Below are 115,343 nucleotides of genomic sequence, written 5' to 3'. Positions count from 1 at the left end.
AGTTGGAAACGGCGTGACAGCGCGGCGTCTTTTTCCACGTATTTCTTGTACTCGCTCCAGGTGGTCGCCGCGATGGTGCGCAACTCACCCCGAGCCAGCGCCGGTTTCAGCAGGTTGGACACATCCAGCCCCCCGGCCTGATTACCCGCACCAATCAGTGTGTGCGCCTCGTCAATGAACAGCACAATCGGCTTCGGTGCCTCTTTGACTTCCTGCATCACCCCTTTAAAGCGCTTCTCGAACTCGCCTTTCACCGACGCACCGGCCTGCATGGCACCCAGATCCAGCGTCAGTAATTCCACATCCCGCAGCCGTTCCGGCACCAGACCCGCGACGATACGCAGCGCCAGCCCTTCAATCAGCGCGCTTTTCCCTACCCCGGCCTCACCGACCACGATCGGGTTATTTTTACGACGGCGCGAGAGGATATCGATCATCAGGTCGATTTCGTGATCACGGCACAACACCGGGTCCAGCTTGCCCTGACGGGCCGACTCGGTGACATTCTGGGTATAACGGGAGAGCTGGGTAGTCGCTGCAGCAGCCTGCTCCGGTGCGACGCCCGTGGCGGTCACCACCTCGGTTTCCGCCGAGTCTTTCACCCACTCGTCAAACTGCTGGCGCAGCAGTTCGCGGTTAATTTGTGCCAGTTGGCGGGTTACCGCAGCGGACAGATAACGCGTCGGCGTCATCAGCAACACCAGCAGCAGTACGCCACTGCGCAGACGGGCGTGTTGAAGCTCGGCCGAAGCCAGCAACCAGCTGTCTTGTAACCACTCCACTAGCAACGGTGAAAACGACGGATAGCCTGACTCAAAGCCTTTATCCGCCGCATTGGGTTGCAGCAATGCCGCCAGTTCGTCGGCCTCTACCCCAGCGCGTTTGAGGATCTGGCGTACGTCGCACAACGGTGTTTCCAGCATTTTCAGCAACAGGTGCTCAATGCGGATCTCCGCGCCCTGATGCTGAATACACAACGCGGCCGCTTCTTCCATCATGTGGCGGCACAGCGGGTTGAGTCGCTCAACCAGGATCGGCAGTTCGATTCGAATCACGAGAATACGCTCCTGTTATTGTAATAATTCGCCCAGTTGACGCAGCACGTCCTGGGTCTGGTTGGTTAGCTGGTAGTGATACAGGCCAAACGCCACCGCCATCACCACGCACAGGCCGAGGAACAAGGCGCGCAGCGAAATCTGTTTACGCAGGTGGTAACGGGAAGATTGCTGTCCCAGATTGAGGTGAAACACCGTCGGCGAGTTTTCCGGCTCTGGTCGCAGGGTGTCATGCAAGCGGCGCACCACCCGGTCCAGCTCTTCTCGCCCTTGCGTCATCACCCGGTAACGGCCTTCAAAGCCAAGGCACAAGCACAGGTAGATAAACTCCAGAATGTCGCGGTAACGCACCGGGTCATCCAGCAGTTTCTCCAGCAGCACGAACACCTTCTCGCCACCCCAGGTTTCATTGTGAAAGCGGGTCAGCAGCGAATGGGCCGACCACACGCTCTGGCCTCCCCACTCCCGTCCCATCACCGCTTCATCGATAAAGGTGCACAGAATGTAGCGAAACGACAGGATCACGCCGTTTTCGTAACCGTGGGAGTGCAATTCCTGCTCGATGGCCTGAATCTCGGACTGCACGCGCTGGTACAACTCCGCTACGCCATCGTATTCAGACAGCTGGCGAACCCGCTCCACCATGCCCAGCAGCGGGGTCACGGCATCGATCATCGGGTTGATGCTCTGCCCGCGCAGGCGGAACCAGTAATCGGAATCCATATCCAGTTGCCGGGCGTTGTCATACAGCAGGTCGCCTAACTGGTCATTTTTAATGATGTCGGTACTCACAGGTTCCTCCTGTTAACTACTGGCCGCGGATGGCCCACAGTTGCATATCCAGTTCCGGGAACTCGCCAGCGATGTGGAACGCCAGCGTGTTGCTGGTGACCAGCGATTTCCAGGCCGGGCTTTGCCTGTCCAACTGGAAGTAGCTGTAACCGGCGTGGTACGGCAACTGACGCGGTGCCACCGGCAGCGGCAGCAACGGTACGCCAGGCAGTTGCAGACTGATGAGTTCGCGGATTTTGTCGCTGGAGGCGATCTTGGTTTGTTGCAGCAGTTGCTTGCGCAAATGTTCTTGCGGCATACGGGCGCGCACCGCCAGCACAAACTCGGCACTGGCCATCAGTTCGGCATCGCCCACCAGCGCCACCCTGACGCCGTAAGGCTGTGCCTTCATCTGAATCGACACTGCACGCGGCGACAGCACGGTACTCAGCGCCTGACGTAGCGCCATCATCAGTGGCTCAAAGCTCGATTGCTGATGCTCATGACGATAAGCGGGAAACTCCGGCGGCAGGCGCGATTCATCGGTAAAGGTCATCAGCTCACCGCACAGTTGCACCAGCGCTTCATGCAGCCGCTCTGGGTGTAACGTGCCGAGGCGCGCCAGATGCGACAGTTGCGGCTGGGCGCGGTTAAGCAGTTGCAGCATCATGAATTCCGCCACATCCGCCACCCCTTGCTGACCGGGCGCGGCGATACGCTGAGCCAGACTGCGGGCGCGTTCAGCCACCAGACCGGCCGATTCCCCCAGAAAGCGTTTCAGGCTCGGAATCGCCGTGACGCTGATGCTGCACGGCATAAAGTTAGGGTCGAGAACCAGCCCACCGTCCGGCCGTTTGTCGAGGATGTTGGCGATCGCCAGCGACGCGTAGGCACTACGGTCATCACGCTCCAGCATCAGCCGCAGGCTGACCTTACCCACTTCCACCGATACCACGTCACCGCCTTCGCTGTGCAAGTCACGCACATCGTGCCGGTAGGATTGCAGGCGGGTGGCAATACCGGCCCCGGCCTGCCCGACTTCGCTCACACCGTTCACCGCCAACGGCAGCGCCAGATAGACCTTTTGGTTCGCCAGCGCCACATCGGTAATCTCCAGCGGTTGCGGCAGCGCGTCATCCCCTGGGATATTGAAGACCGTGCCATCCGGCATCACGCCGGTGGCGTTCACCAGCGCGATACGCCCGAAGTTAAGGTATTCTTCGTTAATAGCCAGCGATTGCAGGCCGTAGAAATAATCACTGAGCGCGCTAAGACGGGCGTGCAGCGCGTAGTCGGTGTGTCGTTGCTGTTGCTGGAAATGCTGCGGCTTGATGAACAGCCCTTCCCGCCAAATGATCCGATTTCGGCTCGACATAGTTATTCTTCTTCTTGATCTTTCTTGATTTCGACTTCTTCACGGCGCAGATGCACCAGAAGCTGATAAGTGCGGCCGGTGTTTTTCAGTTTGATAACCTTGCGCCACTCGGCGCTGTCCGGGTCGGCGTATTTGGCAATCACCCCGATGTAATGCACTTTCTCGTCCAGTTTGACCGGCGGCAGGTATTTGAACTGCCCTGGCAGCAGCGTGTAGTCCTGGTGGCTGACGTAGTTTTTAGCCAGCGCTTTTTCGATGTCGCCGGTCACCTGGTCATAGTCGGTCGCCAGCAGGCGGGAGTCTTCCGCCAGCATCACCACCTGAAACTCGATAGGTGCCGCGTCGCCGCTCTCACTGGGGTTAACGTCCGGCTCGGCCAGCAGACTAAAGCCGACGGTCGAAGGCTGGTTATCATTGCTGCCAATCTGAATATCCGGATTGGCCGCCACCTTCGCCATTTTGCCGAGCGTGGTACAACCGGGAAGCAGCAGCATCAGGACGCATAACCACCCGGTTCGCAGCATTAAGGCTCGCAGCATTATTTCTGCTCCTGTTGCTGACGAACGGCACGGTCATACGCCTGCGCATACACCTGATGGAACAGTTTCTGGAACCCTTGCTGACGCGGTGAGGTCAGTTCGCGGTAATAGTGCTGATACATCTGCCACGCCCAACCGTCATCCAGCGCCTGACGCTCGCCGCTGCGGCGATAATGCTCGAAACGCCCCAGCAACGCCGCCGGTGAAAACGCCTGTAAAATGCTCTCCAGCGCCACGGCGATCGCCTGCTGGTTAGCCCGGTGATGCGCCTGCATATTACTCAGCACTTCGCTGATGGCGGCCGGGGCGGACAGGTGCACCGGGCTTTTATCGTCAGCGAACAGCAGCGACAGGGTGTCGGTATAATCCAGCCCCAGGCGCAACGGGTTATCTTCGATCGGCCGTAAATGGGTATCCGCCAGCGCGGCCTGATCGGCCTGCAACGTCAGCAAGCCTTCGACCATCGCTTTGAGACTTTTGCCCATCTCTTCGAGCATCTCGCGCAGTTGTTGCTCATCGCCGGTATTGAGTGATACGCCCAGCCCGCGCAACAGCGGTGCCAGCGTCACCGCATCCACCGATGCGCCAAACGCGTTACCGGCATGCGGATTGTCAATGGTCGGTAATTCCACAAACTTCTGATCCATGGTGTCCTCAACGGCAGAAAAAGAAGAAAGCGAGGTCGGCAGTTCATCACCGCGCTCAGCCTCCGTTGCCAGTAGCGAGCGGCTCTGTTCCTGCTGCAGCGCCCACAACGGGTCATTAAATCGGTCCGCCGCCGTGTCATCGGCAGGCGCACGGCGTTGTTCTTCCCCAAGCCACCCTTCCAGCACATCACCGGGGCGTTGCCCCAGCACCTGATCGATATCCTGTTCGAAAGCGGGATCGTCGAGGTAAACCCCGAGCCGGAATGGGCCAATCACCAGTTCGTCACCCTGCGCCAAACGCACCCGGCGATCACGACCGATGGGCGACAACGCGCCATTGATGAAGGTCTGGCCACTCAGGTCGCAGACGCAGAAATAGCCATCCTGTAATTCGATACGTGCATGCTCCGGCAAAACCGCACCGAGCCGGTCGCGCAACTGCCATTGATCTTTTTCCGATGCGCCCAGCGTGCCGCCACGGTGGTCAAAGCGGTGTTGCACCTGCGAGTTGATATCCAGTTGTTCGCTGTTGAGCACCACCAGAGTGAGTGGGTTGTTTTCGTTCACAATTACTCCTGCACACAAATCGTCACATACGGGTCGGCGGGCGGCTGCCCGAGAAAGCTGCTCCATCCCAGACGGCTGCTCTGGTCATCGCCCAGTCTTAGCCCTCTGGCCTCCCCTTCGGCGAAACCAAGGCGTAAGTCCCAGGCCAGTTGATCACGCAAAATGAAGGAAACAAAACGCACCAGCGGCTGAAAATGTTCGCCGTTGGGCAGGAAACTGAGAAAACGGCTGAAGCTGAGGTTATCCACCTTGAGCAGGAATTTACCGGCGCAGTCGTTCACTTTATCGCCGATGACAAAATCCCCACCCAGCAGGCTATTCGCGCGCCCAAGGCGGTTTTGCTGGTCCTCAAAAATCGGTACTTTGCGGTGTTGCCAGGCGATGACTTCGACGTCTTCCAGGTCAAAGCAGTGGATCACCAGACCAGCCACCACTTCCGGCGAACGGCTGGGGCTGGCCAGCAGACCGGCGTAAGACAGCATCTTGGCGCGGTTGACCGGCAGACTGTCGCGCACCGCGTCGTTACCCAGCCCCACCAGCGCGAACATCAGCCGGGAGAAGCCATCCTCGCCATCATTCTGGAAACGCACGTGATAGCGGTACTTACGCCAGGCACGGTGCAATAGCGTCAGCAAGCGGTGATGAAAGAAATCGAGGAACACCCCCAGTTTCTGCTCGCCCTGGGCGTATTCCCACGCCAGCTCTTCAAGGTAGTACCCCGGCATCGGCGACTGGCTGCCGTGCAGCCCGAGGAACGCCACTTCCAGCTCCTGCCTGCCGTCGGTATCTTCCCCTACCCGCAGCACATCACTGGGGTGAAAGCCAATCGAGGCGGTGGAGCGAAAGCGAATGCGCTCCAGTTCTGGCCGAAAATCGAGTGCCTGCTCCAGATCGACGCCCTCCATCTGGTTGAGTAACTCCACCAGTTGGAAAAAGTTGAAGTGGCGCGCATCCTGGCGAAACATCGCCTGCCCTGCGGTCACATCATCGAGTGCTGACCTATCTGCACCGGCCATCGGTAGCGCTCCTTGTTATCGATGTTGACCACTTCCAGCAGGTGGAAGGCGTTAACGCTGGCATACAACGAGAAGAAATGCGCCAGCACAGTGCTGAACAGATAGAGCTCGCCTTCACTGGCGAACGCCGACTGCCGCACGGAGAGAACTGACTTGAGCCCGCGTACCGGCATCCCCTGTACCAGCCGGTCTACCGGTGTGGTCTCAATCGTTTCGATCCCTGCCAGCCGTTTACGCGATGCCTGCTCGGCCTGTTTGTCATGCAGCGCCGGGAAGTCGTAGGTACGCAGGATCTGCACCAGCGCGTCGCGTCGCAGCAGCGACACATAGTTCAACGACAGGTTGGAGATCAGCGTCCAGTGCAGGCTGCCATCGAGTGCCGGGCGCAATGGACGGGTCGGCCGAATCAGGTTACGGAAGGTGGCAAAGGATGGTGAACTGCCGGTCGGCACACAAATCGCCCCCACGGGCAACTGCGCCGCCCGCGAACGGTTGGTGCAGGTCAGACTCACCGAGATGGACTCGTCCAGGTCGATGACTTCTTTTTCGTCGCCCCGCACGAACGACAACAAGTGATCGAAACCATCACCGTTGACGGCTTCGCGCACCCGAATGCGGTAATACAGCGCCAGTCGACCTTTGGCCCGCTCGATTTGGTGCTGAAAACTCTCGAAAGGTTGGTAAAGCCGAGGGATACCGCGCGCGCGTCCACTGTTACCTTCCACCCACCCCTCCACTTTATCGATGGAGAAAATCTCGAAACTGTCGGCGTGGCGGTAGCTGGCTTTCAACGGGTAGTCCGTCTGGCGACCATCCAGGTTGATCGGTTCGCTGTCATGGCGGAACAGGTTGATAGCCGGTACGCAGTTGAGCATGAACGAATCCGGGCGGATTTTCAGTTCCGCCGGCAGCGGCCGGTCAAAGCAGAAATGCAGTTTGAAATCCGTCACCATCAGCGGCTGGTCAGGCCAACTGGCACCGGACAACTGAAAGAACAGGAAACTTTCCGGAAAACAGAAATACTCCTGCAGGATACGGTAGCCAGAATACACATTACCGGGATACGGCAGCATCGCGTCTTCACGCTCAAAGCCGACGGTTTTGAGTACACTCGCTTCCTGACGAAAGCGTTTCCCGTCCACTTCCAGCTCAATGTGTGACAGCTGGCTGGCTATCCAGAAATAGAGTTCGTAGGCGGTATAGCGGTCGCCCCCCAGGAAGAAGCGCAGTTTATCCAACTGCAAATCCCCCAGCGCCACCGGCCCGTGCAGACCAATATCCAGCGTGATGGCGGACATGTCGTTGCCGCTTTGCGCGTTGATCTGGCGGATATCCGCCGGGTAGATCCAGGCATCGTGGCAGGTTTGGAAATGGCAGACCACATCGTCTATTGGCAGGCTGTCCAGCTCGCAGCCACGCGCCACAAACGCCGGTTGCGCGATAGCGCCGGGCAGCACCGAAAATTGCATGATGGTCATGCTGGGTACCGGGCGCAAATAGTTCGGCCACAGCATGCCCAGCAGGCCGTGAGTCAGCTCCGGAAATTCATCCTCGATCTTCGCCCGCAGGCTACCCGTCAGAAAGGCGAACCCTTCCAGCAATCGCTCGACATCCGGATCCGTGGTCTGTTCTGACAAAAATCGGGTAAGTTCAGGGTGTGCATTGGCAAATTCACGTCCTTGCAGACGCAAATAAGCGAGTTCATCCCTGAAGAAATGTTCCAGCGACATAATCACATCATTCTGTAATGGCGGTGGCTGTCCATATGAATATTGAAGGAGGTGACCTGTTCCAGTTCTTCCAGCCGCACATGGGCGGTGACCTGAAACGACATCTCCAGCGGATTGGACAGATAGTCCGATGCACTGACGTCCACATGGACAATGCGCGGTTCAAAGCGACAGATACACTGCCGGATCGCCTCACGGATTTTGCCCCGGATATCTGCACCGCCCTGCGTAGCGTCATTAAAATCAATCACGCCAAGCTCAGGTGCGCTGCGACAACTGCCGGGACGCGTATTCAGCACTTGATCAAGCTGGCGTTTCACCGACGCGATCAAGTCTTCTAATTCCGTTTCGGGGGAGGAGCGACGCTCCTCTCCCCGGATGCGATCAAACAGGCTGGCCGCAGATCCCCGCTCCCAGGCAGAGAGCGACGGCATCAGTCGTTATTCCTTATCCAGACGACCAACCAGGGACAGTTCAAAGTTCGCCCCCATGTACTTGAAGTGTGGACGCACTGCCATGGTCACCTGGTACCAGCCCGGTTCGCCTTCCACGTCCAGCACTTTGATTTGTGCCGCACGCAGCGGACGACGGCTGCGGACATCAGCGGGCGGGTTTTCCTGATCAGCGACGTACTGCTTGATCCAGTTATTCAGCTCGCGCTCCAGATCCTGACGCTCTTTCCAGGAACCGATCTGCTCGCGCTGCAACACTTTGATGTAGTGCGCCAGACGGTTGATGATGAACATGTACGGCAGCTGTGTACCCAGTTTGTAGTTGGTTTCCGCCTCTTTACCTTCTTTGGTATTGGCGAACACCTTGGGTTTCTGCACCGAGTTGGCAGAGAAAAACGCGGCGTTATCGCTGTCTTTGCGCATGGTCAGCATGATGAAACCTTCTTCGGCCATTTCGTATTCACGACGGTCGGTGATCAACACCTCGGTCGGGATCTTGGCCTGCAACTGGCCCATCGCTTCATACACATGCACCGGCAAGTCGGTGATAGCGCCACCGCTCTGCGGGCCGATGATGTTCGGGCACCAGCGATACTTGGCGAAGCTGTCGGTGATGGCGGTGCCCATCAGGTACGCGGTGTTGCCCCACAAATAGTTTTCGTGACTGGCGCTGATGTCTTCCTTGTAGTTAAACCCTTTGATGGGGTTTTCTACCGGGTCATACGGCAAACGAGCCAGGAAACGTGGAGCAGTCAGCCCCAGATAACGGGCATCTTCCGACTCACGCATTGAGCGCCATTTGGTATAGGTCGGGCCTTCAAACACCGACTTCAGGTCTTTGATCGATGGCAGGTCGGTAAAGCTGTCTACACCGAAGAAAGTCGGTGCAACGGAGGAGATAAACGGAGCATGCGCCATCGCGCCTACTGCGCTGACATACTGCATCAGCTTGATGTCCGGCGAGCTTTGGGTCAGCGCATAATCGCCAATCACCCCGCCGATCGGCTGGCCGCCGAACTGGCCGTAGCCGCTGGAATACACGTGTTTATAGAAACCGGATTGGGTAATTTCCGGTGCAAACTCAAAGTCTTCCAGCAGCTCGTCTTTGGTCGCATGCAGCAGCAGGATTTTGATGTTTTCACGGAAATCGGTGCGATCAATCAGCAGCTTCAGCGAACGCCAGGAGGATTCCAGTTCCTGTAGCTCCTGAGCATGCAGAATCACGTCGATTTGTTTGCTGAGTTTTTTGTCCAGCTCAACGATCATGCTGTCGACCAGCGCTTTGTTCACCGGCTCGGCTGCGTTGCCGCTATCCAGAATGTTTGCCACCAGTGCGGCAATACCCTGTTTGGCGACGTTATAACCTTCATCCACCGGTGTAATGCGCGCCTGCGCCATGATCTCTTCAAGCAGCGATGATGAACCACCGGCCGCGCTTGTCTGGGCCTGTTCTTCAACCATTGACATGTTTGTTTCCCTTCTCGTCAGTGACAATCAATTATTCGGCGGGTTTCACCAGATCCAGCTCTTTGAGCAGCTGCTCTCTGGCTTCTTCGCTGGACAACAGGTCCTGCAGGCGATTACGGAAAGCGGGAATATTACCCAGCGGCCCTTTCAAGGCGACCAGTGCTTCTCGCAATTCCAGCAATTTGCGCAGTTCCGGCACTTGCTGTGCGATACGATCGGGAGAGAAATCATTCAGCGAAGCAATGCTGAGTTTGACGGGAAGGTCATCCTGGCTGTCTTCTTCCAGACGGTTAGGTACGCTGAAATTCAGCTCCAGGTTGGCCTCTTTCATGACCGAAGTGAAATTATTCTTATCGATAGACACCGTCTGACGTTCTTCAATCGGCGTCTCTTCTGTGCGTCCTTTCATATTTCCCACCACCATCAGCGTAAGCGGGAGTTCAATTTCCGCCTGCTGACCACCAGTGGCCGGGACATATTTGATATTAATACGTTCCTTTGGTGCGACAGATGCACCGTCAGTTCCTTTTGCCATATGTCAATACCAACGTGAGGGCACCCTGGCCCGAGAAAATAAGGTCGAATCCTACTGAAAACCCGCCAGAATCCATGACAGACCGGGCTGTTCAGCGAACAAATACACTATTTGTTTTTCGACCGACGATATGCACGAAATAGAACCCGCCGCCTCGGCGCATTCACTCACCGCATTCTTAAACCGTATGGAATCACTAAGCCAAATAAAAACGACAGAACTGTATTCAAAATGTGTAGATATATTTCTGCTTCGTTAGCCAATCATACACATAACGCCAACGCGTGGTCAACGCCAATATATTTTTAATATTCCAAAGCTCCAAAATAAATAAAAACACTTAAAAAACAACAATATAATAAAAAATATTAGTACCAAAACACGAAATAAACCCACCAAATCACAGGCATAATTTCAGATTACAATTTTCTAAAAAGCGGGTATTTTTTGGCCTCTCTAATTCCGTTAGATTTAAAAACAATTACCATGCTAATCAATTTTAAGAATAAACCTATTTTTAATGTGTGATATTATCGACTCAAAAAAACCGATTATTTTCATGCTATAACACCCTTTCAGAGAACATTTCATCACTACTTATGGCATGAAAAACAAATAAAAACCTGATGTGTTTTTCAATTTAAAAACGTGACCAATAGGCTAACCACCGCACAGGACACTTCATCAGTAAAAAATCGGGTAACATTACATAAACTGACAATACTCATGGGGAGAAATGGCTGTTTTATTTTCCGTTATTGCAATTTAAGACAAGCAGAAAATAAATAATCACTTTGTGGAAAAATAGTTTCCATTACCTGCCTTAAATTACTCACATGACGTCATAACCTGTAGCATTGCTTAACAACACAGTCTGTTGTCCACGATAGGCCGTTTCCACAAGTGCCCTGAGTCGGCCTATCGCCTGGCCCCACAACTCGTCAGGTCCAACAGCCCATAAAAAAGCACAAAAAAACGGCCCATTCCAACAAGGGCCGTTAGCAGTGACGGGTATCGTCAGGGATTTCACTGCCGTCAGGCAGAACGACACGGAGTACGTGAGGAGTTCGAGCACTGCCCAGGGCCAAAATGGCCAGTGAAATAGCCCTGGTGGGATAGGTTCTTAGCTAATCGGCAAGCGTTTTTCCACCAACGCCACCCACATCGCAACGCCGTGTGGAATGAGCGCATCATTGAAATCATAGCAGGCATTATGCAACGGGTGAGACGGCGTATCCCCATCAGCACCTAACCAGAAATAGGCACCGGGGCAATGCTCAAGCATGCAGGCAAAATCTTCGGAAGCCATTGACGGCGCAATATCCCAATGCACCTGGTCGACGCCACATGTTATTTCGGCCACCTCCCGCACCGTTTGTGCGACCCGCGCGTTATTGTGGGTAACCGGATAGCCGGGATAATAGGTGATAGTACCGGTAACACCGAATGTCTCTGGAATTTGCGCCACGAATTGGGCAATGAACGCCTTAACCTGATCACGCACCGAGGCTTGCAAGCAACGCAACGTACCCCGCAGCACGACCTTTTCCGGGATCACATTGATAGCTTCGCCCCCGGCAATCTGCGTGATGCTGATCACCGCAGACGACTGGGGCGACAGACGACGGGAGGGAATGGTTTGTAACGACAGCACCAGTTGAGAAGCCGCCATAATCGGGTCTGCGCCGTTTTCCGGCATCGCCGCGTGGCAGCTTTTTCCCGTCAGGATAATTTCGAACGAATCCAGAGAGGCCATCATCGCCCCACTACTCAGCCCGACATGCCCGACAGGTAGCCCCGGCCAATTATGCAATGCATAAATGTCGTCCATTGGGAAACGCGTAAACAGCCCTTCTTCTACCATACGACGCGCGCCCCCCAGGTTTTCTTCCGCTGGTTGGAATATGACGTGTACCGTACCGCGAAAACGACGCGTCTCACCGAGGTGGCAGGCGGCCGCCAGCAGCATAGCCGTATGACCGTCATGGCCGCAGGCATGCATCACACCGGGATGTCGGGACTGATAAGGAAGATTGCCCAGCTCGGTGACCGGCAGTGCATCCATATCGGCACGCAACCCAATGACCGGCCCCGGCCCATTCTCCAGCGTTCCTACCACCCCCGTTCCCGCCAGTCCGGTATGAACCTGAAAACCAAACTGGGTCAGTAATTCAGACACCATCTGGGATGTCTGGTGTTCCTGATACCCCAATTCCGGGCTGGCATGCAGAGTGCGGCGCCATTCAATGGCCCGTGTAATCAGCGCTGGAGCAATGCTCATACGTCTCTCCTTATTCATTCACACCTCAGTCACCTGCTTTGGTGTTTAGTTTCCCATCCAGAGCGGCGCTCAGGGAATAATCTACTCTACCCCAGCCCTCCCTACCGGCAAAGATTATCTACCGCGCAATAATGATGCTTTGGGTATAAGGCACGGGCATATTCGCTGTAAGGGAAATATCATGCTGTGTGACGATGGCTGGAGAAGAAGAGCGAAAAATCGGACAGAAAAAATCGAATAGGTAAAAATCGGATAATGCCAGCGCCAATAGAGCACATGCCAATTCACGCCAAATGAGAAACCAGGAGAGTATCAATGATCAATTTCTTAAAGACGCTTTTTGGCGGCAAAGAAGCCGGTGCCACTCGCGACACCGTAGCGCTTGCAGACCCCCACCTGACGATTGCACGCGCAAATCACGAGATGCAATTGCGTACACAAGCCGCCGTGGAGATGTGGGGTCTTGATGTGGCCTCATGGGCAGTTGATCTTGATGCCGGGATAATCACCTTCACGAATAACGAAAAGAAGATGGTGATAACTGCCCCCGTGCAAGTCATTGGCACTTACAACACGGAAGATGGCACCTGGTTATGGGGATGGGAGCATCCATCAGTCAGCGACTCACTGGGAGAGTTTGCCAGGGGCGTACGCCGCTTTGGTGAGCAATACGGGAAGGGCGAACTCACCACACGTAAAATCACAGCCTCGATGGATGAAGCCTGGGAATTTACTGCCCTTGCTTGTTACCTCAATGAGGGCCAGGGGGGTTACCGTGGTTCGTCAGGTTCGACCGATGTATTTATGGTCTATGGTTCTGTAACCATAAACAGAAAGGATTAAGTGCATCCATGACACTTTTGCGGATATTGAGTGGTCAATGTGTCACTCCGCCAGCCAGGCATGAATATCGGGAAAAGGACCACCAATAACGCGCAGACAGGGCTGGTGACAACGGCGAACTGACGCTGGCAGGCGACTGGCTTAACCAAAGCGGCTTACTCTCCCCGTTCAGCATTGAAGCGCTGCACGGTAAGATCATCCTTCGGGCTGAGCCGGATATGATGCTGACGTAATCACGCTGACAGTTAAATAGAAAAAAGCCGGAGGGATCGTTGGATCGCTTCCGGCTTTTTTCTAGTAGAGATCAGTTATACTTTTCACACTCATTTTGTAAATCTTCTAATAAATTATCCGCACTTACAATTGGTGTATCAGTTGTTGATGGAACCATAAAAATACCAATATTTAGACCATCATCAGACAGATTTGGCAAAAGCTCATCAATAATATAATCCAGCTCGATTTCTTTCGCCTTATAATCAGACCAAACGTCTACTGCACAAGCCTCCGCATACTCTTTGGCAGGCCAAAATACGATAAAGTCATTACCAGCATCATCACTACTTAAAGCAAAACCATCGTCATCAAGCACCCATGCAGACTCATTATCGGCAACTCTCTTGATGAAATAGATATATCTATCTTCATTACCTTTTTTTGACATTAATTCTATTTCTTTAGCCGATAGACTCATTGCTCCCCCCTTGCGTCCAGCCGTACCAGTTGCCTCAGGTTTACTCCCTCCATAAAAACCGTAAAGCTAGCAGAAAAACCAAGAAGTTCTTCTCCAATTATAGATGTTTAGAAAAAATCAATCATTAATGAATACATTAAACTTATCATTCTTCGATACATAATTCAAAAAATCAACACCAATGTCACTATCATTTAAAGAAATGCAGCCAAAACCGGTTTCTTCGTGTGGGTATATAATCACTCCGAGTTCTAAATTAATCATAAAAAACACCTGCCCGAGTACACCTCCATGAGCCATCATTATTCTGCAAACATTCATAAAATTTTCCGCATCAAAATGTATACTGACATCAGATGCAACCAAAGGAATATCACTACATAGATAACGTTCAAAGTTATCAGATAAAACCTTTAAATAACCTTTTGATTTTAGATCCTCATATATACTCTTATACTTATTAATCACATTCTCATCAGACTCCCTGTCATCATCGAAAGATAATGCCGACAATGCAAAAAAGCCGTTCCAGTGTGGAGAGAAAAAGTTATGAGCAAGACGTATAGCATCATCAACGAGATAAAATGAAAAGGACTCTTTTCTTTCAAAAAAACCTTTCCACCCCACAGATGAACTGAAAGAATCGAAATTTATTCTCCCAAAACAAAATTCACTACTCATCAATTTTAATGATTTTTCCATCGTTCATTCCTACTGTGATCTTCTTACCAGGTTTTGTGGCACATATCCCTATAGTTGCTTTTCACTCACCAAGTTTATTTCTATTAGAATCCGGGCGAACTTCCCGCACTGCCCTGACCGGTGACTCACTGGCACAGGCCGGTTTTAATAGCAGGCCGTTTCCGTATCAGCCTGTACCGCAATGGCTGATACTACCCCGGCAGGAATATTATTCCTGCCGGGGTGATGCTAGCGTAATCACGCTGGCAGCCAAATAAAAAAGCCGGAAGGATCGTTGGATCGCTTCCGGTCAAAATGATTATAAACTTAACAATCAAACCCACTCATATAATTCATAGCCATATTCCGTATATAACTTAACGAACCCAAAATCACCATTTTCTTCAACTAGGATACAATTTGACACTCCATGATTATGCCCTTTAATCTTCCAAAAAAAATCAGGTCTGTTTTTTAAGAAAGACACGGGCAACTTCAAATAATAATAATTATCTTTAGTTGCCACATAAAACAAAACATCACCAATAGAGTTCAACCCCTTCAAAAAATGGTCAAACCTAATAAAAATAGACTCATCAGATACTGACAAATCTATCCTTTCAATATCCTTTTCATCCAAGCACAAAAGCACATCATTAAAATCACGTTCACAGAACGTAACTTCATTGCCATCAAAAGAAAATTCATCTGAAATAAATTTCAGTATTCTTTTTTTCTCACCGTCCTGAGCAGCATTTTTTAGACGATCCCTCAGTGTTTTGGACATTTATCACCTCGCAAATCTTTTATGCCTTCTTTATCTTCAGGGAAGTGCCCTGAATGCTGATTATATCTATTTTTTGGCTCTAAAGGACTCCCATGTAAATCATCGGCAGTATGTAAATGCGGGCCACGTCCAAATTTATCTTCTTCGTGCATAACAATATATTTTTTCTTCCCATCCACATCATACTCCCATACCGTTCTATTCTCATATTTACTATCAAATACTTTTACTGGTTTAGGTGTATTAACATTTTTCGGTATATTCAATGATCTTTTGGCTGCCCTAAACTGCGCTTTAAATGTCGGCGGAATTGGGTTTAATCCCAAAGGATCAGCCCATTCAAAAGGATTGTTTACATACCCCTGCGGCCTCAGCCCCCCTGCCAGCCCTATCGGGTCCGCCGAGATATACTGCCCCAGCGACGGGTCAAAATACCGATGCCGGTTATAATACAGCCCCGTTTCCGCGTCGTACACCTGCCCCTGATAACGCAGCTCGCAGTAAACCTCCTCATTCGCCGCATCGCCCAGCCAGCGTCGTAACGGAATGGGGATTTTCTCTTCCCGGTGCGCGCCCCACAGCCCTTGCTCGCCCCGCCAGTGTACCTCGCCCGTTTCGCTGCACAGCTCCCGCGCCGTCCCCGTCAGGTCCGTCACGATGTAGTGCAGTTGCGTGCGCGCGTCCTTCTCCTCCACCTGCGCCAGCGGCCGGAAACTCCCCGGCTCGTACACCCACTGCACCGCCCGCGCCACGCTTCCGTCCGCACGGTACTGCGTCTGGCCCGACAGCTGGTCGCCGTCCCACCGGTACGCCACCCGCGCTACCGCCTGCGCCGACGGCTCCTGGCCCTCGCGCACCTTGCTGATTCGACGTCCAAACGCGTCGTAACGGTACCGCCACCGCGCCCCGTCCGGTAGCCTCACCCGCACCAGCCGGTCCTGTGCGTCCCACTCGAACTGCGTTTCCCGTGGCCGGAAACCGGCGCGGCTTTCCCGTTTGTTCACCAGCCGACCGCAGGCGTCGTACTGATACCGGCTGTCGCCACGCCTCACCACCCGCCCTGCCGCATCATAACCCGCAGAGGCCTGCACCACGGCATTGGCCGTCGACAGCCTGCCTGCCCCGTCCGGCACTATCGCCGATACCTCGCACAGGTTCTGCTCGCTGTCGTAACCAAACAGCCGCGCCTGCTGCTGGCGACCCTGGTCGCGCCGCTCGGCCACTACCTGACCCGTACCGTTCAGCCGCAGCGCCTGCTCGCCCCAGTGGCTGTCGCTGATGCCCGTCAGACGGTCCAGCTCGTCGTACTGGTAACGCCGCTCCAGCACCCCGCTCACACCTTCCAGCGCCTGACGCGACAGCAGCCCGGTGGCACTCCACTCGTGCCGCAACGCGAAGCCCGCCCCGTTGCTGCGCTGCCGCTCTTCTCCCGACGCCGTGTGGCTGAACGTCAGCGGCTGGTGCGAACCGATGCCCAGCGTCGTCAGCCGTCCCCCCTGCCATCCCAGGCTCAGCGACGCCAGCAGCCCCGATACCGCACTGCGCTGCCCCGCCGCGTCATACCCCGACGCCACCGCCTCGCCGTTGACCGTCTCGCTCACCACCTGTCCGGCGCGGTTGTACGCATACTCCACCACCGCGTCCGGGCTCGCCGCCTTCAGCAGCCGTCCCGACAGGTCATACGCAAAGGTCGTCGTGCCTTCGCTGGCCCCATCGGCCCGCACCGCCGCAATCGCGCTCAGCCGACCGCCCGCATCATACCCGCACTCAAGACGTAAAAATGCTGTCAATACCCTAAATAGGGATAATTAAAACATCCATTAAGAACACAAAGCAAATTCTCACCACAGATAGTACTTACCACCAAAGGCCACTATTAACGGACTCGATAACGGATTGACGCACCGAAAGCAGAAAAGCGGAATCTGTAAAATGTTTCCTATAAAACCCTTGTAAATGTTCTTTATAGATATTAGCATGCAACCCATTAAGAGCATACAAAACACCCCATTCAGAACAGGGAGAGATAATGCGGAAAACCGGTAATTATCAGAGGATGTTCTGGATGAGCTTTTCAACTCGCTTTCTGCAACTGCGCAAGCAGTATGGCCTGACCCAGCCGCAGATGGCTGACAAGGTAGGGATACATCTGACTCAGGTTCGCCGCTATGAGTCTGGCGAAGCGCAGCCCTCTTTAGATATTCTTAAACGCACAGCCATCACCTTCAACGTATCGACTGACTGGCTGATTTTTGAGGATGGTGAGCGTGAGCCGCAGGATGAGCTGAAACTGAAATTTGAAGCCATCAGGCAGATGGATGAGGACGAGTTGAAAACGGTCACATCCGTTCTCGACGCCATGATTTTAAAACATCAGGCAAAGCGCTTATTGCGCTGAGCCTTAACTGACGCTGTGCAGGCGTGCTCGCAACACACCCGCACAGCTAACCACAGGCAACTAACAGGAGTAGTTTACTATGGCTGACGCGCATTCTACGCCAGACACCACCGTTTTTAAAATCTCTCAACATGAGCGCTTTACCCGCGTCGGCTATCGGCCGGTTAAAGGCAACCACGACACTCCCGCCATCACCATGGCAGGCCACTGGCTGAAGGAAGCCGGGTTCCGCACCGGGCAGCCGCTGAAGCTACGCGTGATGCCCGGCTGCATTGTCATCACCACGCAGGATATCCGCTCACTGTGGCAGGACCTGCACGCGCTTAGTATTGCTGCGTTCGATGAACAGGCAGTGGCACAGTGGCTGAGCGGGTTTCCCGGCGGGCTGGATGTTGGGGGCATACAATGAGCGTCGATATTGATATTGCCTGGCAGCAGGGCGGCCTGCCGGAACTGACCCTGAGCGGCACCGCACTGGCGCAGGCTTGGTTTACCGCCGGGACGTTGTTTCGTATCAGTCTGTACCGCAACGGGCTGATGCTGACCCGGCTGGACGACGACACCGATATCGCCGCGCTGGTGGCCGAACTGGACGGCAGCGAAATAGAAGGGGCTGATTGGGTGAGCGACAACGGCGAACTGACGCTGGCAGGCGACTGGCTCACCCGGAGCGGCTTACTCACCCCACCGTTCAGCATTGAAGCGCTACCCGGCCGGATCATGATTCGGGCTGGATCGGGGGCGATATTGGCGTAATCACGCTGATGGCCAAATAAAAAAGCCGGAAGGATCGTTGGATCGCTTCCGGCTTCTTTATTTTTTAATTATAAATACCCTTATCTTCTGCCTTTTCAATGAACAGATCCTGTAAATCTCCTTGGATCTCTTCATCACCATAAATCAATTTAAAATCATCATCTATTCCAGAAGGGAAATGAGAGCCATCAATAGTCCCTAGTATTATTGACGCTGTATCTGTAATAGTTATTTTAAAAAAATCAAAAATAGCCTCTTTATCCTCATCACTAAGTGACGACAAAGCTCTTCTAGCTTTCGCATAGACATCAACACCTTCATCAGGTGCCTTTGTTAAGCTATTTTTATAGCGAAGAAAATTATCTTCGAGCGCTTCATTAAAAATTGAGTCAACAAATTTTTCATTACCAGACATAAAATCACCTCCCAAAGTTTTTATATCTCACTTCCGGATACATTGATTTATTCAAATCAATCAAATCACGTAGTTTAGCATTTGGAGCGTCAGGATAAACTCTTCTAAGCTCTTTAATATCTCTAGCGATAACATCCCTAGCTGAGCTGAATGGTTGCCCTGTCGTCGGATTTATTTTACTTCTTGATACTATTCCAACACCCTCTTTAGATCATCCTTCGGGCTGAACCGGGTGCTATGCTGGCGTAATCATGCTGACAGCCAAATAAAAAACCGGAAGGATCGTTGGATCTCTTCCGGCCTTTTATTTATTTCACAACCACCAGAGCATATACATTTAATTTTAACCTACTCATCAAAATCTAAAAAGTCATCATTCTCCATATAATAATCAAGAGCCTCGATCATTATATCAACGCTGGGATTACCCATCTGCATTAATACATTATTCACAACATCAACAAATTGCTCACCATAATAGAGCAATTCCAATTTATTAATCACAACGAAGTCAGAGAAAACGTCATTCCCATCATCATCTCCGGTAGGATAATCATCTACATAACACCACATATCTTTAGATAGTGGTTCATCTGAATCCTCACAATACAAACAAAAATCGCCTTTTATTTCACCAATATTATTTCTAATAAAAACAATAAAATCAGACAACCTCACTTTCTCTCTTTTAACTATTTGCATCTCTTTTCTCCCGTAGCACCATCCAGTTTACCTTTTCTACCATCTTTCCCACCACCCCATATATCTCGACCACCTTTTCCTGTCGGATGATAAAGAGCATGGTTTGCAGAATGATCTCCACGATCAACTAATACAAGTCTATTTACATCCTCATGATGATGCCACGTCATCCCCGGAGGACTTGTAGACATATTTCCCGACTTAGACCATTCCGAAAGCTCAGGATATCGACGGAACATATCTTTTCTAAATGAAGAATCAGTTTCTAACTGTGATATAAGCTCTTTATTAGCCTGTCTAAATTGGACGCTATCACTTGCGTATCTATTAGCTGAATCGACTTGATGGTCATGGAAAATATGGTATTTACCATTATTCGGTCTTGTAGCTAACCCAAACGGATCCACCCACTCCATCGGGTTATGCACATACCCCTGCGGCCTCAGCCCCCCTGCCAGCCCTATCGGATCCGCCGAGATATACTGCCCCAGCGACGGGTCATAATACCGGTGACGGTTATAATACAGCCCCGTCTCCGCATCGTACACCTGCCCCTGATAACGCAGCTCGCAGTACACCTCCTCGTTCGCTGCATCGCCCAGCCAGCGTCGTAACGGAATGGGGATTTTCTCTTCCCGGTGCGCGCCCCACAGCCCCTGCTCGCCCCGCCAGTGTACCTCGCCCGCTTCGCTGCACAGCTCCCGCGCCGTTCCCGTCAGGTCCGTCACGATGTAGTGCAGTTGCGTGCGCGCGTCCTTCTCCTCCACCTGCGCCAGCGGCCGGAAATTCCCCGGCTCGTACACCCACTGCACCGCCCGCGCCACGCTTCCGTCCGCACGGTACTGCGTCTGGCCCGACAGCTGGTCGCCGTCCCACCGGTACGCCACCCGCGCTACCGCCTGCGCCGACGGCTCCTGGCCCTCGCGCACCTTGCTGATTCGACGACCGAACGCGTCATAACGGTAGCGCCACCGCGCCCCGTCCGGCAGCCTCACCCGCACCAGCCGGTCCTGTGCATCCCACTCGAACTGCGTTTCCCGTGGCCGGAAACCGGCGCGGCTTTCCCGTTTGTTCACCAGCCGACCGCAGGCGTCGTACTGATACCGGCTGTCGCCACGCATCACCACCCGCCCTGCCGCATCATAACCCGCAGAAGCCTGCACCACCGCATTGGCCGTCGACAGCCTGCCTGCCCCGTCCGGCACTATCGCCGATACCTCGCACAGGTTCTGCTCGCTGTCGTAACCAAACAGCCGCGCCTGCTGCTGGCGTCCCTGCTCGCGCCGCTCCGCCACCACCTGACCCGTGCCGTTCAGCCGCAGCGCCTGCTCGCCCCAGTGGCTGTCGCTGATGCCCGTCAGACGGTCCAGCTCGTCGTACTGGTAACGCCGCTCCAGCACCCCGCTCACGCCTTCCAGTGCCTGACGCGACAGCAGCCCCGCAGCACTCCACTCGTGCCGCAGCGCGAAGCCCGCCCCGTTGCTGCGCTGCCGCTCTTCTCCCGACGCCGTGTGGCTGAACGTCAGCGGCTGGTGCGAACCGATGCCCAGCGTCGTCAGCCGGCCACCCTGCCATCCCAGGCTCAGCGACGCCAGCAGCCCCGACACCGCACTGCGTTGCCCCGCCGCGTCATACCCCGACGCCACCGCCTCGCCGTTGACCGTTTCACTCACCACCTGTCCGGCACGGTTGTACGCATACTCTACCACCGCGTCCGGGCTCGCCGCCTTCAGCAGCCTCCCCGACAGGTCATAGGCAAAGGTCGTCGTGCCCTCGCTAGCACAGGCCGGTTTTACCGCCGGGACGTTGTTTCGTATCAGCCTGTACCGCAACGGGCTGATGCTGACACGGCTGGACGACGACACCGATATCGCCGCGCTGGTGGCCGAACTGGATAGCAACGAGACAGAAGGGGCTGATTGGGTAAGTGACAACGGCGAACTGACGCTGGCAGGCGACTGGCTCACCCAAAGCGGCTTACTCACCCCGCCGTTCAGCATTGAAGCCCTGCCCGGTAAGATCATCCTTCGTGCTGAACCGGGGACAATGCTGGCGTAATCACGCTGGCTGCTAAATTAAAAAGCCGGAAGGATCTTGAGATCGCTTCCGGCTTTTATTTCTCTTTTTCTAAACAACATTAATTTATTTTATAAAAACGCTTCAAGAAAGATGTAAAGGATGTATCAATATGAATAATATTACCACCATCTTGGGCATATAAATAAATCTCACCCCAATCATCATTCCTCAATGAGATAAAGATTACATTACCACCAAAATCATAAGCAAAAGGTACAAACTCCTTATACCCCCAGGCACCATACTGCCCATCATCAGGTTCTATTTCCTGGATATCTTCAATTAGTTTTTCAATAGTTACCTGTCCATACTTAATAGGATTAAATCCATTTACAGGCAATCCCCACAACTCAGCTTCAACATCCGATTCAGAAACGAAACCACCATTAATCCTAGTATAATGTTCTTTAAAGGAATCAGGAATAGAAACCGAGAACATAGATTCAAAATCGTTCATATCTTGAACGGTTAATTCTTTTTGAGGAGAGATAAGCTCAGCCATATTTAATCCTCACCATGTTTTAAAAGTATATTTTTCCCCTGTAGCAGCTTGATACTGACTTACACCACCAACATGAGAAATTCCATTATGTGCATCAGTTCTTACTAACTGCATTGTCCCCATTCCCGTTTTAGGGTCATAATCATCTAAATGGTGCCAAACATAACTGTTTCCATTTAGGCTAGGAGTTGAATTCTGCCCAAACCCAGCCTGACTCGCAGCTTTGAAATCGCCCTGATAATCACCAGTATATTTTATCTTCACTATCGGGTTAGCAGGGCTTCCATCGGGTTTAAGACGCTCAGGATTATTATAGAGCGCATTACTATTAGAATAATCTAAACCACCTCTTTCATTTCGTACTACACCCGTAAAGCCACGTTCTTTTAACTTAGCCTCTGGACATCCCGCCAACCCCAGCGGATCCACCCACTCCATCGGGTTATGCACATACCCCTGCGGCCTCAGTCCCCCTGCCAGCCCTATCGGGTCCGCCGAGATATACTGCCCCAGCGACGGGTCAAAATACCGATGCCGGTTATAATACAGCCCCGTTTCCGCGTCGTACACCTGCCCCTGATAGCGCAGCTCGCAGTACACTTCCTCGTTCGCCGCATCGCCCAGCCAGCGCCGTAACGGGATGGGGATTTTCTCTTCCCGGTGCGCGCCCCACAGCCCCTGCTCGCCCCGCCAGTGCACCTCGCCCGTCTCGCTGCACAGCTCCCGCGCCGTTCCCGTCAGGTCCGTCACGATGTAGTGCAGTTGCGTGCGCGCGTCCTTCTCCTCAACCTGCGCCAGCGGCCGGAAATTCCCCGGCTCGTACACCCACTGCACCGCCCGCGCCACGCTTCCGTCAGCACGGTACTGCGTCTGGCCCGACAACTGGTCGCCGTCCCACCGGTACGCCACCCGTGCTACCGCCTGCGCCGACGGCTCCTGACCCTCGCGCACCTTGCTGATTCGACGTCCAAACGCGTCGTAACGGTACCGCCACCGCACCCCGTCCGGCATCCTCACCCGCACCAGCCGGTCCTGTGCGTCCCACTCGAACTGCGTTTCCCGTGGCCGGAAACCGGCGCGGCTTTCCCGTTTGTTCACCAGCCGACCGCAGGCGTCGTACTGATACCGGCTGTCGCCACGCCTCACCACCCGCCCTGCCGCATCATACCCCGCAGAGGACTGCACCACCGCATTGGCCGTCGACAGCCTGCCTGCCCCGTCCGGCACTATCGCCGATACCTCGCACAGGTTCTGCTCGCTGTCGTAACCAAACAGCCGCGCCTGTTGCTGGCGACCCTGCTCGCGCCGCTCCGCCACCACCTGGCCCGTGCCGTTCAGCCGCAGCGCCTGCTCGCCCCAGTGGCTGTCGCTGATGCCCGTCAGACGGTCCAGCACGTCGTACTGGTAACGCCGCTCCAGCACCCCGCTAACACCTTCCAGTGCCTGACGCGACAGCAGCCCGGTGGCACTCCACTCGTGCCGCAACGCGAAGCCCGCCCCGTTGCTGCGCTGCCGCTCTTCTCCCGACGCCGTGTGACTGAATGTCAGCGGCTGGTGCGAACCGATGCCCAGCGTCGTCAGACGGCCCCCCTGCCACCCCAGGCTCAGCGACGCCAGCAGCCCCGACACCGCACTGCGTTGCCCCGCCGCGTCATACCCCGACGCCACCGCCTCGCCGTTGACCGTTTCACTCACCACCTGTCCGGCACGGTTGTACGCATACTCCACCACCGCGTCCGGGCTCGCCGCCTTCAGCAGCCGACCCGACAGGTCATACGCAAAGGTCGTCGTGCCTTCGCTGGCCCCGTCGGCCCGTACCGCCTCAATCGCGCTCAGCCGACCGCCCGCGTCATACCCGTACACCAGCCGGCTGCCGTCCGGGGCCTGTCGGCTCGCCAGTTGCCCCGCCACGTCGTAGTCATAACGGTACACCCGGCCGTCGTAATGCTGCTCCTCGCTGAGCCGACCCGCCGTGTCAAACCGGTACTGCCACGTCTGCCCCTGACTGTTGGTCACCCCGGCGAACGCTGACTCCGCATTATAATGATAGCGGACACTCGCCCCCAGCGGGTCGGTCGCCTCCAGCAGGTTGTCGAACGCGCCGTAGCGGAACTGGTAACGCTGGCCCAGCGCGTCCGTCACCGACGTCAGGTTCCCTTCACCGTCGTAACCAAACCGGGTTTCGCTGCCGTCTTCGTAAATCACCTTCTCCGGCGTCTCACGACCGCCTTCGTACACCCACCGCCGCACCTGCACGCCCTGCTCATGCGCAATGTGCCGCTCCGTCAGCCGGTCATGGCCGTCGTAGAAAAAGGTCACCGGCGAGGTGCCTTCCGCCTCCAGACGCTCCAGCAGCCCGCGACGGTTGTAGTGATAACGCTGCCCCCTGCCGTCCGGCCCGGTCACGCCGGATAACAGCCCCTGCGGCGAATAGCTGTGCTGCCACGTCCGCCCTTCCGGGTCGCTCACCGTTTCCACCCGCCCTGCCGCATCGCGGGTATAACGCCAGGTGCTGCCCATCGGGTCGGTATAGGCCAGCAACTGGCCGTCATCATCGTAATCATAGCGATACGTGGCCCCGTCCGGCAGGGTCACCGCCGTCACCTGTCCCCAGTCATTGCGCTGATATTCGGTGCGTCCGCCCAGCGGGTCAATCTCCGCCACCAGCTGGTTATCCACCCACTCGAAGCGGTATTCCCCGCCGTCCGGCTCCCGGCGCAGCAGAATGTTGTTGCGCGCATCGCGGACATAGGTGGTGACGCCACCAAACCCGCTGTGGTAATGGCTGGTGAAGGCGTCATCGTCGTAACGAAACTCGCCCGGCCAGAACCCGCCTGCCGTGCGGTCACGCCGCGAGCGACCCTCGGCGTCGTACTCGTGCTCAACCCAGGTGTGCGCTAAATCTGACCAGCGCAGCAGCCAGCCCTGCGGCGAGTAGTGATAGTCGAAATTGCGCCCTTCCCCCGCTCGCACGTTCAGCAAATAGCCTTGCGCATCATACTGATAACTGACCAGCATTTTCAGCGGCTGGCGGTGCTCGTCGCACAGCGTCAGCCTGGTTATCCGCCGCCGTTGTGTTTCCACGTGGACCAGCCGCCCGTCCGGTAGGCTAATCCAGCACAGTTCGGCGCGGTCCCACAACAAGGTGATGCGATTGCCCGACCGGTCTTCGATCGCGGTCAGGCACAGGTGCAGCCCCAACGCGTGCTCAAAGCGGTAGCACAGCCCGTCTACGTGCTGTAACACCAGTTGCCCTTGCTGGCGGCTCAGCCGCCATGACGGGTTGGACGCCGCCCGGCTCTGCTCCCCCTCTTCAGGCAGCACAAATACCGCCTGGTTGAATTCACCGTCGGTCAGCGTGGCGACACCACTTTCCAGCGTCAGGCTCATGTCCCAGTTGCTGCGCCACAACGCCCCCAGCAGTCCCGGCTTGCGCTCGCCGCCAGAGCGGTAATAGCGCTTCATCACCAGCGGCAACAGGCCACCGAGTGTGAAATCGGTGCGCCAATCCACCACATAGCCGGTCGCCATATCCACCGGCTCGCCTTCACTCTGGCAGTGTTTGCTGTTGGCGCTGCACGCCTTGTCGTCCTCCCCGGCTTTTTTCTTCTGTGAGGTGTTATCCAGATGCTCGCCCTTATTACTCCCGGCGTTGATGTCTTCCATCCCTTCCGATGACTGTTTCGGTTTCGCGGCCGGTTTGCTTTCACTGTGTGCCGAGGGTTTAGCGGACTGACTTTCTGCGTGCGTGGAGCTTTTGGGTGTAGCGGTTGCTTTGGGTGCAGCGGTAGCGTTGGCGATGCTGCCTTTCGGCCGGGGGGTGCCGGTCACACGGGTGACAACCTTGCCGATGAATTCATCAAATTTGGTTTCAATGTATGCCAGCGCGCTGTCATATTTGGCGATCAGCTTTTCCAGTGCAGTGATCATGGCGCTGAAGCTGTCTTTCATCAGCGATACGATCCAGTTGTTCTTCAACTTTGACTCGGCCAGCACTTGTTTGAGCGCCGCATGAATCTTCAGCAACAGATCTTTGGCCTGCGCGCCGTAATGTCGCAGTTCAGAACGCAGTTTGGTCAGCCCTTTGATCAGGTTACCGTCAGACAGGCTGCGGATAGTTTTGATGGCAAATTGCAGCTCTTTGGGGGTTGCCTCTTTGAGCGCACGGATGATCGCTCGTCCGCTGACCTTCAACGCATCACCCAGCCCAGGAATGACGCCGATGGCACAAAGCGCGCCTTCTGCGAGATGTAACGGGTCTTCCAGTTTTGCCGGCTCTTTATACGACTGCCAGCTCCACTCGCCAATCGCGTACACATCCATGGCCTGCCCGACCACGGGAATAAACCCCAGCGCGATTTCGCAAAACAGCATCAACGCCGCATTATCATCACCGCCTTTGTCCGCCACTTCTGCCGCCAGGCTGTGGTGAATTTTATTGACCGCCCGTTTAAGATCGCGGCTACCGCGATTAACCCGTTTATCCAGCTCCCAGAAGCGGTCATAGGATTTGCGGTACTCTTTGGGAATGGACGTAAATAGCCCGGCACCATCCACATCAACATGGCGATCGCTACTGTCGTCGGCGTCATAGCTCACCAGACCTTGCTTACGCAGCAACAAAAACAGCGTGAAATACTCACCTGCCAGCGTGGCATACGCCGGGTTCGACTGTAACACCGGGTTGTTTTCCACGGTTTCACGGGGAGTGAAGTCGTCAGAGCCTTCATCCAGCATCAGCGTGAAGCTAGCGCACCCCATGTCGTAGATTTTGCACAACCCGTTGGCATCGGTTTTGCCGTGAATTTCGGTCTTATTGCTGTCAATCAACACAAACGGTGCGTTGGGCACCGGCTTTCCCGAGTCATAGTGGTAATGAATCAGCACTTCGCAGCCACATTTGGCGCACCCACCCGAGATCTTGTTATCGGTGGAAAAATTCTGACTGGCGGCTTCTTCGCTCGACATCAGCGTCGCTTTTTTATTCTCGCTCATGAAAACGTCCTGTTAGATTATGCGTCGTCCAGTTGGTCAATTGCCGCCTGATACAGGCGATCCATCCGGTTTTGTGCGCCGATATACTCCGGCTGCGACAAAATGGTTTGTGCCCACGGCTGCTGAATGAAGTCAGGTGTCAGTTCGGTGGCAAGCGCCAGATAACGCACGATATCGCGGTCGTTGTTGAACCCCTGAATACGGGCTTGCTCAGTTTGCTGGTGGGTAAAATCCAGCAAGCTGTCGTCGTCGCTTTCCTGCCAACGCGCATGATGCTCTCGCAGGTGCGCCATGTAGCTTTCCAGCGTATTACGCAGCGAGGGGGCCAGCAGCGCCTGCCACTGCGCCTCACTGAGCGCACGCGGCAAGGTCTCCGGCAGATGGTGTGCGACGCGCTCCGTCAGGCTCAGACTTTGCAGGCTGCCGTCTGGCGCTAGCGCGCAAAATGTGGCGATCGGCCCGTACAGCGCGGTGGCTTCCTCTACCGTACTGGCGAACAACAACGGCTGAACCACCTGCCAGTCACTGACGCGCAGAATCGCGCTGTCGCCTTCCTGCGTAGCAACCAGGCTCCATTGGCGCAGGTGTTTCACCAGTTCCCGCAGTTGATCGAGCGGCGAGTAGGCCTGCATAAACCACGCCAGTTGCACGCCGATGCCCCATCCTTCCTGCGTTAGTACGTGCTCGCGCACCTGCGCCCAGTTAGTCGGGTGAACGGGAATGCAATACGGCGAGACCGACGCGTGCACCCGCCCGGCCTCCCCCCAATACAGCCGGGTCTGTTCCAGGCTTCCCCCCCATCGCTCCGCCAGCCAGGGCACGGCGTCGTTGAGTGCCGCCTCAGCAAGCACAAAACATCCTCCGGCGTTGAGCCGCGCCAGCCAGTCGGTTTCGGTTTCCGGTTGCAGCGTCAAAAAAGAGTGAGACAGACTCACGGCATAACCTCCGTCGTATCCGGTAATTCGTCCCGCATCCAGCCGGGCCGGTGATAATGAAGGCGAACATCGTCCACCCTGGCGGAGTCGGATTTGAAAATCCGAATGCTGTCGCCCAGTGAATAACGCTCAAGCAGATGTATAAAAACCGGGTGGTGGTAAAACTCGCTGCCAATCACCCAACGGTGAGCCGACCAGGCTTCACATTCCGCTTCCGAGGCTTGTGGGTACCACGCTTGTGCCAGCGCAATACCGCTGAGAAAGCGGCGTTTTACCACCTCAACATCCAGCTCGGCCCAGTACAGCGCACTGACATGCAGAAACAGTTCATTTGCCAGCCGGTGTAAGCGGTTGTCGTTGGATAACAGATAGAATTGGTAGCGATTCAGCGTGATCAGGTAGTCATCGTGCAGTGATGTCGACTTCAACGGCGTATTATCCGGTTTCGTTAGCACGTGATAGCGGCAAGGTGCCTCCGGCTCATCCTCTTTCAGTGGCAGATAGAGGCTGTTCAGTTGCCCCATAAACGCTGCCTGCTCGTCGTGATTCAGCGTTTGCCACCAGAGTTGCAGCACATCCGCCGCATAGCTGCGCAGCAGTGCCAGCGTGCCATCCGGATAACGGCAGCGCAGGCGTTGTTGCCAGAAATCAACCACACGGCTCAGGGGTTGATCGCTATGCATCAGCATCACCCCCTGATGGCGCGCCGGTTGTGTTTCCGCCAGCCAGTGCAACAGGGTTTCTCCCGGCTCGCCTTCTTCCACCAGCACCACCATGGGTGCCCAGTTCTGCCAGTCGTCACCGGCACCATCAAAACGCAAGGGATGCCATATCTGCGCCGCCCGTGGCTGAAAGGCGCGCCAGAAATCCAGCAGCTCCGGATAATGCATCGGGTCGACAATGGCATAGAGTGGCTGCGCGCAATGCTGACTGAGTTCAAACAGGGTATGGCCCGTTATTGGCATGATGTTCACTGGGATAATGAATATACCCTTCATACTTCAAGTTGCAGGTGTGTTGGCTGCGTTCGTTCACCCGAATCACTTACCTCAGTAAGCTCATCGGGATTCACTCACTTGCCGCCTTCCTGCAACTCGAATTATTTTGGGTATAGAGTTAACAAGCACGCCCAATAGCGTTATTCAGTTTTAAATAACGCTATTGGATCAGGAAAAATGAGAAATAACCGTAGAGAAAATTTGCCGTACCGCGTTACAACGCTATGCAATAGAATACGAGACAACCCGAAATGCTTTATTTACAGCGATTCACCTTTAGCGCGGCGTTCCCGTACTTCCTCTGGCGATAAAGGGGGGAATTTGATGCCGCGCTGTTGTAATAATTGTTTTACTTTCAGCGCCCAGGGATAATGTGGTGACCGATGATCCATAAGCGATAAACTGTCTTCTACCGTCCATGCCAGACTCGCCCCTGTCGCAGAATACGTATTAACATTAGCGCCGTGCTCTATTAGCCAATATGCGATTTCATATTGATTAATATAAGCAGCGTAATGTGCGCTCGTCGTTTTTTGACCATCAGTCAAATTCACGTCTGCACCACGCTCGACCAATAATTTGATATCAGCCCAACGTTCTTCATTAATCGCACTAAATAAGGCAGGTACCTTGTTGTGATCGAGAGAATTAGGATCACCACCGGCATCTAACATCATCTTCAACCATTCAGGCGATTTCGCACCAGCAACCATATTAACAGCATTATTTCCATTACCTGCACGGAAATTAGGATCTGCGCCTAGTTTTAATGCCAATTGAGTAGCAGATTTATCCTTTTGCATGACTAACCAAAGTAAAGGTGTAATTCCCTCTTTACCATGAATATTCAGATTCAGCCCCTGAGCAAGCTGACGCCGGGCTTCCGCTTCATCACCTTTGCGGACAGTTTGCAGTAATGTCGCCATCGGCGGCTGGAACAATTCACTGGCCTGCATACTGCGCCCTCCTACCTGACAGGCGGTTAACAGAGGCAGGCAAGCCAGCAGCCAGTGCCACCACTTCAAAGGGGCACTCCCTTAGCACGACGTTCCCGTACTTCCTCTGGCGATAAAGGGGGGAATTTGATGCCACGTTGTTGTAATAACTGTTTTACTTTCAGCGCCCAGGGATAATGTGGTGACCGATGATCCATAAGCGATAAACTGTCTTCTACCGTCCATGCCAGACTCGCCCCTGTCGCAGAATACGTATTAACATTAGCGCCGTGCTCTATTAGCCAATATGCGATTTCATATTGATTAATATAAGCAGCGTAATGTGCGCTCGTCGTTTTTTGACCATCAGTCAAATTCACGTCTGCACCACGCTCGACCAATAATTTGATATCCGCCCAACGTTCTTCATTAATCGCACTAAATAAGGCAGGTACCTTGTTGTGATCGAGAGAATTAGGATCACCACCGGCATCGAGCATCATTTTCAACCATTCAGGTGATTTCGCACCAGCGGCCATATTGACAGCCGTCGTGCCTGTCCCCGTCCGAAAATTAGGGTCCGCACCCAGCTTTAACGCCAGTCTGGTACCGGCCTGATCCTGCTGCATCATCAGCCACAACAGAGGGGTAATCCCTTCAGCACCCAATACGTTCAGGTTTACCCCCTGCGCCAACTGTTGTCGGGCTGCGGCTTCATCACCTTTCTGGATACTGGATAACATATTCACCATCGGTGGTTTAAAAAACTCACTGGCCTGCATATTCTGCCCTCCTGCCTGACAGGCAGTTAATATTCCAATAATCAGTATCCCCAACCATTTGAGCCATTGCATTACGCCCCCTTAAGTGCCTTAGTAATACTACCAATATCATCCTTTTTCTGGCTCTCAATACCCGCAATAACCTGATCCATACCATGGCGTGCTAACGGAGAGCCCCCCGATGCAGGCAACGGCATCATATTCCCGGCCGCTTTAGGCAAGGCCCCACTCAATAATGTCGCAGCGCCAGCAATTCCCCCCACTACAGCACCGACACCGCCTCCAAGCAATGCCCCTGCACCCGACAACAGTCCCGGCAATGCCGCTTTACCATACGTCTGAGCCATAGTCAGGATTTCACCATCTACAGCCTGGGTCTTTATTAGTGAATTGATTTTTTCCATAGCCAATCCACCAAATCGACTAACCGTATTCTCATGAAGTCCAGCGGCATTGAAGGTATACCCTTTCAAACCACTAGCACCTACACCAGCAGACCCTAATCCCCCACCCAAAGAATGACCAACAATAATTGTATCTTTGGGAAGAGTCTCTTTAACCTGCTTAGCAAGATACATTGCCTGTTTGTATTGTGCAGTTTCTTTCCCCATTCCTTGCGATAAATTGGTCATCCAATCTTGCTTTCCTGTCACAGCATTATTGGTTCCCCGGTATGTCAGCATGGTTTCGCCATTTATCGAGGATTTAAACAGCGCTGCGCCAAAGCCGGTATTTTTATCCATAAATACCGCATCTTTTAGCCCTGTCACGCTATCTGGATTAATCAAATCCAACCCGACGGGGGATTTAGGTAATACCGACCTCGCACCTCGTCGGAATTCATCCACAGAGTAAACATACTGCGCCGCTTCAGCACGCAAGATGCTGTCGTTATTAAACGCCAGTCGGGTGGCGGCGTCTTTCAGGCCCGGCATAGCCGATGCCTGTTGTGCCAGTTTGGCACGCGCCAGATAGCGATCTTTACGCTGTAATACGGTCAGCGCTTCATCCAGCACCGGTAGTTCGGCAGTCGCGGCCCACTCCATCATGGCGGGCAGCAACATCGGCGTGAGCGCCAGCAGTGGCGCGCGACTTTTTGCTGACTGTTCCGCACAGGATTTCACCGGTGACTGGTAAGGTGTGTCGCCAATAATCACATCCCCACTTCCTGCCGCCACCGACCCGCCGCAACCGATGGCATCACCGATACGGGCGGCCAGCTTACCGTTGATAATCACCGTGCCGGAACCGGCGGAAATCGCCCGACTGTGCACACCGTGCGGCATGTTCGGGCAGGGACAGGCGTGCAGCAATACCGCGTCGCCTTTACGCGCCGCCGGTTTGCCATTGATAATCACATCGCCACTGCCCGCAATGACCGGGGTAGCGGGAAAGCAGCCGTGACCAGCACAACTGTCTCCTAAACGTGCAGCTCCTGGCATGATGACTCCTTAACGCCGGTCCGGCGCATCGGGCAGCGTCGGTCTGGTGGGGGACTCGGGTTCGATGGACACTGGCGCCGTACCCGCCCCGGCGGAACCACCGTCGTTAATTTTCACCAGCGTGCCGGAAATGGTGACACCCGCGCCGTCAATCTTGATAAACCCGCCGGGCGCTTTAATGGTCAGCGATTGTCCGGCTTCCAGCACGATATCCGCCGCTTTAAGGTAACTGTCGGTATTCACTAACACGCGCTGATGTGCGCCGATTAAGGTCTCTTCCGAACCGGACAGCGTGGTCTGGCGGCTGCCGTCAATACGGGTAATCTCGCCGCCACCAATAAAGCGCTTGAACGACTGGGTGATGCGTTGCACGAAATGACGCCCGATTGACTGGTGGTGATCCTGACCAATCTGCTCAAAGTCATCCTGTCCGATGGTGCGATGGCTATGACGATCGACCCGCTGGAACTGGTCATTCGCCACGCTTAGATGTTGATCTAACCCGACACTCTGACGATGAATGTTGTTAATCACCGCATCCATGTCTTTTTGCGCGTGCAGATAGATTTGCTCCCGGGTCGCTTCATCTTCAAACCGCAGTTCGTTGAATCCGCTGCCTTTGTGCGTATCGGTGCGCAAGGTGGTGCGGGTTTTATGCTCCGGTAAGACATACGGCGTCGGGTTAGTCGCATGAAAGGTGCGACCGGTGATAATCGGCTGGTCCGGGTCGCCTTCCAGAAAGCTCACCACCACTTCATGGCCAATACGCGGAATGGCGATTAAACCGTACTGCCCCCCGGCCCAGCCCTGACTGACCCGTACCCAGCACGAGCTCTGGTCATCGCTGGCACCGTAGCGGTCCCACGGGAATTGCAGTTTCACCCGGCCAAATTTATCACAGTAAATCTCTTCCCCCGCCGGGCCGACAACCATGGCAATCTGCGGGCCGTCCACCATCGGTTTGTACGGCATGGCCGCACGCCAGGTGGTGGTGGCTTTCACTACCTCGAAACTGTTGCTGATGGTGGTCGGCTCACCACCGCTTTCCTCTTCCAGCGCCTGCGGCTGCTGGCCGCTGTGGGTCACCGCCACCACCTGCCAGGCCAGGTTAAACGCCGGGTTCGGGTGCTCTGTGAGGGTAAAGGTGCCACCCGGCCTCAGTTCGGCGGCATTCGACTCGCCCACACCGGTTATCGCATCCGCACGCAGCGCATCCAGCCGGTAGCCGGTAAACGCCTTGCCGCTCGGGTCCAGTTTGAAGCGGCCGGGGTAATCAAAGTGCTGGTAGGATTCGCGCTGGTGCGCCAGTTCGTTGCTGGTTTTCTTGTGCGACAGGCCATAGGCCGGGGTTTTGAAGCTATAATCCTTCAGTTCCACCTCAGCGGTGCTCACCGCTTCGGCGTAGCGGAAACGCCGCACATACGCCCCTTCGCTCAGCCCTTGCGTGGCGAGATTGAAAAACAGTTCCGGGCCTTTGCCGAGCGCACCGGCGTCATCGGCAAACACCACCCGGTGCTTACCGGCCTCAAACTCGTGGTAGTAGAACATCCCTTCTTCTGCAGCCAGCCGGTTGATGAACGCCAGGTCGCTTTCACGGTACTGCACGCAGTATTCACGTGCCGCATGCTCGTGGCGCAGGGCAAAGGCAAAGTCGCTGATACCGGCTTCCTGCAACAGTTCGGTGATGATTTCATCCGGTTTTTTGGTCTGGAAGATGCGGGCGTTGGTGCGCAGACCGAGCCGCCACAGCGCCGGGCGCACCTCGGCCTGATAGCGGGTGCGGCGAAAACCGGTGTCGCCCTGGGCAAAGCGGCTGACGATACCGCTGACCCGGCGCTGCAGTTCGCCTTCGTACCACACCAGCAGCTCGCATGGCTGGTCCAGCACCGCGCCGAAGTCGATATCCGCCTGACTGCTGGCAAGGCTCAGCGACAGCGCAAACGGCTGGTTCAGCGCCTCGCTCAGCTCAAAATCCACCACCGCGAAGGTGGTGTCCGCCAATGCGCCGATTTTCACGGTAAACTGCAATCCTGTACTGTTGGCCACCCTGCTTCCTCCTTTCCCCGGCTCCATAGCTACCGCACACCCGGTCTGTGCCGAGTGTCAGTGCATTTATCACGATGAGTACCGCTGCACTCAGCGATGGGGGCACCATCGCTCAGCACAGACAAAAACAGAAAAACCCGGACCGGAGTCCGGGTTGATGGCCATTACGCTTCGATCGGCGCGCGCCAGTCGTCAGAGCCGGAGGTCCCGGCCACGGTGTGTTCCCAGTCGATTTTGCGGTACGCCAGCGACACTTCGATCAGCTGGGTGTAATCCTGCTTGGACGGGTCCTGGCAGTGCGGCATCTGGTTGTTGATGTCGACGATGGTGGCGTCGGTCAGTTTGGTGGTGAAGAAATGCTCCTGCTTGCCTTCGACAGAGGTGCGGTACCACTTCAGGGTCACGGTCGGCAGCATTTCGCCGGAGGCCAGCGCGTTATACAGCAGCGGGACGGCTTTGTTCAGCGCGACGGTGAACTTGAACGGCTTGTGCACGCGCTGACCGGCAGGCTGGCCGGACTGCGGGTCGGTCGGGACGGTGACGATGTGTTTGAATTCCTGAACCAGCATCTCGTCTTCGTGGCCCTGCACATAGATGTTGCCGACAGAGTCGGAGGTGAAGGCACCGGCAGTGATGTTGCCCTGGGTTTTACCTTCGATGCTGATATAACATGGGGTTGGCATAGTCTTGCTCCTTGTTGTTGAACGATTAGATGTGACTTCACCCGTTCATAAAGCAATGACTATGCCAACTTTTATATTATTGTTTTTAAAAAGAAAAGTAATTTTGTCATTTTCCCTAAGTCAAATTTGAGCAAAAAATTGCGCAGACTTCCCGAAAAAACGGCATCCATTGCGCAAACAGGGATTTATGCTGGAAAGTGAGCAAGAAATTGCGCAGATTTTGTGTTTATTCTGCAACAGATTAAAAACAGAACGACAACATAGCCATTTTTCGTGATATTCATCACACTTAACTGTCCTGCAAAAATGCCAGCCCCCCATTTTTCAAATTCACTTTTCTCCCATCGTGCCGTGATGTGCGCTGTGCCACAATGAGCCCACGGTATGGCATCCGCCATCGCATCAATCGCCACAAGTAAAGGAGTGAAGATGAGTTATGCACCTGGCGCTGGCTTGTCCGCCAGCGAAGCGCTGGACCAGTTGGAAGCGCTGTATGAGCGCTCAGTCAAAGCGCTGCGCACCGCAATCGGTGATTTTATTACTCACGGTACTCCGCCAGATGCCGAGGCTCGCGCCAATGGGCTGTTTGTTTACCCGGAACTGCGTATCAGTTGGGATGGGCTGTCGCAAAAGCACAGCAAGACCCGTGCCTACGGTCGCCTTACCCACGGCGGCAGTTACCGCACCACGGTCACACGGCCACAGTTGTTCCGCCACTATCTGGCAGAGCAACTGGCTATTTTGGAGAACGATTATTCAGCAACTATCGACGTGGTGCCGTCAGACAAGGAGATCCCTTATCCGTATGTGATCGATGGCGCGAACCTAAAGCTGGACCGTTCGATGAGTGTCGCACTGGCGCAGCATTTCCCTACCCCGTCGCTGGCACTGATCGGTGATGAAACCGCCGACGGTCTGTTGCAGACACTCGATCATTTCCCGTTGTCGCATTTCGATGCGCTGCGTACTGATTTCTCGCTGGCTCGCCTGCGCCACTATACCGGCACCCGCGCCGAGCACTTCCAGCCGTTCGTGTTGTTTACCAACTACACCCGATACGTCGATGAGTTCGTGCGATGGGCCTGCGATCAAATTACCGATCCCGCCAGCCCGTATCAGGCGCTAGCCTGCGCAGGTGGCGCGCTGATCACCGCCGATACGGAAAACCCACAGCAGGCGGTGTCGGATTTGGCATGGAAAAACCACCAAATGCCTGCTTATCACCTCATCTCACGCGAAGGACGGGGCATTACGCTGGTGAACATCGGCGTTGGGCCGTCGAATGCAAAAACCATCTGTGACCATCTGGCGGTATTACGGCCACACGCCTGGCTGATGATCGGCCATTGTGGCGGCCTGCGGGAAAGTCAGAGCATCGGCGATTATGTGCTGGCGCACGCTTACCTGCGCGATGACCATGTGTTGGATTCAGTACTGCCGCCGGATATCCCGATCCCCAGCATCGCCGAAGTACAGCGCGCGTTGTACGATGCCACTAAACAGGTCAGCGGCATGCCAGGTGAAGAAGTGAAACAGCGCCTGCGCACTGGCACTGTGGTGACCACCGACGACCGCAACTGGGAGCTGCGCTATTCCGCCTCAGCGTTGCGTTTCAACCTCAGCCGGGCAGTCGCGGTCGATATGGAAAGCGCGACTATCGCCGCGCAAGGGTATCGCTTCCGAGTGCCATACGGCACCTTGCTGTGCGTGTCAGATAAGCCACTGCATGGGGAGATTAAACTGCCCGGACAGGCAAACCGCTTCTATGAGGGCGCGATTTCCGAGCATTTGCAGATTGGCATTCGCGCGGTAGACCTGCTGCGCGCTGAGGCAGAACACCTGCATTCGCGCAAACTGCGCACCTTCAACGAGCCGCCTTTCCGGTAATATCCAAGACCGCTCCCGGCCCACGGGAGCGGTTAGCGCGGATTACCGGCCCGGATATATATTGATGTTATGACGTATTACATGCACCCGGCACAACTGGTGCAGCGCCAGTCATGCGGATTCACCGCCTGATAGAAAAAGCGAAAATAGTCTTCCTCAATCGGTACCTGATGCTGTTCAAAACAGTCCGCCAGCCAGTCGACGTTTTCCAGTATCCAGTCGTCTTCATCCAACCCATCACGGTAAAGCTCATCTTCAGGATCAATCACCGAATAAATCCCCAGCGTTCCTAAATGCTGATCGCGATATTTCTCTGGCAACTCAAATTCGCGCTCCAGATAATGAATGATCCAATGACCATGACACAAAAGATTACCGTTTCGGCTCCATGACGCCGTAAAAGGATTGACCCTCATTTTCTAAAACCCGATAAATATCATTCTAATCGACCTTAACTCATTCGGGTTGCCATACAACACCCCAACAATCCCTGGATGAATATCCCGGCGCGAATAATACAATCAGTCGGAGAAGAAAAATATATGGATATAAACCTATAACCCTCAATGGGTAAATGATGAATGCATTGATAAAAAACACTGTACTTGCCATTACCCTCTCATGAGGAATGAGGAGCCAGGTTGTGGTCAGAACCTATTCTGTTCAAAGGCATGTGCTTTTTTTACTCATACCACGAAGGGATAACCTACCGGTGCGCTTCCCCTCCCAACAGCTCCCTGCGGTTATCAACATGGGTGTCGTACAAGAATATTGATGCGCCGCAAACGTTTATCCACAGAATCGTTTTATAAATGACTGTGAGGTTTTACCTGTGGTAGTCAGGTTTTACAAATGGGCAGTCAGGGTTACAAATGATAATCAGGTTTACAAATGAGAGTCGGCCCGTTGTGCCCAGCAGGTAGAGATGGGTAAGACTTATGGTCTATGATGGGAAGGCTGTCACGTTGCCCGGTAAGAGCCTATCCCAGTAGGTGTTATTGGCGCAGCCAGTTTGGACTCGGGAAGCCGCGGAGAACCCGCAGCGTACACGGAGTACGTGAGGAGTTCGAGCACTGCCCAGGGCCAAAATGGCCAGTGAAATAGCCCTAATGGGATAGGCTCTAAGTGAGCACATGCCGGACAGCTGTTCATAGCGAATGCATACGCGATTGACACAAAGGAGAGCGTTATATGTCAGGCAGTAAGAAGAAAAAAAGTCCGATTGGTCTTGATGTACAGCAGTCTGAGAAAATTTCCGCCAAACTGAACACCTTGCTGGCCAACTACCAGATTCTTTACATGAATGTGCGCGGCTATCACTGGAATATTTCCGGCGCAGCCTTCTTCGAACTTCATGCCAAGTTTGAGGAAATCTACAACGAACTGCTGCTGAAAATTGATGAACTGGCAGAGCGTATTCTGGCGCTGGGCGGACAGCCGTTGCATGCGTATAGCGACTATCTGAAAGTGGCGGATATCAAAGAAGACGTCAACGCTACTGATGGCAAGAAAACGCTGGAAGGGCTGCTGGCGGGTTACGCCGTGCTGTTGCAACAACAGCGGGAAATCCTGCCACTGGCGGCAGAAGCCAGTGATGAGGGCACCGCGTCACTGATGACCGATTACATCCAGGAGCAGGAAAAACAAATCTGGATGTACAACGCCTACCTGAAATAATGCGAGCCTGATGGCTCCTAATTACCCCGTCCAATGCGGGCGGGGTCACCCATCTATGCTGTAGCGATTATCCCATTGCTAAGATGGCATTTAGGCTGTGCCGATCCCTCATTGTAACGCACCTTCAGATATAAAGTTTAAATCAACCCCAAACAGAACGATAATAAGCTGGCATTTATTATTTTCGCTAAATCAATACTCAACAGCCAGGGGGTTATGATTTTTATTTTTCTCACCATCACTATAATCCCCAGCCATATACAGTGCGAGTGTTGATGATATCGCCTGTTAGCATGACAGGGTTCTTGAGCTTGAGTATTACGGTAATGCATTGTTATCGGGCATCCGCTCCCCTGTAGTTATTTTTAGCGCGCTTTCACAGGGGAATGTTCATGGAAAATACATCTGCATTGTCATTATTTTTTCATCTGCTAAACGGCAATTTTCTCTCTGAAAAAATCTGGCAAAAAACGGATATAAAAGCCAAATTCTTATTACGCTCATTATTAATGCCGTCGATTACGCTGCGTTATCTGAATAATATTATTAAAATTCCCGCAATGCAGAAAGCGGTAAGAATCCGGCCGATGTTACCAACCAAGATTCATCGCCCGTATCTGTCCGCCACGCTATGTGCAGCTGAGCGCGCTGATGCTATTTGCGCGCATTACACGTTTGTGGAGCAACTGGCTAACCCGTTTCTGAAACAGGCGCTGCTTAGCCTGGATGACTACTGTCTGGCACGGTTTTTCGGCAAGAACGGCGAAAATTTTTCGCTGATTTGCAGCGCTTCGCGTTATGACAAAGAGGGGGAAGCCACCCTGCGTATTCGCTACAACGATGTGGTATTGGCATCACTGACGTTTTCCGTGATACGTGACCAGAACCAGCCCACCATCATGATTGGTGGCTTGCAGGGGAAAGGTAGTGAACAAACGCGTGAACTGACCAAAGACGCGTCGAAAGCCTGCTTTGGGGTATTTCCCAAACGCCTGTTGCTGGAATGCCTGCTGACTGTTGCGTCGCTCACCGGTATCAACCGTATTCTGGCGGTAGGCGATGAAAATCATGTGTATCAGAACCTGCGTTACAGCTACCGTAAAAATAAAGTTCGCTTTTCCAGTTACAGCGAATTCTGGCTTTCCGTTAACGCAAGCAGAAACGCACAGGGGTTGTACCAACTTCCGCTGACGATTACACGCAAAACGCTGGAAGAATTACCCAGTAAGAAACGAGCCCAGTACCAACGCCGTTATCAGTTACTCGATGATATCAACACCCAAATCCAACATAATCTGGGTCATATTGCGTCATCAGACAGGTTACATCGCATCGCCAGTTAACGTCCGCGATACCGAGGAAAGCCATTACCGGGGAAAATTCTGTTCCCCGGTATGCCATACCGATTACGCAAACCCACCATTGCTGCGAACCACTTGACCGTTGATCCACCCTCCTTCCTGCCCAACCAGAAAAGCCACGATATTGGCGATATCCTCCGGTTCTCCCAGCCTTTCCAATGGTGTCATGGCTGTAATCGCCGCGACTTGTGCCTCGGTTTTACCGTTAAAAAACAGCTCCGTCGCCACCGGTCCTGGCGCTACCGCATTCACCGTAATCTCCCGGCCACGCAGTTCGTTCGCCAGCACCCGCACCAATCCTTCAACCCCCGCCTTAGACGCGATATAAGGGCCATAACCGGGCAACGCTCGGGCAATCACGCTGGTCGATAGCGCGATAATTCGCCCGCCGTTTTCCACCTGTCGGGCCGCTTCACCCAGCACAATGAATGCACCACGCAGATTGGTCGCCATCATCTTGTCGAACTGCGCCACATCGCCATCCGCAATCGGTGTGTTCGCCATCACACCGGCGCTGTTGATCACCGCATCAATACGTCCGAATTGCGCTTTCGTCTGCAAAAACAGCGACGCCACCTGCTCGGGTTCGTCCACCTGCGCCTGAATCGGCAGCGCGTGCCCACCCATGTCGTGAATCAGACTCACCACCTCGTCGGCCTGCTGGTGTTGCCGGGCAAAACTCACCACCACCCGCCAGCCTTGTTGTGCCAGCTTGAGTGCGATCGCTCGGCCGATACCCCGCGACGCGCCTGTAACAATCGCCACATTGGCGTCCTGGGTGTGATCTTGCTGGATGGGTTCTTGTTGGATGTACTGTTGCATTGCGGTTCTCCTGTTGTATCGGGATGAAAACAGGCAAGGCTTGCAGCGACCTGACCTCTTGCAGGAGATCCTATCCGGATGCCAATAGAGGATAAAGATGGATAAATGGATATGATTATTCCATTTTTACTTACAGTAATGTCGAGACGATAACTATCACGACTCAGAAATATCACGACTCACATGCAGCGCATAGCGGTGCATCACGGCAAGTGTCGCCGGTACTGGTACAGGAAGAGCGTCGCAGGCAACCGTATCAGGCAGCAAGGCCGCCTGATTAATCGCGTGTTCAACCGAGGCGGCAACACCACGTCGCCATCCGTGTTGCCCGAGCACGGCAAACCGTAGCGTGCAATCCTCGTCATCCGTCTGGCTGTCGATCACCACCAGCTGGCTATGCTGCGCGCTTTCTCCGATATAACGCGATAGCGCTGCCGCGCCAAAAATACGCACCGTTTCCCATACCTCCAGCGGCGTCTCCCCGGCAGACACGTCCAGATACATCAACGCATCAGCGGATACCACGATGAGGGGTGGCTGATGCCGCAAAAAAGTACAGGCTACACGCCCCAGGCCGGGAATAGCTAACCATTCAAACGGATGACCGGTAATCAGTAAAGGATGTGTGGATAGCATCACTGCTCGTCTCTTCCTATTTCACTGGATGTTTATCTTGTCACTATATTGTATTTTATTATTAAAAAAGACAATCAATGAAATGACAACATCAATCAGAAAGCCAAAAAAAATCGAGTTCGCAGTTCAGGAGCGCTTTTAACGCTGATAAAAGACAATTTTTCGCATACCACTGCCAGCCTGATGGGGAACAGGTATAATCACCGACTGGTTATTCAGGCAGGTAAGGAACCATGACAACCCTCACTCCATTGCAGGCACGCATCGTGCGTGATGTCATCAGCTATGTCAGACGCGAACAACTCGCGGTGGGGCATCATCTAGTCGAGTCAGCATTGGCGCAGGCGCTCAATACATCACGCACACCGGTTAAACAGGCGATGCACTACCTGATGGATAAAGGCATGGTGACGTATGATCGCAATCGTGGTTTTTTTCTGGCGCAACATGCTTCTCAGTTGGGTGAACTGGTGGCTGAAGTCCTGGGGCAAGCCGAAGACCCGCTCTATCGCCAGTTGGCGGAGCGGCGCATCACCCGCCAACTGCCGGAACAATTTTCAGAAATGGAGTTGATGCTCGAATTCAGCGTTACCCGTCCGGTGTTGCGCAAAGTACTGCTGCGCTGTCAGCAGGAAGGCTGGTTGGAGCATATGGCGGGTCAGGGCTGGCGCACACTGCCGGTGATCGATTCCGTAGAAGCGTACGAAGAAAGCTACGCGCTGCGCGCTATCATCGAACCAGCGGGTTTGCTGTCCACGACGTTTCATATTACGCCGCACATGCTGGCGCATTGTCGTAAACAACAGGAGTATCTGGCCGAAGATGGCTACCTGACGATGACGGCCATGGAAATGTTTGATGCCAGCTCCGGGTTCCATGACACGCTGGCCGTCTGCTCAGGCAACCGTTTTTTGCTGCAAACCATTCGCCATCTGGCGCGATTACGACGGCTGGTGGAGTACCGCAAAGAAAGATTCCGCCCTCAACGCAGGCATCAGGCGCAGGAGCATCTGCAAATTATTCACTATCTGGAGCAAGGCGATCGGTTAAGTGCCGCCGACTTTATGCGTACGCATCTGGAACAAGCGCGACGCAAAGCGGTTACCCCCACACTGTTCATGCCGCTGTAATACGGTTCAGGCACAGACCGTACAACCGCGGCCATTATCCTTAGCCTGATACAACGCGGTATCCGCCGCTTTCAGCCAGACCCGGTAATCCTCCATGCCGGGATGAAACTCGACCAGCCCAACACTAATGCTGACCTGCAGCGCCGGGGCCTGGTGCAGTTGTATGCCGTGCAGATATTCGCGTAGTTGCTGGATAATATGTTCTGCTTCAGCGGTCGGTGTCTGTGGCAGCACCATTCCGAACTCATCACCGCCAAAACGGCCAGTGATGTCTGATTGCCGCAACGTCGATTTAATGCCGCTACTGAGCAATAAAATCACGTCATCTCCAACATGATGGCCGAAACTGTCGTTAATACGCTTGAAGTGATCGATATCCAGTAATGCCAGTGTCGCTACCTGCTGACAACGTACACACAGTTCAAACTCACTTTTTAGCAACTGCTCCCAATGATGCCGGTTGTACAGCCGGGTCATGCCGTCATGGATGCTGATCTCCCGCAACTGGCGTTTATGTTCCGCCAGTTTGATGGCGGTACGATACGTCACCAGGCCCACCAGTATGGGGTAGATAAGTAACATCGGCAGGCAAAAGTAGATCTGCTCAGGCGTCGTCGCAAACACAATCGGCCGGTGAGCCAGCCAGAGAATCGCCGCTACGGTGATCAGTTGAATAGCCAGTCCCTGCACAAAAAGCCGCAACCCACCGGCAGCAATATTGTTCATTCCCATCATCGATATGATCAACACGGACGGCAGAGAATTCAGGCCCATCATGCCAATCCAGATACCGCCCATACAGGCATCAAATCGCAGATTGCACTGCTCGAAGCGCATCGGATCGTCTGCCCGGCTGGCGAGCCACAACGCCAAATGTGGCCAGAGAAAACCGTTGAAAAACAATACGCCCCACACCCACATGGGTTGGGTCAGGTTATACAAAACAGCGGCAACGTAAAAAAAACCCAGCCCCAATCCCATCAGGCGAGGAATATAAACACGTCTGGCAAACGCCAGTCCCGAACGGCGTTGATCACGTTCAGCCGGTGTAAAGACAAATGCCGAACTCATGCCCATTCTCCTTTTTATAATCATTATCATGAGGGACATGCCGACATTATTCCAAATTCCCGTTCAGAGCGCTTCATTTAAGAGACAATTTTGCTTAAAACAGAGTGAACCCATGTAATGTGTTAAATAATCCGCGCGATAACCTGAATATCGCGCAAGCGCATCACCAGCGAGCGTGCATTATCGGCATGGAATCAGACGATTGCATGATAGGGAAAAGAGAAAGAGGGGAAAAACAGTAAGGAAGGACACTGCAGAAGGGGGTGATACGCGGCCAGTCCACAGGGGGAGAACCGGCCGCGGGGACATCAGGGATGATCCGCTCCGTTTACGGGCTGATAATGAAAACCACCGTGGCCGCCATGGCCGCCACCGGGTCCTCCCCACGGGGGTGGAAAGATACAACCGCTCAGGCTCGCAATGAATGCCAGCAAACCGACCATTTTGACGACACTTTTCATGATTCACCTCACTATCAACGGGTGTCATCATAGGGATGCCGCTCGCAGGCAACAAGCCAGGTATTAATAAAAAATCAATTAGTTACACAACCTTTCATTGCCTACATCCCACTATCGTAAAACGATCGCATTCCTTACATCCGGCGTGACCATCAACAACTGATCAGTTTCAGTTCATGCATATCCAGATAATCACCCACACTGGCCGAGGAAAGATTGAATGACAACGCAAACAGCCAGGCGCTGCGCGGGACCTTCCACAACGTACCGGAACTGCCCTTCTGTAACTGATCACTACGCTGGATACAATCTTTACCGTCACGCGTCAGGTCCATCATGACCGGGCCGGGACCATTCTCACCATAGGCATGGAGGGCTTTGGTAATGGCGACTTTATTGGTCGCGGAGGTTTGCGCCTGCCAGACAACGCCGATTTGATCATGCCCATTAACCGGTATCAGAAACTGCACCTGTACGTTGTCGCTGGCGGCGATTTTGACAAACCGCCCGTTGTCTTCTTTGATGTGCGCCGGATCGTAGCGACAGGCACAACTGGCTGCGCCGGGATAAACCACGGTACTACCGTTATCGTTCAGGGCGATCAGCTCCGCCATCTGATTGGTGAAAATCAGGTTATTCTTCCAGCACGGTCGATTGGAGATCACACAAGACGTGACATTAACGCCATCGGTCGCAAAACGCACACTGGTCAGTGTGGTCTGATAGTCAAATGCCTGATCAAAAATCACATAGGGCTGTTCGGGATTCTGACGCACGAAAATCGCTCCGCCATTAAATACAAAACTGGCGTTCTTTTTTCTGAGCACAACCACCGGTTGTTTACGCTTCACGTACTCAACATGGCCGTTAATCTCAACATGGCCTTCATTAATCAGCGCTATGCCTTCACAATAATCAAAGCTGCCCGCCTGCCAGTAGACCACACCGTCCGGGTTATCGATTTCAAACGCATAGCCGCCGTTTTGCCAGATGCAGCCGATGAACGTAAAACGCTCATAAGAATCCGGCTGACGGGTCAGGTACAGCAGGCGATCACAGTTATTAAAACCGCAAGAAAACCAATTCCAGCCCCACCCACCAGCACCATTGGAAAAAACCCGCCTGAATCCGGTAAAGCGGCAGGAATAAATACTGAGCAGACAGGACGCATTACGATTGGAATTGCTCTCCGGGTTATAGGCAAAAAACAGATCTAACGTTCTCTTTTCCGAAATAAAATGCACACCGGAAAAGAAACTGTCCACGATATTACTGTAAGCGGCATCCACATCTGGATTACCGGTCACCACAATCGCGTAGTTATCAAAATGACCATTTTTGGTAAAAATAATTGTCAGCGGACCATGAATAGAAACTTTCGATGCATCGATTTTAATTGTGGAAGAAACCTGCACAACACCTTGTAGCATTAACCTGACTTTTTGCTGTGCATTTGATAACGATTTTGATTGCTCCAGCATATCATTAAGAAGCGTCTGAAAAGGCCCGGTGGAATCATTCTTTCCGGAGAAATCAATATTGTAATTCCTGATATCACGGGTAAAGGCAACAGCATCATTATTAAGGGTGTTATTATTTTGTGATGCCGCCGCAGATGTCGCTGCCAGCGATGCCAGGCTGCCGGCAAGGAAATCTCTTCTGTTCATAGCCATTTCTCCAACATCAATTAATTCAATACATTAAGATTAAAAACTTACCTGATGAAACGTCATTTATTGATAAAACCCATGATAAACAATCACGTCAATAACTGTCATAATCCTGCTGAAAAAATAATTAAAAATTCAATTCAATCTGCTTTATCATCACTCATAATAGAGCAGCTAAGTGAGATAGGGAGAATAGAAAATTGAAAGCAACCATAAAGCATGATCCTCTTTACTGGACAATGCTTTGCATTTTCCTGATACCGCAGTTTGTGTTTGTATTTCTGCAACAATCCTCATTGGCTCCAGGGATGATGGTGGCAATCGTTCCCATTTATGTTTATGGCCTGCGCCATATGAAAATGCTGTCATTTTCCAGTGGAAAAATCCTACTTTTCTCGATAGTGGTATTTATATTACTGGCACAGTCCGGTTATATCGCCGCGATGGCTGATAATTACAAGCCTTTATTTACCTTACCTGCGCTGATTATTATTTTTCTTGGTGCCATACTGTTATCTAATCGCTTGTTAACGGTTTCTCCCGCTACGCTGGCTAGCGTGTTTCGCGCCGTGACCTATACGCTATTGTTGCTGGGCTGGCTCTCGGTTATTCATCGCATTGACATCGGCAGCTATGCGGCCAAACCCAAAGCGGTATTTCCCTTTTCCGAAGAGAGCCATTACGCGCTGACGGTAGGTCTGTTTGTATGCGCCAGCGGCATTCTGATGAAAAACCGGGAACGCATGGTATTGCTGGGGAATCTGCTGTTGCAGGCGTTAATTTTCCCTAGCCTGACGTTACTGGTGTTCTGCATGATGGCGATTTTCGTCTTCTGGATGGCGCGCCGTGTCACGCTGATGCTAACGGTGCTCGTCATCGTGGTCGTCGCAGTCTATATCATGTTGACCTACTTCTCCGACCTGCCCGCCATCGCCTACTTTGGATCACGTCTGGCTATCAGTGACGATACCGATAACCTGACCACGCTAGTGTTCCTGCAAGGGCTGGACGATGCGAAGAACGCTTTACTGGAAAGTCACGGTATCGGTCTGGGGCTACAAATGGCTGGTACCAATGGTGTGGGCCAATACGGGTATGTCATCCAGTCGCTGGCGGGTAGCGATTTCAACCGCAACGATGGCGGTTTTCTGGCGTCGAAAATCGTCAGCGAATTCGGTGCTGTCGGCCTGCTACTGAGCGCTGGTTACTTGTGGGTTCTGAAAAAAGCCGTCAACACCATCAACCGCATCCGCGATAATACGGACACAGAATCGACACTGTTGAAAATCGCCATGGCGGTCGTGATCGGGTATGCCGTTGAGTTTTTCCTGCGCGGTTATGGTTACTTTTCGCCAGGGTTATTCCTGTTCGTCACCATGATGATGGTCAGCAGCACACTGCATCGTCGGCAAGCCACCACCGTCCTGCACCCTCTGACATCCGCACCTTCACTACGGATCCACCCCTGATGCTGCCGACACCTCCCGTTTTGCGAGAGGTGTCGACAACTCATCTGGCGGTGCGGGTCACCTATCCACCCGCCCGCTTTATTCCCTATCAACCATGTTGTACAGCACATCACGTCTATCCAACATCTGGCCGCCATCTCGGGTGAGCGGAACCCAGCCAATGGAGCCGCGGCGGGTCGTCGGCGAACTAAACAGCAGATCAAACGGGATCGTAAAGTAGATGCCCTTGGTGAAACTGCCTTCGCCGTACTCACTGGCGCTGACATTGGTGACGGTCGCAAAAGCACCGGCCACAATCCCACTGTCGAAGCGGCGCGACAGATCCAGCGTGATACCTTTATCGCCCGCCAGATAACGCCCGACACTGATTTTCGCCAACCCGCCTTTGACAAACGGCAACGACCAGTAGGTGGTGAGGTGACCGGTGGTGACGCTGTAATCCCTCAACCGCTGCGGGTCGTCCCAGTCACGTTGCTTAACGTAGTTAACATCCATCCCAACCGCCCAGTTGCTGCCAAATGGTCGATACAGCACTTCGCCCCCTACCCCGGCATACATCATTTCCAGATAACCGCCATAGACCTGGGTATACCAGTCGCGAGCGGGGTGATCGTAACGAGACAGTTGTAGATTGGTCAGCAAAACATCTGACGACGTCACATATTCACGGATATGGGTACGAACACGGGGCAACGCCGCGCCATCCTGCGGCGGCGATTTAAAATTGAATTGATCGTAGTTGTTGAGCAGGTTGATGTTCAGCGTACCGCCCAGCCGCCAGTTGTCCGTGATGCGGTAATCCGCACTGGCATTCGCGGACAACTGATACATATAAAACGATTCCGGGCCGCCAAACGACTGCTGCAACGACGGGTCAATGCCGTAGGAAAAACGCGGCGGTGTGGTATGCAACACCTGCTGGCCCCGCGGCTCTGACAAGGGTTCTACGTGATAGGGATCCGGTTCATCTACCCCGAGCGGTGTGTCGCCGGATTCCAGTTGACGAAATGCCGCCGCATCCACACGAGTGCTGGCGGTGGTCAGTGGGCCGCTACGTGTCACGATATGATACTGCGCCACACTCTCCGGCAGGTTATTCGCCAGCACCGTTGCCGCCCGCCGGCTGGCCTGCGCATCACTGTTATATTTATACTGATCCGCCACCACCGTGACCTGCTGACCATCAGTATAAATATCTGGTTCGCTGAAACCGGCCTGCTCATCCAGTTCCTGCGAGACACGCCGCCAGTCGGTGCCGCCAGCTGCATTTTTCGATGGCAGATAGACCGGTGGTTCATCATCCGGATGCTGTGGCCTGAGATGATTAAAGTTGGTTCGCAAGGTAAAACCCCACATCAGGGTATTGCCACGCTCCCACGACAGCGAGGTATCCAGCCAATCGGTAGCGCGATACACCAGGCCGACGTTAATCGGCGAATCCTGCTTGATATGCTGTGAGGCGGGGCGTGTCTGATCAGCCGCCTCCTTACTGTAATCGTTACTGTCGTATTCCAGCTTGATGCGCAGTGGGTCCCAGGGAGTCTGGTATTCCAGCCCGGCGAACAGCGCGGCTGGCCCGTGGAAAAAATTCTTCGCCGCGAATTGCCCGGTTTCGGTGGAAGCGGAGCGGGTACAGAATCCCGCTGACAACCGACAGGCGGGATTGACGATATTACCGCTCTGCGCCATATTGCCCCAGCCCATCCCCAGTGAGAAATCGAACGGTCCCCAGCGTTTACTGGCCACCAGATATTCGCTGTCGAACAGGCCGGTCCCGGCGATATCCCTCAACCCCAGAGAAACCTGCGGCAACCAACGACTTTCCTGCCATAGCCGCGCTTTGACGTCAAAACTTTTGTCTTTATAGGTTTGATGTCCGCTGAACGAGGGCGAGGTGCTGTAAGGTCGGGTACGAATATCGGTATAGCGTAGGGTCATTTCCAGCCAGTCGAGCGGCTGCAATGAAATGGCATAACGACGATACTCCTGATTATCACGGTAGCTGGCGCTAAACTCACCGGTGTCCGCCATACGCGCGCTCGGCATCTGCCATAACCCCACGCCACCAAAATCCATCTGCGACACGCCAGCGGGTTGGTAATAACCGCTACGATTCACTGCGTCGTTATTATCCCTATCCGCCGCCTGAGCCGACGTTCCCAATGCGCTACCTATCGCCAGTGACAGGCAGCGTAGTTTCAACATGGTGTGATTAGCCATTAGTGTGGAATCCGATTGGCAAGATAGTCGGCAATCTGCGCATTCAGCGAAGAGAAGCCGTCAGGCAAAATGGAAGGATCGAAACCGATGAACAGCGTTTCTCCGGCCGCCGGTTCATGGTGCTGGCGATTCCAGGTAGCCAGTGGAACCTTGCGCCAGTGTCCGTCACCCGAGATCAGATATCCTTCCCGGTTATCACCGCCCGGCAAGAAACGTCGCCTGCCAATGTATTGCTCGACCGACCAGCCTGGCTTAAGGTCGATGTCCTTAAACACGTTTGGTGTGCCGATATCAATGCCGGTACTGATTAACCCAAACAGGAAGAACTGCTGCCGATACGGCGAGAGATAGAGGGTGTAGTTCCCCACCAGCGGGCGATTCTTACGCTGCGATAACCGGATGATGTCCGGCGCGATACTGGCGCGAATGCGGCCAACGGCGTTCACTTGTTTTAGCGCCTGCGCCATATACCAGGCGGCTATCGCCCAGTCGCCATCACCGTCAATCTGCCAGGCCAGTTGCAGTTGATAGAGCCGGGCCTGTAATTTCTCTCCCGTTTCTTTGGCTTGCTGCGTCACACGCTCATTGGTGAGTAATGCCGTCTGCCAGTTAACATTGTCCGCAAACGTTATCCGGCTATAGAACTGATCCAGACGCGTGCCGTCGTCCAGCTCGACGGCAGGTAGCGTTTCATTCGCAACCTTGACCGTTAACTGCGCTGCCCCTGATGTTCCGGCCACCAGCAGTAACAGGGCAGCCAGACGATTGAATGACAACATAAAATAACCCTATTTACTGTATGGCTTAAGTACGGTGAACTGAACCTGAGCCATGTTTGGCCCCATGTACTGATAGCTTTGGATGACCTGCCCGGAGGCCGGATCCAGCCAGTATTGGTTGGTGTAATGTGTGCCCAGTGCCGGAACGGTTACCTGCTCATCAAAGCGCACCGCCTTTACAGGGGTGTTCATTACGGTCAGGGTTTCCAGACCTTTGTTCTCGAATACAGATTGCAGCTCATAGCCGCCACGCAGCACCTGTGACCAACTCATCACGGTGTGCCAGTTTTTGGGTGTGCCGGGCTTGAGCAACCCAAGGCTCAGCGGGTCTGAGTCCAGTTCGGTAACATGCCGAATGTCTTCTCCCCAGCCTTGCGTTTTCACCAGTCGCCCAAAACGCGTCGTCACACTGTTTTTATCTTCCGTCACCCATTGCAACTGCTGGTTATCAACAAACGCCAGTACGACAAAAGCACGCGGTGCCTTACCTACTTTCAGATATGCCGAGGCATAGGGAAGTTGTGCAACCTGTTGTGGCGTCATGCTTACGTCTTCCCTTCCCCACAACGCCAGCCGAAAGTCCCGCCCAAGTTGACTGATTTGCTGAGAACACCCTGTCAGCCCCGTTATGCAGCAAAACATCACCAGTATCCTGAACAGTGTTAACTCAAGGATTCTTTTCATTGTTCGGGTTCTCGCCTGAACATCCTGAAGCAGAAAAAAGGCCACCGGAGTGGCCTTGGTGAATAGCCCATCATTAACCGCGAGTTGACGTCACGGTTGAGGTGCTGGTTCCTACGGTACTGGAGGTCGTACTGGTGGAGGCAGATACGACGCCAGCCGCGACGGCACGGCCAAACCCATAACCATAGCCGGTACCGCGGCCATGAGCCGCACTAAACGCATGAGAACCAGCCGCGATACCGCTGCCCTGGAAGGTCACCCCTCCAACAGGCTGGCCGCCATTGACTGTCGGCTGTTCAGCCGCCAGTGCGCCCGCCGGGATGGCCAGAGCCAACACCAGGGTCGCCAACGTTTTCTTCATCATTACCATTTCCTTTTATTTCCCGTTAAGGAGATAGGACAGGGATAATTCGAAAATTATTCCCTACCCCACGACTGGCCGAATTAATCAGCCAGGTTGGATCTTCCCCATGACTGATGAAGTAATTATTTCAATTGATCCTTTATGAAATAATCGCCCGCATACGGGAAGTATCCGAACCAAGACTCAGATAAAGAATAAGAAAAGCAGGATTAGACGGATAAGAAAATAAGACAAGTCGCAAGAGTGCTATATTTTCCCCATTAGTTACAATGAGATGAAATATTCTCGGAAAAGTCTTAGTTATTTACGATGAGATATTGAGAAAGAAAAACCGGATATTTCTATCCGGTTTTGAGATAAGAAGATATTTCAGAATGTTATTCCAACCATTCGGTATGGAATACGCCTTCTTTATCAATACGTTTATAAGTATGCGCACCGAAATAATCGCGCTGAGCCTGAATCAGGTTAGCCGGTAATACTTCAGAACGATAGCTATCATAATAAGCGATTGCCGCAGAGAAGGTCGGGGTCGGGATACCCTGCTGTACAGCATAAGACACCACATCACGCAGCGCCTGCTGATAGTCGTCGGCGACCTGGCGGAAGTACGGTGCCAGCAGCAAATTGGCGATATCGGCGTTTTCGGCATAAGCATCGGTGATCTTCTGCAAGAACTGGGCGCGAATAATACAACCGGCACGGAAGATCTTGGCGATTTCACCGTAGTTCAGGCTCCAGTTGTTTTCGTCAGAAGCCGCTTTCAACTGAGAGAAACCCTGCGCGTAGGAAACGATTTTCCCCAGATACAGCGCACGACGCACTTTTTCCACAAACCCGGCTTTGTCGCCATTGAACGCCTGCGCTACCGGGCCACTCAGCACCTTAGAGGCAGCCACACGCTGGTTTTTCAGCGAAGACAGGTAACGAGCAAACACCGATTCGGTAATCAGAGACAACGGTTCACCCAGATCCAGCGAGCTCTGGCTGGTCCACTTACCGGTACCTTTGTTGGCCGCTTCATCGAGAATCACATCGACCAGGTATTTACCTTCTTCGTCTTTCTTGGTGAAGATATCGGCGGTTATCTCAATCAGGTAGCTGCTCAGTTCACCTTTGTTCCACTCAGCAAAGGTGCTTGCCAGCTCGTCATTGGAAAGCCCAAGCGCCTGTTTCAGCAATGCATAGGCTTCCGCAATCAACTGCATGTCACCGTATTCGATGCCGTTGTGCACCATTTTCACATAATGACCGGCACCGTCAGCGCCAATATAGGTCACGCAAGGCTCGCCTTCGGCACGGGCAGCAATCTGCTGCAGAATCGGCGCGACCAGTTCATAGGCTTCTTTCTGGCCGCCAGGCATAATGGACGGGCCCTTCAGCGCGCCTTCCTCACCACCAGACACGCCGGTGCCGATGAAGTTAAACCCTTCGGCAGACAGCTCACGGTTACGGCGGATAGTGTCTTTATAGAAGGTGTTGCCGCCATCGATCAGGATGTCGCCTTTTTCCAGATACGGTTTCAGTGATTCAATGGTTTTATCCGTCGCTTCACCTGCTTTAACCATCAACAGGATACGGCGCGGTTTTTCCAGAGATTCAACAAACTCTTCGACGGTGTAGCACGGTACCAGTTTTTTACCTGGGTTCTCGGCAATCACTTCGTCCGTTTTGTCTGAGGAACGGTTAAAGACGGAAACGGTATAACCCCGGCTTTCAATGTTAAGCGCCAGATTGCGCCCCATGACCGCCATACCGACAACGCCAATTTGCTGTTTGGACATTAAAACAACTCCTGTCTGAAGGTAACCTGCCTGCGGCTGATTGCGCCCCAGGCAACAAAAAGCAGGCTGACATGGTAACCCAGCTAACGGCTGAGTGGGTAGTTATTGGTGCGCCGGATAAGGATCTACGCCATTACAGTACAACATCGGCGTAGACCTCCTCTTCTGTTACACAGCAAACAGGCATTCAACAGGCAATATCAGCCAGAATTTGTTGACAACGCTGCCGGTAGATATGATTTTTCAGCACGTGCTCGCGGGATGCAGTAGTGATTCGTTCCCGCGCGGCTGCGTTTTGCTGATAAAAGCGAATTTTGTCATTTAACTCGTCAACACAGTGCCAGGTCTCAATATTGACACCAGGGGTAAAATACTCACCAATTTCATCCACGCTATCCGTCAACAGAAAGCCCCCTGCCGCAGGTACTTCGAATAACCGCAGGTTCATGGCAGTCCCCACCCCATTCCAGGTATGGACATTCAGATTAATATGGCTGTGATTAAATACCTGATTGGTTTTTTTACCAAACACCTCCGGCATCGGAATAATCCTCTCATCCGCACGGGTGTTTTTTTTCCAACCTGGTCCAAAAGCATGAACCGGCATAACAACCTGGTTAAGAATACTTCGCCGGTACTCGCCAAAAGTTCCGACAAAGCTCAGGGAATAACGCGGTGTGGCCTTCTTTAGCGGATAAAACAGCGTCGGGTTAACCGCAGAGGGTAAATGTCGGGCTTTAATGCCATGACGTGCATAATTAGCAACCGAACCACGATCGTTGGTAAAATGAATATCAAACGGTGCCGAAGCCACTACCGCACGTTCGAAATCCAACGGATCATCAATCCAGTAACTACAGGTCATAATACCCATATTGGAAATGGTCTTGACCGTCTCGGCAAAAACATTGACGGGCTTTATCGCAAAGACCATGTCCGGCCTCAGTCTGGCGCACTGATTCAGCAAGTATTCATTAAAATAGAAGCGGCACTGTTCGGAAAACAGTTTATTACGCAGAAATTTAGGCGTTAGCGACTGAACCAATGGCCTACAATCACTGTTCACCAATTGAACGTCATACCCCAGAGAAATGAACGCTTCAGCCAAGTCACGTCCATTTTTGGTCGTCCCAAACCCTGTCGGGCAGACCATCAGGATTTTATTTATCTTTTTCATTCTAATGCTATGCGTGTGTAATAAAGTCAGCAATCACTGGCCAAATAGCCTTTGCCGTATAACCGAATAATAAAAAAATGACGCAATAAATTCTAATAGAATAAACAATTCAACTAATTATTGAGGACTTTATCAAGAAAACCCGATAACACCGGTGTGTTATCGGGCTCAAAGCAGTAATTAATATTTTTCCAGCAACGCCTTGATTTTGGTTTTAAAGGCATCACCCAGTTCTGGGTTGCGCAGGCCGTAGGAAACAAACGCCTGCACGTATCCCATCTTCCGGCCGCAGTTGAAGCTACGACCCGTCATCTGAACCGCATCCACCTGCTGGGTTTTGATAAGCTCAGCGATAGCGTCGGTCAGTTGGATACGACCCCACGCGCCCGCCACGATGTTTTCCAGAATCGGCCAGGCTTCGGCCGTCAGCACATAACGGCCAACCGCGGACAGGTCCGAACCTTCCACCGGCGCCAGTTCTGGTTTCTCGATCATGGAGGTGATCGCCGACGCGTCGCCCGCCTGATTCAGCGGCTTCTCGCATTCCACGATGGAGTATTCCGGCAACACTTCATACGGGCGGTGTTTTACCAGCACCTGACTGTGGCCGGTTTCTTCAAAACGGGAAATCAGCAGCGCCAGATTGTCTTTCGACTGATCAGCGGAGCTGTCGTCCATCACCACATCCGGCAGCACCACGACAAACGGCGCGTTGCCGACAATCGGGTGAGCGCAGGACACCGCGTGCCCCAGCCCCAACGTCTGCCCCTGGCGCACGTTCATGATAGTCACGCCCGGCGGGCAAATGGACTTAACTTCCGCCAGCAACTGTCGTTTGGCGCGCTCTTCCAGCATCGACTCCAGCTCGAAAGAGGTATCAAAATGGTTTTCAATGGCGTTTTTAGAGGCGTGCGTGACCAGCACAATCTCTTTAATGCCCGCATTAACGCATTCGTTGACAATCTTTTCGATTACCGGCCGGTCAACCAGCGGAAGCATCTCTTTCGGAATCGCTTTGGTAACCGGCAACAAGTTCATCCCTAAGCCGGCAACGGGGATAATCGCTTTTAATGCTGTCATTTCGTGTTCTCTCAAAAAACATGCTGCTGTTTGTCGCGACGAGGCAACGACCGCGCCACATTGATTTTTCTGGCGCCAGAATACACCTAATCAGCCCCAAAGAGATCGCGGGTATACACTTTTTCCATTACATCAGACAATTCCGGTGCCATTCGGTTCGACAGAATGACATCAGACATCTGTTTGAATTCTTCCAGGTCATGAATCACACGGGAACGGAAGAACTCCGACTCTTTCAACGCGGGTTCATACACCACCACATCGATACCTTTGGCCTTGATTCGCTTCATCACCCCTTGAATCGCGGAGGCGCGGAAATTATCAGACCCGGTTTTCATCACCAGTCGGTAAATCCCCACCACTTTCGGACCGCGTCGAATCACTGAATCAGCAATGAAATCCTTACGGGTGGTGTTGGCATCGACAATCGCCCGAATCAGGTTATTCGGCACGGATTCATAGTTAGCCAGCAATTGCTTGGTGTCCTTCGGCAGGCAGTAACCACCATAACCAAACGACGGGTTGTTGTAGTGCTGGCCGATACGCGGATCCAACCCAACACCTTCGATAATCTGCTTACTATCCAACCCCAATGTCTGAGCATAGGTATCAAGCTCATTGAAATAGGCCACACGCATTGCCAGATAGGTATTGGCAAACAATTTGATCGCTTCGGCTTCGGTTAACCCGGTAAACAGCACCGGAATATTGGTCTTGATGGCCCCATCGACCAGCAGACGAGCGAAACGCTCGGCACGTTCAGAACGTTCCCCCACCACAATACGGGATGGATACAGGTTATCGTACAGTGCACGGCCTTCACGCAGGAACTCCGGCGAGAAAATGATATTTTCGGTACCGAACTGCTCACGAACCTGTGCGGTATACCCCACCGGGATGGTAGATTTGATGATCATAACGGCGTCTGGGTTCACTTCCAGTACTTTGCTGATCACCGCTTCCACCGAGCGCGTGTTGAAGTAATTGGTTTTCGGATCGTAATCTGTCGGCGTGGCGATAATTACGAACTCTGCTCCCCGATACGCGGAGTCAGCATCCAGCGTGGCACGAAAATTCAGCGCCGGGTTGCGCAGATACGCTTCGATTTCCTTATCCACAATCGGGGAGATGCCTTTGTTCAGCATGTCCACTTTTTCGGCGAGGATATCCACCGCGACGACTTCATTATGCTGCGCCAGCAGCATGGCGTTGGACAAGCCAACATAACCGGTACCCGCAATTGCAATTTTCATCATCTGTCCACATTCATCCTACCGGGTAACACTCTGTACCCGTCACAGAACATAGCAAAGCCGCAGAAATGTCCGCCGCCTAATGCCGTAATATCTCGTTTTATGTCGTTCAGGCCTGATAGAAATCCCGATACCAGTCTACGAAGGCGCGCACCCCTTCGTTCACCCCGACTTGCGGCCGATAGCCTGTTACCGCGAACAGATCGCTGGTGTCGGCATAGGTCTGATAAACATCGCCAGCCTGCATCGGCATGAAGTTTTTCACCGCCTCACGTCCCAACGCTGACTCCAACGCAGTGACGAAATCCATCAACCGCACCGGGCTACCGTTGCCAATATTGTAGAGCCGGTAGGGTGCAGAACTGGTGGCTGGCGAGCCGCTTTCCACCTTCCAGTCAGCCTGACGCGTCGGTATCTGATCGACGACACGCAACACACCTTCCACGATATCCGTCACATAGGTGAAATCACGCCACATATCGCCCTGATTGTAGATATCGATCGGTTCACCAGCCAGAATACGGCGGGTAAACTTGAACAACGCCATATCCGGACGCCCCCACGGTCCATACACCGTGAAAAAGCGCAACCCGGTAGTCGGCAGGTCATACAGGTGCGAGTAGGAATGCGCCATCAGTTCGTTGGATTTCTTGGTCGCGGCATACAGCGAAATCGGGTGATCGGTCGAGTCGGTGGTTTCAAACGGTGTTTTGCTGTTCAGTCCGTATACCGAACTGGAAGAGGCATAAATCAGATGACCGACGCCACTGTGGCGGCAACCTTCCAGTACATTCAGGTGGCCTATCAGGTTACTTTCCGCATACACCATCGGGTTTTCCAGCGAGTACCGCACCCCGGCTTGCGCCGCAAGATGGATAACACGCTCAAATTTTTCCGCCGCGAACAACGCTGCCATTGCCTGACTATCGGCAATATCAATGCGTTCAAAACGAAAACCGGCCAGCGTGCGCAGTTTTGCCAGCCGCGCCTCCTTGAGCGATACCTCGTAGTAACTGTTGAGGTTGTCTATCCCCACCACCGTATGGCCGGCAGCGCAGAGTGACTGACAGGTAAAGAAGCCGATAAAGCCGGCCGCTCCGGTAACAAGAAATTTCATTCAGGAACTCTTAACGTGACTTGAATGGCAGAGATAATACCATCCACCGCCTTGATTCAGCACCCGCTAAGCGCGGAAAACTGCAAGAGGGTGCCAGAAATCACCTCAACACTGACGCAACAGCGCCAGAATCGTCCGGGTTTTTTCTTCCATTAACCGAACATCCTGTCGTGATTCGACATTAAGCCGCACCACAGGTTCAGTATTGGAACTGCGCAAATTGAAACGCCAGTCTGCAAATGTCAGACTGATGCCGTCGGTTTCATCCACCGCCAGTGCCTGTGGTTCCAGCGCAGCGCGCACACGCGCTATAGCCGCTGCCGGGTCTGCCAGCAGAGAGTTGATCTCACCGGAAGCGGGATAGGCGCGCATACGCTCACTCACCAGTTGCGACAGCGATTGTCCGCGAACACTGATCAACTCCGCCACCAGCAACCACGGAATCATACCGGAGTCACAATAAGCGAACGAGCGGAAGTAGTGATGCGCACTCATTTCACCGCCATAAATGGCATCTTCCTTACGCATCCGTTCCTTGATAAAGGCATGACCGGTTTTTGACATCACCGGATTGCCGCCTTTGCCGGTCACGATATCGACCGTGTTCCAGGTCAGACGTGGGTCGTGAATAATGGTGGAACCTGGCGCTTTATTAAGGAACGACTCCGCCAGTAACCCAACAATATAATACCCTTCGATAAAGCGCCCCTGATGGTCAAACAGGAAGCAACGGTCAAAATCACCGTCAAACGCCACACCGAAATCCGCCTGATGCTCCACGACGGCACGGGCGGTATCAGCGCGACATTCCTGTAGTAGCGGATTAGGAATGCCATTCGGAAAAGCGCCATCCGGTTGATGATGGAGCTTGACGAAGGTGACCGGCGCACCATGGCGACCTAACTCCACCTCCAGTGCATCCACCACATGACCTGCAGCTCCATTACCACTATTGATGACGATCTTCATCGGCGTCAGGTTACGCGGATTAATGTACGACATCAGATGCGCGATATACGGTTGCGATATCGCCAATGTTTCATAGCGACCACGATGCTGAGGATTGACGGGAGCAAAACGATTTTCCTGCGCCAGGCGTTGGATATCCGTCAGCCCACTGTCGCCGCTGATAGGCTGAGAGCCGGCACGTACCAGCTTCATGCCGTTATAATTAATCGGATTATGGCTGGCGGTCACTTCAATACCGCCATCCATGCCGAAATGAAACGTCGCAAAATAGACTTCTTCTGTACCGGATAAACCGATGTCGTAGACATCGACTCCGGCATCGCGCAGGCCATCGGCCAGTGCGTGTTTCAATGCTTCACTGGTTAGCCGAACATCGCCCCCGACAACGACACGTTGAGGTTGAATAACCTCGGCATAGGCCCGTCCAATGCGGTAGGCAATCTCTTCGTTGAGCTCAACGCCCAACTCACCGCGAATATCATAGGCTTTAAAGCAGGTTAATACGGACATCTGCCCTTCTCCCTTTATACCCGACCATAACGGTCATGCAAACGGACGATGTCGTCCTCTTCCAGGTAACGGCCTGAACGCACCTCAATCATCACCAGGTCAATCAAACCGGGGTTTTCCAGCGTATGCACCGCCCCCGGCTGGATAAACGTGGATTGGTTTTCCGACAGAAAATAGGTGTTGTCATCAACCTGAACCCTGGCCGTACCCGATAGCACGATCCAGTGCTCCGCTCGGTGAAAATGTTGCTGTAACGACAGGCCCTGCCCTGGCCGTACGGTGAGTTTTTTCACCTGATAGTGCTCACCAGCATCAATGCTGCTGCTCTTACCCCAGGGACGAAATGACTCGGTGTGGTCACGAAACTGATGTCGGTTCTGCGCTTTCAGACGCTCTACGACTTTTTTGACGTCCTGCGCCCGTTCTTTCGCCGCGACCAGCAATGCATCCCCGGTGTTGACGATGATCGCGTCATCAATACCGATGGTCGCCACCAGCGGTGCAGAGGTAGAAACGTAGTTGTTGTGGCTATCCAGCGTGATGACATCCCCTACGGTTACGTTGCCCTGTTCATCCTTCTGCGATACCTCCCACAAGGACGACCACGACCCCACATCGCTCCAGCCAGCGTCAAAGGCGATAACGACCGCATCATGCGTTTTCTCCATCACGGCGTAATCAATGGAATCATTGGGGCAATCGCTAAACGCACGCGGCTCCACACGGATAAAATCCATATCGCGCTGGCTGCGTGCCATTGCCACACGGGTTAACTCGTAAATATCAGGTTGATGGTGTTGCAGTTCATTGAGGTATTTGTCGGCACGGAACATAAACATGCCGCTGTTCCAGCAATATTTACCCGATGTCAGGTAACGTTCGGCGGTTGCCAGACTGGGTTTCTCCACGAACTCATCGACCGTAAACCCGCCATCAGACAGTGGTTCACCGGTCTTGATATAGCCATAACCGGTTTCCGGCGTGGTCGGGACAATACCAAACGTCACCAGTTTGTTTTCGCAGGCATACGGCAACGCCTGCTGAACAGCCCGATGGAAATTTTCGGTTTTTTTAATCAGATGATCGGCGGCCAATACCAACAAAATGCTATCAGGGTCGGTTTTAACGCTCAGGTGGGCGGCCAGTGCAATTGCCGGCGCGGTATTGCGCCCGGTGGGTTCCAAAATAATGTTGCTGCCCAGTTGTTGCTGTTCGCGCAACTGTTCAGCGACCAGAAAACGATGATCCTCATTGCAGATAACCAGTGGTCGCTGCTGTACCAGAAACGGCACCCCCTGCAAGCGCGCCAGCGTATTTTGCAATAAGCTGTACTGGCTCTCATCGCCCAGTGACAAAAACTGTTTGGGAAATAATTCTCGGGATAGCGGCCATAATCGGCTACCACTGCCACCAGCCATAATGACAGGAATAATGTTAGACATATCACACCTTACTAAATGTGGTGGTGATACCCACATATTTCAGGCAGCAGCGACGTGCACACGTTGCGTCTGAATCATATTGGGCATAGGGGTATTACTAAAGTTTATTGAATAAAATAAGGCTCAGATTGAAGACGTAATTCAGCCTGTCACCAGGAGTAATTAATTTTATTCATCAATAAATTCATTAATAAAAAATTAACTACAGCGAGGGTGCTTACCACGAAAGAAGGCCTGAATGGCAACCAAAACCGTTTTAAACCGCAACCGAATAAATTGTTTAAACAACCGCCAGCCAAGATGGTAATACAAATGAAACTGGGGATATCGACGCGCTGACACCGCCAAATCAATCAGGTTTTCCGTTATTCTAAATTCACTTTCTTTCTTTTCAGAGCGAGAAAGCGCATGTTCCAGATAACAACTACTTTTCAGTAAAAAGGTTTCGCCACCTGCGCTCAGTCGGTGTATACGACGAAACACGCTGACATCAACCCCGTACAGCGCATAGTTCTCATCGAATAATGACAACCCATGCCGCTCGAACACATCCCATAACCGACGGTGAATAATCAGCCCTGAACCAATAGAAAACGCCGTTGCCGGATCCAACTCCTGATAATTCAATACAATCTCCCCTTGGGATACCGGGTAGTAGGTTTTGTAATTAATACTGGAAATAATCCTGGGGCACTCAATATCTGCCTGGGTGTGTTCTACCGCGAACCAGAAGGATTCATTTATGGTGGTATCATCATCCAGAATGACCCATCGCTCCACCTGCAGATTACTCATGATAAATTGATTATAGACCTGACTTAACGGCTTGTTCTCCAGGCAATTCACCAATTCAACTTGCTCATAAATCGTTTTCAGCCGCAGAAAAAAAGCATCTTCCTCAGAAATACGAAATGGTCCGTTATTATGAATAGTTAACTTAACATGTTTAAATGGATGTTGAATCAACGTCTGTAACGTTGCCGATGATTCCAGTCCTTTATTGTACAACACCACCAGAATGGCATTTCTTATCATGACTCTCTCCTGGGAAAACAGGGTGACAACAGCGACTCCATTCAGACACTCGGTATTATCCCTGTTTATGATTAAATGCTGATACAGTCGTTACATTATTGATGGAATAGCTATTGATGGGTTAGCTTATTGGGATAGATCTGCCATCCGATGACCCAGTGTGTTCTTTTTCATCACCATCCCAAAGAAGAGTACGGTAATGATAAGTTCCGTCGCCCCGACCGCCACGGCGACGCCCGCAACCCCCCACCATTCGGCAAAGAAAAACAGATAGGAAAAGTGGCATAGCAGCCCAACGAAATAGACGCGTTTCAGATAAAGACTCAACCCGGCAGGAATAATGATCAGATTAACCAGAATGATCGACAATGAAATCACAAACTGCGTGACTATCATGATGGTCAGCAGCGCATTAATATTGTACTCCTTACCGAACACCCAGTGAATTAACGGCGCGCCCACCAACAGATTGCCCAAAAAAGCGCAGCCGGTCAGCAACGAAAACATCATGAGTACCTTTTTCAACCGGGCCCGAATGGCGCTATACGCCTGCTGATTGTACAAACTGCAAATATGGCTGAAATTACCCTGCACAATCGGGTTATACAACTGACGTAATACGGATGCCAGCCTGTCCGCTACTGCATAGTGGCCCAGTGCCGCATCGCCAAACAGAAACTTGATGAAAACGGGGTTAAGATAAGTGAACCCCAACGTGAAGAGCGACGCAGAGAAGTTGTGAAAACTCTCTTTGATTTCGCCCATCACGGTTTGCCGATTGATACCAGATAACTGCCAGCTTACCGATTCGCGACGTTTCAACTGGCACTGAATCACCAGCCCAACCAGCACTGGGGGAAACAGTTGAATCAGTGCTGCCAGATAAATATCCGCTGGTGAAGCCACCAGCAAAAAAATCAGGCCCAGCGCCAGCACGCGAAAAATCAGGTTCAGGATAGCCAGATGGGAGTTTTTCCCCAATCCTTGAAATAACCAGGCGGCTGACAACAACGAACTTAACGACGACACCAGTCCGATAAAAAACAGGATACCGTCCATTTTCGACTGCGCCGTTAACAGGTCCACCACTGTACCAGCCACCATCATCACCACAAATAACACGGTCTTGGCACACTGCACATTCGAATACAGGACATTAATCGCTGCCGTGTTACCAGCATGAGCGCTGACCTTTCGGGCAGCAGAAAAGTTAAAACCAAAATCGACAATAAACAGCGCGATAAAACTGATTGACTGAGCGTAACTGAGTTTTCCGAAGAACTCCACCCCCAGCACTCTGGCAAGGTAGGGAAACGTCACCAGCGGCAGCAGCATGTTGGAAATCTGGATAACGTAGAGAGAGATAACTTCGCGCTTTATTGCCTTTTTATCACTCATACCATCCACCAGATTGCACAACTCAGCAGCTTCCGCTCGCCGTTACGCGCCCGCCGCATCAACGACAGCTTGTGCCGAACCCCGGCCTCTCCGCGGATCACACGTAGAAAATCGGTATGGTCAGACTGGTGCTGCTGACAAAAGTGTTTCAGGGCGCTTAGCATCATGTGGCTGTGCTTGCGAGTGGTGGGGTAACTTCTCAGGCACAACAGGCTGTCCGGTAACAGACGTTTTCGCAAAATACCGGGCGCACCAACGGTATTGTTACCGTGCTGACGATATTTAATCAGCGGCCTATCCACATAGCTTATTTTACCGCTATGAGCGGCGATCATCGCAATCCACCAGTCGTGCATACGGATATCGTCCGGCATCGGTTCTATCAACTGTTTCAACGCTCGGTTAAACAACATAGCGCAACCCGGGATATGGTTGCTGACGACAAAATCCTCCGGCTGGCTGGCCGCTGACGATTTAATCGACGCACGATAAAAAGAGGGGTACAGCGGCTCCAATACCGTATCCACAATTTCCAGATCGGAAAACGCCAACACCGGCCTGGCTCCGCCCTGTTCATGGGATTTGACCTCGTTTAACAACAACGCCAGTTTTTCCGGTACCCAATAATCATCCTGATCGCACAAGGCGATATAGCCGTCTTCACAGCAGGCAATCGCGCGACGAAAGTTTTTCATCGCCCCCAGCCCACCCTCACCGGGATAAAGGCGGATTTTACCTTGCTGATAAAGCGCATGACTGCGCACCACATCCAGTGTGTTATCACGGGAACCGTCATCACACACATGAATCATGATGTTCTGATGCGTTTGATGCTGGATAGAATCCAGTTGCTGTTTGATATAACGTCCACCGTTATAGGTGGCCAACGCGATACTGATCCGATCGTGACCTGTCATCTCTGCTACCGAAGATAAGGAAATACAAAAACGATGTGCGGTAAATCCATGCACGGGATTTACCGCGCCTGATGATTATCAGCGTAATTTAGGAATGATAGTGTTTAATGCTGCCCGCCAGTCGGACGGCGGTATGCCAAGACGGACTATCTTGGCGCAATCCAGTGTGGAATACGCCGGTCGCGCCGCTGGCGTCGGATACTGCTCGGTGGTAATCGCGTTGACCACCGGTACACGGGCCAACACGTGCTGTTCATGAGCCAGGGTAAAGATAGTGCTGGCAAACTCATGCCATGATACTTCTTCATCACCACAGAAATGGTACAACCCACCATCAGCCTGCTGTTGTAACAAACTGATAATGGCATCGGCAATATCACCGGCATAGGTTGGGCAACCTCGCTGATCCGCTACCACCCCCAGACTCTCGCGTTCCCGGCCCAAACGCAGCATCGTTTTCACAAAGTTATTGCCGTACTCACTAAATACCCAGGCCGTGCGTACAATCTGCGCGGCCGGGTTCACTTTCAGCACAACCCGCTCACCATCGAGTTTTGTCTGACCGTAGACACCCAGCGGGTGAGTGGTATCCGTCTCGATATACGGTCGCGTCGCGGTTCCATCGAACACATAATCGGTAGAGACATGGATAAAACGGGCTCCCTGCTGGCGAGCCGCGCGCGCCAGATATTCCGGCCCAGCCACATTGATACGCGTTGCCAGTTCCGGCTCCGACTCTGCTTTATCAACCGCGGTATAGGCGGCAGCGTTGACGATGGCATCCGGCTGCCACGATGTTACCGTCGCCTGCACTTGCGCTTCGTCAGTGATATCCAGCGAATCGGCATCCGTCGCCAGTACCGACCATCCTTGCGGCAACCGATCCTGAAAGCAGCGTCCCAGTTGACCATTAGCACCGGTTAACAACACTTTCATCCCCATAGCTCCTTAAATGTTTTACCTTTTTTATCTTTCTCCGATAACAAAGGCGACGCTATCGGCCAGTCGATGCCGATATCCGGGTCATTCCATAGCAAACAACTTTCATGTACAGGGTTGTAATAGTCGGTGCACTTGTATTCAAAATCCGCCAGTTCAGACAGCACCACAAAACCGTGTGCCAAACCGGGGGGAATCCAGAATTGGGTTTTATTTTCCTCTGACAGCGTCACGCCATCCCAGCGGCCAAAGGTGGGGGAATCGGGCCGGATATCCACGACAACATCAAACACGGCACCACGCACTACACGTACCAGTTTTCCCTGCGGGTTTACCGTTTGAAAATGCAACCCGCGCAATACGCCTCTGGCCGAGCGGGAATGGTTGTCCTGTACAAAGTCCAGGTCGATATCCAGCATCTCCTGATAACGTTTTTTCTCAAACGTTTCCAGAAAAAAGCCTCTGGCATCACCAAAGACTTTAGGCTCAATCACTTTTACACCCTGAATGGCAGTATCATGGACTTGCATATCATATCCCCGTCAGTAACTGGGCCAGATACTGGCCATAATGGGTTTTAGCAAGATAACGAGCTTCATCCGCCACCTGTTCACGGGTCAGCCAGCCTTTGCGAAACGCAATTTCCTCAAGACAGGCAACCTTGAAGCCCTGACGTTTCTCGATAGTGCTGATGAACTGGGATGCCTCCAGCAGGCTGTCATGGGTACCGGTATCCAGCCAGGCAAAACCACGCCCCAGCACTTCCACAGTCAACTTGCCCTGCTGGAGGTACATCTCATTAAGTGTGGTGATTTCCAGTTCGCCACGCGCAGAGGGTTTAACCTGCTTAGCCATTTCCACCACCTGATGGTCATAGAAATAGAGCCCGGTTACTGCCCAGTTAGACTTTGGCTTGCTGGGTTTTTCTTCCAGGGATATGGCCTGATTGTTAGCATCAAACTCCACTACGCCAAAACGTTCCGGATCCATCACCTGATAACCGAACACCGTCGCCCCCTCAGTACGGGCCGCGACGCTCTCCAGTTTTTTACCAAAGCTCTGACCAAAGAAGATATTGTCACCCAGAACCAATGCACAGGGGTCACCGTCGATAAAGGTTTCGCCAATCAAAAACGCCTGTGCCAGACCGTCCGGTGACGGCTGCTCGGCATAGCAGAGATTCAGACCGAATCGGCTACCGTTACCCAGTAGCCGACGATACGCGGGCAGATCCTCTGGCGTGGAAATGATCAGAATATCCCGAATTCCGGCCAGCATCAGTACCGAAATCGGATAGTAAATCATCGGCTTATCGTAGATGGGCAACAGTTGCTTCGATACCCCACGGGTAATCGGATAGAGTCGAGTGCCGGAACCGCCTGCCAGTACAATGCCTTTCATTGAACTTTCCTTAACTAGAATACGATTAAAGGGGTAAACCTAAGCGTTCACCGGTATAGGAGCCATCCTTAACGCCGCGCCACCAGGTTTCGTTCGCCAGATACCATTCCACTGTCTTACGGATGCCGGACTCAAAGGTTTCCATCGGTTTCCAACCCAATTCCCGGTAGACCTTCGAAGCGTCGATCGCGTAACGCAGATCGTGTCCCGGCCTGTCGGTCACATGGGTAATAAGTTCAGCGTAATGGCGGATGCCGGCCGGTTTCTCCGGTCTCAGCTCATCCAGCAACGTACAGATGGTTTGCACCACCTCAATATTTTTCCGTTCGTTATGACCGCCGATGTTGTATGTCTCCCCTACCTCACCGGTAGTGACGACGGTATAAAGCGCCCGCGCGTGATCGTCGACGAACAACCAATCCCGAATCTGGTTGCCTTCGCCGTACACCGGCAGCGGTTTACCTTCCAGCGCATTGAGGATCATCAGCGGGATGAGTTTTTCCGGGAAATGATACGGCCCATAGTTATTGGAACAGTTGGTTACCAGCGTCGGTAAACCGTAGGTTCTCAGCCAGGCACGCACCAGATGATCGCTGGCTGCTTTAGAGGCGGAATACGGACTGCTCGGCGCATACGGCGTGGTTTCGGTAAACAGATCGTCAGTACCATGCAGATCGCCATACACTTCATCGGTCGAAATGTGGTGAAAACGAAACGCTTCTTTACGTACTTGCGGTAACGCCGACCAGTACTGCCGCGCGGCTTCCAGCAACGTATAGGTCCCGGTGATATTGGTTTCAATAAAGGCGGAAGGCCCATCGATAGAACGATCGACATGACTCTCCGCCGCCAGATGCATCACCGCATCCGGCTGAAAGGTCGTAAACACCCGATCCAGCGCAGCTCGGTCGCAGATGTTGACTTTCTCAAACAAAAAACGGGGATCGGCCGCCACCTCTTTCAACGATGCCAGATTACCGGCATAAGTCAGGCAATCGACCACCATGACCCGGTCCTGCGTATGCTGAATGATATGACGCACCACGGCTGAACCAATGAACCCAGCCCCACCCGTTACCAGAATATTCATGAATAGTGACCTTTCAGAAATGAGTTAATACGCGGATTTACCCACAAATCCTTTGAAAATTGTCAGAAAGATGATCTTGATATCCAGCCAGACGCTCCAGTTTTCGATATAAAACAGATCGCATTCCACCCGTTTTTCCATCTTCTCCAGCGTGTCGGTTTCACCGCGCCAACCGTTAATTTGCGCCCAACCGGTGATACCTGGCTTCATTTTGTGCCGCAGCATATAACCCTTGATCAGCTTGCGATACTGTTCATTGTGCGCCACCGCATGGGGTCGAGGTCCGACAATCGACATCTCACCACGAATCACGTTGATAAACTGCGGCAGCTCATCGAGCGATGTGCGGCGCAAAAACGCGCCTACCGGTGTAATACGCTTATCCCCCTTACAGGCTTGAATAACCGTGTCGCCGTTTTCCATCACCGTCATACTGCGAAATTTCCACACTTCTATCGCTTTGCCGTCCATGCCGTAACGCGTCTGCCGGAATATCACCGGCCCTTTGGAGGTCAACTTGACCAGCAACGCAATACCCAATAACAGCGGGGAAATAAGCACAGTAATCATCGACGCGACCACGATATCCTCCAACCGCTTGAGCAACCGGTTCACACCACTCATCGGCGAGTCATACAATGACACCACCGGAATGCCGTTGATGATGTCACTACGGGACTGCAGTACGTTGAACGCCAGAATATCTGGCACTAGCATCACCGTGCAGGTGGTATCCGTCAGCGCTGAGGTCAGGTGGTTGATCAGATCCGCTTCCTGCAACGAGAACGCGATATAGATCTTATCCAGATCCCCTTTACGAGCCCGCCTGACCAGTTCTTCCACATCCCCCAGGCAACGAATGCCATTGCGCTCATAGCTGTACTGAAACTGGCTGTTTTCAGAAAAATAACCGATGATGTTCAGCCCCAGCCAGGGTGCCTGTTTAATACTCTCCGCCAGATATACCCCAGCCGGTTGTGCGCCGATAAACGCCACATTGACCTTGTTATAACCTAATTTCCGCAAATATTGTATCACGACCCGAATCAGGGTGCGTGATATCACAAATCCCGCCACGGTAAATAAAAACCAGACCGCATGAAAATGGTAACCAATATATTGGTTAGGCACTAATGACAGAATACCGGCACCAAATGTAATGCTGAGCCCCCAATTAATAATCAGCGTGCGGATCTCGGCATACAATGCTACCCCCCGCCATGAGCGATAAAAATGGGTAAAGCCCGCCAACAGTTGAAAAACGGAGAAGCTTATCAACGCAATCAAATATGACGCTGTTGATATTTCTTTTTTGGTTACCAGACATGCCAACACAACACTGATAAAGATTACAGCCATATCAGAAAAACGCTGTAATACCGACACCAGCGAGGGAATAGCATAAACCACATTTTCTTTTTTCCTGACCATAGTCGTTCACCTGTATGAGTAGAAGTTATTGCCAGAATCTTTTATGCATACTCAGTTTCCTGATTAAGCCATGAGGTATTTTTTGATAATGCTGCCCTAACTTATATCCCGCAATTTTCAGGGCATTGTGCACACAGGCACGAGGGATCCACAGATAATGATTTCTTTTCATTAGATAGCTGAGCTCGGAAAAAATAAACCGCATACCTTCGCCGCCAGCTCCGCCAAACGCCTCCCTAATCCATTTTTCGTCACAGTGGAAAACACCAATATCGAAATAACGTTTAAATTCCTCTATCGGCGTGTAATTATGTGAATGCTTGACCGCCGCTTGTGCGACATAAGCGACCCGATATCCCGCCAGTACCGCCTGCGCGGCCAGATACATATCCTCACTGAGAATTGTGTTAGACGGGAATCCCCCTAATTCATGGAACACCTTCACCCGGTAGGCGGCAAACGAGTTCGAACTGAACACCGTCTTGATGCCATACTGCGCCTTATTCATCATCCCCATAATCTGGCTGCGAGAACGGTAATTAAAGCGTCGCGCATGACGGGCTAACGGGTTAGCGTCGTCATGAGGTAACTGGCGGCCATACGCCACAGCTACCCGCTCATCGGCAAATGCCGACACAATCTCACGAATAAAATAAGCCTGAGGAATCGCATCCTGGGTCAGGAACACCACCACATCACCGCCGCTCATTTCCACACCGAGATTACGCGTCCCGCCGTGATTAAATTCGGCGGAAGTAATCGAGTGGCAACGAAAACCATAGCGGGCAGCAACATCAAGCGAGTTGTCCCGTGATGCCGAATCAATGACCAGCACCTGCTGAGGTGATAATTTTTCAGCGACCAGACAGTCGTGCAGCGCCGATGCACACTGCTCCCAGATACTGCCGCCGTTATATACCGGAACTACAAAGTTAACTTTCATATCGCGTCTCTTGCACATCTGAATGGCACACAGGAATAGCGAAAACGCTATTGGTTCGGTTACACCGCAGGAGTCTCAATGCTCCAGTACGCGTAACGTTTCAGATGCACACTGCTTCCAGGTCAGCGATCGGGCGAATGCCTCGCCGTTTTCCCGCATCCCCGCCGGCCCTTGTCCGGCCACCAGTTGGTGAATGCCTTCGGCGATAGACTCCACCGACAAGGGGTCGACCAGGATCGCCCGTTTCTCACACAACTCTTTCATTGATGTGGTGTTGCTGGTTAATACCGGCAGGCCGTAGCACATGGCCTCAAGCGGCGGCAAGCCAAAGCCTTCGTACATCGAGGGATAGCAAAAACCACGCGCGTGCTGATACAAACTCACCAACGCTTCATCGCTGACATGGCCGGTAAATACCACCGCCGGGTTGTCGGCCACCGCTTGTGTCCCGTCATCCTCAAAAACCCGTGAGACGCCTTTCTTACCCACAATTACCAGACGCATATCCGTGTGGCTTTCCTGCCTGAAGCGTAGAAACGCCTTGATTAACCGGGGAATATTTTTTCGTGGTTCCAGTGAGCCCACCGACAGTAAGTAATCACCATCCACCACTGGCAAACTTTTTCCCGTTTCACTACCGCCAGCCTCTGGCTGTAACACATCCACACCGTTATAAATCACCGACACCTTACTCGCCGGCACGCGTAAATGGTGGATGATGCGTTCTCGGGAAAATTCAGAAATAGTGATGATGTGTTCTACTTTTTTCGCCAGACGCGGCTGCATAAATTGATACCAGGCCACAAATTTTTTATTCAGCCATTCGGGGTGATCAAAAGGTACAGTATCGTGAATAGTGACAATCTGATTTTTAATCAATAAAGGCCCCGTATTACAAGGGGACCATAATATTTCTCGTGAAGAGATATTCATTGGCAGAGAAATTTGCTCCCACAAATGCCCCTTCATACCATAAATAACTCTATCAGGCTGTATTGATGCTACCCTGACACCCTCAGTGGAAATATAATCAATAATCTTTCTGGTATAACGCTGCACACCGGTAGTGTGCCCCAGTAAATTACGTGTATTCACATACATGAATGACATCCCCTTCTGGCATCACTTAATAGTGAAACCATTTAGATGAAATAAACTGTTTTTGACGGCATTCCCTACCCAAAGACAAGCGAATTAATATATTGATATGTTTTATTTTTCCCCTTTTGCGGGTGATAAATAATGCTGATAGCATCCCGGCATCAGTATCTTCATATAAGCACGTTCAAATTCGCCGGCAATTTTCTCTGGCGTGAAAGCATGCAATATTTCCGCACTGATCGGTTCTATATGTATATTAGTCACTGACTCAAGAGAACTCTCTTCCATGAAATAAATATTCGGTAATAAGGTCGATAATTCACTGACCGCGCCCATACGGTTCGTCAGGACAATCTTTCCATAAAACACACTCTCTACCACTACCCGGCCGAAGGGTTCATGCCATTTCACCGGCAATACCACAATATCCACCTGTTGCATAAACGCCTCCAGGCTCACAAAGCCCAGTAACGTCACCCCGCTATCGCGAGCATCCGCTACCAACGGATTACCGGGATTGATATGCCCAGCAGCACAAAAGGCATACTCAGGGTGATGACGGTAATGGCGGGCCAGCAGGCAAAATTCGTCAAATCCCTTGTCCTGTGCCAGCTTGCCGATAAAACCGATACGCCAGCGTTTTCTGTTGTCTGCAACTACCGTGTTTGATTCAGCATCCTCAACCGCAGGCAGCACAATGTCATAAATGAACGACTGTGGTGCACCAGGAAAAAATCCTGCCCGATGATGGCGTTCAAAAATAAACTGACTAATACCGACATAGCCATCCACCAGTCGGCTATAACGTCTTTTCAACCAGGACAGCAGACGAATACTGGCTGCTGTTGGATCCTGATTTTGCCCTCGGCTAAACAGCGTCGCATTTGGGTGAAACAGATAATAATCCCGACTGGTGTGCAGAATTTTCACCCCACAGGCCTTTGCCGCCGACCAGACCGACACCGAAAATCCCGCAATATTGTTGGTGTGAACCAGGTCCGGCGCAAAATCCCGAATAACCTCCATCACGGTGGCACACATATCACGGTTGTAGTGATCTTTCAGATGCCAGCGCATCTTCTGACAGAAAGACTTTTTTTCACCATCAAACGGCCAGTAGTCATTGGCTAACGGCACATAACACACAGCAACGCCATTGATTACCGTTTCACTGCGCTGCTTTTCCGGCGTCAGACACAGTACTTGTACCTGGTGGTGCCGTTGAACCAACGCTTCCGCCATTAACTGCACGGAGACTTCGGCTCCCCCTACCTTGTAGGGGTGATATAACGTATTAATAATCAGAATTCGCATAGTGCATTGCCCCTGGCAAATACAGAGTCGGCACAGACGATGAGCGCCTTCTCCGTGTTAAATAAATGGTGTTAAGAATCAAACTGATAGCCAAACTAACCCAGAGCAAATAAAGCCATGCGTTAAAGACCACATTCTTGATTGCAGCACCATGACAGCCAGTGCAACGTTATGCGTTTTCTTTATTCATCATTTCATAGGCAAAAGTGAAACAGCCTCTGTCAATCAATACACGCTGACAAGACACGCGGATTAACTCAGCCCACGTGAAACATACTGATAAATGGGATGGGTATCTCAGGCACCCAGTACATTGCGGTAAGCCTGTTCATATTCCCGCGCGACCCGGCTGGGTGTGAAATGTGCCAGCATGTCAGGGCAAAGCGGCTCGACATGTTTCACCACATCATCCATCTGGGTCTCCTCCATGAAATAGATGTTCGGCAGCATAGCGGCCAGTTCGCCAACCGCCCCCATCCGGTTGGTCAGGACCACCTTTCCGTGGAATATGCTTTCCACCACTACCCGACCGAACGGTTCGTGCCATTTCACCGGCAACACCACCACATCCACCTGTTGCATGAAGTTTTCGAGACTGACGAAGCCCAACAATGTCACACCACACTGACGGGCCTCTTCCACCAGTGGGTTATCCTGAGTGATACGGCCTGCGGCATAAAAGGCATAGCCGGGTCGATGATGGTAATGCCGGGCCAGCGCGCAAAAATCATCAAACCCTTTCTCCGCTGACAGTTTGCCGATAAAGCCGATTCGCCTGACGTCCGCTTGCGCGGTGCTCTCCTGACTTCCGCCACCGCTTCTGACTGCCGGTACCGTGTTATAAATAAAGGCATGGTGAGCATGAGGGAAAAAACCGGCTTGACGATGCATCTCGCTAATAAACTGGCTGATGCCGACATAACCATCGACCTGACGACTCAACCGTCTTTTCATGACTGACAGCAGACGAATAGCTGGCGCATCAGGATCCTGATTCCGCCCTTCGGAAAACAGGGTGGCATTGTGGTGAAACAGGTAATAATCCCGGCTAGTGTGCAGAATTTTCACCCCGCAGGCTCTCGCCGCTGACCAGGCCGACACCGAAAATCCGGCAATATTGTTGGTGTGAACGATATCGGGCAAAAACGCCTGAATTTCACGCATGACCGTCCTACGCATATCGCGGTTGTAGTAGTCTTTCAGGTGCCAGCGTATCTTCTGAACGAAAGAACGAGGTTGCCCGTCGAACGGCCAGTAATGGTTAGCCAAAGGCAGATAGCACACCTCTACGCCATTAACTCTCTGCTCACTGCGCTGTGGGTCAGGCGTCAGGCACAGCACCCGTACCTGATGGCCGTGCCGCACCAGTGCTTCAGCCAGTAACTGGACGGAAACCTCCGCGCCACCTACTTTATAAGGATGATATAAGGTATTGATAATCATAATTTTCATGTTGGCTGTCCTTATTCTAATCGTTTATACCCGCCCTAATTCCTGATGGCCGCCCTCGTTCCCCCTGTCCCTGACGCAACGTCAGAGGAACCGCAGACAGCGCCGCATCCCTGCCACTTCTCTCTCTTTTTTCGGTGCTTTCGACACTTTCGGTGTGTCATCAGGGCATAGGTCATCCTGATGCACGCACCTGACTACTTTTTATCCGAACCATAGGAATATTGATAAGAATCATAACCATAACTGTAATAACTTAATGCCCGACGGATAACCGCATTCAGGATAACCCCCTTGATTGGCGCCCCATTCTGCTCAAAACGCCGGATACTGATTTCCACTTCTTTTGGCGTATTCGTTTCAAAACGCGCTACCAGCAGCGAGGTCCCTGCCTGTCGGCTGATAATCGCCGCGTCGGTCACCGCCAGAATGGGCGGTGTATCTAACAGCACAATGTCGAATTGCCCGGTTGCCCAGTTGATGAAGTCGGTAAAGTGACTGTGCATCAGCAGTTCAGAGGGATTCGGCGGAATCTGACCGCGCGGAATAAAAAACAGGTTCTCCACCACCGTGGTACGCAGCGCCTGCTGCGCTTCGATCTGCCCGGACAAGATATCCGACAACCCACGTTCAGGCGTCGCCCCCAACAGGTGGTGGGCATACCCTTTGCGCATGTCGCAGTCGACGATCAACACCCGCTGTCCCGCCTGAGCGATCACCGCCCCCAGATTGGCACTAATAAAGGATTTACCGATCCCCGGGCTGGCACCTGAAATCATCAGCACATTGTTTTTCGCTTCCATCATGGCGAAGTGCAGGCTAGTGCGCAGACTACGAATCGCTTCAATCGCCAGATCGGCCGGATTACCCACTGCCAACAGCGAATCAGAGCGAGCATTGCGTTTGCGATTCTTGCCAGCGAATTCCCGATCTTTCTTCTGTTGCCACTCCGACAACGGCACACTGGCGTATACATTGATGCCAAGTTCTTCGAGTTGCTCTGGGCTTTCAATCCCGCGATGCAGCAGTGTTTTCAACAACACAAACCCGATCGCCGCCACACCGCCCAGCATCGCTGCCAGCACAATCACCAGCGTTTTCTTGGGTTTCACCGGTTTTAGCTGCACGACAGCGGGATCAATAATGCGCACGTTACCGACGGTGCTGGCTTTATTGATGCTCAGCTCCTGTTGCTTATTCATCAACTGGACATACACTTCCTGCCCGACATTCACATCCCGCGTCAGGCGGACAATTTCCTGTTGGGTTTTCGGCATGCTGCTAACGCGCCGATTCAGGCTGTCCCGCTCCTTTTCCAATGTGGTGCGTTTTTCCAGCAACGCCCGATAAGCCGGATGCTCACGGGTATACAATTTGGAGATTTCCGCTTCGCGGAACGTCAACTGATTGAGCTGAGACTCGACATCCACGATGGTATCCAGCACTGACTTGGCTTCCAGCGACAAATCCACCGAGTCTTTCTGCTGACGGTACTTATTGAGTTTGTCTTCCGCTGTTTCCAGCGATGCCCGCACCAGCGGCAACTGTTCCTTCAAAAATGCCAGGCTTCTGGCCGCCTCTTCTGACTTGCGGTCCACATTCTGTTGCAGGTAGTTATCGCTGATACTGGTCAGCGTCTTCTTCACCAGTGCAGGGTCGCTGCCTTCCAGCGTTAACTGCAATACGCCGGTATCCTTCCCTTTATCCGCCACTGACAATTCCGCCAGAATGTCATTGATAGCCGTCAGCGTATTTTTTTTCCTGACGGTAAACACCGTTCCCGGTGCCGCATCGGTACTGCTTACCAGCAGACTAAAGCCATGCTGAGAGGCGACTTGCCCGATGTGGCCGGTAAAATCCGCATCCTTACCGGCGCTAAAGCGATAAGTGCCGTTCTCCCCGATAGCCAGCGTCATTTTTTCATCCAGCCAGCTGTCCGGTACCGACAAGCGGGACACAACAAGTCGGGCTGGTTCTTCATCTTTCAGGCGGGCGAGGCCTTTGCCGAACAGCGGGAAATACTGCTGCTCCACATCGGTATCCAGCCCCAAATCCTGTACAGTTTTACCGACCACCATCCGGGAGCGGAGCAACTCGACTTCCGGCGCGGATTGCGGTTTGGTATCCGGCAACACTTTGGAAATATCGCTCATGAGCGAATCGCTGACGTTCTGTTCGACCTGCACCATCGCATCCGCCTGATACACCGGGGTTGCCAACAGCGCATACAGAATACCCAGCATGGTAAAAATGGTGGTGATACTGATAATGAGCCAGCGGTGATCCAGCACTGTGCCCAGTAAACGCCCTAGGTCAATTTCATCCGCCTTGTCCGCTTCAGCTGTTTTCACGGCAATTCTCTCTGACATCGTAATCCCTGACTGGTTAACGGCTCAGCGCCTGCGCCCATTTGCGGGCAGATTGTTCAAGTTGGGTATACACAAATTCAAAGGCTTCCCGGCTCTTGCGGTACGGGTCGGTGATCTCCTGCTGGTTAAACCAGTGCCCGAACAACAACGTTTTCCCTCTGACTTCTGGGGCAAAACGGCACACGGCATCAATGTGCGCCTTTTCCATCACCAGAATCAGGTCGTAATGCCGACACAGCGACGAGGTCAACTGACGCGCAACATGTCCGCCTAGCGACACACCGTGTTCAGCGGCGACCAGGCTGGCCGTTTCATCGGCCGGTTTCCCCTCCATCGCCCGCCAGCCAGCCGATGCGACTGTTTTCTCTGGCAAGGCCTGTTGGAGTAAACGCTCGCCGGTGGGTGAACGGCAGATATTGCCCTCGCAAATGACCAAAATACGGTTAAACATCAACACCTCCCTCGGTAATTACGGCCAGGTACGAACGCGCAGACTGCCTTCACTCAGGTCATTAAACCCACTGATGGTCGGTACCAGTTGTGAAATCAGGCGGTTCCAGCGTGCGACCGGCGCTGAGGTGACATACACCACGTCATAGGGTTGCAACGGGAATTCGGATCCCATCACCAGTGCGGTGGCGTCTTTGGTGTTGAGCTGATAAATGTTGGCCAGTTTTGGCCCTTGCGTACCGCGTAGCGGACGGATGACAAATATGCCGGTCGCATCGGCCACCAGTTGATTTATCCCTTCTGCGCTACCCAGCGCTTCGGTCAGCGTCATGCCGCTGCGGTCCATCTTCAGGGTGGACTGTTTGTTCACTTCCCCCATCACGAAGACTTTCAGGTCATCGTTACGGGGTACAAACAGAATGTCGCCGGGGTACAACAAGCGGTTCTGGGACAAATCCCCGTTTTGCATCAGCGCCTGTAGGGAAATCCGCTCATCTTTGCCGTTATGCGTCAGCACCAGGTTGCGCCAGTCAGCAAACTCGCTCAGCCCGCCGGCATTGTTAATGGCATCCAGAATCGTCAGCGGTACGTTGGTAATAGGCTGTTGCCCCGAGCGCACCACTTCCCCAGTCACATAGGCTTTTTGTGAGCGGAATGCAGCCACGCTGACCTCTACCTGTGGTGACTCGATGTATTGCGCCAGACGGCGCATGATTTCATCGCGCACTTCAGTCAGTGTTTTGTCCACGACGCGCATCTTGCCGATATAGGGATAAAAAATGGTGCCGTCGGCGTGAACCCAGTTACCGGTGTCAGCGGCCGTGCGGTAAGTCCCTGCCGGTGTTGTCAATTCCGGGTGATCCCACACGGTCACCATCAGTACGTCGCCAATACCAATACGGTATTCGTAGCGTTTCAGTTCCTCCTCCAGCGACGGGTTATTCTGGGCAATCGCCGGCCGCAGGCGCATTTTATCTATCAGCAATGGGGTGATAGGGTAAATATTGACCAGCTTATTGATATTGAAATCATCATCCGGCTGTTCTATGACCTCTTTTCCACTGGTAGAAAGGTGTGTGCCTGGCACCAGCGTACAACCCGCCAGGAATGTCGCCGACAACATCAGCGGTATAACTTTCAGTGTTGGTTTTAACATCCTTTATGCCATCGCTTTTTAGTAAAGTGAGAAACAAAAGAGCAGCATTGCTCGACCGATCCTGCTTCGGGCAACCCGAAGCCTTTCGCTCATGCGTTGATCGGTAATGCGTTGATGAGATGTGTTTTCGCTCCTGTTCCAACGTCAAATTCTTATAGCCAGAGCCGCCGTCGCCATCGCAACGCGCTCAAAAAGAAAGCAAAACGGTGATGTCAGCGGATCAGCCGCTGGATGTCGGGCACAGCAACCCACGATGCTCCCGGCGTGGGAGACGTGATGGATAAAACGGCGGCATAACGCGGCGTTGTTATCCGAACATTGTGTTTGAAAATCGTATTTGATGAAAAGTGAGGGAAAGCGCGGGCAGCAGCCGGTTGAACACACACCAGCTGCGAGCCAGTCGACTGAAAACGAGTCGACTGAAAACGAGCCGATTGAAAACGAATCAACTGAAAACAAGCCGTTTCATCAGGCCGCGCGGTTACATCGCTGTGGGCAGAACAAGGCGACGCGGACGCGAATAGTGCGCCGGTCAGGGGAAATGTCGCTGGTTGTGCCAGCGGTATAGGTTTTCGTGTCAGGGTAAACATGCTTACGCCATCGCCTTTCAGTCAAGTGAGTAACAGGCAGCCCACACGTCGGGATTCACGGTGGACCCATCGACCTTGTCGCCGTTTCGCTCATCGCTAACCGGTAATCCGGCAGCTGAACGGTTTCAACGTCATGGAGGGCATGTTCTGAAACACCAGCGTACGCTTGCGGGAGAGCGCTTCAGGTACGCTACCGCCCTTGGCTTGTAGCTACCAACTCGCTGTCTCGATGTTGTTCCAGACTTGCCCAGCTATTGCTGTGACTCGTCATTAACTGACTCGTAAAAATGGCTTGCAAAAACATTAATGACACTAAAGTTTCGAATTAAATATTTTTAAAGTTGTGTCAATATCGCCACACCGGAGAGTAGTAAAAAATATTTGTTTATAACAAGACAAATATCTCCCTGATGTTTTTTTTCGGAAAAATACTAACATTCCATGCAATTTCTCTTATGCCACAAGATATTTTTATCCTTTAAAAACAAAGCTATAAATATATAGGAGACATCTTAATAAATATTTCATTTTCATATAATAATACTGTTAACACATTAAAAAACACCTGATGAGACCGCAGAGTGCGCTATTTTGCCGACGTTTTACTGCATTCGACATATAATGCAGACCTTTAATGAAATAGATTATTTTTTGACCTTTTGGCTATTTTTCTCGTTTCTCAAAATGCGTTGCAATGCATTCCATCTTGCTGAAAGTATTGTGATCACCCTCACAGGGGGAAGATGGGATATCGTTGCCCGGCAATTTGATATCTATCAATCGAGATCGGTCGCGTTATGGTTGAGCGACGCAACGCCTGATACGCTATGCACATGCAATCTGAAAAGGAAAAGGTGAACTCAGCCTATGGAATGGATCGTTGATCCGACAATGTGGGCCGGTCTGGCTACCCTGGTAGTACTGGAACTGGTTCTGGGTATCGATAACCTGGTTTTCATCGCCATCCTGGCGGAGAAATTGCCGGAAAAATCACGCGATCGGGCGCGAGTTGTCGGATTATTGCTGGCTTTGTTGATGCGGTTTGTGCTGCTGTCCTCCATCTCCTGGCTGGTCTCGCTGACTCACCCACTGTTTAGCGTTCATGGGCACCCATTTAGCGCACGCGACCTGATTATGCTGGTAGGCGGCCTCTTTTTGCTGTTCAAAGCCACGATGGAACTGAACGAACGGCTGGAAGGCAAAGATCAGGCCCAGCAAACCCAGCGTAAAGGGGCGCGCTTCTGGCCGGTGGTCGCCCAGATAGTGGTGCTGGATGCCGTATTCTCACTGGATTCGGTGATTACCGCCGTTGGGATGACAGATCACCTGCTTATCATGATGGCAGCAGTGACCATCGCCATCGGGCTGATGCTGCTGGCCAGCAAACCCCTGACACGTTTCGTCAATGCACACCCCACCATCGTGATTCTGTGCCTGAGTTTTCTGCTGATGATAGGTTTCAGCCTGGTGGCAGACGCGTTTGGTTACCTGATTCCAAAAGGTTACCTTTACGCTGCCATTGGTTTCTCAGTGATGATCGAAATGCTCAATCAGTTGGCACAGTTCAACCGTCGGCGTTTTCTCTCTTCATCGACCCCATTGCGCCAACGCACCGCCGAGGCGGTACTGCGATTACTGCGCGGCGAACATGACGACGCGGAGCGCGACAAACCCGCCACCGAACGGGTAGCGGATAACACCAGCAATGCCAGCCAGCCGGTGTTTAACCAGCAGGAACAGCGCATGATCGAGCGCGTACTCGGCATGTCGCAACGTTCTGTCAGCAGTATCATGACCATCCGTCATGATATCGAACAGGTAGATATCAACAGCGATCCCGCCGATTTCCCGGCGTTGATGGAGAAAAACCAACACACACGGCTGGTGATGTTCGACAGCCATGTGTCCAGTGAGCCGCTCGGTGTGGTGCACGTGATAGACCTGCTACGCCAGCAATTAAACGGCCAGGCATTGGACCTGCGGGCACTGATCCGCCAGCCACTGGTATTTCCGGAACAACTATCGTTGCTGTCGGCGCTGGAACAATTCCGTGAGGCACACACACATTTCGCCTTTGTCGCTGACGAATTTGGGTCTATTGAAGGCGTTGTCACCCTGAGCGACGTCATGGAAACCATTGCCGGTAATCTGCCGCTGGAAGGGGAAGAGCTGGACGCCCGCCACGATATTCAGGAAAACGATGATGGCACGCTCATCGCCAATGGCTACCTGCCGGTTGAAGACCTACAAATGTATATCCCGTTACAACTGGATGAAAAGCGGGAATACCACACGCTGGCGGGTCTGTTGATGGAGTATGCGCAGAAGATTCCCCAGGAAGGGGATGAAGTTCATATCGACAATACCCTGTTCCGGGTACTGGCGGTAGAAAGTCATCGCATCATGAAGGTACTGATTATCCCCGAAACTGACCCGCAGCCGGATTATGAAGTGTAACTCACGCGGCAGCTCAGTCGGTATGTCATAGCATACGGGGTAATGACAACAAGAAAGGCGACCTGAGTCGCCTTTCTTGTTTCATCCAATTCCATTTGTTGAAGATACCATTTCGCTGAAAACGCGTATTTACCGAGAATAGTATTTACCGAATATGCCGCAGGCGCATTACGGATTTGTGGCCGGGGCCTTAGCGGCAGGTTGATTTTTCTCCGCCCAATCACTCAGGCGTTTTTTCATCTCATCCTGCAGCCGTTTACGCAGTACCTGATCGACCTGCAACTGGTAGTTCAAATTACCGAATTCACCGTACAACCGGAATGGAATAGCGGTATCCTGCAATACCTGCACCCACTGGTCATCCCCTTTCCACCCTTGCTTCACCCGCACATTCATATTGATGTCGCAGCGCTGGGCCGGTAAATCAAACTGACCATCGCCTTCTAACGTCAGTGCCGCTGACTGCCCGGACAACGACTGCAAATCCAGTTTGCCTGCGTTAAGCGTTGCCTCACCACTCATCTGTTGGATATCGGTATAACGGCTATAGTCATCAGGGGCTTGAACGCTGTTGTTATTGCGCACGACCGCCTGCTGGATCAACTGCTGGACGTTCAACCCGGAAAGCCGCAGTTGGTCAACCTGAACCGATGCCGAGCCCCGCCACTGAGAGATAACCGCCTGTCGCGACAAATCATTACCACTCAGCCGCCCTTGCAGGCTCAGTTTCCCATCCAGACCGTCAGGCAGGTCAAACGCTGGCAACAGCGTAGCAAGCGGCAAAGCAGTCAGTGTTGGTTGAATAGAGACGACCGGGGAAGCATACACATCCATAGTTCCCGGTATGGCAAAGCGCCCCTCGCCAATCTGACCGCTAAAATCCGTCACGCTCACCTTGCCACGCTGATTACTGCCTTTCAGGGCAAACGCCTTAACCGTCATACCGCGGTAGATCAACGTCGCCGCGTTTACCGCTACGCGTGCAATCGAATTACGCAAGCCCTGATAAGGTTCGGGCGGTTGATCGTGCGAGAACACCGGTTGTGCGATGACTGTTTTGTCCCCGCTGTCACCGGATGAGGTAGCATGCGCCAGCCCCAGCAGGGCATCCAGATCCAATTTTTCTGACTGCAACGTCAGCATGTATTCCGGTACCGTGCCGAATGTCGCCGATAACGATCCGTTCAACTGGCTGTTATTGGCGCTAAGCGCGAACTGGTTGACGGTCAGTTTCTCTGGCTGTCGCTGATAACTGCCGCGAATCGCTCCTTTACCGCTGATACCGTCTGCGGGCAGACCCGCGCCTTGCAACTGGTAACTGATGCTGCTGATATCAGCTGCGACCTGTTGCGGGTAGTTTTGCATATTCAGTACAGCGTCGAGCGAAAACGACAAATCACGTTGATCGCGATTAAAACGGCTGGAAAGCGATACCTGCACCTGGCGGGACGCATCGCTGCGCATGGTCAGGTTAATATCCCGAACATTCAGTGCCGGTGCGTTGCCACGCTGGAATACCAGCACACTGTCGGCCACTTCAACCTGATTGATATCGAAATGCCACGGCGTATCCGCCTCCGGTGCCGATGGCCCTGCTGGTGCAATGGGTGCCGGGCTGGCCTGACGCGCCTCGCTATCCGGCGTCAAACGAATCACGGCGCCTTTCAACATCACCTGTTTGACTTCGAGCTTGTGGGACAACAGCGGCCAGAGTTTCACATCCAGCCGCATGTTTTCGGCGTTGATCACCGGTGTCGCAGCACCCGGCGCACTGACTGACAAATTACCGGACAGGATGCTCAGTTGCGGCCAGACATGCCAGCGCAGTTCACCATCCAGATTCAACCGATAACCGGTACGCACTTCAACCTGACGCACCATGTAAGCCCGAAAATCATTCGGGTTGATTAGCACCACCAACGCCGTCATGCCTGCGGCCAGCACCACCAGCAGGATCACCAGCGTGGTAAACAATCTTCTCATGCCATCCTCATTCGCTGTCGTGCCTGGCCCAGCTAGTCTTTATCGATCCGGCTTGCTACTGCGCCCTGCTGGTCCTTGTATTTCGCGTCTTCACGGCGGTTATACGGCCGGGCAGCCGGGCCGGAGAGCGGCTCGAAACTCAATGCGCCGATAATCATGCCCGGGCGCAATGCCAGCGGCAGTTTCCCCGAGTTGTAGAACTCCAGCACGATGCACCCCTGCCAGCCGGGATCGATACGATGCGCCGTCACGTGGACCATTAGCCCCAAACGAGCCAGCGAAGAGCGCCCATCCAACCATCCCACCAGATTATCCGGCAGAATCACCGATTCCAGCGTCACCGCCAGCGCCAGTTCACCGGGATGAAGGAAAAAAGCCTCGCCCTCCGCCAGATTGATTTCATCACTCATGACGCGATCCAGCGCGGCGCTTACTTCATCCTTCGGCCCGCTCAGATCAATAAACGGTGCGGTATGACCGCTAAACACCCGGAACTGATTGCCTAACCGCACGTCCACCGTCGCACCATTAATCCGCTCAATCGGGGGGCGTGGCGTAATCACCAGACGGCCGTCATCCAGCCAGGCTTCAATGTCACGGTCGCACAGTCTCATCATCTTCTCCAGTCAGACTCTTGCAGGTGTTCAAACTGCCACAGCAGCGCCGGAAATACCACGCCGATTCCACCTGCTTTAAGGATTTTCTCAGCGAACAGCTTACTCAAAGAACTGGCTGATTTTCGCTTTCAGAATATCAATGGCGATACGGTTTTTGCCGCCGCGCGGGACGATAATGTCCGCATATTGTTTGGACGGTTCGATAAATTGCAGGAACATCGGGCGCACGGTTTTCTTGTATTGCTCCATGACCGAATCCATCGAGCGACCACGCTCGTTGACATCACGACGCATACGACGCATCAGACAAATATCCAGCGGGGTATCGACAAAAATGGAAAAATTCATTTCATCCCGCAGTCGCGCATCGGTCAACAGCAAAATGCCTTCAAGAATAATCACCTTTTTCGGTGCCATATTCAGCGTTTCCTGCAAACGCGTATGCTGCACATAGCTGTACTGCGGCAACGCGATCGGCTGACCGGCCTTAAGCATCTGCAAATGGTGCAGCAACAGGCTGTGATCCATTGAGCTGGGGTGGTCGTAGTTGGTTTTGACCCGCTCTTCCATGGTCAGGTGAGATTGATCCTTGTAATAGCTGTCTTCCGGAATAACACCAATGTGTTCATCACCGACCTGATCGCGTAATTCACGGTATAGGGTACTGGCAATAAGACTTTTTCCGGACGCGGACGCACCGGCAATCCCGATGATGACACACTGGCGAGACTTATCAGTCATGGCAATAAAGACCTGATTAACAAAAAGAAGGAGGGGGACACACCGAACAGTTCAGGCGCGATTAGCACGGGATCGTGCACCGAAGGATAACCATCAGCAACAGGCGTGGTTGATTGCGCAACACAGTCAGGGGTGTCTGGACGCGGGCAATTATAGGGAGTTAGCACGATTCACGCCAGCATTACACAGGCCGAGCCGCTGACAAAGACGTCATTCCCTGACGGATAACACACACGGGCATGACTGGCGACAAGCCTGCCCATGCCAAAAGCAACGGATACCGCGCATAGCGCGGTATCCGCTGAATCAGGGTTACACCGCGCGAAACGCGATTTCCGTCGGGATGACTTCCCCCTGCCAGTACAACTGCGCGGCTACCTGCCCTGCCAGTTCGCGGTACAACTGGGTAAACTCACTGTCCGGCTTACTGACTACCGTCGGCTCGCCGCGATCCAGGTCTTCACGCAATGAAATGTGCAGCGGCAACTGGCCTAGCAAGGCGCAGTGATATTTTTCCGCCAGCTTTTGCGCACCACCGGTACCAAAAATCGGCTCCAGATGACCGCAATTACTGCAAATATGCACACTCATGTTTTCCACGATACCTAACACCGGTACTTTCACTTTCTCAAACATCACGATGCCTTTCATGGCATCCACCAGTGCGATGTCTTGTGGCGTGGTGACCACAACCGCCCCGGTCACCGGCACGTTCTGCGCCAGTGTAAGCTGGATATCGCCGGTACCCGGCGGCATGTCCAACACCAGATAATCCAGATCCGGCCACAGCGTATCCTGCAATAATTGCAGCAGCGCCTTACTGGCCATCGGCCCACGCCATACCATGGCGTTATCGTCCGTCACCAGATAGCCGATAGAGTTGGTGGCAAGCCCGTGCGCCATGATCGGCGCCATGTGCTGTCCATCTGGCGATGTCGGTCGCTCACTGGCCGCCCCCAGCATGGTGGGAATAGACGGCCCATAAATATCCGCATCCAGAATGCCGACATTAGCCCCTTCGGCTGCCAGCGCCAGCGCCATATTCACCGCAGTACTGGACTTCCCGACGCCGCCTTTGCCGGAACTGACGGCGATAATATTTTTCACGCCTTTCACGCCAGCCTGATTGTTAACGCGACGCAACGTGGCGATGTTATGCGTCAGACGCCATTCCACTTCACGCGCGCCACACAAACGCAGCAATTCCTCACTGACGCTGTCTTTTAAATCGGCCAGCCCGCTCAGCCAGACGAACGGCATGGTCAGTTCGATATGCAACACATCGTCCAGCAACGCACAATGATGCAACGCATTGAGGGTGGTCAGGTTATTTTTCAGCGTCGGGTGCGAAAAGGAGGACAGTACGCCATTCACCATGGCGCGCAACATCTCGGGGTTTTGCGCGGGGAGTTTATCGTTCATCCCGGCTCCTTGAGTTTGAATTAAAGTCGTTAACAGCGGCCCTAGCATAACAGAACGCTTGCGCGTGGGTGTACCGCACACCGCTCGCAGAAATGGAAAAAATGGATGGAACGGCTTTCCGTGCACGTCCACACAGAGACTCTCTGTCGGTTTATTAACGCTTCTCTGTCGGTTTATTGAAGGGCAGCGGATGGGTTTTGTTGCAGCCCATATCGCCGCAAGGTTTACGCATTACGACGCGATGGGGTAACATCACGACTCCTTCTTAATTTATCCACCAACCAACAAGCAAGTTCCCCACTATGACTCAAGTCGCAAATAAAATTTTGGTAACGTGCGCGCTGCCTTATGCTAACGGCCCGATCCACCTTGGCCACATGCTCGAACACATCCAGGCGGACATTTGGGTCCGTTACCAGCGAATGCGCGGCAATCAGGTCCACTTTATTTGTGCGGACGACGCCCACGGCACACCGATCATGCTCAAAGCACAGCAGATGGGTGTAGCGCCTGAGCAGATGATTGCGACGGTGAGTCAGGAACACCAGCAGGATTTCGCCGGGTTTAACATCAGTTACGACAACTATCACTCGACCCACAGCGAAGAAAACCGCGAGCTGTCCGGGTTGATTTACCGTCGGCTGAAGGAAAATGGTTTTATCAAAAATCGCACCATTTCCCAGTTGTTCGACCCGGAAAAAAGCATGTTCCTGCCGGATCGCTTTGTAAAAGGCACCTGCCCGAAATGCAAGGCACCGGATCAGTACGGCGATAACTGCGAGGTGTGCGGCGCAACCTACAGCCCCACCGAGTTGATCGACCCGAAATCCGCCGTGTCAGGTGCCACACCGGTAATGCGCGAATCCGAACACTTCTTTTTCGACTTGCCGGCATTCAGCGACATGCTGCAAAGCTGGACCCGCTCCGGCGCGTTGCAGGAGCAGGTCGCCAACAAGATGCAGGAGTGGTTCGACGCCGGGCTGCAGCAGTGGGATATTACCCGCGACGCCCCCTATTTCGGTTTCGAAGTACCGGATGCACCGGGCAAATATTTTTACGTCTGGCTGGACGCGCCAATCGGTTACATGGGGTCATTCAAAAACCTGTGTGATAAACGCGGCGACCTCAGCTTTGACGAATTCTGGCGTAAAGACGCCAGCACCGAGCTGTACCACTTTATCGGCAAAGACATCGTTTATTTTCACAGCCTGTTCTGGCCAGCCATGTTGGAAGGCAGTGGTTTCCGCAAGCCGACCAACCTGTTTGTGCACGGGTATGTGACCGTCAACGGTGCCAAGATGTCCAAATCACGCGGCACCTTCATCAAGGCTGACACCTACCTCAGGCATCTGGATGCCGACTGCCTGCGTTATTACTACGCGGCTAAACTGTCGTCGCGCATTGATGACATCGACCTCAATCTGGAAGACTTTGTACAGCGCGTAAACGCCGATATCGTCAACAAAGTGGTCAACCTGGCATCGCGCAACGCCGGTTTCATCAACAAGCGCTTTGACGGCCAACTGGCGGATAGTCTGGCCGACCCGGCGCTGTATCAAACCTTTATCGACGCTGCACACACCATCGCCGAAGCCTATAGCAGCCGTGAATCCGGCAAAGCGATTCGCGAAATCATGGCGCTGGCGGATCTCGCCAACCGCTATGTGGACGAACAAGCGCCTTGGGTAGTGGCTAAACAGGAAGGCCGTGATGCCGACTTGCAGGCCATTTGCTCGATGGGCATCAATCTGTTCCGCGTGTTGATGACGTACCTGAAACCGGTACTGCCGTCACTGGCAGAGCGCGCTGAAGCCTTCCTGCAAACCGAACTGCGCTGGGATTCACTGTCCCAACCGCTGACCAATCATCAGGTCGGTGCGTTTAAGGCGTTGTTCAACCGCATCGACATCGCGCAGGTGCAAGGCATGGTCGAGGCGTCCAAAGAGGAAGCCGCAGCGGCAGCCAAACCGGTATCTGGCCCGTTGGCCGACAATCCGATTCAGGACACCATCGACTTTGCTGACTTCGATAAAGTCGACATGCGCGTTGCCTTGATCCAAAAAGCTGAACTGGTAGACGGTTCAGACAAGCTGTTACGGTTAACGTTGGATCTGGGCGGTCAAACCCGCCAGGTGTTCTCCGGTATCCGCGCCGCCTACCCGGATCCCTCTGCGCTGGAAGGTCGCCTGACGGTGCTGGTCGCCAATCTGGCACCGCGTAAAATGCGCTTTGGCATTTCCGAAGGCATGGTGATGGCCGCTGGCCCCGGCGGGAAAGACATCTTCCTGTTAAGCCCTGACAGTGGTGCCCAGCCAGGTATGCAAATTAAGTAAGCACACTTACATCAGGCCGCACTGTCGGCCTGATGTCTCTTCCCTGCCTCGCCTTATTCCACATCCGTTGTTGACACCTCCGACCTATCGTTATTTCAGATAAACGACATAGCGCTTTCACTGCGACCATGATAAACAGTGTCTCGGCGTGATTATCACTTCACGCACCTAGCGGTATGCACGAGTGGCCCGTTCTTTCACACACCTTGTGATGGCTGCACCGTCATACCCACCGTCGATCATGGAGGAATATCGAATGTCTCGTATCACCCCGTTACTGCTGAGTGCAGCCCTGCTTGCTACCGCCGCACCAGCTATGGCGTCCAAATCATTGAAGAGTGCCAGCGATGTCATCACCGCCCTGAATCAGGGGCGTAGTGTCAACGTCACCATCGATTTATCCGCTTGCACGCCTCAGGATGGCACCCCAGTCAGTAAAACTCGCGGCGGCCTGCATATCAGCGCTTATCGTCTGATTGATAACGGTACGCTGTCATTTAGCGATGAGCACTTTACCGTCGCCAATGACGGCACGCCGATTCAGCAGTTCATGCGTTATCAGGTTCAGCCGGATAATACCGTGCGTTTCACCACCTACATGTTTAACCTGCCGAGCCTGCAGCAGCGCGGCAATACCCTGAGTTACCAGTGCAAACTGGGTCAGGACATCGGCTTCTTCGTGCAATAAGACTCACCCGACATACCCGGCAGACCGGGTATGTCTTTTCCCTCATCGATATTCCCCATAGCCCGGCCACCCCGCCCGAACAAAACAAAAAGTTATAAGGTAAGCGTAAAAGGCATAATCCCCCCCCTTTGCACACCGCCAGGTTACCCGCTATGATTCCTCATCACTAAAATAGACATCCAGACATAAAGATATCCATAAAATATCGATAAATAGCGAGCTTGCTTCACAACACCGAGGATTAAAAATGAAGAAATTCCCTGTCGCACTGTTGGCCCTGAGCCTGACGGCTTCTTTCTCCACGCTGGCTGCAGAAACACCCGCCACCGCCGCTCCGGTTCCTGCCGCCATCGCTAACCATCAGGGACCGATACGCATCGCCGTCATCCGCAACCTCGGTTCAGATGACAACACCACCCAGTTCGTTTCCGGCGTGCTGGAAGAAGGCAAAAAGCTGGGTTTTAAAATCAGCACCTTTCTGAGCAACGGTGACGACGCCAAATTTCAGGATTTCGTGAACCAGGCCATCAGCCAGAAATACGACGGTATCATTCTGTCGCAAGGCCGTGCGCCTTACTCCACCGATCTTATTCAGCGCATTGTCGACAGCGGCATCAAAGTGGCCGTGTTTGACACGGCTGTTGATCGCACTATTCCCGGCGTGACGGTCAGCCAACAGGATGACGCCTCGCTGGCTAACGAATCCCTCGGACAGTTGGTCAAAGATTTCAACGGCAAAGCTAACATCATCAAGCTGTGGGTAGCCGGTTTCCCACCGATGGAACGCCGTCAGACGGCTTACCAACAAATTCTGAAAGACAACCCCGGTATTAAAGAGCTGGAGTCTATCGGTGCGGTGTCTTCCGACGTACAAGGTGATACCGCCAATAAAGTCGGCGCAATTCTGGCGAAATACCCGAAAGGTAAGATTGACGCTATCTGGGGTGCGTGGGATGCCTTCAGTCAGGGTGCGTACAAAGCGCTTAAAGAAAACGGCCGTACCGAAATCAAACTCTATAGCATCGACATTTCCAATCAGGATTTGCAACTGATGCGCGAAGCCAATAGCCCGTGGAAAGTCAGTGTCGCGGTAGACCCGAAACTGATCGGTAAGGTCAACCTGCGTCTGGTCGCCAACAAGATTGCCGGCGAACCAACACCCGCCACCTACCAATTCCGTGCCGCCAGCATTCCGCAGGCGCTGTTGGCCAGTCAACCTGGGCCGGTCAACGTGGCTGGACTGACGAAAATCATCCCGGGATGGGGCCAGACCAATGACTTTATTGCGCCGTGGTTTGCTACACTGGAAGCCAAAAGCAAATAAAGGTCTGTCATAACGGAGGCTTATATGGCATCAGCGCCCCTGCCCATGCCGGAATACAGCCGCAACATGCGGCTGATTGGACACAGCGATCAGGGCGGGCGCCCTGATGGTGTACAGGTCATGGTGCATCGTGGTTACGCCTATATCGGACACATGGTGTCGCAGGGCGTATCCATTGTCGATGTGCGTGACCCGAAGAATCCCAAACCAGCCGGTTTTATCGCCGCACCACCGGGTACCTGGAATATCCATCTGCAAACCCACGATGACCTGCTGCTGGTGGTCAACGCGCGCGATCTGTTCGCTGACGCGCGCTTCGCTGAAGAGAAAGTCTACTACACCCGCTCGGTGGCAGAGACCGTCAGCACCGGCCAGCAGGATAAACACTGGAGCGCCGGACTACGGATATTCGATATTTCCACCCCCGACCAGCCGCGTGAAATCAGCTTCCTGCCGCTTGATGGCATCGGCATTCATCGTATCTGGTACGTGGGCGGACGCTGGGCGTATGTGTCAGCCCTGCTGGACGGCTACAGCGACTACATCTTTCTGACCATTGATCTCGCTGACCCGCGCAAACCGGAAGTGGCCGGTCGCTACTGGCTACCGGGCATGCACACCGCTGGCGGTGAAACACCGAGCTGGCCGGAAGGCAAACGCTACGCGCTGCACCATGCTATCGTCAGCGGCGACACCGCCTACGGCAGCTGGCGAGATGGTGGCCTGACGCTGCTGGACGTGAGTGACCGAACCCAGCCGCAGCTCATCAGCCATCGCAACTGGAGCCCGCCGTTCGGCGGCGGTACCCACACGGCGTTGCCATTACCGGATCGCGACCTGCTGATCGTGCTGGACGAAGCGGTGCTGGATAATCAGGAAGACGGAGAGAAACTGATTTGGGTGTTCGATATCCGCGAGCCAGCTAACCCGGTCAGTATCGCCACCTTCCCGCAGCCCAGTGAAACCGATTATGTGAAGAAAGGGGCACACTTCGGCCCGCACAATCTGCATGAAAACCGACCGGGTAGCTTCATCAGTTCAACACTGATTTTTGCCACCTATCAAAACGCCGGCGTGCGCGCTTACGACATCAGCAATCCATACCGGCCAAAAGAGACCGGGGCGCTGGTACCTGCTGCACCTGAGCGTATGATCGATAAACGACCAGGGCGGCCACAGGTGATCCAGTCTTGTGACGTGTTTGTAGACGCGCAAGGGATTATCTATAGCACCGATTACAACGCCGGGTTATCGATCATCGAATACCGCGGCTGAGCACAGAGCGAATACGCGCTGCCTTGCAGCAGCGCGTGATACAAACCTTGCTTGTCAGTAATTAGTCCAGCGCCAGTACTGACACCCACATCGGCCCTTGCCCCACCGCGTAGCGCGCCAGCGGCGTCAGGTTACCGTTGTCCGGCTCAATGCCGTAAACCTCAATATGGTGAGATTTCTGACCGGCGGCGATCAGGAACTGGCCGTTATGATCGATGTTAAAACCGCGCGGTTGCGTTTCCGTCGGCTGGTGCCCGGTCAGGGTCAATGTCCCGTCTTGCGCGGATACATCGAAAATGGAAATCAGGCTGGCGGTACGATCCGTGGTATACAGATGACGGCCATCCGGCGTGATGTGGATATCCGCCGCCCAGCAGGTACCGGTGAAATCGGCTGGCATGGCATTCAGCGTCTGGATCCGTTTGCCTTCGCCCTGCGCATCCAGCTCGAACACATCCACCGAGCTGTTCAGTTCATTAATGCAATAGGTGAAACGGTTGTTCGGGTGATACGCCATATGGCGAGGCCCGGCACCAGCGGCGGCACGCTGCTCCACGGGCTGGTGATCGCTCAGGCGGCCATCGCTGCCGACATCATACAATCTGATTCGACCCTCTTTCAGACAAGGGGCCCACAATACGTGATTCGCCGGGTCGATATTGGTCGAATGGCACCCTTCCAATCCGTCGAGCTGCTGGCAGGGTTCCTGTACCACGCCATCATCGCCGATGGGGCTGACGCTAACACACGCATTGCTGTAAGAGGCGCTGAACAAGAAACGTCCGGCGTGATCGGTCGACAAGTGGGTTGGGCTGCCCGGTAACGATGCCACACCAGCTTCGGTCAGTTTGCCTTGCCCATCAATCCGGTAGCTGATGACCCGAAATTCAGGACGCACACCGACATACAGATGGCGCTTATTCGGCGCGATAACCATCGGTTGCACCTGTCCGGGGACATCAACCACCTGTAACAAGCTCAGCGCCCCACTGGCGGCGAGCTGCCAGACATGAATCTGCTGACTTTCCGGACTGGCGATATAAACCACTTGCTGCATTCGATTCTCCTTGTTGGCACCGGTGAGGCGGCAGGTGCGCCTCGTTATGCTCAGGCTTGGCTTTCATTTTTCTGTGCTGACTTCCAAAGTCAGTACAGAAAAAGGCTCTGTCGCTTCAGAGGGCATCCAGTGTACCATCCCAAAGAAGTGAACCCGATAACCTGTTGAGAATACCATGACCTATCGCATCATTGCCCTCGATCTGGACGGCACACTGTTAACGCAAAAGAAAACGATTTTACCTGAATCCTTACAGGCGCTGGCACAGGCCCGGCAGGCCGGTATCAAGGTTATTATCGTGACCGGTCGCCACCACTCGGCTATCCACCCGTTTTATCAGGCGCTGGCGCTGGATACCCCCGTTATCTGCTGCAACGGCACCTACCTTTACGATTACCAAACCGGGCAGACCCACGACGCCAACCCGCTCACACCGGCACAGGCCAAAAGCGTGCTGCAACGCTTGCAGCAATTCGCCATTCACGGCCTGATGTACGCCGACGACGCGATGCTCTACCAGCACATTACCGGCCACATCACCCGCACCCAGACCTGGGCGGAACAGCTTCCCGAATCTCAGCGCCCCGTTTTTCGCCAGGTCGATGACCTGATGACCGCCACTGACCACAGCCGCTCTATCTGGAAATTCGCCACCCACCATACCGATACCGCCGTATTGAATGACTTCGCTAAACAGGTTGAAGAAGAGTTAGGTCTGGCTTGCGAGTGGTCATGGATGGATCAGGTGGATATTGCCCAGACCGGCAATAGCAAAGGCCGCTTACTGCAACGCTGGGTGGAATCGCAAGGGTTCAGCATGAACGACGTCGTCGCGTTTGGCGATAATTTCAATGATATTAGTATGTTGTCTGCTGTTGGACTGGGTGTCGCGATGGGTAACAGCGCCGATGATGTCAAAGCTCACGCCGATCTGGTGATTGATCATCATGAAAAACCCGGTATTGCAGAGGTCATCCGCAGTCGGGTTCTGGCCTGACGCCGTCACGGCCCACACGCTGTGGTGCCGTGACACGTCACCAGCACACTCACGGCGTGATCGACACACTCTTAACCTGAGCGTACAGGCGCTGCCCAGCCGTCAGCGCCAGTTCATCACGCGCCCAGGGCGTGATGCGAGCCCACAGAATGTGCCCACCGAGATCCAGCTTAACCTCCACCTGTTCGCCGACCTCAATGCATTCCACCACACGAGCCGACAGTACATTACGAATGCTGCTGACAGCGGGTCGTTGCGTCACCAGTGACACATCGGCCGCATTGATGCGAATGCGCAGCTCATCGCCCTGCGCTGCATCAACACGCCCCACCCACAGCGGCTGTTCACCCAGTGACAGCGCCGTCATCGCGTAATGTGGATGATGCTCCATCACCGTCACCTTCAGAATGCTGCTCTGCTCTTCTCGCGGTAACCAGGCGCGCAGGGCGTTACTGGCCCATACCTCTTCCAGCGAGCCTTGCGCCTTCACCTGCCCTTTATCCAATACCAACACCCTATCCGCCAGCCGCACCACTTCTTCCAGACTGTGGCTGACATACAGAATCGGTGTATTGACCTCACGGGCCAGGCGCTCCAGATACGGCAACAGTTCGCGTTTACGCGGCGCATCCAGCGATGCCAATGGCTCGTCCATCAGCAACAGTTCTGGCGCGGTCAGTAACGCGCGACCAATCGCCACCCGCTGTTTCTCACCGCCGGACAAGGTCATCGGGTAGCGTTTGAGCAAGTGCCCGATCCCGAGTAACTGCACGATATCGTCGAACTGCGCCTGCATCGAGGCGGCCATCCCGTAACGTAAATTTCCCAGCACCCGGTAGTGCGGAAAGAGCCTCGCATCCTGGAACACGTAACCGATACGACGCTTTTCCGGCGGCAGGAACACCCCTTTCACACGATCCGACAGCACCCGATCATTAAGCTGAATAAGCCCACTATCCGGCCGGGTCAGGCCGACAATGGCATTAATCAGCGAGGTTTTCCCGGCCCCCGAGACACCGAACACGGCAGTAATGCCACTGGCGGGAAGCTGGGCGGTGACACGGAGCGTCAGGTCCCCCAGTTGCTGAGTAAAATCCAGTTGCAGCATTATCCCCCCAACCGTTTACGGCTCCAGCGGGTGAGCCATTCCGACAACAACAGTGACACCAGCGACAACCCGATGGCGATAACGCACAACCGGGCGGCCTGCATTTCCGCCCCCGGTGTTTCAATCAGCGTATACATGGCATTGGGAATGGTGCGGGTTTCGCCGGGAATATTAGACACAAAGGTGATGGTGGCACCGAACTCCCCCAACGAACGCGCGAACGCCAGTACGGTGCCGACAATGATCCCCGGCAACGTCAACGGCAGCGTAATGGTGAAAAACACCCGCCAGCGCCCGGCACCCAGTGTACGCGCCGCCAGTTCCAGCCGGGTATCCACTGCCTCCAGCGCCAGCCGAATGGCACGCACCATCAACGGAAACGCCACGACCGCCGACGCCAGCGCCGCGCCGTGCCAGCTAAAACTGAAGCTAAAGCCAAACCAGTGGTAAAGCCAACTGCCCACCACGCCTTTGCGCCCCATGACAATCAGCAGCAAATAGCCGATCACCACCGGCGGCAACACCAGCGGCAGGTGGATCACGCTATCCAGCAGCGATTTACCGACAAAGCGGCAACGCGCCAACACCCAGGCAGCCAGAATGCCCAGCGGCAAACTGCAACTGACCGCCACCAGCGAGACCTTCAGGCTCAGCGACACCGCCTGCCATTCGTAATCACTGAGCAGCATTAACCGGCGTAAATCCGTATTGTTTAAACACAACGGCAGCCTGCGGCGTTTTCAGGTAATCAAAGAAGGCTTTAACCGCTGGCGTGTTATGCCCTTTAACGATAGCCATCGGATATTCCACCGGTTTGTGGGTGTTATCAGGGAAGATACCGACTACTTTCACTTTGGTACTGGCGACGGCGTCTGACCCGTAAACGATCCCCAGCGGCGCTTCTTCACGCTCAACCAACACCATGGCGGCACGTACGTCATTGGCGCGCGCCATCAGTGGCGACAAAGCGTCCCAGGCGTTTAATTTTTGCAAGGCTTCTTTGGCGTAGATACCGGCCGGTACATGGTCCGGGTCGCCGACAGACAAACGGCCACCTTTCAGCAGCGCTTTCCAGTCGGTTTTCTCGTCTATTTTAAAACCTTTTGTCTCAGCGGATTTGGGTGCAATCACCACCAGTTGATTGCCCAGCAGCGTGTAGCGGGTTTCGTTTTCAACCAACTGTTTACCCTGGGCATAATCCATCCACTGCTGATCAGCAGAAATGAACAGATCCGCAGGCGCGCCCTGTTCAATCTGACGTGCCAGCGTTGATGACGACGCATAGGATGCAACGATAGAAACCTGTTTTTCCTTTTGGTATTGCACAGCGATATCCTGCAATGCGTTGGTCAACGAGGCGGCGGCAAACACCGTCACCTTCTCCTGCGCCAGTGCAGTATTCGCACTCATACCCAGTGTCAACGCGGCGGCGGTCAGCCAGTAAGTCCATTGCTGTTTCATTTTATCTCCAGAGATTATCGTTATGTAGTTAATCACATAACGATAAATACCGAATCTTAGCCGCGTTGTCATTGTTCTTAAGCAAAAAAATCCGGCAAATGCCGGATTCGTCAAAACAGGAACTCAGAGAAAGGATTATTTGCGCGCGGCGGAGGATTCGCGGTGGCCGATGGCGGAAAACAGGTTGAACACTTCACCCAGCCCATAAATAGCCCCCAGAATCAGTGCCATCATGACCGGCACCATGCACACTGCAAACACCAGGCTTTTCAACAATTCCAACATATCGACCTCGTCTTTCACCGTCGCTGGCCGTTACGCCGCCAGCATCTGATTGATTCAGGATAGACTATTCTAACCCTATTGCTGTCGATGAGTTTACCTGAATCGCCGGAATTAGAGCGGCCATTTGTGCGGTTTGCCTGTTTGACGCAAAACGATGACAATACAAATGATTAGCCGCCCGGATATGGATGTGACCATGCAAGCAGAAATTCTTCTTACCTTAAAACTTCAGCAACGGCTCTTTGCCGACCCGCGTCGCATCGCTCTGCTCAAGCAGGTGCAGCAGACCGGCTCCATTAGTCAGGGAGCGCGTCTGGCTGATATCAGCTACAAAAGCGCCTGGGATGCCATTAACGAAATGAACCAGCTCTCAGAGCAGACCATCGTTGAGCGCACCACCGGCGGCAAAGGCGGCGGCGGCGCAGTGCTGACGCGCTACGGCGAACGGCTGCTGCAACTCTATGATCTGTTGGGGCAGATTCAACAAAAAGCGTTCGATGTGCTACAGGATGATACCCTGCCACTGGACAGTCTGCTGGCGGCTATCGCCCGTTTTTCACTGCAAACCAGCGCCCGCAATCAGTTTTTCGGCACCGTTCTGGAGCGTGATCAGCAGCAGGTACAACAGCATTTGTCTATTCTGCTGGCGGATGGCCATACCCGCATTCAGGCCGCCCTGACCCAGCAGAGTGCCGACAGGCTGCAACTCACCGGCGGCAAAGACGTATTGGCGTTAATAAAAGCGCCGTGGGTGGCCGTTACCCCACAAACCGTCTCTGCCCCCGAGCACGACAATGTGTTGTCGGGCCGCATCAGCCACCTGCAACCTGGCCAGACACAAAGCGAAGTGCTGGTGACGCTGGAAGGCGGCGAGGTCGTCTGCGCCACCTTAGCCAACGATGAAGTGACACGGCAAGGTCTGCAACCGGAGATGGCGGTTTATGCCAGTTTTAATGCCGACCAGGTGATTATCGCTACCCTGTGTTAACACCTCTGACACCACGCCGCTTGACAAGCCGCTGGCTTCCCTTTACCCGTAAAGGGTCTGTCATTTCGTAAAGGGAATCATCATGTCATTGCTGCACATCCATCAGGCACAGTTCCGGTTAAGTGATACCCGAATGATGCGTCTGGATGAACTTACGTTGCATCAGGAACAGTGCTGGGCGTTTGTCGGCGCTAACGGGAGTGGAAAATCGGCGCTGGCGCGCGCACTCAGTGGTGAACTGCTGTTGCTGTCAGGGCAACGTCAGTGCGACTTTCAGCGTGTGGCACGTTTGTCATTCGAACAGTTGCAACAGTTGGTATCGCAGGAATGGCTGCGTAACAACACCGATATGCTCAGTGTCGACGAAGACGATACCGGGCGTACCACCGCCGAAGTCATTCAGGACAGCGTGCGCGATGCCGGGCGCTGCCACCAACTGGCGACACAATTCGGCATCGCCCATTTATTAAACCGCCGCTTCAAATACCTCTCTACCGGTGAAACCCGTAAAACCATGCTGTGTCAGGCATTGATGGCACAGCCGGACCTGTTAATTCTGGATGAACCGTTCGACGGGCTGGATGTGGCCTCACGCACACAGTTGACCGATTTGTTAGCGTCGCTGGCGGCCCAAGGGCAGGCGCTGGTGTTGATTCTCAACCGCTTTGAAGATATTCCGGCCTTTATCGGGCAGGTCGGCGTACTGGCGGATTGTACGCTGACCCGGCAAGGCCCACGCGAAGCGGTGCTGTCCGATGTGCTGATATCACAGCTGGCGCACAGCGAAACGCTGGCCGATACCGCGCTGCCTGAAGCGGAAGACCCCACTCAGCGACCGACGTTGCCGCCGGATCAACCCCGTATTCGGCTGTTGCACGGTGTGGTGAGTTATAACGATCGTCGTATTCTGGACGATTTAAGCTGGGAAGTGTTGCCCGGCCAGCACTGGCAGATAGTCGGCCCGAATGGCGCGGGTAAATCCACCCTGCTCAGCTTAATCACCGGAGATCACCCCCAGGGCTACAGCAATGACCTGACGCTATTTGGTCGTCGGCGCGGTAGCGGCGAAACCATCTGGGACATCAAGCGCCACATCGGCTACGTCAGCAGTAGTCTGCATCTGGAGTATCGCGTCAGCACCAGCCTGCGCAACGTTATTCTCTCCGGGTTCTTCGACTCTATCGGCATTTATCAGGCGGTATCGGACCGTCAGCGTTTTCTGGTCGCCGAATGGTTGTCGCTGCTCGGCCTGCCAGACAGTGTGGCTGATGCACCATTCCAGTCGCTGTCCTGGGGGCAACAGCGGTTGGCATTGATTGTGCGGGCGCTGGTCAAACACCCGGCTTTGTTGATCCTTGATGAGCCGTTACAAGGGCTAGACCCGCTCAACCGTCAGCTCATTCGCCGCTGGCTGGATATCCTGATCGGTCAGGGACAAACCCAACTACTGTTTGTTTCTCACCATGCGGAAGATGCACCGAACTGCATCACTCACCGTCTGACCTTCGTACCCGATGGCGATGGCTACCGTTACCTGACAGAAAGCTGCTGATCTTGCACACACGGTTTCGCGGTAAGCGAAACCGTCATCTCACAGGCAATAATAAGCGCATTAGTGATAACGCTACCACACCAGTTGCAATCTATTTTCATCTGAACGCACATCGCGCTATGCTGCTCTTTCCATCATCCAGGGAAGAGATGGGTTATGAACCAACAGCCCTAATATCGCTATTTACGGCGTTGATCACCTTTTTCCTGCCATGGTCGTGCTATTTTTCCACTCAGTTTTCTGCAACAGAGGTCATTATGAAAGTATTGGTTACAGGTGGTAGCGGTTACATAGGAAGCCATACTTGTGTACAACTGATCGCCGCCGGTCATCAGCCGGTTATTCTCGACAACCTGTGCAACAGCAAAGCCAGCGTGGCGCAGGCGATTACCCACGTCAGTGGGCAGACGCCGGTGTTTTATCAGGGCGATATCCGCGATCGCGACCTGTTGCAGACGATTTTTTCTGAGCACGATATCGGTGCGGTAATCCATTTCGCCGGTCTTAAAGCGGTGGGCGAGTCAGTACGTGAACCCATCAGCTATTACGATAACAACGTCTACGGCACGCTGACGCTGGTGGAAGCCATGAAGCATGCCGGTGTTAAAACACTGATTTTTAGCTCGTCGGCTACCGTATACGGCGACCAGCCGCAAATCCCGTATCAGGAAAGTTTCCCCACCGGTACCCCCGCCAGTCCTTATGGCCGCAGCAAACTGATGGTAGAGCAGATCCTGCAAGACTTGCAGCGTGCGGAACCAGACTGGAGCGTGGTGCTGTTGCGCTATTTCAACCCGGTGGGCGCACATCCGTCAGGTGAAATGGGTGAAGACCCGCAGGGCGTGCCTAACAACCTGATGCCTTACATTGCGCAGGTCGCGGTAGGCCGTCGCGAGTCGCTGGCGATTTTCGGCAATGACTATCAGACCGTTGATGGCACCGGCGTGCGCGACTACATCCACGTGGTAGACCTGGCAGACGGCCATGTCGCCGCCATGAATACGCTACACGGGAAAGCAGGCGTACACATTTACAACCTGGGCGCAGGCGTGGGTTACAGCGTACTGCAAGTGGTGGAAGCCTTTAGTCGCGCCTGCGGCAAGCCGTTGCCCTACCATTTTGCACCACGTCGTGACGGCGACCTGCCTGCCTACTGGGCCGATGCGGAAAAAGCCGCTCGCGAGCTTAACTGGCGCGTCAGCCGGACACTGGATGAAATGGCGGCCGATACCTGGCGCTGGCAATCCCGCCATCCAAACGGTTTTTCAGACTGATAGCAGCGTCACCCTGTTTTGCCGTTCGTTTCACTTGGCGGAAACCACGGTAAAACCACTGTGTTGATGACGAATATTTTTCGATGAGAAAGTAAGGTATCCGAATGGTGTATTTTGATCCCGTTGAACATCCGCATCGTCGCTACAACCCACTGACCGGGCAGTGGGTGCTGGTGTCGCCACACCGTGCCAAACGTCCGTGGCAGGGGCAACAGGAGAGCGTGTCATCCGACCCGCTGCCGTCGCACGATGCCACCTGTTTTCTTTGCCCCGGCAATGTGCGGGTCACCGGCGATACCAACCCTGACTATCCGGGTACCTTTGTGTTCACCAACGATTTTGCCGCACTGATGGCAGACACCCCGCCTGCCCCAGAAAGCAACGACCCGCTGATGCGCTGCCAAAGTGCGCGCGGCACCAGCCGGGTCATCTGTTTTTCACCAGACCACAGTAAAACCCTACCGGAACTGCCACTCAGCGCGCTCGAACAGGTAGTCACAACCTGGCAACAACAGAGCGCCGAGCTGGGACAAACCTACCCATGGGTACAGGTGTTTGAAAACAAGGGTGCGGCGATGGGATGTTCTAACCCGCATCCGCACGGCCAGATCTGGGCCAACGATTTCCTGCCCAACGAGGCGGAACGGGAAGACCGGCTGCAACGAGATTACTTCCATCAGCACGGTTCACCCCTGCTGGTCGATTACCTGCAACGCGAATTGCAGGACGGCGCACGCCATGTAGTGGAAACCGAACACTGGCTGGCGGTAGTCCCTTACTGGGCGGCCTGGCCTTTCGAAACCCTGTTACTGCCCAAAGCCCACACCTTGCGCCTGCCGGACATCACCCCAGCACAGCGCCAGGATTTGGCACTGGCGTTAAAACAGTTGACCAGCCGTTACGATAACCTGTTCCAGACTTCATTCCCGTATTCCATGGGCTGGCACGGCGCGCCCTTTACTGACGGCGACCACCAACACTGGCAGTTGCATGCCCATTTTTATCCGCCGCTGCTGCGCTCCGCCACGGTGCGTAAATTCATGGTGGGGTATGAAATGCTGGCGGAAACCCAGCGTGATTTAACCGCCGAGCAGGCGGCTGAACGGTTGCGCGCCGTTAGCGACATTCATTACCGTGACAGCAGTCACCTTCGTGATTCAGGAGTTCAGGCATGACCTTATCAGCACGCACCCAGGCAGTTTTCCAGCAACAGTTCGGTTACCCGGCAGCCCTTACCGTTCAGGCGCCGGGACGGGTCAACCTGATAGGTGAGCACACCGACTACAATGACGGCTTTGTGCTGCCTTGTGCCATCAACTATTCCACCACTATCAGCGCCGCCCCACGTGACGACCGGCAGATCCGGGTCATCGCGGTGGACTACGACAACCAACAAGACAGCTTTTCGCTCGATGCGCCGATCGACCATCATCCACAGTGGCAGTGGGCAAACTATGTGCGCGGCGTCATCAAGCACCTGAAAACCCGTAGCGATGCCTTTGGCGGGGCAGATCTGGTGATAAGCGGCAATGTGCCACAGGGCGCAGGCCTGAGTTCGTCAGCGTCTCTGGAAGTCGCGGTCGGTAAAGCCATTCAGGCGTTATACCAGTTGCCACTGGACAATGTGGTGCTGGCACTCAACGGCCAGGAGGCGGAAAACCAGTTCGTCGGCTGTAACTGCGGCATCATGGATCAGATGATTTCTGCCCAGGGCCAACGTAACCACGCGTTACTGATCGACTGCCGCTCGCTGGAAACCCGTGCGGTATCGATGCCGGACAACGTGGCGGTGATGATAATCAACTCCAACGTCAAACGTGGTCTGGTAGACAGCGAGTACAACACGCGTCGCCAGCAGTGCGAAGCCGCCGCGCGCTATTTTCAGGTTAAAGCGCTGCGTGACGTCAGCGAGGCCGATTTCGCGGCCAAAGTAGCTGGTCTGGATGAAGTCGTGGCACGCCGCGCACGTCATATCATTACCGAAAATGCCCGTACACTGGCGGCAGCCGATGCGCTGACGCGGGGCGACCTGCATCAGATGGGCGAACTGATGGCCGCGTCTCATGCCTCGATGCGGGATGACTTCGAAATCACGGTGCCGCCTATCGACACACTGGTGGAGATAGTCAAAGCGGTGATCGGCGATGAGGGCGGTGTACGCATGACTGGCGGTGGATTTGGTGGCTGTATCGTGGCGTTGATCCCACAACAGCAAGTAACAGCGGTGCAAAATGCCGTGATGCGGGAGTATCCGGCAAAAACCGGATTACAACCGACCTGTTACGTTTGCCAAGCCTCGTCAGGAGCCGGTTATGTCGAATGACCCAGTTGAACCACGAGCGCCACACACGGCGCTCGCCCCAGATGGTCAGCCATTTCAGCTGACCATACTGCAAAACCGCCACGGTACGCGGGTAACGCTGATGGACTGGGGGGCCACCTGGCTCTCTTGTCAGTTACCGTTGCCTGATGGAACGGTGCGAGAAGTACTGTTGGGCTGTGCGCCTGAGCAATACCCTCATCAGTCCGCCTATCTGGGCGCATCGGTGGGGCGTTACGCTAACCGCATCGCCAACGCCACCTTACATCAAGGCGATACCGCTATTCACCTGCTGGCTAATCAGGGCGAGCACCAGTTGCATGGCGGGCCGGACGGTTTTCATGCCCGCCGCTGGCAGGTCGTGGAACAACGTGACGATCAGGTCACTTACCAACTGTTTTCACCAGATGGTGATCAGGGCTTCCCCGGTGCGCTGACCGCACGGGTCTGTTATCAACTCACCGATCAAAACGCACTGGATATTGAGTATCAGGCCGAGGTCGATCAATCCTGCCCGGTATGCCTGACTAATCATGCTTATTTCAACCTCGACGGCGAACCAACCGATGTACGTCACCATCAATTGCAACTGATGGCGGATTACTATTTGCCAGTCAATCAGGATGGCATCCCCGGTGATGCGTTGCGGGAAGTGGCCCACAGCAGTTTCGATTTTCGTCAGCGCAAAACCTTGCTGCAGGATTTCCTGTCCGATGCCGACCAGCAGGCAGTTCAAGGTTATGACCACGCCTTTTTGCTACACCGTACCGGCGGTTCCAGTGAAAGTCCGGCGGCCAGCCTGTGGTCAGCAGACGGCAAGGTGCAGATGCAGGTCTACACCAGCGCACCAGCGCTACAGCTCTACAGCGGTAACTTTCTGGCGGGCACGCCGTCACGCGATGGGTCGCCTTATGCCAACTACGCCGGGCTGGCGCTGGAAAGCGAATTTCTGCCAGACAGCCCCAACCACCCGAACTGGCCGCAGCCTGACTGCTGGCTGAAACCGGGCAAGCGCTACCGTTCACTGACCCGCTACGCGTTTATCGTCACGCCAGCGGACTGATATACACCAGAGAGCCAGCACCGCTGGCTCTTTACAAATCTGTGCAAATTCCTGCTTGTCCGACGTAGAGAGCGCCTTTTACACTGGCTGCACGTGTTATAAGGACATTTCTTCATGACAGCCTCGCGCCCTCATCCACTCAGCTTGCGACATCTGCGCTATAAAAGCAGATGGGGCTGGATGTTGGCGTTATGCTGGCTCTTGCTGAACACTCAGTTGGCTATCGCCAGCCACCGTTGCGATGTCCCCCTCATCGCGGCGGCCCCCGTAAATGTTCAGCATGATACCCATCGGATGCAGCAAGACGCCGTCATGGCCGACATGTCGGCCGGGTATGATGTTCAAACGACAGCGAGCGTCGGCCCACTGTGTGAGAAACATTGTCAGCCTGACACCGCCAGCCAGGATTTACCGTCGTTATCGTTGCTAGCGTTGCCCGTCAGCAGCGAACTGCTGCCCGTGCAACCATCGCAACCTGTTACTGTCGGCAGCAACCGCTGGTTTACACCACCTGTCGCCGGACCTCCCGCCGAAATTCGTTTTTGCCGATTCAGAGAATAGCCTCCGCGATAAACAACCTCTGTGCGTTTTCACGCAATGACTTGTTATTTATCGTATTTATGGAGCTATTATCATGCGTACACTTTCTATTTCCATTGCCGCCTTACTCTTCTCTGCCCCCTTATTGGCCGAGCAGCCCCAGTCCATGACCGGTGAGATGAACGGCATGTCTCACTCGATGACTGGCAGCATGCAGCATAGCGATATGCAACATAACAATATGGCTATGTCACCTGCGCCGACCGAATCCGCAACCGTCTACCAGGCCACCGGCATCGTCAAACAATGGAACGCCGACAGCGTTACGCTGGCGCATGACGCCATTCCCGCGTTGCGCTGGCCAGCGATGACCATGACCTTCCGTCTGCCAGCAAACGATAACCCGACACCGTTGCAACCGGGCAGTTCGGTCCGTTTCAGCTTCGTGCAACGTGCTGACGGCTACACCCTGACCGACATCAAACCGCAGCAAAACTGACCGGAGACCACCATGCACATACGCACGCTCCGCGCTTCGCGCGCGTGGCTGGCGATGTTGTTGTGGCTGCCTGCCGCGTCATTCGCGGCAGCACTGGATCTGGATGGCGCACTGCAGGCGGCGGAACAGTATTCCGCCGATCTGTCTGCCAACCAGCACCAGATGAACGCGCTGCAAAACATGGCCGACTCCGCCACACAACTGCCGGACCCACAACTGAAATACGGCATCGAAAACGTACCGCTTGGCGGCAATAACACCCGTCGTCTGACGCGTGAGGGCATGACCATGCAACGCATCGGCATCATGCAAACCTATGTCAGCGCCACCAAACGCGAACGTAAAGCCCAAACCATTCAGGCGCAAGCCGACACGGTTCGCAGCAACAGTGACACCCTGCGTGCCCAGTTGCAGCGCGATACGGCCCAGGCCTGGCTGGAACTGGCGCTCGCTCGCCAGACACGGCAAGACGTCGCTGCACTGGTACAGGAAAGTCAGCGTCAGATTGCCATTCAAAAAGCCGGCGTGGCCGCCGGGGGAGAGTCGGCCCGGGTAATGGATGCCCGCCTGACGCTTTCGGCGATGCAAGACAAGCTGGCTGATGCCGAGCGGGATGTTTCTATCGCGCAGGCCCGACTCACCCGGCTGACCGGCATCAACGAGGTCACCACACAGGGGCCGTTACCGCGCTTCGAGCGCCTGCCTGCCGAACCAGCGGTCTTGTACGCCGCTATCGCCCAGCACCCGGAAATAACCCAGGCCGAACAGGAAACCCGTCTGGCACAGGCCCGTGCGGCGCAATCTGCGGTGGCAGCCATCCCGGATGTCGGCGTCGAAGTGTATTACGGCCGTCGCGGCAACAGTTTCGACGATATGGCTGGCGTCGAGATCAGCATGGATTTGCCGCTGTTCCAGTCCAGCAGGCAGAACAAAGATCACGCCGCCGATGTGGCACTCAGTATGGAGGCGCGCGACCGGGTCACCCTCATCCAACGAGAGCACCGGGCGCAACTCGACACACTGCTGGCGCAGTATCAGGCCGCCCAGTCCCGCTGGCATCGCCAAACCGACGACGTACTACCGTTGCAGCAACAGCGTATCCGGCTGCTGCAAAGCCAGTATCAGAGCGGCAACAGCGATCTGGTCAGCATATTGGAGGCCCGCCGCGCATTGCTGGATAGTCGTATCGCCGCACAGAACGCCGCCCGTGACATGGCAGCCCTGTGGGCCACCCTTCGTTACCTGACGCCACAAGGAACCGCCGCAAAATGAACCGTACTTTTACTGTCAGTTTGATTGCCGTAGCGCTGGTGGCGGCCATAGCCGGTTACTCCGTGGGTGACTACCGCAGTAGCCATCTCACCACCGCGACAGCGAAGCAGGCCACCACGCCCGACGCCAACAGCGAGCGTAAGGTTCTCTATTGGTACGATCCGATGGTGCCGGATAAACGCTTCAGTCAACCCGGCAAATCGCCCTTTATGGATATGCCGCTGGTACCGCGCTACGCCGATGAGGTACAGGATAACGGCAGCGTGATGGTCAGCCCACGCCAGCAACAGAACCTCGGTGTACGCACCGCGCGGGTTGAGCGCCGTGAACTACGACCTCAGGCAGTCGGTTATGGCACCGTGGCGCTGAATGAACGCACGCTACGCACTGTGGTCGCCCCCAGCGGCGGCGTGGTGGAACAGCTTAACGTCAGCGCAGTGCAACAGCCGGTACAGAAAGGCGAAACGCTGGCGGTACTGTGGAACCCAAGCTGGGCCGCGGCTCAGCAGGAATATCTGGCGGTACGCCAGTTGGGAGACACCGGGCTCAGTCAGGCCGCACGACAAAAGCTAGCCCTGATGTTCATGCCGGAAAGCGTCATCCGGCAGGTGGAGCGTAGTGGCAAACCGCAACCACGTCTGACAATTACTGCACCCGAGAGCGGCTATATTAACCGGCTGGATGTGCGCAGTGGCAGCCAGTTAACACCAGCGCAGCCGTTGTTTGAGCTGGCCAGTCTCGACCCGGTCTGGGTTGAAGTGGAGTATCCGGCCGCACAGGCGTCAGCGTTGCATATCGGTGACGAGATGCTCGCCACCAGCGACAGTTGGCCGGGTGAAACCTTTCGTGGACGTATTGCCGAACTGTTGCCGCAACTCGACACAGCCACCCGCACGCTGAAAGCCCGTGTTGTGCTGGATAATCGCCAGCAACGCCTCAAACCCGGTATGTACCTGACAGTTCGGCTGGCTACCGGTACGGCTCGTCAGACGTTAATGGTTCCGCAACAAGCCCTGTTGGTCAGCAGCAGCCAGAACCGGGTACTCTTGAGCGACGGACAGGGCTATTTCACCCCACGTCCGGTTGAAGTAGGCATTATTCAGGACGGCTGGGCAGAAATCCGCTCCGGCCTTGCCGACGGCGATAATGTCGTGATCTCCGGCCAGTTCCTGATCGACTCCGAAGCCAGCCTGCGCAGTGCATTCAGCGCGTTTAGCGATAACACTCAAGACCAGGCTACGCCGCCCGCTGCCACAGCCGCCAGTGACTACCAGACCCGAGGTGTCATCAAAGCCATCAAGGGCAAACAGGTCACCCTTGTCCACGACGCCGTGCCAGCGCTCAACTGGCCGCCGATGACCATGGATTTCACCTTTGACGGTAATACGCTGCCCACGACTCTCCAGCCAGGCATGACGGTGACATTCCGTTTTCGACTGGATGATAACGGTGCGCATTTGCTGGCTATCCAGCCCGTTGATACAGCGGTTCACGGAGGTCACCAATGATCGCGTCAGTGATTCGCTGGTCGATAAAAAACCGCTTTCTGGTGCTGATCGCCACCCTGATGATGGCGGCGTGGGGAGTCATTTCACTGCAGAAAACACCGTTGGATGCCCTGCCTGACCTCTCCGACGTACAGGTGATTATCCGGGTTAGTTATCCCGGTAAAGCACCACAGGTGGTGGAAAATCAGGTCACCTATCCGCTAACGACCACTATGCTGTCGGTACCCGGTGCGAAAACCGTGCGCGGCTTTTCCATGTTCGGTGACGCGTATGTCTACGTCTTGTTCGAGGATGGCACCGACCCTTACTGGGCGCGCTCCCGCGTACTGGAATACCTGAGTCAGGTGCAATCTACCCTGCCCGCCGAGGCGAAAGCCTCGCTGGGGCCAGACGCCACCGGGGTCGGTTGGATCTACGAATACGCGCTGGTTGATCGCAGCGGCCAACACAGTCTGGCTGATTTGCGCGCTATTCAGGACTGGCTGCTGAAATATGAGCTGAAAACCGTGCCCAATGTGGCGGAAGTCGCCAGCATCGGCGGTATGGTTCGTCAGTATCAGGTGGTACTGAACCCGGAACGACTGCGCGCCCTTAACGTCACGCACCAGCAGGTGATCGATGCGCTGCGGGCAGCGAATCAGGAAAGCGGAGGGTCCGTTATCGAGCTGGGCGAAGCCGAGTACATGGTCAGAACGTCCGGATACCTGCTAAAAACGGAAGACTTTCTCAACGTGCCGGTAGGTCGACGAGACGGCATTCCAATCCTCTTGCAGGATGTCGCCACCTTACGACATGGCCCGGAAATGCGCCGTGGCATTGCCGAGCTTAATGGCGAAGGCGAAGTCGCGGGCGGTGTGATTGTGATGCGCTCCGGTAAAAACGCACTGGAAACGCTGCGTGCCGTTCATGCCCGCTTACAACAGATTCGTCAAAGCCTGCCCGCTGGCGTCGAAATCGTCACCACGTATGATCGTTCGCCGCTGATCGAACGTGCTATCACCACCCTCAGCCATAAACTGCTGGAAGAGTTTGTGGTGGTCGCGCTGGTGTGTTCGTTGTTCCTGTTTCACTTTCGGTCTTCGCTGGTGGCAATCATCAGCCTGCCGTTGGGGATTCTGGGGGCGTTCATCATCATGCGCTACCAGGGGATCAACGCCAACATCATGTCGTTGGGTGGGATAGCTATCGCCATCGGTGCCATGGTCGATGCCGCGATTGTGATGATCGAGAATATGCACAAGGTGGTCGAACAGTGGCGACATCAGCACCCGGACACGGAGCCGGATAGCGCCACCTGGTGGCAACTCGCAACACAAGCCGCAACAGAGGTTGGGCCTGCGCTATTTTGCAGCCTGTTAATCATCACCTTGTCGTTTATCCCGGTGTTTTCACTAGAAGCGCAGGAAGGCCGCCTGTTTTCGCCGCTGGCGTTCACCAAAACGTATGCAATGGCGGTGTCTGCCGGTCTTGGTATCACACTGGTACCGGTACTGATGGGCTATTTCGTTCGCGGTCGTATCCCTGACGAACAGGCTAATCCTCTCAATCGCTGGCTGATAGCGTTGTATCAACCGGTGTTGCAGCAGGTACTGCGTTTTCCCAAAACCACACTGGCGGTTTCGCTGGCACTGCTGGTACTGACGCTGTACCCGCTTTCTCGTCTCGGCAGTGAATTTATGCCGCCGCTGGACGAAGGTGACCTGCTGTATATGCCCTCCACCCTACCCGGCATTTCACCACGCGAAGCAGCCCGGTTACTGCAACAAACCGATAGGCTGATTAAAACCATACCGGAGGTAGATAGCGTGTTCGGCAAGGCCGGTCGTGCTGACAGCGCCACCGACCCGGCACCGCTGACCATGCTGGAAACCACCATCCGTTTGAAACCGCGAGAGCAGTGGCGGCCCGGTATGACCATGGACAAACTGGTCGCCGAGCTGGATCGCACCGTCAGCCTTCCCGGCATTGCGAATGTGTGGGTACCGCCCATTCGCAACCGGCTCGACATGCTGGCGACGGGCATAAAAAGCCCGGTCGGCATCAAGGTCAACGGAGACAACTTGCATGCGATAGAGCAAGTCGCTGCACAGATAGAGCGCGTGGTAAAAGGCGTGCCCGGCGTGACATCGGCGCTGGCAGAACGCGTGGCGGGCGGGCGCTACATCGACATTGATATCGACCGACGGCGGGCTGCCCGCTACGGCGTATCGGTACAGGAATTACAGTCGATGGTCGCGACACTGATCGGCGGGGAAAATATCGGCGAAACACTGGAAGGCCGCCAGCGTTACCCCATCAACGTGCGTTACCCACGAGAAATCCGTGACTCACTCGAGGCGGTAAAAAATCTGCCGGTGGTGACGCAAAGCGGCGCTCGATTGGTTCTCTCCGAACTGGCTGATATCCGTGTCAGCGAAGGACCGCCGATGTTAAAAAGCGAAAACGGCCGATTGTCCGACTGGATTTATGTCGACCTGCGCGGACGTGACCTGAAATCTGCCGTGGAAGAGATGCAGCGCCAGGTGGCGCAGCAGGTCTCATTACCGCAGGGCATCTCGCTCAGTTGGTCTGGTCAATTCGAGTATCTGGAGCGCGCGACGGAAACCATGAAGCTGGTGATCCCCTTCACCCTGCTGATTATTTTTATCCTGTTGTTCGTGACTTTCGGCCAGATCAAAGACGCGTTGCTGATTATGGGTACACTACCCTTTGCGCTGATCGGCGGTGTCTGGCTGTTGTATCTGCTCGGCTATAATTTATCTGTCGCCGGTGCGGTAGGATTTATTGCGCTGGCAGGGGTAGCGGCGGAGTTCGGGGTGATCATGCTGTTGTACCTGAACCACGCGGTGGAAAAACACCGCCTGCCGGGACAAACGCTGAGTGACGCGCAGTTGATGGCCGCTATCCGTGAAGGCGCGGTATTGCGTGTACGTCCGAAAATGATGACGGTTGCCACCATCATGGCCGGGCTGTTGCCCATCATGTGGGGCGGCGGCACCGGTTCGGAAATCATGCAACGCATTGCCGCGCCCATGATAGGCGGCATGGTCAGCGCACCGCTGCTGTCGATGCTGGTGATTCCGGCGCTGTTTTTGTTGCTCCACCGCAATAGGGTGGAGAAATAGACAAGCTGAAACGATAAAGCCGCTTGTTTTATCGCCATTGTGGCGGCATATAAATCAGGCGGCTGGGTGACTAGCGATTGCCGATAACCGCTCTCCGGCCCTATAATGAGCGCAGTTATCATAGAAATCTTAGTATATGAAGGAGTTAAGCTATGGCTGTAACTAAGCTGGTACTGGTGCGACATGGTGAGAGCCAGTGGAACAACGAAAACCGCTTCACCGGCTGGATGGATGTTGATCTGTCCGAGAAAGGCGTCAATGAAGCCAAACAAGCAGGTAAACTGCTGAAAGAAGAAGGTTTCAGCTTTGATTTTGCCTACACCTCTGTGCTGAAACGTGCCATTCACACCCTGTGGAACGTGCTGGACGAGTTGGACCAGGCATGGCTGCCAGTAGAAAAATGCTGGAAACTGAACGAACGTCACTACGGTGCGTTGCAGGGCCTGAACAAAGCGGAAACCGCTGAGAAATACGGTGACGACCAGGTGAAACTGTGGCGTCGCGGCTTCGCGGTCACCCCGCCAGAACTGACCCGTGACGACGAACGTTTCCCGGGCCACGACCCGCGTTACGCGTCACTGAGCGACAAAGAGCTGCCGCTGACCGAAAGCCTGGCGCTGACCATCGAACGCGTAGTACCGTACTGGAATGAAAACATTCTGCCGCGTATCAAAAAAGGCGAGCGCGTGATCATCGCTGCACACGGTAACTCTCTGCGTGCGCTGGTGAAATATCTGGATAACATGAGCGAAGAAGAAATTCTGGAGCTGAATATCCCGACTGCCGTACCGCTGGTTTACGAATTCGACGAAAACTTCAAGCCGATCAAACGCTACTACCTGGGCAACGCCGACGAAATCGCTGCGAAAGCAGCCGCCGTCGCTAATCAGGGTAAAGCGAAGTAATTCGTTTGATACGCTTGATGTAAAAAGAAAAAACCCGGTTAAAACCGGGTTTTTTTATAGCCAGGACAAAAGCTGTCAGCCGCGACGCTGACGTACCGCCGCCGCCAACTGGCGCAGCAGGCTATCGGTATCATCCCAGCCGATGCAGGCATCGGTAACACTCTTGCCATAAACCAGCGGTTCGCCGCTTTCAAGGCTCTGGTTACCTTCCACCAGATGGCTTTCCACCATAACGCCCATGATCGCTTTCTCGCCACCCGCTACCTGACGGCATACGTCTTCGCACACGTCCATCTGCTTTTTGAACTGCTTGCAGCTGTTAGCGTGGCTGAAATCGATCATCACCTGTGCTGGCAGGCCCGCTTTTTCCAGACCCACTTTCACCGCCTGCACATGCTCTTCGCTGTAGTTAGGCGCTTTACCGCCGCGAAGAATGATATGGCAGTCGTGGTTACCGCTGGTATTGACGATCGCCGAATGGCCCCACTTGGTTACCGACAGGAAGCAGTGCGGCGCACGAGCGGCATTAATGGCATCAATCGCCACCTTGATGGTGCCATCAGTACCATTCTTAAAGCCCACCGGGCAGGACAAACCGGATGCCAGCTCACGGTGCACCTGGGATTCCGTCGTCCGGGCACCGATAGCCCCCCAGCTCATCAAATCAGCCACATACTGCGGCGTGATCATGTCCAGAAACTCACCCGCAGCCGGTAAACCGGTATCGTTGATATCCAACAGTAACTGACGGGCGATGCGCAGGCCATCGTTGATCTGGAAGCTGTTATCCATGTGTGGATCGTTAATCAGCCCCTTCCAGCCCACCGTCGTACGCGGCTTTTCAAAATAGACGCGCATCACGACTTCTAAATCGCCATGCAATTCTTCACGCAGTTTCAGCAAACGCGCCGCGTACTCTTTAGCCGCTTTCGGATCATGGATGGAACAAGGCCCAATCACCACCAGCAGGCGATCATCATTGCCTTTCAGGATTTTATGAATAGCATTGCGGGCATTAAATACAGTCTGTGCTGCACGCTCAGTGGCTGGAAATTTCTCCAACAGTGCAACGGGGGGAAGTAGTTCTTTAATTTCTTTAATTCTCAAATCATCATTCTGGTAATTCATAATGGGTCCATGTCTCCATAGCAACAGACGATCATCCCCTGTCGACCCGGAGTAAAAACGAAAAAAATAATAACGTCGCCATTCATATTGCAGGCTGGCGAATAGAAGTCAAGCAGCTCACACCTGGTGCAAATAATACTCACCGGTATTCAACCACGGTAACGACCACTATTCACTGTGCGTGAGAAAAATACTGAGTGCAGGTCAACCACCGACTTCAGACACAGAACCGGGCAGGACATGCAAGCGGATGCTCGCATGTCTGATGTCAGCTATAACGCGCGGGCAAGCGGCTGCGAGTGATTATCACGGGCACCTTTTATCCATAGCCAGGTGCCGTTCAGCGCAATCAGCGTCAGCACCATATACTGCAACGACATGGCATACACACCCTGATAAGCGAAAATCACCACGCTGATAATATCGATGACGACCCACAGCAGCCAGTTCTCAACATACTTACGGGTCATCAACAGCATAGCCGCCACTGACAATACCGTCATGGCAGAGTCCCAGAAAGGAAACGCGTCCGGCTGCAACGTCGGCATCGACACATCCATACCCACGCCCTGCATTGCCGCCACCGCAATGCGGCTCAGCAGGAAGAAGAATGGGTCGATATACCGAGACATCAGTACAATCGCAACCACACACGCAACGCTCCACCAGAGAGCCTGTCGACGCGATAACCAACGAACCTGCAACGCCGCACCCTTGTCCTCGGTCGTTCTGCTCCAGGCATACCAGCCATAGACATTGGCGGCGAGAAAGAAAATCTGCAACAACAGGCTGGCGTATAGCTGAATCTGAAAGAAGATCAATGCAAACAGCGACACATTGACCAACCCAAACAAATAATTGCTGGTCTTTTCCAGACTCGCCAGCCAGATACATACCAGACCGGATAACGTCCCCAACGCTTCAACCCATGACAGGTCATAACCGTTAGCCCCTAACGGGATGTGAACCAGAATATTGCTGGTACTAAAAAATCCATCTCTACTCCTGAATGATCCTGAATGGTAATGACTATGACCTGAGTGTAGCCGCAAACTCCAGCATTCGATTCAGTGGCACCAAGGCACGCTCACGGATAGCGCCATCCACCTCAATGCTATGGTTGGACACCTGAGGCTGCTCCAGAGCCGTAGCAATCGCCTCAAGCCCATTCATCGCCATCCACGGGCAATGTGCGCAACTGCGGCAGGTAGCCCCTTCACCAGCCGTTGGTGCCTCCAGCAATACCTTTTCCGGGCACGCCTGCTGCATTTTGTAGAAAATGCCGCGGTCGGTCGCGACAATCAATTCTGGATGAGGCAACCGCTTTGCCGCCTGAATCAGTTGACTGGTCGACCCTACGGCATCCGCCATCTCAACGACGCTTTGGGGCGACTCTGGATGAACCAACACCGCCGCCTGCGGATACAGTGCCTTCATTCGCTTTAACGACTGCGTTTTGAATTCATCATGCACAATGCAAGCGCCCTGCCAGCACAGCACATCCGCACCCGTTTGCTTTTGCACATAGTGCCCAAGATGGCGATCCGGTGCCCAGATGATCTTCTCACCCATACTATCCAGATGTTCGATAAGCTCCACCGCAATACTGGACGTCACCACCCAATCCGCCCGGGCTTTAACCGCCGCCGACGTATTGGCGTACACCACTACCGTGCGATCGGGGTGGCTATCGCAAAAAGCGCTGAATGCCTCGACCGGGCACCCTAAATCCAGCGAGCACTCCGCTTCGAGCGTTGGCATCAGGACGGTTTTTTCCGGGCTGAGTATCTTTGCCGTTTCCCCCATAAACCGCACACCGGCAACGATCAGTGTAGTCGCGGGGTGCGTACGGCCAAACCGTGCCATTTCCAGTGAATCGGCAACACAACCGCCGGTTTCTTCGGCAAGCGCCTGAATCTCCGGGTCGGTGTAATAGTGTGCCACCAGCACTGCATTGCGTGCTTGTAGTTGGTGTTTAATCCGGTGGCGATACTGTTGCTTTTCCTCTTCGGATAGCCGTCTGGGTTTAGCGGGAAAAGGGTAATCAATAGCGGATGGTTCAAAAAACAGGCTCATCATGGGATTCCGTGCAGTTGCAGGCGTTAAGGCGACGTCATTTACGAGAAACGTGTTTTATATACTAAACAAAATATCGCAATAACATCATAAAGTCTGCTTTTTCTTCACTAAGAAATTTCAGAAATGCCAGATGTGTTTAATTTATTAAAAATATAGCGCAGTTAATGCACAAGGCGGCCAGAAAAGCCGCCCGACGCCATCAGGAAAAGATGCGGTGCCAATACAAGGAGAAGGGAATAATCAGCACCAACGCAGGCAGGAAGTTAACCACCGCAAAGGTTTTTATCTGCGCAATACGCAATCCGACAGCCATCATCACAATGCCACCGCACGCCGCGAAGTCACCCATCGTGATATCGTTCATAAACGGCATGATAAGCCTGGCAGAGAAAAACAACAGCGCCTGTACCAGCACCTGAGGAATGGCTATCGACATCACCGCAACACCCAGCGTAATCGCAAAAATCAGTGCTGTGAAAATATCGAGCGCCGATTTAATGATGAGCAGTTGATAGTCGCCGGTCAATCCTTCCGTCATAGCACCGACCACACCGGTACCACTGGCGCAGAACAAGACAATCAAGGCGGTAAAATTTTGGGTATACACATCCTGGGGTAACTTGTTCTCTGGCGATGGTACAAACCGGCTCAACAGGCGCTCTATCATTATCGCCCCTTTCTGAACACCAGCTTCAAGACGCAGCAACTCGCCAATCCCAACCCCCAGAATAATCGCCAGCGCCACTGCCGGGAGTTGGTGAACTTTCACTACCAGCGTCACACCCATAGCAATCGATACCATCGCAAACGCGGGCGGTAACCCATCACGCATACGTTGAGGAATAAAGCGGCGTAACGCCACACCCAATGCGCCACCAATCAAAATAGCCGCGCCATTGATAACCGGACCAATCATCATCAATTATCTCTCAAGGCGAATCCTTCGACACACAGGACTATGAAGGGATATCACCAGCCGTCAAAAAAGAATCCATTACTATACGCCAAATGCTACGGTGTGACGGAGCAAGGTTGAAGCAAAAAGAGATATAACAAATGCCAGTCAGAGCATCTGGAAGGATGAGGTA

98 protein-coding genes and 2 pseudogenes (1 of these 100 cut by a window edge) are annotated in these 115,343 nt (G+C 53.7%); 28 read left to right on the top strand and 72 right to left on the bottom strand.

Annotated elements, in window-relative coordinates; translation table 11 throughout:
• From tssH to DZE2538_RS06250, 11 genes are all read right to left on the bottom strand, one after another.
• Positions 1 to 1,055, bottom strand: partial view of a type VI secretion system ATPase TssH gene (tssH, locus tag DZE2538_RS06300; protein ID WP_038915858.1) — the 5' end (the start) only. Its footprint begins 1,546 nt before the window's first position; only the first 1,055 of its 2,601 coding nucleotides appear in the window; the start codon lies at positions 1,053 to 1,055; its stop codon lies off the left edge, out of view.
• A gap of 15 nt (positions 1,056 to 1,070) precedes the next feature.
• A complete protein-coding gene (icmH, locus tag DZE2538_RS06295; RefSeq protein WP_012884014.1) occupies positions 1,071 to 1,847 on the bottom strand; it encodes a type IVB secretion system protein IcmH/DotU in 777 nt (258 codons plus the stop codon).
• Positions 1,848 to 1,863: 16 nt separating this feature from the next.
• Positions 1,864 to 3,201 carry a type VI secretion system baseplate subunit TssK gene (gene tssK / locus DZE2538_RS06290; RefSeq protein WP_038915857.1) on the bottom strand — a complete coding sequence of 446 codons (1,338 nt, stop codon included), beginning with the start codon at positions 3,199 to 3,201 and terminating at the stop codon, positions 1,864 to 1,866.
• 2 nt (positions 3,202 to 3,203) lie between these two features.
• Entirely contained in the window at positions 3,204 to 3,740 is a 537-nt protein-coding gene (gene tssJ / locus DZE2538_RS06285; protein ID WP_012884012.1) for a type VI secretion system lipoprotein TssJ, read from the bottom strand.
• Positions 3,740 to 4,954, bottom strand: a complete 1,215-nt coding sequence (gene tagH, locus DZE2538_RS06280; protein ID WP_038915855.1) for a type VI secretion system-associated FHA domain protein TagH — start codon at positions 4,952 to 4,954, stop codon at positions 3,740 to 3,742. The genes tssJ and tagH overlap by 1 nt, the downstream gene beginning before the upstream one ends.
• Before the next feature lie 2 nt (positions 4,955 to 4,956).
• Positions 4,957 to 5,970 carry a type VI secretion system baseplate subunit TssG gene (gene tssG, locus DZE2538_RS06275; RefSeq protein WP_012884010.1) on the bottom strand — a complete coding sequence of 338 codons (1,014 nt, stop codon included), beginning with the start codon at positions 5,968 to 5,970 and terminating at the stop codon, positions 4,957 to 4,959.
• Complete coding sequence (tssF, locus tag DZE2538_RS06270) at positions 5,934 to 7,700, bottom strand: type VI secretion system baseplate subunit TssF (RefSeq protein ID WP_012884009.1); 1,767 nt, start codon at positions 7,698 to 7,700, stop codon at positions 5,934 to 5,936. The genes tssG and tssF overlap by 37 nt, the downstream gene beginning before the upstream one ends.
• 2 nt (positions 7,701 to 7,702) lie before the next feature.
• A complete protein-coding gene (gene tssE, locus DZE2538_RS06265) occupies positions 7,703 to 8,134 on the bottom strand; it encodes a type VI secretion system baseplate subunit TssE (RefSeq protein ID WP_012770484.1) in 432 nt (143 codons plus the stop codon).
• A 6-nt stretch (positions 8,135 to 8,140) separates the two neighbouring features.
• Positions 8,141 to 9,619: a type VI secretion system contractile sheath large subunit gene (gene tssC, locus DZE2538_RS06260; RefSeq protein ID WP_038915854.1), complete on the bottom strand. Its 1,479-nt coding sequence runs from the start codon at positions 9,617 to 9,619 to the stop codon at positions 8,141 to 8,143.
• Between the two features lie 31 nt (positions 9,620 to 9,650).
• Complete coding sequence (gene tssB / locus DZE2538_RS06255; RefSeq protein ID WP_012770486.1) at positions 9,651 to 10,154, bottom strand: type VI secretion system contractile sheath small subunit; 504 nt, start codon at positions 10,152 to 10,154, stop codon at positions 9,651 to 9,653.
• Positions 10,155 to 11,277: 1,123 nt separating this feature from the next.
• Positions 11,278 to 12,435 carry a M20 aminoacylase family protein gene (locus DZE2538_RS06250; protein ID WP_038915852.1) on the bottom strand — a complete coding sequence of 386 codons (1,158 nt, stop codon included), beginning with the start codon at positions 12,433 to 12,435 and terminating at the stop codon, positions 11,278 to 11,280.
• Between the two features lie 315 nt (positions 12,436 to 12,750).
• On the opposite strand from DZE2538_RS06250, the gene DZE2538_RS06245 reads away from it, so the two are divergent.
• On the top strand, positions 12,751 to 13,278 hold the full coding sequence (locus DZE2538_RS06245; RefSeq protein WP_028085591.1) for a DUF6882 domain-containing protein: 528 nt from the start codon (positions 12,751 to 12,753) through the stop codon (positions 13,276 to 13,278).
• Between the two features lie 304 nt (positions 13,279 to 13,582).
• Here the strand turns inward: DZE2538_RS06245 and DZE2538_RS06240 are convergent, their stop codons facing one another.
• From DZE2538_RS06240 to DZE2538_RS06225, 4 genes and pseudogenes are all read right to left on the bottom strand, one after another.
• Complete coding sequence (locus DZE2538_RS06240; protein ID WP_019846728.1) at positions 13,583 to 13,972, bottom strand: DUF2750 domain-containing protein; 390 nt, start codon at positions 13,970 to 13,972, stop codon at positions 13,583 to 13,585.
• A gap of 117 nt (positions 13,973 to 14,089) precedes the next feature.
• Positions 14,090 to 14,674, bottom strand: coding sequence for a hypothetical protein (locus tag DZE2538_RS06235; RefSeq protein WP_038915851.1), 585 nt, complete (start codon positions 14,672 to 14,674; stop codon positions 14,090 to 14,092).
• 313 nt (positions 14,675 to 14,987) lie between these two features.
• Positions 14,988 to 15,440, bottom strand: coding sequence for a hypothetical protein (locus DZE2538_RS06230; RefSeq protein WP_038915850.1), 453 nt, complete (start codon positions 15,438 to 15,440; stop codon positions 14,988 to 14,990).
• A pseudogene (locus tag DZE2538_RS06225) lies at positions 15,425 to 17,215 on the bottom strand (RHS repeat-associated core domain-containing protein); the annotation flags it as partial. The pseudogene DZE2538_RS06225 and the gene DZE2538_RS06230, both read right to left, overlap by 16 nt.
• 290 nt (positions 17,216 to 17,505) lie before the next feature.
• On the opposite strand from DZE2538_RS06225, the gene DZE2538_RS06220 reads away from it, so the two are divergent.
• The 3 genes from DZE2538_RS06220 to DZE2538_RS06210 all read left to right on the top strand — a co-directional run bounded on the left by DZE2538_RS06220 (position 17,506) and on the right by DZE2538_RS06210 (position 18,594).
• Positions 17,506 to 17,838 (top strand): helix-turn-helix domain-containing protein, encoded by a 333-nt coding sequence (locus DZE2538_RS06220; RefSeq protein ID WP_026358148.1) that lies wholly within the window; start codon positions 17,506 to 17,508, stop codon positions 17,836 to 17,838.
• Between the two features lie 79 nt (positions 17,839 to 17,917).
• Positions 17,918 to 18,247, top strand: coding sequence for a SymE family type I addiction module toxin (locus DZE2538_RS06215; protein WP_019846696.1), 330 nt, complete (start codon positions 17,918 to 17,920; stop codon positions 18,245 to 18,247).
• A complete protein-coding gene (locus DZE2538_RS06210) occupies positions 18,244 to 18,594 on the top strand; it encodes a SymE family type I addiction module toxin (protein WP_019846695.1) in 351 nt (116 codons plus the stop codon). The genes DZE2538_RS06215 and DZE2538_RS06210 overlap by 4 nt, the downstream gene beginning before the upstream one ends.
• Positions 18,595 to 18,658: 64 nt before the next feature.
• Here DZE2538_RS06210 and DZE2538_RS06205 read toward each other — a convergent pair whose 3' ends face one another.
• From DZE2538_RS06205 to DZE2538_RS06195, 3 genes and pseudogenes are all read right to left on the bottom strand, one after another.
• Positions 18,659 to 19,009: a hypothetical protein gene (locus DZE2538_RS06205; RefSeq protein ID WP_019846694.1), complete on the bottom strand. Its 351-nt coding sequence runs from the start codon at positions 19,007 to 19,009 to the stop codon at positions 18,659 to 18,661.
• 348 nt (positions 19,010 to 19,357) lie between these two features.
• Positions 19,358 to 19,711 (bottom strand): DUF7716 domain-containing protein, encoded by a 354-nt coding sequence (locus DZE2538_RS06200; RefSeq protein WP_038915848.1) that lies wholly within the window; start codon positions 19,709 to 19,711, stop codon positions 19,358 to 19,360.
• Positions 19,702 to 21,492 (bottom strand): annotated as a pseudogene (locus tag DZE2538_RS06195) (RHS repeat-associated core domain-containing protein); the annotation flags it as partial. The gene DZE2538_RS06200 and the pseudogene DZE2538_RS06195, both read right to left, overlap by 10 nt.
• Between DZE2538_RS06195 and DZE2538_RS06190 the strand changes: the two are divergent.
• Positions 21,479 to 21,769, top strand: coding sequence for a SymE family type I addiction module toxin (locus DZE2538_RS06190; RefSeq protein WP_050568657.1), 291 nt, complete (start codon positions 21,479 to 21,481; stop codon positions 21,767 to 21,769). The pseudogene DZE2538_RS06195 and the gene DZE2538_RS06190 sit on opposite strands and share 14 nt — an antisense overlap.
• A 79-nt stretch (positions 21,770 to 21,848) precedes the next feature.
• On the opposite strand, the gene DZE2538_RS06185 is transcribed toward DZE2538_RS06190, so the two are convergent.
• The 9 genes from DZE2538_RS06185 to DZE2538_RS06145 all read right to left on the bottom strand — a co-directional run bounded on the left by DZE2538_RS06185 (position 21,849) and on the right by DZE2538_RS06145 (position 35,108).
• Positions 21,849 to 22,292: an SMI1/KNR4 family protein gene (locus DZE2538_RS06185; RefSeq protein ID WP_038915847.1), complete on the bottom strand. Its 444-nt coding sequence runs from the start codon at positions 22,290 to 22,292 to the stop codon at positions 21,849 to 21,851.
• A gap of 9 nt (positions 22,293 to 22,301) precedes the next feature.
• Complete coding sequence (locus DZE2538_RS06180; RefSeq protein WP_080638956.1) at positions 22,302 to 27,287, bottom strand: RHS repeat-associated core domain-containing protein; 4,986 nt, start codon at positions 27,285 to 27,287, stop codon at positions 22,302 to 22,304.
• 17 nt (positions 27,288 to 27,304) lie between these two features.
• A complete protein-coding gene (locus DZE2538_RS06175; protein ID WP_038915846.1) occupies positions 27,305 to 28,222 on the bottom strand; it encodes a DUF4123 domain-containing protein in 918 nt (305 codons plus the stop codon).
• On the bottom strand, positions 28,219 to 29,187 hold the full coding sequence (locus DZE2538_RS06170; RefSeq protein ID WP_038917110.1) for a DUF4123 domain-containing protein: 969 nt from the start codon (positions 29,185 to 29,187) through the stop codon (positions 28,219 to 28,221). Before DZE2538_RS06170 ends, DZE2538_RS06175 begins: the two co-directional genes overlap by 4 nt.
• A 293-nt stretch (positions 29,188 to 29,480) precedes the next feature.
• Complete coding sequence (locus DZE2538_RS06165) at positions 29,481 to 30,245, bottom strand: ankyrin repeat domain-containing protein (protein WP_038915845.1); 765 nt, start codon at positions 30,243 to 30,245, stop codon at positions 29,481 to 29,483.
• Positions 30,242 to 31,009 (bottom strand): ankyrin repeat domain-containing protein, encoded by a 768-nt coding sequence (locus DZE2538_RS06160; RefSeq protein ID WP_071603562.1) that lies wholly within the window; start codon positions 31,007 to 31,009, stop codon positions 30,242 to 30,244. The genes DZE2538_RS06165 and DZE2538_RS06160 overlap by 4 nt, the downstream gene beginning before the upstream one ends.
• Positions 31,009 to 32,379, bottom strand: coding sequence for a PAAR domain-containing protein (locus DZE2538_RS06155; RefSeq protein ID WP_038915842.1), 1,371 nt, complete (start codon positions 32,377 to 32,379; stop codon positions 31,009 to 31,011). The genes DZE2538_RS06160 and DZE2538_RS06155 overlap by 1 nt, the downstream gene beginning before the upstream one ends.
• A 9-nt stretch (positions 32,380 to 32,388) precedes the next feature.
• The gene (locus tag DZE2538_RS06150) at positions 32,389 to 34,425 is read right to left on the bottom strand and encodes a type VI secretion system Vgr family protein (RefSeq protein WP_038915841.1); all 2,037 of its coding nucleotides are present in this window, start codon (positions 34,423 to 34,425) and stop codon (positions 32,389 to 32,391) included.
• 164 nt (positions 34,426 to 34,589) lie between these two features.
• Positions 34,590 to 35,108, bottom strand: coding sequence for an Hcp family type VI secretion system effector (locus DZE2538_RS06145; protein WP_012883992.1), 519 nt, complete (start codon positions 35,106 to 35,108; stop codon positions 34,590 to 34,592).
• 429 nt (positions 35,109 to 35,537) lie between these two features.
• Here DZE2538_RS06145 and DZE2538_RS06140 point away from each other — a divergent pair, with 429 nt between their 5' ends.
• Complete coding sequence (locus tag DZE2538_RS06140) at positions 35,538 to 36,995, top strand: AMP nucleosidase (protein WP_012883991.1); 1,458 nt, start codon at positions 35,538 to 35,540, stop codon at positions 36,993 to 36,995.
• Positions 36,996 to 37,072: 77 nt separating this feature from the next.
• Here DZE2538_RS06140 and DZE2538_RS06135 read toward each other — a convergent pair whose 3' ends face one another.
• Positions 37,073 to 37,411 carry a hypothetical protein gene (locus DZE2538_RS06135; protein ID WP_023639300.1) on the bottom strand — a complete coding sequence of 113 codons (339 nt, stop codon included), beginning with the start codon at positions 37,409 to 37,411 and terminating at the stop codon, positions 37,073 to 37,075.
• Between the two features lie 775 nt (positions 37,412 to 38,186).
• Here DZE2538_RS06135 and DZE2538_RS06130 point away from each other — a divergent pair.
• Entirely contained in the window at positions 38,187 to 38,672 is a 486-nt protein-coding gene (locus tag DZE2538_RS06130; protein ID WP_016941869.1) for a Dps family protein, read from the top strand.
• Between the two features lie 392 nt (positions 38,673 to 39,064).
• The gene (locus tag DZE2538_RS06125) at positions 39,065 to 40,015 is read left to right on the top strand and encodes a VirK/YbjX family protein (protein ID WP_038915840.1); all 951 of its coding nucleotides are present in this window, start codon (positions 39,065 to 39,067) and stop codon (positions 40,013 to 40,015) included.
• A 63-nt stretch (positions 40,016 to 40,078) separates the two neighbouring features.
• On the opposite strand, the gene DZE2538_RS06120 is transcribed toward DZE2538_RS06125, so the two are convergent.
• Both DZE2538_RS06120 and DZE2538_RS06115 read right to left on the bottom strand, forming a co-directional pair.
• The gene (locus DZE2538_RS06120) at positions 40,079 to 40,855 is read right to left on the bottom strand and encodes an SDR family oxidoreductase (protein ID WP_050568656.1); all 777 of its coding nucleotides are present in this window, start codon (positions 40,853 to 40,855) and stop codon (positions 40,079 to 40,081) included.
• Between the two features lie 156 nt (positions 40,856 to 41,011).
• Positions 41,012 to 41,491: a hypothetical protein gene (locus DZE2538_RS06115; RefSeq protein ID WP_038915839.1), complete on the bottom strand. Its 480-nt coding sequence runs from the start codon at positions 41,489 to 41,491 to the stop codon at positions 41,012 to 41,014.
• Between the two features lie 233 nt (positions 41,492 to 41,724).
• Between DZE2538_RS06115 and DZE2538_RS06110 the strand changes: the two genes are divergently transcribed.
• Positions 41,725 to 42,621: a GntR family transcriptional regulator gene (locus DZE2538_RS06110; protein WP_023639295.1), complete on the top strand. Its 897-nt coding sequence runs from the start codon at positions 41,725 to 41,727 to the stop codon at positions 42,619 to 42,621.
• 6 nt (positions 42,622 to 42,627) lie between these two features.
• Here the strand turns inward: DZE2538_RS06110 and DZE2538_RS06105 are convergent, their stop codons facing one another.
• Positions 42,628 to 43,692 (bottom strand): diguanylate cyclase, encoded by a 1,065-nt coding sequence (locus tag DZE2538_RS06105; protein ID WP_038913493.1) that lies wholly within the window; start codon positions 43,690 to 43,692, stop codon positions 42,628 to 42,630.
• A gap of 613 nt (positions 43,693 to 44,305) precedes the next feature.
• Positions 44,306 to 45,820: a hypothetical protein gene (locus tag DZE2538_RS06100; RefSeq protein ID WP_023639293.1), complete on the bottom strand. Its 1,515-nt coding sequence runs from the start codon at positions 45,818 to 45,820 to the stop codon at positions 44,306 to 44,308.
• 356 nt (positions 45,821 to 46,176) lie between these two features.
• Here DZE2538_RS06100 and DZE2538_RS06095 point away from each other — a divergent pair, with 356 nt between their 5' ends.
• Positions 46,177 to 47,292, top strand: a complete 1,116-nt coding sequence (locus DZE2538_RS06095) for a hypothetical protein (RefSeq protein WP_236617001.1) — start codon at positions 46,177 to 46,179, stop codon at positions 47,290 to 47,292.
• Positions 47,293 to 47,370: 78 nt separating this feature from the next.
• On the opposite strand, the gene DZE2538_RS06090 is transcribed toward DZE2538_RS06095, so the two are convergent.
• From DZE2538_RS06090 to DZE2538_RS21025, 27 genes are all read right to left on the bottom strand, one after another.
• Positions 47,371 to 49,512 (bottom strand): YjbH domain-containing protein, encoded by a 2,142-nt coding sequence (locus DZE2538_RS06090; protein WP_019845487.1) that lies wholly within the window; start codon positions 49,510 to 49,512, stop codon positions 47,371 to 47,373.
• Positions 49,512 to 50,291: a capsule biosynthesis GfcC D2 domain-containing protein gene (locus DZE2538_RS06085; RefSeq protein WP_038915837.1), complete on the bottom strand. Its 780-nt coding sequence runs from the start codon at positions 50,289 to 50,291 to the stop codon at positions 49,512 to 49,514. The genes DZE2538_RS06090 and DZE2538_RS06085 overlap by 1 nt, the downstream gene beginning before the upstream one ends.
• Before the next feature lie 9 nt (positions 50,292 to 50,300).
• A complete protein-coding gene (locus DZE2538_RS06080; RefSeq protein ID WP_162830904.1) occupies positions 50,301 to 50,933 on the bottom strand; it encodes a YjbF family lipoprotein in 633 nt (210 codons plus the stop codon).
• 115 nt (positions 50,934 to 51,048) lie between these two features.
• Positions 51,049 to 51,339 (bottom strand): hypothetical protein, encoded by a 291-nt coding sequence (locus tag DZE2538_RS06075; RefSeq protein ID WP_019845484.1) that lies wholly within the window; start codon positions 51,337 to 51,339, stop codon positions 51,049 to 51,051.
• 377 nt (positions 51,340 to 51,716) lie between these two features.
• Positions 51,717 to 53,123, bottom strand: a complete 1,407-nt coding sequence (gene gndA, locus DZE2538_RS06070; RefSeq protein ID WP_019845483.1) for an NADP-dependent phosphogluconate dehydrogenase — start codon at positions 53,121 to 53,123, stop codon at positions 51,717 to 51,719.
• 187 nt (positions 53,124 to 53,310) lie between these two features.
• Positions 53,311 to 54,333 carry a CgeB family protein gene (locus DZE2538_RS06065; protein ID WP_152486124.1) on the bottom strand — a complete coding sequence of 341 codons (1,023 nt, stop codon included), beginning with the start codon at positions 54,331 to 54,333 and terminating at the stop codon, positions 53,311 to 53,313.
• 147 nt (positions 54,334 to 54,480) lie between these two features.
• Entirely contained in the window at positions 54,481 to 55,380 is a 900-nt protein-coding gene (locus tag DZE2538_RS06060) for a sugar phosphate nucleotidyltransferase (RefSeq protein WP_012883974.1), read from the bottom strand.
• An 86-nt stretch (positions 55,381 to 55,466) separates the two neighbouring features.
• A complete protein-coding gene (locus DZE2538_RS06055) occupies positions 55,467 to 56,633 on the bottom strand; it encodes a nucleotide sugar dehydrogenase (protein WP_023639286.1) in 1,167 nt (388 codons plus the stop codon).
• 109 nt (positions 56,634 to 56,742) lie between these two features.
• Positions 56,743 to 57,750: an NAD-dependent epimerase gene (locus DZE2538_RS06050; RefSeq protein WP_012883972.1), complete on the bottom strand. Its 1,008-nt coding sequence runs from the start codon at positions 57,748 to 57,750 to the stop codon at positions 56,743 to 56,745.
• Positions 57,751 to 57,855: 105 nt separating this feature from the next.
• Positions 57,856 to 59,229, bottom strand: a complete 1,374-nt coding sequence (gene cpsG / locus DZE2538_RS06045) for a phosphomannomutase CpsG (RefSeq protein ID WP_038915835.1) — start codon at positions 59,227 to 59,229, stop codon at positions 57,856 to 57,858.
• 14 nt (positions 59,230 to 59,243) lie between these two features.
• Complete coding sequence (locus DZE2538_RS06040) at positions 59,244 to 60,671, bottom strand: mannose-1-phosphate guanylyltransferase/mannose-6-phosphate isomerase (protein ID WP_038915834.1); 1,428 nt, start codon at positions 60,669 to 60,671, stop codon at positions 59,244 to 59,246.
• A 198-nt stretch (positions 60,672 to 60,869) separates the two neighbouring features.
• Positions 60,870 to 61,706 (bottom strand): glycosyltransferase family 2 protein, encoded by an 837-nt coding sequence (locus DZE2538_RS06035; RefSeq protein WP_023639282.1) that lies wholly within the window; start codon positions 61,704 to 61,706, stop codon positions 60,870 to 60,872.
• 126 nt (positions 61,707 to 61,832) lie between these two features.
• Positions 61,833 to 63,104: an oligosaccharide flippase family protein gene (locus tag DZE2538_RS06030; RefSeq protein ID WP_038915833.1), complete on the bottom strand. Its 1,272-nt coding sequence runs from the start codon at positions 63,102 to 63,104 to the stop codon at positions 61,833 to 61,835.
• Positions 63,101 to 64,021 carry a glycosyltransferase family 2 protein gene (locus DZE2538_RS06025; protein WP_038913483.1) on the bottom strand — a complete coding sequence of 307 codons (921 nt, stop codon included), beginning with the start codon at positions 64,019 to 64,021 and terminating at the stop codon, positions 63,101 to 63,103. The genes DZE2538_RS06030 and DZE2538_RS06025 overlap by 4 nt, the downstream gene beginning before the upstream one ends.
• A gap of 78 nt (positions 64,022 to 64,099) precedes the next feature.
• Positions 64,100 to 64,957, bottom strand: coding sequence for a dTDP-4-dehydrorhamnose reductase (gene rfbD, locus DZE2538_RS06020; protein WP_038915832.1), 858 nt, complete (start codon positions 64,955 to 64,957; stop codon positions 64,100 to 64,102).
• The gene (gene rfbC / locus DZE2538_RS06015; protein ID WP_038915831.1) at positions 64,954 to 65,490 is read right to left on the bottom strand and encodes a dTDP-4-dehydrorhamnose 3,5-epimerase; all 537 of its coding nucleotides are present in this window, start codon (positions 65,488 to 65,490) and stop codon (positions 64,954 to 64,956) included. Before rfbC ends, rfbD begins: the two co-directional genes overlap by 4 nt.
• Position 65,491: 1 nt before the next feature.
• Positions 65,492 to 66,361: a glucose-1-phosphate thymidylyltransferase RfbA gene (gene rfbA, locus DZE2538_RS06010; RefSeq protein WP_023639277.1), complete on the bottom strand. Its 870-nt coding sequence runs from the start codon at positions 66,359 to 66,361 to the stop codon at positions 65,492 to 65,494.
• Between the two features lie 25 nt (positions 66,362 to 66,386).
• On the bottom strand, positions 66,387 to 67,451 hold the full coding sequence (rffG, locus tag DZE2538_RS06005) for a dTDP-glucose 4,6-dehydratase (protein WP_023639276.1): 1,065 nt from the start codon (positions 67,449 to 67,451) through the stop codon (positions 66,387 to 66,389).
• 24 nt (positions 67,452 to 67,475) lie between these two features.
• Positions 67,476 to 68,882, bottom strand: a complete 1,407-nt coding sequence (wcaJ, locus tag DZE2538_RS06000; RefSeq protein WP_023639275.1) for an undecaprenyl-phosphate glucose phosphotransferase — start codon at positions 68,880 to 68,882, stop codon at positions 67,476 to 67,478.
• Between the two features lie 25 nt (positions 68,883 to 68,907).
• The gene (locus tag DZE2538_RS05995; RefSeq protein ID WP_038915830.1) at positions 68,908 to 69,825 is read right to left on the bottom strand and encodes a glycosyltransferase family 2 protein; all 918 of its coding nucleotides are present in this window, start codon (positions 69,823 to 69,825) and stop codon (positions 68,908 to 68,910) included.
• Positions 69,826 to 69,900: 75 nt separating this feature from the next.
• Positions 69,901 to 70,758 (bottom strand): glycosyltransferase family 4 protein, encoded by an 858-nt coding sequence (locus DZE2538_RS05990; RefSeq protein WP_226067170.1) that lies wholly within the window; start codon positions 70,756 to 70,758, stop codon positions 69,901 to 69,903.
• A 279-nt stretch (positions 70,759 to 71,037) separates the two neighbouring features.
• On the bottom strand, positions 71,038 to 72,240 hold the full coding sequence (locus DZE2538_RS05985; RefSeq protein WP_038915829.1) for a glycosyltransferase: 1,203 nt from the start codon (positions 72,238 to 72,240) through the stop codon (positions 71,038 to 71,040).
• Between the two features lie 297 nt (positions 72,241 to 72,537).
• A complete protein-coding gene (locus tag DZE2538_RS05980; protein WP_038913478.1) occupies positions 72,538 to 73,692 on the bottom strand; it encodes a glycosyltransferase family 4 protein in 1,155 nt (384 codons plus the stop codon).
• A gap of 194 nt (positions 73,693 to 73,886) precedes the next feature.
• Complete coding sequence (wzc, locus tag DZE2538_RS05975) at positions 73,887 to 76,058, bottom strand: tyrosine-protein kinase Wzc (protein ID WP_038915828.1); 2,172 nt, start codon at positions 76,056 to 76,058, stop codon at positions 73,887 to 73,889.
• Between the two features lie 16 nt (positions 76,059 to 76,074).
• Complete coding sequence (locus DZE2538_RS05970; protein WP_038915827.1) at positions 76,075 to 76,509, bottom strand: arsenate reductase/protein-tyrosine-phosphatase family protein; 435 nt, start codon at positions 76,507 to 76,509, stop codon at positions 76,075 to 76,077.
• Between the two features lie 18 nt (positions 76,510 to 76,527).
• On the bottom strand, positions 76,528 to 77,664 hold the full coding sequence (locus DZE2538_RS05965; RefSeq protein ID WP_019845465.1) for a polysaccharide export protein: 1,137 nt from the start codon (positions 77,662 to 77,664) through the stop codon (positions 76,528 to 76,530).
• Between the two features lie 212 nt (positions 77,665 to 77,876).
• Positions 77,877 to 78,254 carry a hypothetical protein gene (locus DZE2538_RS21025; protein WP_161624051.1) on the bottom strand — a complete coding sequence of 126 codons (378 nt, stop codon included), beginning with the start codon at positions 78,252 to 78,254 and terminating at the stop codon, positions 77,877 to 77,879.
• 867 nt (positions 78,255 to 79,121) lie between these two features.
• On the opposite strand from DZE2538_RS21025, the gene DZE2538_RS05960 reads away from it, so the two are divergent.
• A complete protein-coding gene (locus DZE2538_RS05960; RefSeq protein WP_023639267.1) occupies positions 79,122 to 80,711 on the top strand; it encodes a TerC family protein in 1,590 nt (529 codons plus the stop codon).
• A gap of 168 nt (positions 80,712 to 80,879) precedes the next feature.
• Here DZE2538_RS05960 and asmA read toward each other — a convergent pair whose 3' ends face one another.
• The 4 genes from asmA to apbC form a co-directional block, all read right to left on the bottom strand.
• Complete coding sequence (asmA, locus tag DZE2538_RS05955) at positions 80,880 to 82,694, bottom strand: outer membrane assembly protein AsmA (RefSeq protein WP_038915826.1); 1,815 nt, start codon at positions 82,692 to 82,694, stop codon at positions 80,880 to 80,882.
• 32 nt (positions 82,695 to 82,726) lie between these two features.
• Complete coding sequence (dcd, locus tag DZE2538_RS05950) at positions 82,727 to 83,308, bottom strand: dCTP deaminase (protein ID WP_012883952.1); 582 nt, start codon at positions 83,306 to 83,308, stop codon at positions 82,727 to 82,729.
• Between the two features lie 102 nt (positions 83,309 to 83,410).
• Positions 83,411 to 84,052 (bottom strand): uridine kinase, encoded by a 642-nt coding sequence (udk, locus tag DZE2538_RS05945; RefSeq protein ID WP_012883951.1) that lies wholly within the window; start codon positions 84,050 to 84,052, stop codon positions 83,411 to 83,413.
• Positions 84,053 to 84,364: 312 nt separating this feature from the next.
• Positions 84,365 to 85,474 carry an iron-sulfur cluster carrier protein ApbC gene (gene apbC / locus DZE2538_RS05940; protein WP_012883950.1) on the bottom strand — a complete coding sequence of 370 codons (1,110 nt, stop codon included), beginning with the start codon at positions 85,472 to 85,474 and terminating at the stop codon, positions 84,365 to 84,367.
• 302 nt (positions 85,475 to 85,776) lie between these two features.
• On the opposite strand from apbC, the gene metG reads away from it, so the two are divergent.
• The 4 genes from metG to DZE2538_RS05920 all read left to right on the top strand — a co-directional run bounded on the left by metG (position 85,777) and on the right by DZE2538_RS05920 (position 91,094).
• The gene (gene metG / locus DZE2538_RS05935) at positions 85,777 to 87,807 is read left to right on the top strand and encodes a methionine--tRNA ligase (RefSeq protein ID WP_038915825.1); all 2,031 of its coding nucleotides are present in this window, start codon (positions 85,777 to 85,779) and stop codon (positions 87,805 to 87,807) included.
• Between the two features lie 256 nt (positions 87,808 to 88,063).
• Positions 88,064 to 88,495: a VirK family protein gene (locus tag DZE2538_RS05930; RefSeq protein WP_023639264.1), complete on the top strand. Its 432-nt coding sequence runs from the start codon at positions 88,064 to 88,066 to the stop codon at positions 88,493 to 88,495.
• A gap of 247 nt (positions 88,496 to 88,742) precedes the next feature.
• The gene (locus tag DZE2538_RS05925) at positions 88,743 to 89,819 is read left to right on the top strand and encodes a sugar ABC transporter substrate-binding protein (protein ID WP_023639263.1); all 1,077 of its coding nucleotides are present in this window, start codon (positions 88,743 to 88,745) and stop codon (positions 89,817 to 89,819) included.
• A 24-nt stretch (positions 89,820 to 89,843) separates the two neighbouring features.
• Positions 89,844 to 91,094 carry an LVIVD repeat-containing protein gene (locus DZE2538_RS05920; protein ID WP_038915824.1) on the top strand — a complete coding sequence of 417 codons (1,251 nt, stop codon included), beginning with the start codon at positions 89,844 to 89,846 and terminating at the stop codon, positions 91,092 to 91,094.
• 61 nt (positions 91,095 to 91,155) lie between these two features.
• Here the strand turns inward: DZE2538_RS05920 and pgl are convergent, their stop codons facing one another.
• Positions 91,156 to 92,151, bottom strand: coding sequence for a 6-phosphogluconolactonase (gene pgl / locus DZE2538_RS05915; RefSeq protein ID WP_038915823.1), 996 nt, complete (start codon positions 92,149 to 92,151; stop codon positions 91,156 to 91,158).
• Positions 92,152 to 92,326: 175 nt separating this feature from the next.
• On the opposite strand from pgl, the gene DZE2538_RS05910 reads away from it, so the two are divergent.
• Positions 92,327 to 93,148: a pyridoxal phosphatase gene (locus DZE2538_RS05910; RefSeq protein ID WP_023639260.1), complete on the top strand. Its 822-nt coding sequence runs from the start codon at positions 92,327 to 92,329 to the stop codon at positions 93,146 to 93,148.
• A gap of 49 nt (positions 93,149 to 93,197) precedes the next feature.
• On the opposite strand, the gene modC is transcribed toward DZE2538_RS05910, so the two are convergent.
• From modC to DZE2538_RS20175, 4 genes are all read right to left on the bottom strand, one after another.
• Positions 93,198 to 94,256 (bottom strand): molybdenum ABC transporter ATP-binding protein ModC, encoded by a 1,059-nt coding sequence (gene modC / locus DZE2538_RS05905; RefSeq protein ID WP_038915822.1) that lies wholly within the window; start codon positions 94,254 to 94,256, stop codon positions 93,198 to 93,200.
• Positions 94,256 to 94,945 carry a molybdate ABC transporter permease subunit gene (modB, locus tag DZE2538_RS05900; protein WP_012883941.1) on the bottom strand — a complete coding sequence of 230 codons (690 nt, stop codon included), beginning with the start codon at positions 94,943 to 94,945 and terminating at the stop codon, positions 94,256 to 94,258. Before modB ends, modC begins: the two co-directional genes overlap by 1 nt.
• Positions 94,932 to 95,717 carry a molybdate ABC transporter substrate-binding protein gene (gene modA, locus DZE2538_RS05895; protein WP_038915820.1) on the bottom strand — a complete coding sequence of 262 codons (786 nt, stop codon included), beginning with the start codon at positions 95,715 to 95,717 and terminating at the stop codon, positions 94,932 to 94,934. Before modA ends, modB begins: the two co-directional genes overlap by 14 nt.
• 135 nt (positions 95,718 to 95,852) lie before the next feature.
• Positions 95,853 to 96,002, bottom strand: a complete 150-nt coding sequence (locus DZE2538_RS20175; protein ID WP_023639258.1) for an AcrZ family multidrug efflux pump-associated protein — start codon at positions 96,000 to 96,002, stop codon at positions 95,853 to 95,855.
• A gap of 196 nt (positions 96,003 to 96,198) precedes the next feature.
• Here DZE2538_RS20175 and modE point away from each other — a divergent pair, with 196 nt between their 5' ends.
• From modE to gpmA, 12 genes are all read left to right on the top strand, one after another.
• On the top strand, positions 96,199 to 96,990 hold the full coding sequence (gene modE / locus DZE2538_RS05885) for a molybdenum-dependent transcriptional regulator (RefSeq protein WP_038915028.1): 792 nt from the start codon (positions 96,199 to 96,201) through the stop codon (positions 96,988 to 96,990).
• A gap of 82 nt (positions 96,991 to 97,072) precedes the next feature.
• The gene (gene modF / locus DZE2538_RS05880; RefSeq protein ID WP_038915819.1) at positions 97,073 to 98,542 is read left to right on the top strand and encodes a molybdate ABC transporter ATP-binding protein ModF; all 1,470 of its coding nucleotides are present in this window, start codon (positions 97,073 to 97,075) and stop codon (positions 98,540 to 98,542) included.
• Positions 98,543 to 98,799: 257 nt separating this feature from the next.
• Positions 98,800 to 99,816 (top strand): UDP-glucose 4-epimerase GalE, encoded by a 1,017-nt coding sequence (gene galE, locus DZE2538_RS05875; RefSeq protein ID WP_016941918.1) that lies wholly within the window; start codon positions 98,800 to 98,802, stop codon positions 99,814 to 99,816.
• A 104-nt stretch (positions 99,817 to 99,920) separates the two neighbouring features.
• A complete protein-coding gene (gene galT / locus DZE2538_RS05870; RefSeq protein WP_038915818.1) occupies positions 99,921 to 100,991 on the top strand; it encodes a galactose-1-phosphate uridylyltransferase in 1,071 nt (356 codons plus the stop codon).
• Entirely contained in the window at positions 100,988 to 102,139 is a 1,152-nt protein-coding gene (gene galK, locus DZE2538_RS05865; protein WP_038915817.1) for a galactokinase, read from the top strand. Before galT ends, galK begins: the two co-directional genes overlap by 4 nt.
• Positions 102,129 to 103,199, top strand: a complete 1,071-nt coding sequence (gene galM / locus DZE2538_RS05860; RefSeq protein ID WP_038915816.1) for a galactose-1-epimerase — start codon at positions 102,129 to 102,131, stop codon at positions 103,197 to 103,199. The genes galK and galM overlap by 11 nt, the downstream gene beginning before the upstream one ends.
• A 114-nt stretch (positions 103,200 to 103,313) precedes the next feature.
• Positions 103,314 to 103,760 carry a hypothetical protein gene (locus tag DZE2538_RS05855; RefSeq protein WP_023639251.1) on the top strand — a complete coding sequence of 149 codons (447 nt, stop codon included), beginning with the start codon at positions 103,314 to 103,316 and terminating at the stop codon, positions 103,758 to 103,760.
• 73 nt (positions 103,761 to 103,833) lie between these two features.
• The gene (locus tag DZE2538_RS05850; RefSeq protein WP_038915815.1) at positions 103,834 to 104,238 is read left to right on the top strand and encodes a copper-binding protein; all 405 of its coding nucleotides are present in this window, start codon (positions 103,834 to 103,836) and stop codon (positions 104,236 to 104,238) included.
• Between the two features lie 12 nt (positions 104,239 to 104,250).
• The gene (locus tag DZE2538_RS05845; RefSeq protein WP_038915814.1) at positions 104,251 to 105,510 is read left to right on the top strand and encodes a TolC family protein; all 1,260 of its coding nucleotides are present in this window, start codon (positions 104,251 to 104,253) and stop codon (positions 105,508 to 105,510) included.
• Positions 105,507 to 107,018, top strand: coding sequence for an efflux RND transporter periplasmic adaptor subunit (locus DZE2538_RS05840; RefSeq protein WP_038915813.1), 1,512 nt, complete (start codon positions 105,507 to 105,509; stop codon positions 107,016 to 107,018). Before DZE2538_RS05845 ends, DZE2538_RS05840 begins: the two co-directional genes overlap by 4 nt.
• On the top strand, positions 107,015 to 110,143 hold the full coding sequence (locus DZE2538_RS05835) for an efflux RND transporter permease subunit (protein WP_038915812.1): 3,129 nt from the start codon (positions 107,015 to 107,017) through the stop codon (positions 110,141 to 110,143). Before DZE2538_RS05840 ends, DZE2538_RS05835 begins: the two co-directional genes overlap by 4 nt.
• A gap of 152 nt (positions 110,144 to 110,295) precedes the next feature.
• A complete protein-coding gene (gene gpmA / locus DZE2538_RS05830; protein ID WP_012770570.1) occupies positions 110,296 to 111,048 on the top strand; it encodes a 2,3-diphosphoglycerate-dependent phosphoglycerate mutase in 753 nt (250 codons plus the stop codon).
• A gap of 75 nt (positions 111,049 to 111,123) precedes the next feature.
• Here the strand turns inward: gpmA and aroG are convergent, their stop codons facing one another.
• From aroG to DZE2538_RS05810, 4 genes are all read right to left on the bottom strand, one after another.
• Positions 111,124 to 112,176, bottom strand: coding sequence for a 3-deoxy-7-phosphoheptulonate synthase AroG (gene aroG / locus DZE2538_RS05825; protein ID WP_012883926.1), 1,053 nt, complete (start codon positions 112,174 to 112,176; stop codon positions 111,124 to 111,126).
• Between the two features lie 272 nt (positions 112,177 to 112,448).
• The gene (pnuC, locus tag DZE2538_RS05820; RefSeq protein WP_050568655.1) at positions 112,449 to 113,228 is read right to left on the bottom strand and encodes a nicotinamide riboside transporter PnuC; all 780 of its coding nucleotides are present in this window, start codon (positions 113,226 to 113,228) and stop codon (positions 112,449 to 112,451) included.
• Complete coding sequence (gene nadA / locus DZE2538_RS05815) at positions 113,206 to 114,252, bottom strand: quinolinate synthase NadA (protein WP_038915811.1); 1,047 nt, start codon at positions 114,250 to 114,252, stop codon at positions 113,206 to 113,208. Before nadA ends, pnuC begins: the two co-directional genes overlap by 23 nt.
• Before the next feature lie 202 nt (positions 114,253 to 114,454).
• Positions 114,455 to 115,171: a DUF554 domain-containing protein gene (locus tag DZE2538_RS05810; RefSeq protein WP_023639246.1), complete on the bottom strand. Its 717-nt coding sequence runs from the start codon at positions 115,169 to 115,171 to the stop codon at positions 114,455 to 114,457.
• Positions 115,172 to 115,343 lie beyond the last annotated feature (172 nt).

Source organism: Dickeya zeae NCPPB 2538 (genome assembly GCF_000406165.1).
Lineage (GTDB): Bacteria > Pseudomonadota > Gammaproteobacteria > Enterobacterales > Enterobacteriaceae > Dickeya > Dickeya zeae.
Note: the sequence above shows the minus strand (reverse complement) of the source record. Positions and strands in the feature narration are given on the sequence as shown.

Bases quoted from the DNA above. Each gene is read 5' to 3' on its own strand.
- DZE2538_RS05835 (WP_038915812.1), top strand. From the start codon at position 107,015: ATGATCGCGTCAGTGATTCGCTGGTCGATAAAAAACCGCTTTCTGGTG.
- rfbC (WP_038915831.1), bottom strand. From the start codon at position 65,490: ATGCAAGTCCATGATACTGCCATTCAGGGTGTAAAAGTGATTGAGCCT.
- DZE2538_RS06030 (WP_038915833.1), bottom strand. From the start codon at position 63,104: ATGAGTGATAAAAAGGCAATAAAGCGCGAAGTTATCTCTCTCTACGTT.
- DZE2538_RS06090 (WP_019845487.1), bottom strand. From the start codon at position 49,512: ATGGCTAATCACACCATGTTGAAACTACGCTGCCTGTCACTGGCGATA.
- DZE2538_RS05810 (WP_023639246.1), bottom strand. From the start codon at position 115,171: ATGATTGGTCCGGTTATCAATGGCGCGGCTATTTTGATTGGTGGCGCA.
- DZE2538_RS06055 (WP_023639286.1), bottom strand. From the start codon at position 56,633: ATGAAAATTGCAATTGCGGGTACCGGTTATGTTGGCTTGTCCAACGCC.
- rfbD (WP_038915832.1), bottom strand. From the start codon at position 64,957: ATGAAAGTGTTGTTAACCGGTGCTAATGGTCAACTGGGACGCTGCTTT.
- asmA (WP_038915826.1), bottom strand. From the start codon at position 82,694: ATGAGAAGATTGTTTACCACGCTGGTGATCCTGCTGGTGGTGCTGGCC.
- DZE2538_RS05925 (WP_023639263.1), top strand. From the start codon at position 88,743: ATGAAGAAATTCCCTGTCGCACTGTTGGCCCTGAGCCTGACGGCTTCT.
- DZE2538_RS06220 (WP_026358148.1), top strand. From the start codon at position 17,506: ATGAGCTTTTCAACTCGCTTTCTGCAACTGCGCAAGCAGTATGGCCTG.
- tssJ (WP_012884012.1), bottom strand. From the start codon at position 3,740: ATGCTGCGAGCCTTAATGCTGCGAACCGGGTGGTTATGCGTCCTGATG.
- pgl (WP_038915823.1), bottom strand. From the start codon at position 92,151: ATGCAGCAAGTGGTTTATATCGCCAGTCCGGAAAGTCAGCAGATTCAT.
- gpmA (WP_012770570.1), top strand. From the start codon at position 110,296: ATGGCTGTAACTAAGCTGGTACTGGTGCGACATGGTGAGAGCCAGTGG.
- DZE2538_RS06060 (WP_012883974.1), bottom strand. From the start codon at position 55,380: ATGACAGCATTAAAAGCGATTATCCCCGTTGCCGGCTTAGGGATGAAC.
- DZE2538_RS05995 (WP_038915830.1), bottom strand. From the start codon at position 69,825: ATGAAAGTTAACTTTGTAGTTCCGGTATATAACGGCGGCAGTATCTGG.
- DZE2538_RS06075 (WP_019845484.1), bottom strand. From the start codon at position 51,339: ATGATGAAGAAAACGTTGGCGACCCTGGTGTTGGCTCTGGCCATCCCG.
- DZE2538_RS06140 (WP_012883991.1), top strand. From the start codon at position 35,538: ATGAGTTATGCACCTGGCGCTGGCTTGTCCGCCAGCGAAGCGCTGGAC.
- DZE2538_RS06025 (WP_038913483.1), bottom strand. From the start codon at position 64,021: ATGACAGGTCACGATCGGATCAGTATCGCGTTGGCCACCTATAACGGT.
- galM (WP_038915816.1), top strand. From the start codon at position 102,129: ATGTCGAATGACCCAGTTGAACCACGAGCGCCACACACGGCGCTCGCC.
- DZE2538_RS06095 (WP_236617001.1), top strand. From the start codon at position 46,177: ATGAAAATGCTGTCATTTTCCAGTGGAAAAATCCTACTTTTCTCGATA.
- DZE2538_RS06035 (WP_023639282.1), bottom strand. From the start codon at position 61,706: ATGATAAGAAATGCCATTCTGGTGGTGTTGTACAATAAAGGACTGGAA.
- DZE2538_RS06135 (WP_023639300.1), bottom strand. From the start codon at position 37,411: ATGAGGGTCAATCCTTTTACGGCGTCATGGAGCCGAAACGGTAATCTT.
- DZE2538_RS05985 (WP_038915829.1), bottom strand. From the start codon at position 72,240: ATGCGAATTCTGATTATTAATACGTTATATCACCCCTACAAGGTAGGG.
- tssB (WP_012770486.1), bottom strand. From the start codon at position 10,154: ATGGCAAAAGGAACTGACGGTGCATCTGTCGCACCAAAGGAACGTATT.
- tssG (WP_012884010.1), bottom strand. From the start codon at position 5,970: ATGGCCGGTGCAGATAGGTCAGCACTCGATGATGTGACCGCAGGGCAG.
- modE (WP_038915028.1), top strand. From the start codon at position 96,199: ATGCAAGCAGAAATTCTTCTTACCTTAAAACTTCAGCAACGGCTCTTT.
- DZE2538_RS06040 (WP_038915834.1), bottom strand. From the start codon at position 60,671: ATGTCTAACATTATTCCTGTCATTATGGCTGGTGGCAGTGGTAGCCGA.
- DZE2538_RS05855 (WP_023639251.1), top strand. From the start codon at position 103,314: ATGACAGCCTCGCGCCCTCATCCACTCAGCTTGCGACATCTGCGCTAT.
- DZE2538_RS06110 (WP_023639295.1), top strand. From the start codon at position 41,725: ATGACAACCCTCACTCCATTGCAGGCACGCATCGTGCGTGATGTCATC.
- modB (WP_012883941.1), bottom strand. From the start codon at position 94,945: ATGCTGCTCAGTGATTACGAATGGCAGGCGGTGTCGCTGAGCCTGAAG.
- DZE2538_RS05840 (WP_038915813.1), top strand. From the start codon at position 105,507: ATGAACCGTACTTTTACTGTCAGTTTGATTGCCGTAGCGCTGGTGGCG.
- DZE2538_RS06145 (WP_012883992.1), bottom strand. From the start codon at position 35,108: ATGCCAACCCCATGTTATATCAGCATCGAAGGTAAAACCCAGGGCAAC.
- rffG (WP_023639276.1), bottom strand. From the start codon at position 67,451: ATGAATATTCTGGTAACGGGTGGGGCTGGGTTCATTGGTTCAGCCGTG.
- DZE2538_RS21025 (WP_161624051.1), bottom strand. From the start codon at position 78,254: ATGTTTACCCTGACACGAAAACCTATACCGCTGGCACAACCAGCGACA.
- udk (WP_012883951.1), bottom strand. From the start codon at position 84,052: ATGACTGATAAGTCTCGCCAGTGTGTCATCATCGGGATTGCCGGTGCG.
- dcd (WP_012883952.1), bottom strand. From the start codon at position 83,308: ATGAGACTGTGCGACCGTGACATTGAAGCCTGGCTGGATGACGGCCGT.
- modF (WP_038915819.1), top strand. From the start codon at position 97,073: ATGTCATTGCTGCACATCCATCAGGCACAGTTCCGGTTAAGTGATACC.
- DZE2538_RS06240 (WP_019846728.1), bottom strand. From the start codon at position 13,972: ATGAGTCTATCGGCTAAAGAAATAGAATTAATGTCAAAAAAAGGTAAT.
- DZE2538_RS05920 (WP_038915824.1), top strand. From the start codon at position 89,844: ATGGCATCAGCGCCCCTGCCCATGCCGGAATACAGCCGCAACATGCGG.
- DZE2538_RS06230 (WP_038915850.1), bottom strand. From the start codon at position 15,440: ATGTCCAAAACACTGAGGGATCGTCTAAAAAATGCTGCTCAGGACGGT.
- aroG (WP_012883926.1), bottom strand. From the start codon at position 112,176: ATGAATTACCAGAATGATGATTTGAGAATTAAAGAAATTAAAGAACTA.
- apbC (WP_012883950.1), bottom strand. From the start codon at position 85,474: ATGAACGATAAACTCCCCGCGCAAAACCCCGAGATGTTGCGCGCCATG.
- DZE2538_RS06245 (WP_028085591.1), top strand. From the start codon at position 12,751: ATGATCAATTTCTTAAAGACGCTTTTTGGCGGCAAAGAAGCCGGTGCC.
- DZE2538_RS06050 (WP_012883972.1), bottom strand. From the start codon at position 57,750: ATGAAATTTCTTGTTACCGGAGCGGCCGGCTTTATCGGCTTCTTTACC.
- modC (WP_038915822.1), bottom strand. From the start codon at position 94,256: ATGCTGCAACTGGATTTTACTCAGCAACTGGGGGACCTGACGCTCCGT.
- tssE (WP_012770484.1), bottom strand. From the start codon at position 8,134: ATGCCGTCGCTCTCTGCCTGGGAGCGGGGATCTGCGGCCAGCCTGTTT.
- DZE2538_RS06215 (WP_019846696.1), top strand. From the start codon at position 17,918: ATGGCTGACGCGCATTCTACGCCAGACACCACCGTTTTTAAAATCTCT.
- DZE2538_RS06210 (WP_019846695.1), top strand. From the start codon at position 18,244: ATGAGCGTCGATATTGATATTGCCTGGCAGCAGGGCGGCCTGCCGGAA.
- DZE2538_RS05850 (WP_038915815.1), top strand. From the start codon at position 103,834: ATGCGTACACTTTCTATTTCCATTGCCGCCTTACTCTTCTCTGCCCCC.
- DZE2538_RS05990 (WP_226067170.1), bottom strand. From the start codon at position 70,758: ATGAATATCTCTTCACGAGAAATATTATGGTCCCCTTGTAATACGGGG.
- DZE2538_RS05980 (WP_038913478.1), bottom strand. From the start codon at position 73,692: ATGAAAATTATGATTATCAATACCTTATATCATCCTTATAAAGTAGGT.
- DZE2538_RS05960 (WP_023639267.1), top strand. From the start codon at position 79,122: ATGGAATGGATCGTTGATCCGACAATGTGGGCCGGTCTGGCTACCCTG.
- rfbA (WP_023639277.1), bottom strand. From the start codon at position 66,361: ATGAAAGGCATTGTACTGGCAGGCGGTTCCGGCACTCGACTCTATCCG.
- DZE2538_RS20175 (WP_023639258.1), bottom strand. From the start codon at position 96,002: ATGTTGGAATTGTTGAAAAGCCTGGTGTTTGCAGTGTGCATGGTGCCG.
- tssF (WP_012884009.1), bottom strand. From the start codon at position 7,700: ATGTCGCTGGAACATTTCTTCAGGGATGAACTCGCTTATTTGCGTCTG.
- DZE2538_RS06205 (WP_019846694.1), bottom strand. From the start codon at position 19,009: ATGTCTGGTAATGAAAAATTTGTTGACTCAATTTTTAATGAAGCGCTC.
- DZE2538_RS05845 (WP_038915814.1), top strand. From the start codon at position 104,251: ATGCACATACGCACGCTCCGCGCTTCGCGCGCGTGGCTGGCGATGTTG.
- DZE2538_RS06130 (WP_016941869.1), top strand. From the start codon at position 38,187: ATGTCAGGCAGTAAGAAGAAAAAAAGTCCGATTGGTCTTGATGTACAG.
- DZE2538_RS06155 (WP_038915842.1), bottom strand. From the start codon at position 32,379: ATGCCAGGAGCTGCACGTTTAGGAGACAGTTGTGCTGGTCACGGCTGC.
- galE (WP_016941918.1), top strand. From the start codon at position 98,800: ATGAAAGTATTGGTTACAGGTGGTAGCGGTTACATAGGAAGCCATACT.
- DZE2538_RS06115 (WP_038915839.1), bottom strand. From the start codon at position 41,491: ATGCTATCCACACATCCTTTACTGATTACCGGTCATCCGTTTGAATGG.
- DZE2538_RS05930 (WP_023639264.1), top strand. From the start codon at position 88,064: ATGTCTCGTATCACCCCGTTACTGCTGAGTGCAGCCCTGCTTGCTACC.
- DZE2538_RS06105 (WP_038913493.1), bottom strand. From the start codon at position 43,692: ATGAGTTCGGCATTTGTCTTTACACCGGCTGAACGTGATCAACGCCGT.
- DZE2538_RS06170 (WP_038917110.1), bottom strand. From the start codon at position 29,187: ATGCCAATAACGGGCCATACCCTGTTTGAACTCAGTCAGCATTGCGCG.
- tssK (WP_038915857.1), bottom strand. From the start codon at position 3,201: ATGTCGAGCCGAAATCGGATCATTTGGCGGGAAGGGCTGTTCATCAAG.
- nadA (WP_038915811.1), bottom strand. From the start codon at position 114,252: ATGAGCCTGTTTTTTGAACCATCCGCTATTGATTACCCTTTTCCCGCT.
- gndA (WP_019845483.1), bottom strand. From the start codon at position 53,123: ATGTCCAAACAGCAAATTGGCGTTGTCGGTATGGCGGTCATGGGGCGC.
- DZE2538_RS05965 (WP_019845465.1), bottom strand. From the start codon at position 77,664: ATGTTAAAACCAACACTGAAAGTTATACCGCTGATGTTGTCGGCGACA.
- DZE2538_RS06120 (WP_050568656.1), bottom strand. From the start codon at position 40,855: ATGCAACAGTACATCCAACAAGAACCCATCCAGCAAGATCACACCCAG.
- DZE2538_RS06185 (WP_038915847.1), bottom strand. From the start codon at position 22,292: ATGGCTGAGCTTATCTCTCCTCAAAAAGAATTAACCGTTCAAGATATG.
- cpsG (WP_038915835.1), bottom strand. From the start codon at position 59,229: ATGTCCGTATTAACCTGCTTTAAAGCCTATGATATTCGCGGTGAGTTG.
- modA (WP_038915820.1), bottom strand. From the start codon at position 95,717: ATGAAACAGCAATGGACTTACTGGCTGACCGCCGCCGCGTTGACACTG.
- DZE2538_RS06125 (WP_038915840.1), top strand. From the start codon at position 39,065: ATGGAAAATACATCTGCATTGTCATTATTTTTTCATCTGCTAAACGGC.
- DZE2538_RS06180 (WP_080638956.1), bottom strand. From the start codon at position 27,287: ATGAGCGAGAATAAAAAAGCGACGCTGATGTCGAGCGAAGAAGCCGCC.
- DZE2538_RS06250 (WP_038915852.1), bottom strand. From the start codon at position 12,435: ATGAGCATTGCTCCAGCGCTGATTACACGGGCCATTGAATGGCGCCGC.
- DZE2538_RS06160 (WP_071603562.1), bottom strand. From the start codon at position 31,009: ATGCAATGGCTCAAATGGTTGGGGATACTGATTATTGGAATATTAACT.
- DZE2538_RS06085 (WP_038915837.1), bottom strand. From the start codon at position 50,291: ATGTTGTCATTCAATCGTCTGGCTGCCCTGTTACTGCTGGTGGCCGGA.
- galK (WP_038915817.1), top strand. From the start codon at position 100,988: ATGACCTTATCAGCACGCACCCAGGCAGTTTTCCAGCAACAGTTCGGT.
- DZE2538_RS06235 (WP_038915851.1), bottom strand. From the start codon at position 14,674: ATGGAAAAATCATTAAAATTGATGAGTAGTGAATTTTGTTTTGGGAGA.
- DZE2538_RS05910 (WP_023639260.1), top strand. From the start codon at position 92,327: ATGACCTATCGCATCATTGCCCTCGATCTGGACGGCACACTGTTAACG.
- wzc (WP_038915828.1), bottom strand. From the start codon at position 76,058: ATGTCAGAGAGAATTGCCGTGAAAACAGCTGAAGCGGACAAGGCGGAT.
- DZE2538_RS06080 (WP_162830904.1), bottom strand. From the start codon at position 50,933: ATGTTTTGCTGCATAACGGGGCTGACAGGGTGTTCTCAGCAAATCAGT.
- tssC (WP_038915854.1), bottom strand. From the start codon at position 9,619: ATGTCAATGGTTGAAGAACAGGCCCAGACAAGCGCGGCCGGTGGTTCA.
- DZE2538_RS05970 (WP_038915827.1), bottom strand. From the start codon at position 76,509: ATGTTTAACCGTATTTTGGTCATTTGCGAGGGCAATATCTGCCGTTCA.
- DZE2538_RS06100 (WP_023639293.1), bottom strand. From the start codon at position 45,820: ATGAACAGAAGAGATTTCCTTGCCGGCAGCCTGGCATCGCTGGCAGCG.
- wcaJ (WP_023639275.1), bottom strand. From the start codon at position 68,882: ATGGTCAGGAAAAAAGAAAATGTGGTTTATGCTATTCCCTCGCTGGTG.
- DZE2538_RS06200 (WP_038915848.1), bottom strand. From the start codon at position 19,711: ATGCAAATAGTTAAAAGAGAGAAAGTGAGGTTGTCTGATTTTATTGTT.
- galT (WP_038915818.1), top strand. From the start codon at position 99,921: ATGGTGTATTTTGATCCCGTTGAACATCCGCATCGTCGCTACAACCCA.
- metG (WP_038915825.1), top strand. From the start codon at position 85,777: ATGACTCAAGTCGCAAATAAAATTTTGGTAACGTGCGCGCTGCCTTAT.